This is a genomic window from Actinoplanes sp. HUAS TT8, assembly GCF_051380535.1.
Classification (GTDB): domain Bacteria; phylum Actinomycetota; class Actinomycetes; order Mycobacteriales; family Micromonosporaceae; genus Actinoplanes.
On record NZ_CP195646.1, the window covers coordinates 8,708,910 to 8,802,500 of the forward strand.

Sequence of the window (93,591 nt, forward strand, 5' to 3'; positions counted from 1 at the left end):
ACTCGCCCTGACCGCCCGAACAACGGCGGCCCGAACAGCGGCGGCCCCAGCAACGGCGGCCCGAGCAGCGGAAACCCGGGCGGGGGCAACCCCGGCGGCGGTGGCCCGAACAGTGGCGGACCCAGCGGGGGCAACCCGGGCGGGGGCAACCCCGGCGGCGGAAACCCGGGCGGCGGACCGAACAGCGGCGGGCCCAGCGGCGGAAACCCCGGCGGCGGCCCGAACAGCGGAAACCCGGGCGGGGGCAACCCCGGCGGCGGGCCCAGCGGCGGCGGTCCGGGCGGCGGCCCGAACAACGGCGGCCCCGGCGGCGGCCCGTCCCGCCCCCACAGCACCAACTAGCTAGATCAACAACCCATCCCGTTGATCATGAAGGTCGGCCCGCAGATAAAGCCCACCCTCCCAAAGGGGGGCCACCTCCACACCACTGATTATCGCGGAAAAGCGGAAGATCCCGCCCACCCCCTGTGGACAACCACCCCCTGTGGACAACCGGCATTCGATCAGCAGAAACGCGATACAACGGAGTGCGGGCGGGCCCACCAAAGGCCCGCCCCGCCTCAGTTGACCACCGGCTCCCCAGGAACGTTGAACAGCGCCGCCCAGGGCGACGACGGATCGACCGGGTAATCGGTGACGGGCGCGTCCCCCTTGGTCGTCCACCGCGCCTCGTAGGGCATGCCGTCGAACGCCACCCGATCCCCGCGGTGGTATTCGGTCGACGGGTTCCAGGCCACCGTTACCCCGCTCACCAGTGGGCTGGGTGACGGCCGGGTGTCTCCTGGTGTGACCGGCCCGATCACCGACCACGGGCTGGGTGTCCCTCCGCTGTCGTCGGCCGACGGGTCGGATCCGGTGTTGGACCATTTGGCCTGGTAGACGACCCCGTGCCAGACCACCTTGTATCCGCCGACGTATTGTGCGGTCAGCCGCCACACCGGGTACGGGCTGGTCGCCGGATCATCGACGGTGGCCTGCTGGTCGGGGATCTGCACCGCGTCTCGTCCGGTGCTGCCGACGGCGGTCCCCGGTAGTCCGGCGAAGACTTTCGAGAAGGCCAGCGCCGCCTGGTCCACCCCGCTGCACGTGTTGGAGTGCACGACCACGTTGGTGAAGGTTCCTTTGCAGCGTGAGTCCCGGTTCAGCGACCACATCGACACGCGTCCGAGCCCTTTGTCCACCGCGAACCGGGCGAGTCCTTCGGCGTTCTCGACGGTGAACCGTTCGGTGTCCACGTCGTTCTGCCCGATCATCGGGGTGGCGCCGATTCTGGACCACACGTCGGCCGAGTTGAGTTGCACGCCGAGCCGCAGGTACAGGTCGGTGAGCTGTTTGTGGGTGCCGTTGAGGGCGCTGGTGGCCAGGTCGAGCATGTCCGGGCCGGACCCGCTCGATCCGTAGTCCATGGTCATGATGTTGACGCCGCGCAGCGTGACGCCGCCTTCCAGGGTGGTGCGGACCGCGGCGACGCCGTCGGCGGTCAGGCCTTGCGGGGTGACCGGCACGGTCAGCCAGATGGCCAGTGGTTTGCCGGCCGCCTGGCGTTCGGCCTGGATTGTTTTCAGCGCGGTGGCCCGGCGTTGCAGGGAGGCCTGGTCGGCCAGGGCGGTCCCTTCGACGTCCAGGTCGAGGGTGGCCAGGTCGTAGCGTTTGACCAGCTGACGGTACGCGTCGGTGAGCCGGGCCTGGTCTGCGCAGGCGACTGCGAGTTCGCGATTGGTCAGACCGCCGACGCTGAGCATGACGTCGCCGCCGGCCGCGCGCAGCTGGCTGATCCGGCGGTCGAGTTCCAGGGAGGCCGCGGCCTCGTCGAGCGTGTAGGCACCTCCCCAGCTGGGGGCGCAGCCGTCGTTGGGGTCGGCCACGACGAAGGCCAGCGCCACGTCGTTGGCCGGGTTGGCGTCGGGGTCCTGGAATTCGAAGGTCGGTGTGAGTGTGACGTCGACGTACGGGACCGCCCACGATTTCACCCGGGTCCCGGCGTCGCGGTAGCGCATGACGGCGGCGGCGCTGCCGGCTCCGACGGTGCCGACGACCAGGATCAGGAACAGCACCCGGAGCCAGGAGAGTTTTTCGACCGGTTGTTCCGGTTCCTGCCAGTTCGGGTCGGCCAGCGGGTCGTCGTCCGGCCGCACGGTCGGTGGGGTGGTGCGGTCGGTCGGCATCAGCGTTCTCCTTCGTCGGAGTCCTGTTCTCCCGATCGGCAAAAGCTCCGCCGAATCAAGGGCCGTCCGGTTTCACCAGGGAAAACCCTTCATGCCGCACCCCAAATGCTCCGATGGAGAGGTGACTGGTCTCACGATTCGACGACGAGGTGGAGGGCGGCCACATGGAGCGCAATTCGGTGCCCCGGCTACGGCTGGACGGCCGGCGCCAGTGGGGAGCGGACCGCCGGTCGGATCCGCATCCGATCGTTCCGCCGACGATCTCGGAGGGGCGGATCGCTCGCGGCCGTCTGGCGATCGTGCTGACCATCGCGGTCTGGGCCGGCTACATCGCGTACACGATCTTCGAGCAGTTCGTCGTCGGCAAGGCCGACACCGCGCGGCGGGCGGTCGAGGCGATCGTCTACATGCTGGTCATCACCGGTCTGGTGGCGTCCGCGATGGCGTATCTGATCACCCGGATCGGCTACTTCTATCGCAGCCGGGCGCACCAGCGCGCGCCGCGGATCGTGCTCGACGCGTTCCTGGCCAAGCCGCGGACGCCGACGGTGACCGTGCTGGTGCCGTCGTACCAGGAGGACGAGCGGGTCATCCGGACGACACTGCTCTCCGCGGCCCTGCAGGAATACCCTGGCCTGCGCGTGGTGCTGCTGATCGACGACCCGCAGACGCCGCGGAACCGGGCCGCCCGGGACCTGCTGCTCTCCGCACGTCGCCTGCCCGCCGCGATCGAGGGCGAGTTGTCCGCGCCCTTCGGGAGGATCCAGTCGGCGTACGACCGTTTCGAGCGCTCGCTCGGCGAGCGTGGCCAGCGGGCCGGTACCACCGATGACATGCGCGAGTTGGCCGCCGAGTACCGGGCCGCGACCGAGTGGCTGACCGGCCTCGGCGAGCGTCAGGAGATGGTCGACCACACGGACCGGTTCTTCGTCGACCACATCGTCGGCGCGCTCGGCGACGACCTGGCGACGATCGGCGAGGCCCTGGAGCGGGGCGCCGAGGAGAACGCGACCCTGCCGGTGGCCCGGCTGGTGCAGTTGTACAGCCGGCTGCTGGCGATCTTCGACGCGCAGGTGACGAGCTTCGAGCGCAAGAGGTACGTGTCGTTGTCGCACGAGCCCAACAAGGCGATGAACCTGAACAGTTACATCGGCCTGATGGGCGGCAGCTATCAGCAGGTCAGCACGCCGCTCGGGATCGCGCTGGTGGAGTCCGGCGCCGGCCGGGGCGAGTTGACCGTGCCGAACCCGGACTACGTGCTCACCCTGGACGCCGACAGTGTGCTGATGCCGGATTACTGCCTGCGGCTGGTGCACCTGATGGAGCAGGGCGCTTACTCGGCGGTGGCGGTGGCGCAGACGCCGTACAGCGCGTTTCCCGGGGCGGCGACCCGGATCGAGCGGATCTCCGGGGCGACCACCGATCTGCAGCACATCGTGCATCAGGGGATGACCCAGTACGGCGCCACTTTCTGGGTGGGGGCCAACGCCGTACTGCGGAAGAAAGCTCTTGATGACATCTGTCAGGTGGCCTATGAGGGTGACTGGTCGATAAAGCGTTACATCCAGGACCGGACGGTCATCGAGGACACCGAGTCGACAATCGACCTCGGGGTGCACGGCTGGACACTGCACAACTATCCCGAACGGCTGGCCTACAGCGCGACGCCGCCGGATTTCGGGTCGCTCTGCATTCAGCGGCAGCGCTGGGCGAATGGCGGTCTGCTGATCCTGTCGCGTCTGAAGGATCAGTTCCGGGCGCGGATCGGGCGCGGGCAGAAGAACCGTTTCGGCGAGCTGTTCCTGCGGGTCAACTACATGGCCTCGATCTTCTGGAGCTCGATCTGCCTGGTCGTCATGCTGGTCTACCCGTTCAACAGCGACCTGCTCAACCCGGTTCTGCTGCTGGTGTCGGTGCCCTATTTCATGATGATGGCGGCCGATCTGCGGGCCAGCGGTTACAAGCGCGTGGACGTGCTGCGCATCTACGGCTTCAACCTGATCCTGTTGCCGGTCAACCTGTCCGGGAGCATCGCCTCGCTGCTGCAATTGCTGACCGGGGAGAAGAGCCAGTTCAAACGTACGCCGAAGGTCCGCGACCGGACCACGACGGCGACGTTCTACCTGCTGGCGCCGCTCGCGCTGGCCGCGCTCTGCGCCTATACGGTGATCCGGGACGTGCGGTTCCACTTCTGGAACAACCTGGCGTTCGCCGGCATCAATCTGGTCCTCACGACGTACGCCATCGTGGCCTTTGTCGGTGTCGGCAACACCGTCGTCGACCTTTTCGCGCACTTGCGCGCCTGGCTCTATCGCCCGGTCTCGCCCCGGCGGCGGGTGCGGAGCACCGCGTCGGCGCCGGCCCCGGCGGTGACCGGCGGCGGCGCGATCGGCGACTGGGCGTCGGTGCTGCACTACGGCGGTGAGCGCGGCGCGGCCGGCCTGGTCGCGGTCCGTTCCGGCCAGCCGCAGACCGGCCGCCGCCCGGCCGTCGCGAATGCGTCGCACTCGTTCCAGGAGTTCAATTTCTTCACCGTCTTCCAGCCGATCTTCGAGCTGGAGTCCGGTGCGGTGGTCGGCTACGAGGCGCTCACCCGGTTCGCCGACGGCACGTCCCCGCAGGGCGGGCTGGCCACCGCGCAGGACCAGGGCCTGCACATCGATCTGGACGCGGCACTGATCCGGGCCGCGCTGGCCTCGGCCGTGGCGCTGCCGGCCGGCACCTGGCTGGGCCTGAACGTCTCGCCCGACCTGCTGCGCCGTCCGGACGAGCTGACGTCGCTGCTGGACGAGTCGGACCGCCCGCTGATCCTGGAGATACCCAGCCCGGAGCAGGCCGATCTGGAACGGCTGCCGTCCGGTTTCCGGTTCGCCATCGACGACGCCGGTGCGGGCTACGACACCCTGGCCAAGATGGAGTCGCTGCGCCCGGCCATCCTCAAGCTCGGCCCGGCCTCGCTGGCCGGTGTCGAGACGGAGAACGCGCGTCAGGTGGCGATCCGCACGCTCGTCGACTTCGCCGCGGCCAACGACTGCACGGTGATCGCCGAGGGGATCGAGACCGCCGGCCAGCGGGACGCGCTGGTCGCCTGCGGTGTGCGCCACGGGCAGGGCTTCTACCTGGGTCGACCGGTCCCGCTGGAACGGGCGCTGGCCGACGCGGCCGGCCGCTGACCGCGGACGGCAGAGGGGGCCGTGATCCGCGAACCGCGGGTCCCGGCCCTATTTCCGTACCCCAAATAGGCTTTTCAGCCTGCGGCGGCCGGAAGGATCTTGGCGGTGATCTCGCGCAGCTGATCAACTTCGGTCGGCGTCAGCCGATCGAAGATCAGTCGCCGGACCTCGGCCACGTGGCCGGGCGCGGCGGACTCAAGAACGGACATCCCGGCGTCGGTCAGCCAGGCGATCTGCCCCCGCTTGTCGAACGCGCACGCCTTCCGCGCCACCCAGCCCCGCTGCTCCAGGCTGGCCACGGCATGCGACAGGCGGCTGGTGGTGGTGCCGACCAGACGGGCGAGATCGGTCATCCGCATCGAGCGACCCGGCTCGGCGCTGAGCATGGCGAGAATCTGGTAGTACGCGTGCGGGATGCCGGCGTCGTCACGGAGCTGCCGGTCGAGCGCGCTGGGCAGCAGCATCAGCAGCTGGGTGAGGTTCAGCCAGGTGGCCATCTCGGGGCGGCTGAGCCAGCGGGTCTCGGTCACGACGGCATCCTGGGTCATGTCGTTTGCATCCCCATGACGTGCGCGTTGATATCCCGCACGGCCTCGCCCAGGTCGGCGATCTCGATGACCTCGACACCGTGCCCGAGCAGCGTCTCCACGCCCGTGCAGTCGGCGAAGTGCAGCGGCTCGCGCAGCGCCAGCACCACCCGGCGGATGCCCGAGGCCAGGATCAGCTCGGTGCACGAGACCGGGCGGGACTTGCGGGTCGTGCACGGTTCGAGCGAGGTGTAGAGGGTGGCGCCGAGCAGGTTCAGCCCGCGGCCGGCCAGCTTGGCCAGCGCCTCCTCCTCGGCGTGGAAGTGCGGGTCGGTCTCCCCGGTGTAGCCGGTGGCCATCGGGTTGCCGGACGGGCCGACGATGACCGCGCCGACGGCGTAATGCGTCGGCGACGGCGGGGACAGCCGGGACAGGTCGATGGCGGATCGCGTCCAGAAACGGTCAGCCTCGGTGAAGAGCGTCATGCGGCACCGGTCAGGTCGAGGGTGTGCGCGGTGTGATCGCGCTTGGCAGCAAGGTACCGGGCGTTCGCTGCGGACAGATGAACGCCCGTCCGGATCTGTTCGGTCACTTCGATCCCGAAATCGGCCAGTTGCCCGGCCTTGTCGGGATTGTTGCTCAGCAGCCGGATCCGCTCGGCCCCGAGGGCCTGCAGCATCTGAGCGGCGGCCGTGTAGTCCCGCTCGTCCTCGGCATGACCAAGAGCAAGATTCGCCTGGTACGTGTCCAGGCCGGTGTCCTGCAACGCATACGCGTCCAGCTTGGCGTAGAGGCCGATCCCGCGACCCTCCTGGCGCAGGTAGAGCAGGATCCCGCCGGCCTCGGTGATCCGTTCGGCGGCCTCGCGCAACTGCGGGCCGCAGTCGCAGCGCTGGCTGCCGAAGACGTCACCGGTGAGGCATTCGCTGTGCGGCCGGACCAGGGGGTTCGTCGCGTTCTTCCAGTCACCGAGCCCGAGTGCGAGGTGCTCGCGCCCGTCGGCCAGGCCGATGAAGGTGAACACCTCCGCGGTGGTGCGGTAGCCGTCCGGGAACTCCAGCGGCACCGTGACCCGCGTGCGGATCCGAGCCGCCGATGGCTTCACCCGCGCCGTCCCCTCGCCGATCGTCACCGTCATCGCAGCCCCCATGGTTGTTGAAGTTTCACCAACACTATTCGCCGGTTGCTCTTGAAACTTCAACAAGCTGAGGAGTGGGTTACATCACGACCACCTCGGCTGTTGTAGCCCAGCATCCACCGGACGGCTTGCCACGACGTACTCATCGGGTTGCGAGACCGGTTCGCCCGCTTCGTCCGTACGGCGAAATGAGGTAGCCGGGCCGGGGGATTCCGCGAGTCGATCGCATCGAGGATCGTGGGGTTGTCACCGTAGGTGACCATCGGGTCGACACCGAGGACACCCGGGAGGCCACCTTGCTCAACCGCACGCACTCCCGCGTCCTCGCGATGGCCGCGCTGCTGGTGACCACGCTGGTCACCGTGGTCGCGGCCGGACTGCCGACCTCGGCCGCCACACGCCCGCCGAGAGTTTTCCGCAACCTCGCGTACGGTCCGGCCGAGCCCGCCGGGACCCGGGGGCACCTGCTCGACCTCTACCTGCCCGCGGAACCGGCCGCGACGCCGTACCCACTCCTGATCGTCATGGGTGGCAGCGGCTGGAAAGCCGACGACGGCAAGGGGTATGCCCCGGCGCTCGTCCCTTACTTCACCGCGCACGGCTTCGTCGTCGCCGGCGTCTCCACCCGCTCCAGCTACCAGATCAAGTTCCCCGGCCAGGTGCAGGACGTGCAGGCCGCGATCGGCTGGCTGCGGGCCAACGCGAACCGGTTCGAGTTCGACCCGGGACGGATCGCCGTGCTCGGCGACTCCTCCGGCGGCTGGACCGCTCTGATGGCCGGCTTCACCGGCACCGGCGTCCAAGCCGTGGTCGACCTTTACGCCCCGATCGACTTCCTGCGGATGGACCCGGACATGCTGCCCGGCGCGTGCGCCTCGTTCAACCGCGCCTTCCATCTCTCCGCGTGCCACGCCGACGTCGACTCGCCGGAGTCGGCGCTGCTGGGCTGCCCGATCGAAACCTGCCCGGACCGGGTCGCCCAGGCCAACCCGCTGTTCCGGGTGAGCTCGGACGCCCCGCCGGTCCTGATCATCCACGGCGTCCAGGACGGGCTCGTCCCGCTCCGGCAGAGCCGGCTGCTCTTCGACACGCTGGCCGCGGCCTCCGTCCCGACGACCTTCTACACGGTCCCCGGCGTCGGCCACAGCCGCGACATCGTCTCCGCACGGGCGGCCCGGGCCACGGTCCGCCACGCGGGAACACCGCTGACGCGGAACTTCGCCCATCCGACGTACGGAATGATCGAAGCCTTCCTGCGGTCGGCCTTCGTCCTCACTCGACAAACGGCGCCGGTCCCGTCCCGGTCAGCACTTCCCCGTTGACCCGGGCCGTGCCGCTGCGGCCGTTGTTCAGCTTGATCGTCACGGTCTTGCCCTCAAGCCGCTCATCCTCGAGCAGGCAGGTGCCGACCCAGCCGCCCTCGTCGGTGAGCCAGAGCTCGACGGCTGTCCGGAAACTGTCCAGCTCTTCGCTGCTGATCTCGGCCGGCCCGGTGTAGGAGTCGCTCATGACCGACATCCTTCCTGCCGCGCGCCGTCGTCGGTAGACCCGCCCGCCGGTACGCCTTTCCCCGACGGGCCGTTGCTCACCGCGCTTCTGCTCAGTCCGCAGCAATGACGAACGATTGCGCGAGATCGTCCAGCTGTTTCTCGTCGAGACCGGCCCAGAGCGCCCACTCCCGGAACGACCCGTAGGCGTCACGGACGTTGGCCAGCAACTCCCGCATCGTCGCCCCGTCCACCAGGCTGGTGTCATTGTCGAGCCGGGTCTCGTCGGCCCGGTACAGCGGATTCTGCTTCAACCGGTGCGAGACCTCGGTGGCCCGCAAATTACTGGCCAGATAGTCGTCGACGATCAGATCCTCGTCGACACCGGCCAGCGCGAGCAGCGCGGCCGCGATGATCCCGGTCCGGTCCCGCCCGGCGGCACAGTGGAACAGCACCGGAATGTCGTCGCCGACGCTGGAGATGATCGCCTCGATCGCCCCGGAGATGATCGGCGCCCGCTCGGTCAGATACGAAAGATAAAGGCTCGCGACCGCCTTCGGATTGCCGACCGGGAACGGCTCGGCGCCGATCCGCCCACTCGGAATCACCGGGTGCAGAGCCGTCCGCACCGCCGGAAACAGCCGGCTGTCGGAAAGACCGTCACCACCGGCCTCTTCCGGAGTGCGCAGGTCGATGATGAGGCCGACCTCGAGCTTGCCGAAAAGAATGCGACGGTCTTCCGTCGTCAGAAAATCGAGCGAATCCGCCCGGTAGATGATTCCGCGCTTCGTCACCGAATCGGGACCGGCCGGGATCCCACCGAGGTCACGCACGTTGAATGCGCCCGTCAGCGTGACATCGCGGTCAAATCCATCGTCCGGCCGGGTGTGCGATTCGTCCCGGATGTGGTCACTCGGCATTCGGCGCTCCGTAACACGGCGTGGGTGGTCATTCCTGACGTCAAGACTATCTCACGGCCGGGCAAGGTACGCCTCGCCTTCATCTGCGGCTGACGTCCACTTCTCCGCTGCGGTATGGCGTCCGAATGTAGGATGGCCAGGGACGGATGACCTGGACATTCGTTTCCGGAAACTGGTTAATTAATTGTTTCCCAGGATCTCGAAATCATTAATTCGGCTCCGCCGACGGGGCGACATCCCGATCATCGACGGCCTGAATAAGTTGCGGAAATATCAGCCGCTCGAACATCTGTGCCGTTAGTCCTCGGTCAGGCGTCCCCACACGCTGAGCAACACAGCGCGTGGAGACGTCCAAGCCAGCGTTTACGCTGGTCAGTGCGGTGCCCCCGGCAGGAATCGAACCTGCGACCTGCGGTTTAGGAAACCGTCGCTCTATCCCCTGAGCTACGAGGGCGCAAGTCGTGATCCTACCCGACCAGCGGTGACCACCCGCACCCGATAACGCCCACTCGTGACCAGCCGTGTTGCAGCCGGGGCGATCCGGCCGTCGGACCGCATCTGGAGCAACGTGATCACCGCGCGGCGGATCTAACGGCCACCCGGCCCCAACACCGACCACCCTTGCCTACCGGTGACCACGCGTCTCCGAGCAACGTCAGAGCACACCCTGCGACGGCGACGGAGGTTTCGTCGGTGCACCTTCACGGAACGCGGTGAGATCAGCAACAAGCTTACTGTCATCGATCTCATCCAGATCGATCCCGGCTACTACGGCATGCAGGCGCGTCAACTCATCCGGATGAGCGTCCCAATACTCCGCCGGGGTCCGGCGCACGACGGCCGACAGCAGATCCCCCGGGTAAAAGTCGCCCTCGGCGAGTGGATCACGCTCCAGAACGACGAGTGCTTCAGGTACCAACACCGGTACGCCCACTTGCTGGCCGAGCATGATCCTCAGATCCTCGACGTCCAGCTTGCTGATCGGTTTGCGCCGCAACTGGTGGACCGTGGCAATGAGCCTGGTCGCGTCGGCCGGCGCATCACCCCAGGCGTCACCCTCAATTTCCTCGAGCGACTGTTCGCGGGCGTCCGTCATGGCACCTCTCCCTCATTCGGCGACACGAGGCAGGAACTGTTCAGAGTGATCAAGAAGGCGGCTGGCCTCGCCCAACTCGTCCTGCGCAGCCAAACGTTGCTCGTCCGACAATCGGCTGTCGTTGACCAGGCGCTTCAACTGGTGAATCCGATTGACCAGACCTTGCTGTGCGTTGCTGACCTCATCAATATGATTCCACGGCGTGCCGGTCGACTTGCGGGCCACCACCTCTCCGTTGAGTTCCCGCCGTGCTCCTTCGAGGTCCTTAGGAGTGAGATGCTCCTTCAGACGGTCGGTCTTGCGGGGCACCTTTCGTGACGGCTGACCGCTCTGCATAGGCGAGACCGAGTCGTCACTCGCGGCGTGCTACATCAGCGATGCACCAGCCGCGGTGGTCATGGTGGCGCCAGTAGCCAAGCCCGCAGCCGAGACGACGTTGAGCGGAACTCCAACGACTGCACCTGCACCTGTTGCGTCGAGTGCGACGCCGAGGCCTTCTCCTCCGGAACTCAGGAGCATCAGCCCGATGCCAGCTGCCGCCGTTGCCACGTCGCCCGGATGGTGGATCACCGCGTTGCCCATCGAGGCCAAAGTGTTGACCACGTCGGCACCGACGTCTTTGAGGAAGTCCCCCGCGTCATCCAGCCAGGACGACTTCTCGGGCGCTGCGGCCGCCTCGTTGTTCAGGAAGCTCGCCGCTTGGCTGCCGGCGTTGCTGACCTGCTCTCGCGCGGAGCCGAGGACATCCCGCGCAGCTTGCCGCCCTGGTTCCCCGGCGTCCACGAACGGCGGGACCTCCTGACCGGGAGCCGCCTGCGCGATCGCCTGGTCATGGTCCTGCCGGGCCTGATTCGTGCGGCCTTCAGCCTCGTTCCAGAGGCGGATCGCCTCTCCGGCCTGTTTCTGCGCCCACTCGAGCACATCGGCGTAGGTCGACAACGCGTCGGCTGCCGTCTGCAGCGAGCTGGCCGCGTCGAACCACTTATTGGGTTCGTAGCTAAACTTTTCGCGGAACGCGTCCCCGGATTGGCCGACCCAGGCGCCGGTGTCAATGTCGATCAAGCCGTCGCCCACTGCTTCAGCGCTGGTCGCACGGACTCGAAATGCACCTACGTTGGCACGGACTGTGGCGAGGTCGCCTGGAACGAGTTCCGTCGCGCTTTGCGTCTCGCCGAGCTCAGTCACCGGTGACCTGCGTTCCAGGGTCACCACGCAGGCTTGCCGCGTTGGCGTTGTCGACAGCTCGATAGGCCGTCGCTGCTCGTCCGAGGATGTCGCTGACCTCCTTGGCATCCTCTACCAGTAGATCGAGCCCGTCGTTCCAGCGGTCGCAGAAGTGCTTCACTGCTCGATGAACGCTGACGTCCCCGTAGGCCTCTGGCCCGGCGTAGACGTCTTTGAGCTGGCGTTTCTCCTGATCATTGACGCTGCGCGCGATGCCGCCGCTGGCCTGCTCCAGCGACTCGATGTCGACATGAAATCCAGGACCGTCCATGAATTTCATCCTGCACGACCGCCGCCACCCGCGACAGCTGACACCGCCAGGCAAATCACGGCGAGCGAACGCTGCCCTCAAATCGCGCAGCGTCGCCCCCGGGACGATCCGGCCGCCGGGAACACCGATCAGCCCTCGCCGGCCGATCGAAAGTCGCCCAGGACCGCCCGCAGCTCATCAACCTCGACCTCGTCCAAGTCGACGGCGGCGATCACCGCGTCCAGCCGACCCGACTCCCCTGGATACCCAGCCCAGTAGTCCGCCGGTACCCGCCGCAACACCACGCTCAGCAGATCCCCTGGATAAAAATCCCCTTCGGCCAGCGGGTCCCGTTCGAGAATGTCGAGCGCCAACGGCACCAACACCGCCACCCCCACCCGCTGGCCGATCAGCACCCGCAGATCTTCGACCGCAAGCGTCCCGATCGCCTTACGGCGCAGTTCATGGACCGTGGAAATGAGCCTGGTCGCACCCGCCGGCGCATCGCCCCAGGCATCACCCTCGATCGCTTCCAGGGACCGCTCGCGCATCCTACGGAGAGGCCGTCCACACCAGGCTGAGGTAGACGCCGTACCCGGCCGAAACCACCGTCAGCAGCGCGATCACCACAACCGCCACCGTCCGGCGTCCCTTCGCCAGCCCGGCCGCGATCGGCAGCAGCAGCGGGAACGCCGGGATCAGCAACCGCGCTTTCGAGTTGTAGTAGCTGTCCCCGAAGAACGACATGGCCAGGATCGCCGCCGAGTAGACCGTCAGCTGCCACGGCGCCCGATCGGTGGCCAGCACGACCAGCAGCGCGATGGCCACCAGAACGACCAGCGCCACCACATACAACGCGAGCGCCGACGGCTTGGTCAGCAGCGTGTGCGTCGTCTTGATCGTGAACTGGCCGAAGTCGTACGACATCTTCCAGGCTTCGTTCTGGACGTAGAAATAGCCGTCGGCCCGGCCCAGCCGGTGCCCCACCCAGGCGAAATATCCGACGAAACCGATCGGCGCGACGGCACCGGCCACCCACGGCCGCCACCCGTCCCGGCGTTGCACAATGGCGATCAGCGCGGCGATTCCCAGAACGGCGATCAGCGCGGATCCGGTCGGGCGGGTGAACCCGGCCAGCATGCACAGCAGACCGGCGATGATCCAGTTCCGCCGGATCAGCGCGAACAGCGACCACGCGGCCAGCGCGGTGAACAGCGTCTCGGTGTAGCCCATGGATTCGACGAACGCGTGCGGAAGCACCGCCCACAGCCCGGCGAGCAGGATTCCGGTGCCGCGGTCGCGCAGGTGCGCGCCGATCGCGTAGAGACCCCAGGCGGCGGCCAGCCCGGCCAGCCCGGAGACCACGATCCCGGCCGCGTCGGCGCCGCCCGGCAGCACCGGGTCGACCGCCGCGACCAGCCCCGGGAAGAGCGGGAAGAACGCGAGGTTGGTGGTCGCCAGCGCCCCGTTGGCCTTCAGCGGGATGGCGGCGTCGTAGCCGTGTTGCACGATCCCCGCGTACCAGATCGCGTCATAACCACCCAGAAGCTTCAGCAGACTGCGGTGCTCCTCGGCGGCGAACCACCACGCGACGACGATGCCGACGAGACGCAGACCCGCGTAGAGCGCGATGGCCGGCCAGGCCGCGGCGAGGCCGAACCCGGGCGAGGCCGGGGCGGCGTCCGACGAGGGCGACTCCGGCGCGTTCCTGCTGTCGACGTTCCGCGGCTGCGGGCCGAGAGTGAGCCTCACGGTCTCCCCCGGGTCCGAGCCCGTTTGCGATGCCTGCACTTCTTGGCTCCCGTGATCGGTGGGGCGGCGCTGAAGTTTACTGATCGCGACCGCCGCCTGCGAGAGCAACCCGGCCACCCAAAAACATCAAAGACCAACAATTTGCGCGTACGGCGTGAAGGTCCCCGAAGATCCACGCGCGCAACGGGAGCGCGTCTCAAGAAATCGGCAAACTGGTCGCGACGGCATGACAACCGGACACTCGGCCGGATGCGTCTGAGGGGTGATGAATCGAAGGAAGGCGGGCGCCATGCGGGATGGCTCGGAGAAGGAGTACATCGAGTACGTCACAGCGCGCCTACCCGCGCTGAGACGGCTCGCGTTTCTCCTCGCCGGTGACGATCACCGGGCCGACGACCTGGTGCAGCAGACGATCACCACGCTGTTCCTCAAGTGGCGAAGAGCGAGCGCCGCCGAGCACCTGGACGCCTATGTGCGAACCATGCTGGTCCGGACGTTCGTGGACGAGCGCCGGCGGCAGTGGGCCCGGGTGCTGCTGTTCCGGCACGCGCCCGAGCCACCCCCGGTCGAGCCCGACGGGTTCGAGGATCGCCAGCTCGTCCGCGCCGCCCTGGCCCGGCTGCCACGGCGCCAGCAGGCCGTGCTCGTCCTCCGGTACTTCTACGACCTGCCGGTCGAGGAGGTCGCGACAACTCTCGGCTGCTCCACCGGAACGGTCAAGAGCCACGCCTCCCGTGGACTCGCCACTCTGCGACGCCTGCTCGGCGAGCCGGAACTCGCCGCCACGACCTGAGGAGCCGACATGCCATCCGACTTCGACCTGCTGCGCCCGCTCGACACCGAGCCACGCTCGCCCTCCACCGTGGACATCGCGTTGGCGATCTCGACCGCGCGCCGCAAGCGGGCGGTTCGTGGTGCAGGCTATGCGGGTGCCGCCGCGCTCACCGTGGCCGCCGTCGCCGGCGGCATGATGATCAGCTCGCCACGGGCGACCATTCCGTTGCCACCGGCGGCCTCAGCGACAGCGGCGACCGCCGCGAACGCTCCCACGAGCTGCGTGATCGAGCGGATGCCGGTGCCGAATGCCGCGCCCTCGGCCCTGATCTTCGGCAGCGACCCGACCGGGAAGTTCTTCGTGGGCCGGTCCAGTCCGAAGGGCGGCGGATCCCAGGCGATCATCTGGCACGACGGCGTGGCCCGGGAGGTTGCGCTGCCCGGCGACACCGAGGAGCAGCTGACCGATGTGAACACGAGTGGCACCGCGGTCGGCTGGAGCTACGTCGCGGAGAACACCCCGATGCCGTTCGTCTATCGCAACGGCAAGGTCGACCAGTTGCCCGGCACCCAGGGCGCTTCGGCGTATGCGATCAACGACAAGGGCGAGGTCGCCGGCGACGACGGCGTTCACCCGCTGCTCTGGGCCACCTCGTCGTCGTATCCGACGCGGCTGCCCGTCCCGGAGGGCACCCAGTCGGCGACGGCGGTCGACATCGACGAGGACGGCACCGTGATCGGCACCCTCGACAACAAGGTGCCCTATGTGTGGTTGCCGGACGGCACCCACCACGCGCTGCCCATGCCCGACCTGGGCGGCAAGCAGCTCGAAGGCCGGCTCTTCCACATCCGCCAAGGCTGGGTCAACGGGGTGGTGAACGAGGGCGGCGCCGGTTCGGCCGCCTCCGGGGCGAAGAAGGCGCAGGGTGCGGTCCAGGCGGCCCGCTGGAATCTGCGCACCGGGAAGGTGACGCTCGTCGACCGGATCGACAAGGGCGCGTTCGGGGTGAACGCGTTGGGCTGGCAGACCGGGATCGGTCCCGAGGGCGGTGCCAAGCTGCTGGCCGACGACCGGGTGATCTCGCTGCCGGGCCTGGCCCCGGCCCGCGGCGACCAGTTGGCCGACATCGCCTACACGCTCAGCGACGACGGCCGAACCGCCGCCGGCCAGTCCGACGACGCCAACGACGAGATTCAGCCGGTGATCTGGCACTGCAAGTGAGTCCGCGCCCCTGCCGCGAAACGGGGGGCAGGGGCGCGGCACTCGAACAGGACGGTCAGGCGGCGAGGGCCGAACGGCGTACACCGCCGCGGTCAGGCAGCGAGGGCTGAGGTCGGGGTGAGACGGGCGGCCCGCATCGCCGGGTAGACGCCGGCGATCATCCCGACCAGGAGGGCGCCGCCGAGGCCGGCGGCGACGGAGACCGGTGGGATCACCGGGGGCCAGCGCTGCCAGGTCGCGTACCCGAGGGTGGCGGCCACGCCGATGGCCGTGCCGATGCCACCGCCGAGCGCGGAGAGAAGAACCGATTCGGCCAGGAACTGGAGGCGGATGTGACCACGAGGAGCACCCAGAGCGCGGCGCAGACCGATCTCGCGGCGACGTTCGAGGACCGAGATCACCATCGTGTTGGCCACGCCCACGCCGCCCACCAGGAGCGACACTCCGGCCAGGCCGAGCAGCAGGGCGCCGAAGGCGCTGTCCGCGGCCCGTTTCGCGGCCAGCGCGTCGGACGGGCGGGAGACTCGGACCAGCCCGGGCAGCTGTGGGCTGACCGTGGCCGGCAGCACCGCGCGGACCTCTTCGATGGCCGGCTCCCGGCAGCGGACGTAGATGACCGTCGGATGCCCGTCGAAGCCGAGTATCCGGCCGGCCACATCCCAGCCGACCAGCACCGACTGGTCGAGGTCGGGCGCGAGTGGCACCGGTGCCAGGATGCCGGTCACGGTGAACCAGCGATTCCCGATGCTCACCTGTGACGCCGGCCGGTCCGGCCGGAGCTCGATCAGCCCGAGCCGGGCCGCCGCCTCCGAACCCAGCACCACGGTCGGGAAACGGGACGTCGCCGTGGTGAGGAAGCGACCCGAGCGCATCTGCCCGTTCACCGCGGCCAGCAGGTCGGTGCGGGCGGCCAGCACGGTCAGGCCGGATCCGTCGTACGGGTCGATCAGGTCCGACCGGCGCACCACCGCGTGCACGTTGGCGACCGCGCTGACCCCGGTCACCGGGCCGATCCGCGCGGCCATGTCCACCGACTCGACCGGCAACGGCGTCGGCGTGTCGCCCACGCTCTGCGGCTGGACGCGCAGCAGGTTCGTGCCGAGCGCGGCCAGGCGATCGGCCACCGCCTGCCGGCTGGACGCCGGGATCCCGGTCACCACCAGCATGGTCGCGATCCCGATGGCGATGCCGAGGGCGGAAAGCGCGGCCCGCAGCTTGCGGGTGCGCAGGCCGACCAGCCCGAGCCGCAGCATGTCACCGGGTCGCATCGATCCGCCCGTCCCGGATGGTGATCCGCCGAGGCAGCCGGGCCGCGATCTCCCGGTCGTGGGTGATCACCACGATCGTCGCCCCTTCGGCGTTGAGCCTGGTCAACAGGTCCAGCACGGCTTCTCCGTTGGCCGAGTCGAGCGCGCCGGTCGGCTCGTCGGCCAGCACCAGCGCCGGCGCGTTGACCACGGCCCGGGCGATCGCGACCCGCTGTTTCTCACCGCCGGAGAGCTGGCCCGGCCGGTGTTCCCGCCGGTGACTCAGCCCGACCCGGTCGAGCGCCTCCTCGGCGAGCGCCCGGCGCCGGCGCACGGGGACTCCGGCGTGCAGCAGCCCGGTCGCCACGTTCTCGGTCGCGCTCAGCCCGTCGATCAGGTGGAACTGCTGGAAGACGAAGCCGATCCGGCGTCCCCGCAGCTCGGCCAGCCGGCGGTCGGAGAGGGCGGTGACGTCCCGGCCCTCGATCGCGACGGTTCCGCTGGTCGGCAGGTCGAGCGTGCCCATGATGTGCAGCAGGGTCGACTTCCCGGAACCGGACGGCCCGACGATCGCCGCGAGTTCGCCGCGCGCCAGCTCCAGCGAGACCCCGGCCAGGGCCGTCACCCCACCGCGATACACCCGGGTGACGTCCCGCATCGACAGCACCGAATCCGCCGCCGCGGGGTGCGACGAGACGACCGACCGCGGCCCGGGCCGGGGTGGTGGGGCCGAGGCTGTCATGGGGTGGTCACCACGGTCAGGCCGTCGGTGACTCCGGGGCCACTGACCTGCACCATTCCCCCGGCGAAGACGCCGGTCTTGGCCGCCACCAGCGATCCGTCCGGGCGTTGCAGGGCATACCCGCCCTCGGCCAGCGCGACGAGCGCACCCACCGGGACGGCCAGCACGCCCTTGCGGGCGAGTGTGGTGATCCGCACCTGGACGGCCGCCGCGTCGTACGCCGAAATCGGTTTGTTCGGGGTGATGACGACGTCGACCTTGGCCGATTCGCCGCCTTCGCCCTCGGCGACGGCCCGGCCGATCGACGTGATCTTGGCGGGTGCGGAGGTGCCGGACGGCGCGATCACGGTGACCTTGGTTCCGGTGTGGACGGATGCGGCGTCGGCCGGGCTCATCGACACGGAGACCACCGCTTCGGTGGCGGTGATCGACAGCAGCGGCCCCGCGGCCGGATCGCCGGCCTGGGCCGTGACCTCGCTGACCCGGCTGGGTCCGGCCAGCACCACGGCGCCCTCCGGGGTCAGGCCCGGGCCGGGCAGGCCATGATCTTTCCGCCACCGCTTGAGTGCGGCGATCAACCCGGCGTCCGACACCTCCGGGTGCAGCGATCGCGCGGAGTAACCGAGGGCGTCCAGGTTCTTGCGGACCTCCACCACGTCCCGCCCGGTCAGCCCCGGTTTGTCCAGGGGCCGGAAGAGCGGCGTGTCACCGTAGAGGACCACCACCGGCTGGTCGTTGACCCGGTACAACTCCTGGCCACGCTTGGTTTTCAGGCCGACCGCGGGAAGTTTGGTGATCACGCCCTCGCCGACGCCCTTGACGACTCGCGCCGGGCCGAAGCCGAGGGTCCCGCTCACTGTCCGTTCATCGGTGAGATCCATCTTCCGTACCTCAATGGTGTTGGTCGTCGGTTGGGCGATCGGCGCCGGCGGCGCCGGACGGCGACCGCGCACCGCGAACGTCGCGCCGGCCGCGATCAGCGCGACCGAGACGACCGCGGTCGCCGCCTTGAGGGCCGCCCTAAGAGCCATGGCCGAAGGCCTCGAGCAGGCAGTCGTGCTCGATCTCCGTCTGGTTGGCCGGGATGGCGGTGTCCGACGAGTCGTAGGTCCATTCGCCCGGCTTGGTCACGTGCACCTTGAGGCCGTGCGCGCGCAGGCATTTGACGTTGTCGTTCCACTGCGCGGCGAAGTTCGGGTTGATGTCCTCGTCCAGTTCGGGCGGCTGCAGCGGCAGCTTGCCCGCGCAGGCGACGTAGGCCGACTTGGGCTCGCCGCTCTGGTCGAGGCGTCGTCCGGGCCCGGCCGGTCCGGCCTGGTCCACCGGGTTGGTCTTGACCCCGTGCGCGACCAGGCAGTCGTCGTAGGTGGTGAAGAACCGATCACGTTCCTCGTCGCTGGTGTCGAGGCGCAGCGGCGGCCGCGTCTCCGAGGTGGCCGACTTGGCGGTGGTGGGCGCGGCGCTCGCGAGGGTGGCGACGTCGCCGCCGCCGGTGGCGGTGGACGCGGCCGGGGCCGGTGAGCTGCACGCGCCCAGCAACAGCAGGGCGCTCAAATAGAGGATCTTCGGCATGGGGGGCACTCTGGTCAGGACTTGTCAGAAACTTGTTGTCGTCCGGTAGTCGTCCGGTTCTCGACCTGTTGGCGGTGCGGAACGGGCCTAGACTCCCCGCCGTGTGCGCATACGTGCTGGTCGCCGAGGACGATCCGAAGCAGGCTGAACTCGTGCAGCGGTACCTGGAGCACGAGGGTCACGCCGTGATCGTGGTCGGTGACGGCCGGGCCGCGCTGGAGGAGATTCGGCAGAACCCGCCCGACCTGCTGGTGCTCGACGTGATGATGCCACGCGTGGACGGCTTGGACGTGTGCCGGATCCTGCGGCGCGATTCGGAGCTGCCGGTGTTGATGCTCACCGCTCGCAGCGGCGAGGACGATCTGCTGCTCGGGCTGGATCTGGGTGCCGACGACTACATGACGAAGCCGTACAGCCCGCGCGAGTTGGCCGCCCGGGTGCGCACGCTGCTGCGCCGGAACCGTCCGGGTGTCCGGGCGCAGGATCCGGTGCTGCGGGTCGGCAATCTTCAGGTCGATCCGGTACGTCATGAGGTGCGCGCCGACGGGCGGCCGGTGACGTGCACGCCGGGCGAGTTCCACCTGCTCCGGACGATGGCGGCCGAGCCCGGCCGGGTGTTCACGCGCGAGATGCTGCTGCGGCACCTGCACGGTTTCGACGCGTATGTCACCGCCCGCACGGTCGACGTGCACGTGATGAACCTGCGCCGCAAGATCGAGTCGGATCCGCGCCGCCCGACGCGGCTGCTCACCGTCTACGGCGTCGGCTACAAGCTGGCCGACGGCTGAATCGCGCGACAAAATGCAGCCGAGCGCCACCAAACGGGCGAGCGACGATATGCCGCCGAGCCGGAAAAGCCGCGGCAGCCTCCTACGCCGGCTGCTCGTACTTTCCGCAGTCGTCTCCTTGCTCTCGATCGCCGCCACCGCCTGGCTCGCGGTCCGCACCACCACCCGCGCCATCCAGCAGGAACAGGGCCAGGCCCTCTCCGACGACGCCCGGATCTACGACACGCTGCTCGGTTACGCGGCCACCCACCGGGACTGGTCCCAGGTCGGCCCGGTGATCATCAAGCTGGGCCGGCAGACCGGGCACCGCATCGTCCTGACCGGCCAGGCCCGCGAGCCGATCGCCGACTCGGCCGACGGCGCCCTGCCCGAGCAGCCTTCGGCGATCGTCGATCCGCTCAACACGAGTTCCCTGCTGACCGCGTCGGCGAACCCGGAACCGGCCAGCTCGGACGACCGCATCGATCCGCGCGCCATCGGCCCGTTCCGGCTGACCGCGGCCGAGCGGGCCGACCTGCACGACATCGCCACCCGCGTGCAGAACTGCCTGCTCGATCCGTTGAGCGCCCCGGCCCCGGCCGGCGAGAACCAGCCCCGCGCGCAGCCGCACAACGCGGAGATCGTCGAGGAGCCCAACGGCCGGTCGCGGATCGAGACACCGGGCTCGGACCTGAACGCCGACACCGTGACCTGCGCGGAGGGACGCGCCGCCCTGGCCGCGCCGACCGCCACCGAGACGAAGGCTCTCGCCCGGCTCGACAAGCTGGTCAACGCCTGCCTGGCCCGGCAGCGCATCCCGGCCGTGAAGGTGGGGCTGGCCAACACGTGGACCTGGGCCGATCCGGAGTCGGCGCGTTCCGGCGAGCGCCGCAACCAACCGGTCGCCGACTGCCTGACCGCGGGCCGCCGTGAGCAGCTGGCGAGCTGGACCGCCCCGGCCGCGCTACTGTTCGTCACCACTCCGGGTCACACCACGCCGGCCGCGCTCGACCTGTCGCGGCCGAACCAGATCCGGATCGTCGCCGTCACGGGTCTCGTCCTGTTCGCCGCGATCGGCGTGACCGCCCTGGTCGGGGTGCGTCTGGTCCGCCCGCTGCGGGCCTTGACGGCGGCCGCCGGCCGGATGCGGGACGGCGACGCGACCGCCTCGGTCAAGGTGACCGGGCGTGACGAGGTCGCCCGTCTGGCCACGGCCTTCAACGACATGGCCGAGCGCCGACGGCACGTCGAGCAGTTGCGGCACGCGATGGTCGGCGACATCGCGCACGAGATGCGTACGCCGGTGACGAACATCCGGGGCTGGCTCGAAGCCGCCGCCGATGGCGTCGTCCCGCTCGACCGTGACCTGATGTTCTCCCTGCTGGAGGAGGCTCTGCTGCTCCAGCACGTGATCGACGACCTGCAGGATCTTTCCGCGGCCGACGCCGGTGAGCTGCGCCTGCACCCGCAGCCGGTGGAGATCGCCGACCTGCTCCCGGCGGTCGCCGACGCGTTCGCGGGCGCCGCCGAGAAGGCCGGCATCCTGTTGCGGACCACAGCGCCGCCCACGGTGATCACCGCCGACCCGATCCGGCTGCGGCAGGCGGTCGGCAACCTGATCACCAACGCGATCCGCCACACACCCTCCGGGGGCAGGATCGACATTCTTTCCCGTACGGGATCAGCAACGCTCCGCATCGACGTCAGCGACACCGGCCCGGGTATCCCGCCCGAGCAGCAGGCCTTGATCTTCGAACGGTTCTGGCGCGCGGACAAGTCGCGCAGCCGCCAGACCGGTGGCAGCGGTCTCGGCCTCTCGATCGTCCGCAAACTCGCCGAGGCCCACGGCGGAACGGTGTCGGTGAGCAGCGCACCCGGCCGGGGCGCCACGTTCACCATCGAACTGCCGCTGGATCAGCGCGCCTGATAGGCCTCCCGGCTCGCCTCGATGTGCGGGATGTGTTCGATCGCCCAGCCGGCCAGGGCCAGCGCGGGCGGGATCAGGCTCTTGCCGACCGGGGTCAGCGTGTACTCCACCCTCGGCGGCACCTCGGCGAACACCTCCCGGTCGACCAGGCCGTCCCGCTCCAGGTTCCGCAACGTCAGGGTCAGCATCCGCTGGGAGATGCCGGGGATCTGCTGGACCAGGTCGCTGAAACGCAGCGTGCCCTGGTCGAGCGTCGCCACGATCAGCAGCGTCCACTTGTTGCAGATGTGGTCGAGGATCGCGCGCAGCGTCTTGCCGCCGTCGCCCCGGATCATGCAGGTGTGTTCGTACTCCGACACGCATCCCCCTGTGCCTTGGGCACACCCGTGTGCCTTTTGTAAGCCTCCCAATACTGACGCATCATGTGGTCACTTACTACCGGTAACCATTGGGGTCGGCATGGAGATCGCGTACTGGATCCTGGGCGGGCTGCTCGCCCTCTTCTACCTCTACAGCGGCGGCATCAAGGTCGTCCGGAGCCAGGATCGGCTGCGGCCGATGATGGGCTGGGTCGACCAGATCCCGATGCCGCTGGTCCGGGTCATCGGCGGGCTGGAGGTGCTCGGCGCGCTCGGCCTGATCCTGCCCCCGCTCACCGGCATCGCGGTCGCCCTGGCCCTCGTCGCCGCCATCGGCCTGGTCCTGATCCAGGTCGGCGGCATCATCACCCACGTCTCCCGCGGCGAGACCAAACTGATCGGCCTCAACATCGCCCTCCTGCTCGCCGCCGCCGTCACCGCCTGGCTCGCCACCACCTGGCTCTGACCCCAGCCACCACACGCGAGCTGGCACTGAGGGCTGCCTCACGGCGGCGGAGCAGCCGTCAGCGCCAGCTGGCAAGCCCGAGCTGGCACTGAGGGCTGCCTCACGGCGGCGGAGCAGCCGTCAGCACCAGCTGGCAAGCCCGAGCTGGCGCTGAGGGCTACCTCAAGGCGGCGGAGCAGCCGTCAGCACCAGCTGGCAAGCCCGAGCTGGCACTGAGGGCTGCCTCACGGCGGCGGAGCAGCCGTCAGCACCAGCTGGCAAGCCCGAGCTGGCGCTGAGGGCTACCTCAAGGCGGCGGAGCAGCCGTCAGCGCCAGCTGGGTGGACGCGCGCGTGTCAGGGGAGGTGGAGTTCGGGCCAGGCGGCCAGGTCCTTGCGCAGTTGCCGGTCGTGGGTGGCGACGACCACCGCGGCCGGCGTATGCAACAGCGCCTCGGTCAGCTCGTCGACGAGCGCGATCGACAGGTGGTTGGTCGGTTCGTCGAGCAGCAGCACGTGCGGTTCGGTCGCCAGCACCGCGGCCAGATCCCGTCGGCGCCGCTGCCCGGTCGACAACGGCGGCCCGGCATCACCCGCGGCGAGCCGACCGGAAGTGGTCACTCGGGTCGCCGACTCCTGCGTCAGAAGACTTGCGCGTACGCCGGGAGCGCGAGAAACCGTACCCGAGGAAGGTTCGAGAATTCCGGCGAGCGCGGCCAGCAGCGTGGATTTCCCGGCCCCGTTCGTCCCGGTGAGCACCAGTCGCGACCCCGATTCCAGCGCCAGCGAAACGGGTGTCCGCAGCCGCTCCCCGACCGTGATCCCTTCGGCCGCCAGCAGCGTGATTCCGGGCCGTTCCGGCAGTGCCGGCATCCGGAACCGGGCCGGCGGCACGGGTGCGGTGACCGCGTTCCGATGCAGTTCTTCCTGCCGCCGATGCACCGACCGCACGAGCCCGGGCGCCCGGGTGGCCCGCTTGTGCCGTCCCACCCCTTTGTCCGGCCGCCACCCGGTGACCAGCCGATTCTGCGCTTGACTCAACGCGCCGGAGAGCCGTTCCCGTTCGGCGATCTGTTCCTCGTAGGCCTGTTCCCACCGGGCCGATGCCGCGGCCCGCCCACTCTGATACCCGGCGAATCCCCCGCCATAGACCGCGGGCTTCCCGTCCACTGTGGGGTCCAGGTCAAGAATTGTCGTGGCGACGTCACCGAGCAGCGCCCGATCGTGACTGACCACCACGACCCCGCCCGGATGCGACCGCAATTGTTCGGTCAGGAAGTCGAGCCCGTCCGCGTCGAGATGATTTGTCGGCTCGTCCATGAGCAGAAAGTCGTGGGCGGCCCCGAGCAGGCAGGCCAGCCGTACCCGGTATCGCTGCCCGACCGAGAGCGTGTCCAGCCGCCGCCCCCGATCGGCGATCGCATCGAGCCGTTTCAGGGCGAGGTCGACACGGCGGTCGGCGTCCCACGCGTCGAGCCGCTCGGCCGCGTCCAGCGCCCGGGCATAGTCGTCGGCGGCGAACCCGGGCGAGGCCGCGGCCCGGTCCAGGGCGAGCAGCGCGGCCCGGGACTCGGACAGTGCCGCTTCGACGAGCGTCCCGACGGTGTCCCCGGGTTCGAACGAGAGTTCCTGATCGGCGACCCCGAGGGTGCCGGTGAGCTGCACGGTCCCGGCGTCCGGGGCGAGTGTCCCGGCCAGGATCCGCAGCAGGGTGGTCTTGCCGCGGCCGTTCTCCCCGATGATCCCCCAACGGGACCCGGGCGACACCGCGAGATCGATTCCGGACAGGCGCGCACGATCGGCGCGAATTCCAGCAGCAACGAGCTGCGTGACGGTGGCAGGCATGCCGATTTTCCTCTGAGCGAGAGCGCTGCGGGTCGACAACAGCGAGAGCACGGCTGGTCGACAACAGCGCGAGGGCTGTTCGTGGACAGCGGCGAGCCACCCGGCGCGCGTTCTCGCGGCGGGCGGGCTCGGGTGAGCTCAGAGGTAGAACTGGTACGGCACGACGACGAGGCTACCCACACCCGCCGCCGTGCCGGAACTCGTTTATCGCCCGAACCAGCGCTTCACCCGGCTCGCACCGAACTCGGACTTGTCGGCGCGATACTCGACCGAGGCCTCGTCGAACCGGCCGGTCGACGCCTGCCCACGCAGGAACGTGACCTCCACCCGCCCGATCCGGTCACCGCCGAATTCGACGAAACAGAGGCCTTTACCGCCGTACGTCGAAGCCTGCTCCTGGCTCTTGAACCGCGCGATGATGCGCTCGGCGACGATGGCCGCCTGACCTTCGGCGAACACCCCCGCTTTGGGTGTGCCGACGCTGGTCACGTCGCCGACCGCGTACACCTCGGGGAATTTTGTTTCGAGGGTGAGCGGGTCGACCGGGATCCAGCCGTCCTCGCACATCCCGGAGTCGCGGACGACGTCCGGCACCCGGTGCACGGGCACGCCGAGGAACAGGTCGTAGGGAAGTTCCTCGCCGTCGGCCAGGATCGCGACCCGCCGTTCCGGGTCGAGCCCGGTCACGAGCCGTTCCGGGTACCAGTCGATGCCGCGCTCGGCGAACGCCCCGAGCAGGGCCCGGCTGGCCGCCGGCGACGGCGGGACCGGGGTGCCCAGGGGCATGACCAGCGCGATCTCGGAGCTTTCGCGCAGCCCACGATCGGTCAGGAAGTCGTGCATCATCAGCGCGGTCTCGCTCGGCGCCGGCGGGCACTTGAACGGTGTCGAGGTCACGCCGACCACGACCCGGCCGCCCTCGAAGCGTTCCAGCACCTCGCGGAGCGCGAACGCGCCGGGCACGGTGTAGAACTCGTGGCCGCCCTCGACCAGGCCCGGGGTCGCCGCCGGGTCGAGGTCGGCGCCGAGCGCGACGACCAGGACGTCCCCCTCGAAACGTCCGGCGTCGGTCTCCACCGCCCGGGCCGCCGGGTCGATCGCCCGAATGGTCGTCCGGACGAACCGCACACCGGGTTTGACCAGGTCGTCGTAGGAGTGCCGCACCGCCCCCTCGACGGTGCGGCCGAACATGACGTCCAGTTTGGAGAATCCGAAGACGAAGCCGTCACCCTTGTCGATCAGGGTGATCTCGACGTCGCCGCCCAGCTCCTCGGAGAGCCGGGTGGTCAGTTCCAGCCCGCCGAAGCCGGCCCCGAGCACCAGGACGCGCATCGCGGATCAGGCCGGCTGCGCGACGATGCGGATGTACGGCTTGGGCTCTTTCCAACTGCCGAAGATGTCCCGGGCCTGGTCGTTGCTGACCGAGCCGGCGATGACGACGTCGCCGCCCTGCTGCCAGTTGGCCGGGGTGGCCACCTTGTGCGCGGCGGTCAGCTGCAGCGAGTCGATCACGCGGAGGATCTCGTCGAAGTTCCGGCCGGTGGTCATCGGGTAGAGCATGATCAGCTTGATCTTCTTGTCCGGGCCGATTACGTACACGCCGCGGACCGTCTGGTTGTCGGCGGCCGTGCGGTCGGCTGCGTCCCCGCTGACGTCGGCGCCGAGCATGCCGTAGGCCTTGGAGACGACGAAGTCGGCGTCCCCGATCATCGGGTAGTTCGGCGCGGTGCCCTGGGTCTCCTCGATGTCGGCGGCCCACTGCGCGTGCTTCTCGACCGGGTCCACCGACAGCGCCATGATCTTGACGCCGCGGCGGTCGAACTCCGGCTTGATCGCGGCCAGGAACCCGAGCTCGGTGGTGCAGATCGGGGTGAAGTCCTTCGGGTGCGAGAAGAGCACCGCCCAGGAGTTCCCGATCCAGTCGTGGAACTCGATCGCACCGTCCGTGGTGGCCGCGACGAAGTTCGGAGCGACGTCACCGATGGTCACACTCATTGTGTTCTCCCTGTTCTCGTGGCTTGTTCAGCCGCTGGGGAGAAAGTTACGGAGCGAGCGTTCCCTGAGCGTTCCCTCGCGTCCGCTCGGCCCAGAAGGTGTGCCCGGCGCGGGTGAAACCGTCGGCCGCGACGTCCAGGAGCTCGCGGGATCCGCCCGCGTAACCGGCCGCGGCGTCGGCCATCGCGCGCCACGCCGCGCTCGGGAACGAGCCGACGAACTGGGCGGCCGCGTCAGCCCGCAGGCGGGCCGATTCGAGATCGCCGACCTGGGCGTACGCCTGCGCGCCGACCGGGTTCAGCAGGGCGCTGCAGGTCGGGCAGTCGCCGTGGCGGGCGGCCGTGCCCTGCGCGGCCCGCACCGAGCGGATCACCAGTTCCGGCTCGCCGCGTTCCATGGCCGCGAACGCCGCGGTGGCGTGCAGCCGGGCCCACGCGTGCCGGGCCATCGGGGTGACCGTCGCGATCGCCGCCGCCCGCTTGAGGAAGATCGTCACCTCGGCGTGGTCGCCGACGCAGGCGGCCAGTTCGGCGCGACGCAGCCAGGGCAGCGCCACCGAGCGGCTGCCGAGCGGCTCGTACAGTTCGCAGCTGCGTTCCAGGCACGCCGCGGCCTCGTCGAACCGGCCCTCCAGCAGCAACGACTCGCCGAGCAGGCACCAGGCGAAGGCCTGCGCGGGCACCGCGTCGGCGCGCTCGGCCACCTCCAGGGTCTGCCGCGCGTAGTCGCCGACGTCACCGGCGAAGTCGTCGCCGTACAACTGGTACTGGCTCAGGCAGTGGTTGAAGTCGCAGAACCGGGCCACCCGCGATCCGAGTTCGGCCTCGGCCAGCCGCTCGATCTGCTGCTGCAGCCCGGGCCGCCAGTCGCCCTGCATGTGGGAGACGAACGCGAGCGCCTCCAGCGCCGCCGCCACGTCGTCCCCGTCGCCGTGAGTGAGCGCCAGGTCATGCGCCTGCTCGGCGAACCCACGGGCGGCCGGCAGGTCGCCGCGTTCCCAGGCCAGCTTGGCCCGCAGGCAGAGCAGACGTCCCCGCTCGGCCGCGTCCGGCCCGAGCCGGTCGGCCCGGTCGAGATGCGGTTCGGCCTCGGCCGGCTGGTGCAGCATCAGCCAGGCCCCGGCCAGTTTCCGGTCGATCCGCCCGTCGCCGGCCGGAACCTGCCCGTACGCCTTCACGGCGGCGGCCGGGTCACCGGACTGCACCCGCAGGTCGCCGACCCGTTCCCAGAGGTCGGTGGTCAACGCCGGATCGGCAGTCTGCTCGGCCCGGATCTCCTCGTGCAGCCGCTGGGTCTCGGCCGACGGCTCGACCCCGAGCTCCTCGGCCAGCAGGTCCCGGAGCCGGGCGAACTGCCGCTGGGCCTCGTCGCGCCGACCGGCCAGCGCGTAGAGCCGCATCAGCCAGGCGTGCGCGTCCTCGTTGAGCGGATCCGCGGTGACCAGTCGCTGCACGGCCCGCGCGGCGCCGTTCAGGTCGCCCCCGGTCTCCAGCAGCCCCGCGTACTCCTCGACCAGGATCTGCCAGTCGGCCCGGAGCTCGTCACGGGGTGCGGTCGCCCAGTCCTCGTACAGGTCCTCGGGCAGCAGGCCGGTGCGATAGAGGTCGATGGCCGCGGCGTAGACGCCCAGGTCCCGCGAGCCCCGGGCGGCGGTGACCAGGGACCAGTAATCGCTCACGTCGACCGAAACGGCGTCAACCGGGAAGAACAACAGATCCCCGGCCGAGACGATCGTTTCGGCGCCGACAATTCTCCGGGCCGAATGCAATGCCTTACGCAGATTGGCGGCGGCCGCCGGTGGGTCGAGATCCGGCCAGATCGCGTCCATCAGCCGCTCCCGCCGGAGCCGGTGACCGGATGCCAGCGCAAGCATCTTGACCAGCACCGCAGGTGCACGCCGGGACCACGACTCGGGCGGAACCGGAGCATTGTCGACCAGGACCCGGAAACCGCCGAAAAGCTCGATGCGCACGCCGAAATCGTGTCACAGGGATTACTGGTGCGGCTCCACCCCGAAGGCTACATCGAGCCGGTATTTCGTACCGTTGTAGCGCGACTCGCTCAACTCCAGCGGCCGCCCTTCCTGGTCCAGGATGAGCCGTTCCTCGACCAGCAGCGCGGTGCCGGCCGGGACGCCGAGCTCGCGGGCGTCCTCGTCGTTGGCCGGCTGGGCGGTGATCGTCGAGGTGCCCCGGGTCGGGATGCGGCCGAGCGCGACGAGCGCCTCGTGCACCGAACCGGAGAGGTCGAAGTCGAGCAGCGCGTTGAGAACTCCGGGGTAGCAGGCGTGCTCGAACGCGAACGGGTCGCCGTCGGCCTGCCGTACGCGATAGATCGCCACGACGTCACCGGCGCGCTGCCGCAGCCGGGTGGCCTCGATCACGGTGGCCGCGCGCAGTTCGGCACTGACCACACGGGACGACGGCTTCTTGCCCTGCTTGCGGATCTCCTCGCTGAGGCGGATCAGGTTGTCGGCGCGGCGTGGTCCGGTGGGCACGGCGACGAACGTGCCGCGGCCGGGCGCCCGGTACGCCAATCCGTCGTTCACCAGCTGGGTGACCGCGGCCCGGGCGGTCATCCGGCTGACCCCGAACTCGCGGGCCAGCTCCGGCTCGGACGGCAGCGGGTCGTGGGGCCGCGCCTTGGCGATGCGCGCTCGGAGCTCCTGCTCGATGCGGAAGTAGCGCGGCGCGAAGTCTGGTCCGGCGGACATGAGGCACACCCTACCGAGAGGGGCAACCTGTCTAGACAGGCGGTTGTCTAGACAGGTAGCTTTCAGAGCCATGGATTTCACGGTGCCGCAGATCGCCCGCATGATCGACCACTCCATCCTCCAGCCCCAGTTCACCAGCGAGGACGTTCGTCAGGGTTGCGCCGTCGCCGCGAAGTACCAGGTCGCGTCCGTCTGCGTACGCCCCTCCGACGTGCCCCTCGCGGTGGAACTTCTCCGCGGCACGAATGTGCAGGTCGGAACCGTTATCGGCTTCCCCCACGGGGACACCAGCACCGAGGTGAAGGTGGCCGAGACCGAGCAGGCCGTGTTCCGCGGCGCGACCGAGATCGACATGGTCATCAATATCGGCTGGCTGCGATCGGGTGACATCGCCGCGGTCGAGACCGAGATCAAGGAGATCGTCCGGGCCGCCGGCGCGGCTCACGTCAAGGTCATCCTCGAGACGGCGTACCTCACCGACGAGGAAAAATTGGCCGCCTGCTGGGCCGCCGAGCGGGCCGGGGCCGCGTTCGTGAAGACGTCGACCGGGTTCGCCCCGACCGGCGCGACCCTCGACGACCTGGCCCTGATGCGTTCCGCGGTCTCGCCCAAGGTTCAGGTCAAGGCGTCCGGCGGCATCCGCAGCCTGGACACACTGCTGGCGATGGCCGGGGTCGGCGTGACCCGGTTCGGCTCGTCGGCGACCGCCGAGATCCTGGAGGACCTGGCCCGCCGTCAGGTGACCACCTATGCCCGCCGAGCCTGAGGCGGCCACGGCCGCCCCGGACGAGAGGCGGCGCAAGGCCACCAAAGCTCTGGCCCGATGGCGGGAAGGACGCCACCACCGGGCCAGCCGGTTCCCGAGCGTGCCACCGACGCTCACGCCGGAAGGGGTACGCGGTCCGGGCGCGAAATCCGTCCGAGCCGCGTAACGCCCCGGCACGACCGCTCCCACAAGGGGCGATCGAGCCGGGAGCCCCGCCCGGGATCATGGCGTATGCCTATGTTTATGATCTTGGCGCGTGATCCACAAAAGTCTGTCCATAGTGGTGGCGACTGGATTGATCGGCGCTGCCACCCTCCTCGGCGCCGCCCCGGCGTTCGCCCGCGAACCCGTGAGCTCCGAACCACCCCGTGTCGAACTGGTCCTCGATGTCAGCGGCTCGATGGCCGCCGCCGACATCGACGGCGAGACCCGGATCGCGGTGGCCAAGCGGGCGTTCGGCAAGGTGGTCGACGCGCTGCCGGAGACCACCCAGCTCGGCATCCGCGTCCTCGGCGCCACCTACTCCGGTGAGAACAAGAAGACCGCCTGCCAGGACACCCAGCAGATCCTTCCGATCGGCCCGGTCAACCAGGTGGCGGCCAAGAACGCGATCGCCACGCTCAAGCCGACCGGTTACACACCGATCGGCCTGGCGCTGAAGGAGGCTGCGGCCGACCTCGGCGACACCAGCGCCACCCGGCGGATCGTCCTGATCACCGACGGCGAGGACACCTGCACCCCGCCCGACCCGTGCGAGGTCGCCCGGGACCTGGCCGCGCAGGGCACCCACCTGGTGGTCGACACGCTGGGCCTGACCCCGGACGAGAAGACCCGCAAGCAGCTGGTCTGCATCTCCACCGCGACCGGCGGCACGTTCGCCGCCGCGAACAGCGAGGAGGAGCTGACCGACCGGGTTCAGCAGCTGGTCGACCGGGCCGCGGTTCCGCCGCCGGTGCAGCCGGCCACCGTCACCGGCACCGCCGACTGCGCGAACGCGCCGCTGCTGGCCCCGGGCGTCTACACCGACCGGGAGAAGATCAGCGAGCACCGCTACTACCGGGTCGCCGTCCAGCCCGACCAGGAGCTGCGCGCGTCGGTGAGCATCGCGCTCGACCGCGCGGTGCAGCCCGACTACGGCGTCCTGCTGAAGGCCGCCACCAAGGACGGCCGTGAGCTGGTCCGCGGTCTCGACGCGGGCAGCGGCCGGACCGACGTACTGTCGGCCGGTCTTCGCTGGTCGGCCGATGAGCAGAAGGCCGACGCCAAGGCCTCGGCCGAGGCCGCGGACGCCGACGAGGTCGAGGAGACCACTCAGACCGAGGTCTGCCTGATCGTCAGCAACTCGTTCGCGTCCAGTGTGGTCACCCAGACCGGCATGCCGGTCGAGCTGAGCATCGATCTGATCGACGCCTCGCACGCCCCGGACGCTCCCGGCCTGGGCCGCGGCTTCCTGTTCCTGCTGGTCCTGGCGATCGCCGGGCTGGTCGCCGGCGTGCTCGCGGGCTGGATCACCCGTTACTGGGTCGCCACCTGGAGGGAGAACTGATGCGGATCAAGCAGCTCGCCGTCGCCGGAGCCGTGCTCTTCGGCATCGCGGCCGTCCCGGCGCCGGCATTCGCCGACGACCCGTCCCCGGCTCCCGCGGTCAACGTCGCCGGCACCTCGTTCCTGACCGCGGTGCCGATCACCGCGAACCAGCCGGTCCAGGTCGGTGCGGTCACCGGCGACTACCTGTACTGGCAGTTCAACGCCGAGGCCGGGCAGCGACCGGACCTCACCGCCACGGTCACCCTGCCGGACAAGGGCCGCACCGGCGACGAGTCGTGGATCGTCGAGGTCTTCGACGGGCTGCGCCGGCGACAGGCGTGCGTGGCCGGCGAGCAGAGCCCGATCGCCGCCAAGGACGCCGGCCAGGTCACCCTCGGCTGCCGGCTGCGCCAGGTCCGCTCGTGGGCCGAGCCGCAGGACGGCGACCCGCTGCCGGGCACCTACTACGTGCGCCTGTCCAGCACGAAGGTGCCGGAGAAGGACCTCGGCCTGCCCCTCAAGATCAGCCTCGCGCTGGCCACCCCGAAGGGCGACCTCGACGCTGACCAGGGCGAACTCGCCAAGCCGCTGGTCCCGAACAACCAGCCGGGCACGGTCCTCACCGGCCCGGCGCCCGCGGTGACGCCCTCGGCCGAGGCCGACGACAGCACCTTCAGCGCCGACTGGCTGCCGGACTTCTCCGGCCGCTGGTTCTGGACCGCCGGCGGCGGCATCCTGGCCGCGCTGGCCGGCCTGTTCGGCTTCTCCCTGACCCGGCGTCGCCGAAGGATCTAAATCTTTATTTCCTAGGTCCGCCGTGGTCCAGATCGTCGCTCCCGCGGGGACCCTTCCGACCTGAGCAGGGCGCTGGCGCGCCCAAAACACTCAGCCCGAAAGGGCGACGTGGTCGGGTGGGCACGGTCAAAGCAAAAAGGCCCGGAACCGGTTGACCGGTTCCGGGCCTTTCAGTTCTTAGAAGTCGTCGTCGAAGCTGACGCTGCCGGTGACGCCGACCTGGTAGGCCGAGACACGGCGCTCGAAGAAGTTCGACAACTCCTGCACGTCCTGCAGTTCCATGAACGCGAACGGGTTCTTGCTGCCGTACATCGGAGCAATCCCCAGAACCTGCAGGCGCCGGTCGGCGACGTGCTGCAGGTATTCGCGCATGTCCCCGAGCGACATCCCGGAAACACCCTGCGCCAGCAGGTCCTCGGCGAACTGGACCTCACACTCGACGGCCTCGGCCAGCATGTCGCGGACCTGCTGCTCCATCTCGGCGTCGAACAGGTCCGGCTCTTCCTGACGCACGGTGTCGACGACGTCGAACGCGAACGCCATGTGCATGCTCTCGTCGCGGAACACCCAGTTCGTCCCCGACGCCAGACCCTGCAGGACGCCGCGCGAGCGCAGGAAATACACGTACGCGAAAGCGCCGTAGAAGAACAGGCCCTCGATGCAGGCGGCGAAGCAGATCACGTTGAGCAGGAATGCTCGCCGATCCGCCTTCGTCTCCAACTTGCGCAGATTGAAGACCGAGTCGATCCACTTGAAACAGAACTCGGCCTTACGCGCGATCGACGGAATGTTCTCGATCGCCGCGAACGCCTCGAACCGCTCGGCCTCGTCCGGCACGTAGGTGTCGAGCAGGTTCAGATAGAACTGAACGTGCACGGCCTCCTCGAACAGCTGCCGCGACAGGTAGAGCCGGCCCTCCGGCGAGTTCACGTGCTGGTACAGGTTGAGCACCAGGTTGTTCGCCACGATCGTGTCACCGGTCGCGAAGAACGCCACCAGACGCGAGACCAGGTGCTTCTCGGCGTCCGAGAGCCGGGCCAGGTCGGCCAGGTCGGAGTGCAGATCGACCTCTTCGACGGTCCAGGTGTTCTTGATGGCGTCCTTGTAGCGGTCGAAGAAGTGCGGGTACTTCATCGGCCGCAGGGTCAGGTCCATTCCAGGGTCGAGCAGCATTACTGGCAAGCCTCACAGATATCGGGGTTCTCAAGGGACGCCGCGAGCACACCATCGGTGTCGCCGAGCAGGTTCAGGCTGAGCGTGGCGACCTGGCCGGGACCGGACGGGTTGGCGACCAGGGTGGTCGTCTGAGCCGGCACGACCGCCGTGACAACGGCCGGAGTGACCGGTGCGGCGGCGGCCGGCGCGACGGCCGTGGTGGCCTGCTGGATGCGCGTCGCCGGACGCGAGCGCAGGTAGTACGAGGTCTTCAGCCCGGACTTCCAGGCGTAGAGGTACATCGACGAGAGCTTGCCGATCGTCGGCGCGGCCATGAACAGGTTCAGCGACTGCGACTGGTCGATGTACGGCGCGCGGGCCGCGGCCAGGTCGACCAGGGCACGCTGCGGGAGCTCCCACGCCGTACGGAAAATCTCGCGAATGTCCGAAGGAAGCTCGGCGATGCCCTGCACCGAACCCTCAGCGCGCTTGATCGCCTCCCGGATCGGGGCGGTCCACAGCCCGCGGGCCTTCAGCTCCCGGACCAGATACGTGTTGATCTGCAGGAACTCGCCGGACATGGTCTCGCGCTTGAACAGGTTGGACACCTGCGGCTCGATGCACTCGTAGCAGCCGGCGATCGACGCGATGGTCGCCGTCGGCGCGATCGCGATCAGCAGCGAGTTCCGCAGCCCGTGGGCCACGACCTTCGCGCGCAGCGCGTCCCAGCGCGCGGTCTGCGACACGGTGGCGCCCCACAGGTCGGGGTGCAGCTGACCCTTGGCCGCGCGGGTCTCCGCGTACGCCGGATGCGGTCCGAACTTCTCGGCCAGAACCGTGGACGCCTCCAGCGCGGTCAGGAAGATCTCCTCCTGCACCCGCGTCGACAGCTCCTTGGCCTGCTCGGAGTCGAACGGCAGGCGCAGCGTGAAGAACGCGTCCTGCAGACCCATCAGCCCGAGCCCGACCGGCCGCCACCGCGGGTTGGAGACCGCGGCCTGGTCCGACGGGTAGTAGTTGATGTCGATGACCCGGTCCAGGAACACCACAGCGGTCCGCACCGTCTCGCGCAGCCGCTCCCAGTCCACACCCTCGGCCGTGGTGTGCGCGCCCAGGTTGATCGAACCCAGGTTGCAGACCGCGGTCTCGGCGTCGCTGTTCACCTCGAGGATCTCGGTGCACAGGTTCGACAGGTGGATGGTGTTACCCGGGGCGCCGGTCTGGTTCGACAGCGCGTTCGAGCGGTCCTTGAACGTCATCCAGCCGTTGCCGGTCTGCGCCAGGGTTCGCATCATCCGCCCGTACAGATCGCGGGCCTTGACCTTCTTGATGGCCTTCTTCTCGGCCGCCCGGTACGCCTCGGTCCACTCGTCGCCGAAAAGATCCGGCAGCTCGGGCGCGTCCGACGGGTCGACCAGCGACCACTCCTCGTCGGCCTCGACCCGGCGCATGAACTCGTCCGGGATCCAGTTGGCCAGGTTCAGGTTGTGGGTGCGCCGCGACTCCTCGCCGGTGTTGTCGCGCAGCTCCAGGAACTCCTCGATGTCCGGGTGCCACGGCTCCAGGTAGACGCAGGCCGCGCCCTTGCGCCGGCCACCCTGGTTGACCGCGGCGACACCCGCGTCGAGGGTCTTCAGGAACGGGACGATGCCGTTCGACTTGCCGTTCGTGCCGCGGATCAGCGCGCCCCGGCCGCGGACCCGCGACCAGGCGATACCGATACCGCCGGAGAACTTCGACAGCTTCGCGACCTGGTGGTACCGCTCGTAGATCGAGTCCAGCTCGTCCTTGGGCGAGTCGACCAGGAAGCAGCTCGACATCTGGGTGTGCCGGGTGCCGGAGTTGAACAGCGTCGGCGAGCTGGGCAGATAGGCCAGCGACGACATCAGCCGGTAGAAGCCGATGGCCTCGTCGGCGTTCTCCGAGAGGCCGCAGGCGACCCGGAGCAGCCAGTACTGCGGGGTCTCGATCGGGACCCGCTTGGTGGGGTGGCGGAGCAGGTAGCGGTCGGCCACGGTGCGCAGCCCGAAATACTCGAACCGCAGGTCGGCGTCGCGGTTGATCGCCGCATCCAGCTTGTCCCGATTTTTTGTGACAAAAGCCAGCGTAGCGTCGCTGATCAGGCCCTCGACGTGACCGAGCGCGATCGACTCGCTGAACGTGGTGACGCCCTGCTCGCCCACCTCCTGCTCGACCACATCGACGAGCAGGCGCGCGGCCAGCCGCGAATACTGCGGCTCCTCGCCGATCAGCTCGGCCGCCGTCTGGATCGAGAGCTTGTCCAGCTCCTCGGTGGTGGCGCCGTCATACAGCCCACTGATCGTCTTGGTCGCCACCCGCAGCGGGTCGACCTCGTCCAGACCGGTGATCCACCGCTCGACCGCGGCAACGATCTTGTTGACGTCGACGGGCTCCAGCTCGCCGTTGCGCTTACGCACCTGCATGACATGGCGGCGCTGCCCCGGAACGGCCGCAGCCTCCAGGCTCTTCTCCGGCGTGAGCGTCATGGCCCTCTTCCCTCGCGAGTCAACACGGCCGCAACCCGCGCAGGAAGACACCATGCTTGCCCCGGACGCGCAAAAGCGCACGGAGAAGCGAGGCGTCGGCCGTCCCGCGCGGCCTTCGACCGCCGCACACGGTCGCATGCGGCGCGCTGGCAGGTCTTCGGACTCGTGGGCGTGGCCCCTTCTTCAGGCCGGTCCTACTGACCGTCGCTTCCCAGACCTTGCGGCCCAGTGCCGTGTGACGGCGGTCGTTCCCACTCACCGCTGCGGGGCAGTTCCGGTATCACACCGGATTCCCTCTTACCTCGGCCCACCCCTTTCGGAGCACACCGAACCAGCTGCGATGGACACTATATATGGGTGCGGCTCGCGCCACGCAACGCCACATGGTGTGTCGCACGCCGCCACCCGAAAGATCCACTCAGTCGCCCGAAAACCCCCAGAAGTAGATCTCGGACGGATTACCGGCATCGTCGTGCAGCACCGCGCACCGGCCCAGCCAGCGCTCCTCGGCCAGACCCTCGATCGCCTCGACGTGCGCCCTGGTCAGCCTGGTCACCCCCGCGGTGGCCAACACCTCATCCTCCCGGACCGGGACGACGGTGCCCAGCGACGCCTTCGCCCTCGTCGGCACCACCTCGTGCACGTCAAGAATCGAATGGGTCCCGCTCTCCTGCACACTCTCCGACGACCACAGCTCCTCCTCGGTCCGAGGCCGGTTCGGAAAGTCGGCGGCAGACTTGCCCAACTCATACGGCTCGGCCCACCAGTAGTCGCCCTCGTCGAAGACCTTCGCCCGCAACTCATCGAGCGCCCGGCCCAGGTCAGGCTGGTACGCGACGTAATAACTCCATCCAGAAGCACCCATGCCGACATCGAAGCAGAGGGGTACGACAGAACTACTCCCGCCGCCGGAACAGACCCTTGAACCAGTCCCGCACCATGCCGAGAAGCAGGAGGATCGGCACCACCCCGAAGAAGCCGATCACGGCGGCGATGAAGGTCACCCATCCCCGGGAGGGCAACTCGGCGCGCGAGTACCCGACACTCCCCCGACTGCCCCGGTTCTCGCCGATCGTGAAGGTGTCACCGGGCTTCTCATCCGTGAAGAAGCCCGGCTTGTCGATCCTCACGCGGTAGCCACCCCACGCGACCGACACGACGCACGCCTTGTAGTAGCCGAACCCCTTGAGGCTGATGGGTCCTCGGCGCTCACAGCTCACAACCGTGGCCTCGCCGGTCCGGCCGGCATCGGCAAAATCCGCACCGGTGAACCGCGCGACGGTCATCGAGGTGGCCAGCAGAACGAACGAGACAGCCAAAATGATCAGAACGCCGAGAACATCGCGGAACCACCCACCGCGCTTGGTCTCGACCGCCGGCCCGGTCTCCGCGGCCCGCTTCTTGGCAGCTCGGGAGCGGGCAACGCCGGCTTCGGCCTCGGCCAGCATCTCAGCCATGCGGCGCCTGCGATAGGCCGCCCGGTTCTCATCAGTCATCGCACACCTCCAAGAGCATTCACCGGGATATGCCGGCGGAGTGGATCATTCTTCCAAGAGGGTGTCGCCGGTGGCGGCGCCGTTCTGGATGCTGTTGCCTCTGAGACCTTCACGCAAGGCATCGACGGCGACCTTCGCCTTCGTACCGTAGACGACGTCATCGACCTGGTCGAAGGTTCGGTACGCCGCCTTGTAGGCGCCCCATGAACCCGCGCTGTCAGCGAGATAACCATCCGCTTCGGCGAGCTTCGCAGAATTGAGGAACACCGACCCGAAGGTGGCTTCCTCAAGAAGTCCCTTGACGTTGCTGCAAATGGTCACGACGGGCGAGAACTTGGCACCGAGTTCGGCGATGGTGTCGGTGAGTCGTTGCAGGACCCGGACGATCTTCCCGGTGTATTTGGCGACCAGAAGCGCCACCTCGGCCAGGACCTTGGGAATCGTCACGACCAGGAGCGCCTGCAACGCTTTCGAGATCGCTGCACCCACGACCTCCGAGATCAGGTCGCGCACAGTATTGCGGATCACGCCCACGATCGAGCCCGCGATGAGCGTTGCCTCAGCCATGACGCCGGCCACCTCGCCCAACGCGAGTACGCCGTTGGCCATACCGGCCGCTTTCGCGCGATACGCGGTCACGGCCTCCGCCTCCCACGGCGCGGTCGCCGATGTGACCTGTTCTCCGAAGAACGTCAACGTTTTCTGGACCCGCACCTGCATGTTGCGCCAGGTCTCGGCGTGCCCTTCGATTTCTTTCGGATCACCGGCCAACCAATCCAGTGGCTGCCGCAGACAGTCGAGATGTTCCATCAGCCAGCCGACGCCCGCAGCGAAGACCGCCTGGAACGGATCCAGAACGGCGCCGAGCGCACTCAGTCCGAGAACACCGAAGTTGCCGAATCCGGTCAAAATTTTGCCCTGAGCGAAGCCTTCGCCCATGCTCATCGCGGCTTCGAGAATGCCGGCGCCCTCATACCACTTCGTATCCGCGGCCTCCGCCGCCAACGGAACCCGTGTGATCGCCAACGCGTCGCTCATCGCGTCCCCCGCAACCGCGCCGCCGAGTCCCGATCGGTCTCTTCGAACACGTTCGCCATCGCCCGCAGTTCATCGGCCAGCGCCTGCATCCCATCAACCGCTTTACGCATGGCGTCCACGGCTTCATCCCCATGCGGATTCAGATACCGATGCGTGAAGAGCGGCCCGATCAAATACCCGTACGCGCTGGTCGACATCCTGATCCGCGCACCTTCGACCCGTGCCTCGTCAAGCATCCGAGCCACTTCATCAACGTCCCGAGCATGCCGCCGCACGTCCTCGGGTGGAATGTCAACGCTCATCGGATCCACCCCCGGCCGGATACCGTTTCGCGTACGCCTCGCTGATCAGCGCCGCCGTCCCCGATTCCGTCCCGTAGACCGAGCTCACCATTTCGCCGACCCGCTCGGCGAGCCGGACCTGGGCCCGCCGCGACGTGTCGAGGACCAGACGTGCGAGTTCTTCACGGGATACCCGGTCGGCTTCGGGATGAATGCGAAGGTCGGCCAGCCCACCGGCGGAGTTGATCCGGACGGTCACCTCACCGCCGGGCGAACGCTCGGTCACTTCGACTGCCTCAAGTTCGGCGCTGAAGCGGAGCGCTCGGTCCGTGCGCTCGTCCACGTGCGCCTGAAAGGCACGCAGGTCGTTCTCCGGGTCGAACCGCACGATCCCCACCTCCCCGTCGCATGGGTTCACACTCAAGCCCACGCCGACCGGCCGCGTCCGGTTCAACCGGACACTCAGGTGTCTCGATCTGGCACACCGGAGCCGGCACTCTCGGAAGGAAATACCGAAGCGGGGCGCCCCCGAAGGAAGCGCCCCGCCGTTCATCGATGGATCAGCAGGGTCCCAGGTCCTGCCATTGTTCGGTCCAGCCGGGCTCGGAGCCCTGTGTCCAGTACCGCGCCTTCCACAGGTGTTTGCCCTGCCCGGACGCCGGCCCACTGGGGTCGCCGTACTTGCTCTTCTCGTGCTTCACCAGCGCCCCACCCAGGTAGACGTTGCCGAACGCCCATTCCGGCGCGTCCGAGCATCCGGTCGCCGGCGGCTGGGAGGTCGGTTGGGAGGTCGGCGGTGTGGACGGTGTCGCCGACGGTGACGACGGCGGCGTGGTCGGGTTGGTGCACGTCCCGCTGGATGCGACGGTGTCCAGGAATCCGGTTCCGCCGGTGCGGTATCCGGCGGCCTGCGCGGTCGCCTGGGCCGGCGACAGCACCTTGTTCTTGGCGAACAGCACCCAGTCGACCTGTTCGACGTACGTGCTCTTCCCGCCGGTGTGCGCGGCCGTGTCGATGAACCACAGGTTCCAGTTGATCGTCATCGTCTGGCGCGGGAAGTACTTTCCGCCGTGGTCACCGACCTGCACTCCGTCGATCCAGTAGACGACGTGCCCGTTGGCCACCTGCGCGACCAGGTCGTGCCAGCCGTCCAGGCTCGATCGCTGCGAGGAGTGCAGGTTGTCCGCGTACCAGGGCTCGTTCTGATACGTGTACCAGGTCGTCTGATAGTTGATCGGCCCGGTTTCGCCCCAGCCCCCGTTCGGCAGGTATTCGGAGACGTCCAGTTCGCTGTAGGTCGGGTCGAGATCCCCGTTGAGCGGGCTGATCGTGAAGAACGTCTCGTTGATGTGGTCGCCGTCGGCGCCACCGGTGGGTGTGTCGGTGAAGCGGATCCGGCTGGCGTAGGTGCCTTCCAGGTACCGCTTCTGGGTCGAGTAGAGCTCGGCGTGCCCGGTTCCGGCCGCGGTGCCGTCCGTGTACGCGGTGAGCTGCGCGACTTTGTCCCCGTTGGCGCTCGGGAATGTGATGTTCGCCGGTGACCAGGTCGCCCCGGCCACGCCCGGACCGCCGCTGTAGCTGCGCGGTGTCCAGCCGTTCGCGGTGAGTGCCGCGTCCGAGGAGGTGTTGTAGTGGAAATCGTCGAACAGGTAGCCGCAGTCGGCGGCGGAAGCGGGCGTGCCGGAGCTGAGGGCGACGATGCCCGAGGCGGCCAGAACGGCCACGACGATTCCCGCGAATCGACGTTTGTCGATCAACATGAATGCACTCCTCCCAAAAGGGGGATGGGGAAAGGGAGTTACTGGGTCGCTGGAACACTGCGGTCGTCCCGGCTGACCCGCGGGGTGGCCAAGCCCCGCGCCGGGAAGCACCGGTCCATGGCCGGGATGGCATTCCAGAGCCCGGCAAAAAATTCAAAAACGATTCCGCCGTACGGCGTGAAGCGCGCTACGCGATGCGCCGGATCCGCCCGGCGTATCGCGCTTCCCATTCCGCGTTGCGTTCTTTACCGCCGGGCACGTTGTCGGAGAGGTAGACCGGCGGTATGACCCCGGCCGCGATCAGATTGGCGACCACCTCGGTGATGACCTGCTGGGCCAGCAGGGCGGCGGTGATCGAGGAGACCGCGCCGACCGCGCCGCCACCGGGCAGGGCCAGGGCCGCGTCGCCGTAGGGGGCACCGTTGTCGAGCACCACGTCGGCGATCTCACCGAGTTTGCGTCCGCTCGGGTGCCGGGAGTCGACGCCGGCCGAGTGCCGCTCCGACGTGATCGCGATCAGCGCGTGCCCGCGCTCCTTGACCAGTAGCGCCATCTCGACGACGGCGCCGTTGATGCCGGAGTTGGAGGCGATCACGAACGCGTCGTCCGGCTTGATCGGGGCGAGTTCGTACAGCCGGTGGGCGATCGCCGGGTCGCGCTCGACCATCGGGTCGGCCAGCACGTCGAGGGGGTCGCCGCCGTAGAGCACGACGTCGCGCAGCGCGATCCGGTTGGCCGGGACCAGGCCTCCGGCGCGGCCGGCGATCTCCATGGCCAGGGCCTCGGAGTGGCCGCAGCCGAAGGCCTGGATCACGCCCCCGTTGCGCACGGTCGCGGTCAGCAGGTCGGCGGCCTTGCGTTTCTCGGCCGTCTGCCCGGTGCCGACCCGGTCGATGACGGCACGGATCTGCTCCAGGAAGTCCTCGCTGGTGACGCTCACGGTTGCCCCCCTCGGGCGGTCATCGTTTTCACCGTCATCTGTTGTTGATGAAAATTACGACCGTTAGGAGTCTTAGTCAATAAGAAATCTCTATCGATCGATCGGCCCGGCGCCGGACCGACGGTATGAGCGGTTTGGGATATCCACGTATCTCGATATCGATGGGACCCTCTTCTCAACGCCCCACCGGGCGTACCCCCTGGGACGAGGAGAACCGAAGATGCGCAGATGGCGAACCCTTCTGGCCACCGCGGCGGCGGCGATCACCGCGGCCACGATGGGTGTGCTGGCCGCACCCGGAGCGGCCCACGCCGACGCCAACGTGGTCGGCGGCACCCGGGCCACGCAGGGCGAATTCCCGTTCATGGTGCGGCTGTCGATGGGCTGCGGCGGCGCCCTCTACAGCCCGACCCTGGTCCTCACGGCCGCGCACTGCGTCAGCGGCACCGGCACCAACACCTCGATCACGGCCACCCTCGGCGTCGTCGACCTGAACTCCACCAGCAAGATCACCCGCAAGTCGAACTACGTGTACCGGGCGCCCGGCTACAACGGCAACGGCAAGGACTGGGCGCTGATCCGCCTGGCCAGCCCGGTGACCGGCCTGGCCACCCTGCCGACGGCGACCACCACCGCGTACGACACGGGCACGTTCACCATCGCCGGCTGGGGCGCGGCCACCGAGGGCGGCGGGCAGCAGCGCTACCTGCTCAAGGCCACCGTCCCGTTCGTCAGCGACACCACCTGCAACTCCGCCTCGATGTACAACGGCGAGATCATCGCCAGCAACGAGATCTGCGCCGGCTACACCTCCGGCGGCACCGACACCTGCCAGGGCGACTCCGGCGGCCCGATGTTCCGCCGCGACTCCGCCAACGCCTGGGTCCAGGTCGGCATCGTCAGCTGGGGTGACGGTTGCGCCCGCCCCAACAAGCCCGGCGTGTACACCCAGGTCAGCTACTTCGCCTCCACGATCGCGTCGGCCGCCGCGTCGCTCGGCGGATAAGGCACCGATGACCCGGGCCGGGTGCGGAACCCGGCCCGGGTCATGTCCGGCGGGGGATGACCAGTGGGGCGCCGCCGGTGGGGTGGGGCAGGACCTCGACCTCGTGCTGATAGACGTCGCTGAGAAGCGCGGCGGTGAAGATCTCGGCGGGTGGGCCGACACCGCGGACACGGCCTGCGGCCAGGACATAGACCCGATTCGCGTACGCGGCGGCCAGCCCCAGATCGTGCAGAACCACCACGACGGCGGCGCCGCCCAGCGCGCGTTCCCGAGCGGTCCGCAGCACGAGTTCCTGATGACGCAGGTCGAGGGCGGCGGTCGGCTCGTCCAGCAGCAGGAGAGGCGTTCGCTGGGCGAGGACCCGGGCCAGCGCGACCCGCGCCTGTTCACCACCGGAGAGAGCCGGAAACGGGCGGTGGGCAAAATCAGTCGTCTCGGTCTGCCGCATCGCCTCAGCCATGGCCTGGGAGTCGTCGGCCCGCTCAGGGCGTCCGGCCCAGGGGGCGCGGCCCATCTGGACGACCTCGCCGACCGTGAACGGGAAGGACAGCGCTGCTTTCTGCGGGAGCACCGACCGCAGGCGGGCCAGTTCGACCGGGCGGTATGCACCGATCGCGCGACCGGCGATCTCGACCAGGCCCTCGTGCCGGACGTCGCCGGCCAGGGCGGCGAGCAATGTGGACTTACCGGCGCCGTTGGGCCCGACCAGGGCGACCACCTCGCCGGCGTCGACGTGGAGGTCCACGCCGTCGACCACATAGCGACCGCCAAGGCGGACGCGCACCCCGGCCGCTCGTAATCCGGCGGTCGAGCCCGCGCTCGATGAACAAGCCGGTCCGGACGGAGGAGCGGCGGGATCAAAAGCGGTCATCCCCAGCCTCCCGCCCGCGACCGCGTGCGGCGCAGCAACCAGAAGAACGCCGGGCCACCGACCACCGCGGTCAGCACCCCGAGCGGCAACTCCTGATAGTCGACGGCGGTCCGCGCGATCAGGTCGCCGAGCACCACCACGACCGCCCCGCCCAGCGCACTGGCCGGGATCAGCACCCGATGCCCGGGGCCGGCGACCATCCGGATCAGGTGCGGCACGACCAGCCCGACGAAGCTGATGATCCCGGTGAACGCCACCGCCGACGCCGTGAGCAGCGCGGTCGCCACGATCGCGGTGATCCGCAGACGTTCGGTGTCGACGCCGAGGTGCCGCGCCGGTCCCTCGCCGAGCGCGAGCAGGTCGAGCTTGCGGGCGGAGATCATCGCCACCGCGAGGCCGGCCAGGCAGCACGGCAACGCCACCGCGACGGCACTCCAGGTGGCCTGGGCCAGGCTTCCGAGCTGCCAGAACGCGATGGCGCGGACACCGTCGTCGTCGGTGACGAACATCAGCAGCCCGAGCAGCGCGCCGGCCGTGGCGTTCACCGCGACTCCGGTCAGCACCAGGGTGACGACCTCGGTGCGTCCGTCCGCGCGCGACATTCCGTACACGATCAGGGTGGTGATGATCCCGCCGCCGAAGGCGGCCGCCGCGGTGCTCCAGTTGCCGAGGAACGTGACTCCGCTGACGATCGCCGCCGCGGCGCCGACGGCCGCGCCTGCGGAAACTCCGACGACGCCGGGTTCGGCCAGCGGGTTGCCGAAGACGCCCTGCATGAGCGCTCCGGCGCAGCCCAGCGACGCGCCGACCACGATCGCCAGGGTGACCCGCGGGAAGCGGACCAGCCACAACGCGTTCTCGCCCTGGACCGCGGACGGCAGCGGCCCGGCGTCGATCCCGAGCCGGTGCAGCAGCGATCCGGCGACCTCGGCCGGCGAGATCGGCACCTGCCCGCGCCCGGCCGCGAGCAGCGCGACGATCACCAGGCCAAGACCAAGACCGAAGATCAAGGCCGATTTCCCGTACGGGACGAGCCGCTCGCCCCGAGCCGATCCGGCGCCTAGCCGCATGGGCCGTAGACCGCCTTGGCCAGTGCCGCGACCGCCGGCCCGGTGCGTGCGCCGAAGTTCAGCAGCACCCCGTCGTCCATGTCCACGATCCGCCGGTTCGCCCCGGCCGGCGTCTGCGCCACCCCGGCGAGTTTGAGCAGGCCGTCGACGCCGCCCACGGATGTGAGCCCCTCGGTCATCACCAGGATCACGTCGGGCGCGGCGTTGATCAGGCCTTCGCTGGTGAGCGGCCGGAACTTCTTCAGCCCGATCGCGCTGCCGGCGTCGACCGCCCCGATCGCCTGGATCATCGCGTCGGAGCCGGCGCCCGCGCCACCGATGAGGTAGACGCCGGCGGTCCCACGTACGTACAGGAAAGCGATTTTCAGGGGTTTGTCGGTCTTGGGCGCGGACTCGCGCGCGGTGTTGATCTCCCCTTGCACCCGCCCGACCAGGCGTTCACCGGCCTCGGGCACGCCGAGCGCGGCGGCCACGGCCCGGATGTGCGCGGGCACCGCCGCCAGCGTCTGCTCGTCGTCGACGATGACCACCGGGATGCCGGCCTGCCGAACCTGATCCAAAACGGTCGGCGGCCCGATGCTGTCGTCGGCCAGCAGTACCGTCGGATTGAGCTTGAGGATCGCCTCGGCCGAGAGATCGTGGCCCTGCGGCGTGACGAGCGGCAGCTTCTTCGCGGCCGGGAACGTCGTCGAGGTGTCCCGCCCGATGACCCGGTCGCCCATCCCGAGACTGAAAACGATCTCGCCCAGTGACCCGTAGAGGTTGACCGCGAGGATCCGGTCAGCGCTGTTCACGGTGACCTTCCGACCGTCCGCCGAGTCCACTGTGACCGGCAGTTTCGGGGTAGGTCGAGGGTCGAGTGGCGTGATGTCGTCGTTGGCCAGCTTGGCCGTGGCGATTCCACACCCGTTGGTCGTCGTGTCCGTTTCTGGTCCGACCTCGCTGACCGCGGTGCATCCGGTCAGGAGAAGAACGGCCGCGACCGTCGCCAGGAGCTTCACGCGTTCTTTCCCTTCCGGCGGCGGATCCGGCCGGCGACCGACGCGGCGAGCAGCCCGACCAGGAACGCTCCCCCGATCGCCCACCAGTGCCCCATCGGCGTGGCCGAGCTCGTCCTGGTCAGTGCGATGTCGGCGGCCGCAACGGCAGCGGCCTCGGTGGTCGCGTCGGGTGGCGCGGCGGTGGCCAGTCGCCCGGTCGGCGGCCCGACCGGCGCCTTGGTCGCCCCTTTCGCCCCGGTTGCGGGAGGAGCGGCGGTCACCGTGGCTCCGGTTGTGGCCGTTGTCACGGGCGTGCCATTCGCAGCCGGGGCAAATCGGATCGCAACCCGCACATCCTGCGACCGGTCAGCGGTACGAGTGTGATCATTTCGGGTCACGATGGCGCACCCGCGAACCGCGCAGTCGACGTCCCCGATCATCTGGCCGACCCGGATCCGCACCGAGAACGAACCGCCCTTGCCGTACGGCGTGGCCAGGCCCTCCCCATAGGACGGCGGATTCGAGGAGATCCAGGCCGAGGAGCCCGACGAGCCGGACATGTCGGCGCCGCCCCCGCACGGCGAGGGCACCACGCCCGGCCCGTTGTCCAGGCAGAACGCCACGTAGATGCCCTTGTTGACGTCATAGCCGCTGCCGGTGACGGTAACCGTCTGGCCGGCCCGGTCGAGGCCCTTGGTCTTGGACACCGTGAGCCGCTTGGCCGCCTGCGCCGGGGTGCCGGAAACGGCCACCACCGCGCACGTCAGCACCACGGCCACGAATCTCAGGCCGATACGCATTGTCGCCCCACCCGATTGATCAAGGACTTAGGTGAGGCTACCCTAACCCAGACCGCAACAGCGGAGCATCGCCCACTTCGGAAGGATTTGACGAACATGGGCACATCTCACGGCCTGCATCGGGCCGCCCTCTGGGCCGGCGCCCTGACCATCGGCGCCGCGGCGGCTCTGGTCGGTACCTCGCCCGCCCTGGCCGCCCCGGTCAAGGTCGGCGGCGGCAGCCTGGACTGGGGTTTCAAGGCGTCGTTCCGGGCCTACGTCGGCACCGGCAACGGAACCCCGCCGATCGCCTATCTGGACGGTGCGACCAAGAACGCCGACGGGACTTTCGACTTCCCGGCCAAGGGCGGGACGTACGACGCGTCGGCCGGCACCGCGACGGTCAACTACGGCGGGACCGTGGTCTTCTCGTACCCGCTGCACATGTTCGAGATCACGCTGGCCAACCCGACCCTGGTCGTCGACGGTGACGGCACGGGCTCGCTGCTGGCCGACGTGGACCTGGTGGCCAACGGTGGCAGCACCGAGCAGCACCTGGACCAGGCCGAGATCGCCACGGTGGTGACCACCGCCCCCACGGTGACCGACGGCGCCGTCTCGTTCACGAACCTGGGCAGCACGCTGACCAGCTCGGGCGCGAGCGCGTTCGCCGGGTTCTACGCGGCCGGCTCGGCGCTCGACCCGATCACCGCGTCGGCCTCGGCCTCCGCGACCGACCCGACCGACCCCACCGACCCGACGGATCCCACCGACCCGACCGACCCGGGCACCGGTAACGGCTCGTCCGCGCAGAAGATCACCGCGGCGGTCACCGGCGGGGCGCTCACGCTCACCTCGTCCGGCTCCACCGTGGCGCTCTCGGCGGCCACCCCGGGCCAGACCGCGACCGGCAACCTGAACGCGGTCACGGTCAGCGACCTGCGGGGCACCAACTCCGGTTGGGACCTCGTCGGCCAGGTCACCGACTTCACGGCGACCGGCGGGGCGACCATCCCGGCGGCCAACCTCGGCTGGACGCCGAGCGCCGCGGTCACGAACACCGGCCTGGTCAGCGCCAAGGGCGCGGCCAACGCGGTCATCCCGGGCGGACCGGTCGCCCCGGGCACCGGCCTGGGCGCCAGCCACACCCTCTGCAAGGCCGAGACCGGAAGCAGCCTCGGCAGCTCCACCTGCGGCGCGGCACTGAACCTCGGGGTACCCGAGTCCAGTGCGGCCGGTGAGTACAGCGCGGTGCTCACTCTCACGCTCGCCTGATCCACGGGCGGGGAACCGGCCGGGAATTCCGCAACGATTCCCGGCCGGCCCGCACCCATCGTAAGGAGCACCATGGTCGTACGTGGCGTGCTGGCCGCCGTACTTCTGCTCGTTCCGGCGCCCGCGCCGGCCGAGGCGGCGCCCGCGCAGCCCAGCGCCGCGCCCTCGCCGGCCGCGACGGGCGGCTCGGACGTGCGCTGGTCGGTGCAGCCGTCGACGGCGAAGGGGCCGGACGGGCGGGACTACATCATCCGGCGGGCCGCCCCCGGCGAGCGACTGACCGACTACGTCGGCGTGACCAACCTGACCGCACGGCCACTGACCTTCTCGGTGTACGGCACCGACGCGTACACCACCGACGACGGCTCGTTCGCGCTGCTCCCGGCCGTGCAGAAGCCGACCGACATCGGTTCCTGGATGACGCTGGGCGCGGCTCGGTACACCGTTCCGGCCAACACCCGGCTGGACGTCCCGTTCGCGATCTCGGTGCCGGCCGACGCCACCCCCGGTGATCACGCCGGCGGGGTGGTCGCCTCCATCGCCGAGGAGCAGGCCGCCGCCAACGGCCAGAAAGTCCTGGTCGACCGCCGGGTCGCGGCCCGCGTCTACCTCACCGTGGCGGGCGCTGTCGCGCCGACATTAAAAATTGATTCCGTACGTCTTGAGTACGCCCAGTCCACGAATCCGGCCGACGGCGGCGTCATGACCGTGAAGTACCTCGTCCACAACACGGGCAACCTGCGCCTCAGCGGCACCGGAACCGTGCGGGTGACCGGCCCGTTCGGCTGGGAGCTGGCCCGCACCGGCGGGATGGAGATCCCCGAGCTGCTGCCCGGCGGCTCGGTGACGGTGACCGAGAAGATCCTCGGTGTGCAGCCGACGGTCCGGCTCGCCGCCGACGTGTCCGTGGTCCCGGCCTCGTTCGACCAGAAACTGCCCTCGATCTCGCGCGGCACCGGCGTCTGGGCCTGGCCCTGGGCCCTCGTCGCTCTGCTGGGCGTGCTCATTTCGTACGTAATAATCCGGATTTTTGTCAAACGACGGCGTGCCCGCGTCGCCGCCCTGGACACCGTCCCCGCCCCCGCCGCATGATCGGGTATCAGCCCGTCGTGCTTCCTCCTCACGACCACCAGGAAGGACGAGCCGACCGATGACCGGATTCGCCGCACGCCTGCGCAAGGCCACCATGTCCGAGCACCGCGACGCCGAGACCCGGAGCTTCATCGCCCGGCTGATGGGTGGCACGGTCCCGGCCGCCGGGTTCGCCGCGCTCACCGCGCAGTACCTGATCATCTACCGGGAGCTGGAAGCGGCCGCGGTAGCGATGCGCGACAACCCGGTCGCCGGGGACTTCGCCGACCCGGCCCTGTCCCGCGTCGCCGCCCTGGAGTCCGATCTCGCCCACCTGTACGGGCCCAACTGGGAGGCGCGGGTCGCACCGGTCGAGGCGACCCGGCGTTACGCCGAGCGGCTGCGGGAGCACTGCTACACCTCGCCGGCCCACTTCGTGGCCCACCACTACGTGCGCTACCTGGGCGACCTGTCCGGCGGGCAGCTCGTCGGGCGCAAGGTGGCCGCGACCTACAACCTGGGGACGCTGGGCACAGCGTTCTACCACTTCGGACAGATCGCCGACCCGAAGGCCTACAAGATGGTGTACCGGGCTCGGCTGGACGCGCTCGACCTGCCCGAGTCCGAGCTCGACGCGCTGGTGGCCGAGTCGCAGCTGGCGTTCACGCTGAACGCGGCCGTGTTCCAGGAGCTCGGTACCGCGTACCCGGAGGATCTGGTCTCCGCGGCCTGACCCTCGTGCGTTCTTTTCTCGCCGGCCGCCTTCGGGGCGGCCGGCGGCGTCTCCGGGCCGATTCTGATACGCCTGTTGAGGAAACTTCCTGATCGCGAGAGGGTCCGGTAGGCGACTGCCCCGCGCCCGGATCCGGGCGATCATGGGTCGAACGTCGATCACTGGCCGGAAATGTCGGTCATTTCCTCTATAGAGGCGATGACGTGCGGCTAAGGCGTATCGGGGGGCAAAAGGGGTGATCGGCCAATCGTCCGGAACGCGACTGTCGTCCGGTGCGGAAGGTTTTCCATTCATCTGCAACCATGTGCGAGGCTCTTGCTGATCAACAGCCGAAGGGATTGCGGATCTATGCGGCCACTGCTGCCCGGCGAGCCACTGCGGGTCGGCCGGTACGAGATCGAGGCGACCCTCGGTAGCGGCGGAATGGGAACCGTCTACCTGGGACGCTCGCCCGGCGGACGCCCGGCCGCGATCAAGGTCATCAGCTCGGAATACCTGGAACACCGCGAGGCGGTAGCCCGGTTCCGGCGCGAGGTGGCCATGGTCGGGACGGTGCGCAGCGCGTACACGGCCGCGCTGATCGACTCCGAACTGACCACGGCCCCGTACTGGATGGCGACCGAATACATCCCCGGCCCCACCCTGTCCGCCGCGGTCAAAGCCGACGGCCCGATGCCACCGGCCCGATGCGCCGAAGTGATGGCCGCCGTCGCCGAAGGCCTGGTCGACATCCACCGGCACGGCATCTGCCACCGCGACCTCAAACCCCAGAACGTCATCCTCTCGGCAACCGGCCCCCAGCTGATCGATTTCGGTCTCGCACGCTCGGCCGGGGTGAGCGGCTTCACGCTCACCGGAGTGTCCATGGGCACGCCCGGCTACATCGCGCCGGAAATGGTCGACGGCGACGACCTCACACCGGCCACCGACGTGTTCGCGCTCGGCGTCACCATGGCCTACGCGGCGACCGGCCGGCGGCCGTACGGGGAAGGGTCCTTCCAGGCAATCTACGTACGGCTGATCCGCGAACAGATCGACCTCGACGGCGTCGACCCGGCGCTGGCCGCGGTGATCCGCTCGTGCGTGGCAGCCAACCCGGCGGCCCGCCCCTCCCCCGACGAGATCATCAACCTGTGCCGCCACCTGCGCAGCACCGACAGCACCACCCCGACCCGCCTCCTCACCCACCTCTCCCCCACCCCCACCGGCCGAGCCGCCATGGCCGCCGAACCAGCCCGAGCCGCAAACACCCCCGGACCAGCCCGAACCGGGAACACGCCCGAGGCCGGCCGGGCCGGGATGGCGACCGGAACGGGCCGAGCCGGGAACGCCGCCGAAGGGGGCTGGGCCGGGGTGGCGGCGGAGGCGGGCCGCTTCAGCGCCGGGGAAGCGGGCCGCTCGAAGTTCGCCGGGTCGGCACGGCCACCGGCCTTCCCGGATGCGGCGAGCGCGCCGGGTGGCCCGTCACGGTACGCCGGATCGGCCCGGCCGGTCTCCACACCGCCCAGCCGCCCCGGCCTCCTCGACGGCCGCCAGCCGTTGACCATCCTCGGCCTCATCGCGGCCGCAGTCCTGGTCCTCGCCTGCGGCGGCGCCTCCATCCTCCAACTGTTCCTCTGACCCACCCCGTTCCCAGCACGGCCCACACACCCTTGCCGCAGCCGGCTCATACCGCGCGTGGCAGCCGCGAGCCCCAGCCGAGCCGCCGCAGCTGGCACTCACGGCTGCCTCGCACCGCGCGAACCAGCCCTCAGCGCCAGCCGGATCTCCGCAGCTGGCGCTCATGGCTGCCTCGCGCCCTCGGAAGCAACCCTCAGCACCAGCCGGGCAGTCGCAGCTGGCACTCACGGCTGCCTCGCACCGCCGGAAGCAACCCTCAGCACCAGCTGGGCAGTTGCGGCTGGCGCTGAGGGTTGGTTCGCGCGGTGGGGGGCGGCCCTCGCGGCCAGCTGAGTGGTTGCGGCTGGGGCTGAGGGGTTGGGGGTCAGGCGGGGTCGAGGGCGAGCGCGTCGAAGATGAAGTTGGGGCTGAGGAATGTGGCGCCGCTGCTGCCGCTGATGGTGGAGATGGAGAACGTGTTCGTGCCGGTCTTGAGGGCGCCGGCCGGGATGGTGAACGTGTAGGTGGTGTTGATGCCGCGCCACGTGCCGCGGGTGACGTTGCGGGAGTCCAGATTGGTCGGTGCCGGGGAGGCCGAGGCGGGTGACGAGTAGCTGCCGATGGTGACCGCGGGCCGGCCGCCGGCGAAGCTGGACGTGGTGCCGATGCGCAGTTTGACGCCGTTGGCCGGTACTGAGGTGAGGGTGAAGTTCAGCGCCATCGGCGAGTTCACGGACTTGAATTCGGCCATCGGGAATTTCGCCGCGTCGGTCGCGCTGTAGCTGCTCGCCGTCCACGACGACATGCGCGTGTCGGACGGGTGCATCGTCTCGATCTTGTCGGCGTTCAGGAAGCCGGCCGGGGTGCCGTCGAACGTGCCGAGTTGGAACAGTGTGCCGGCGGCGGGGACGCTGCCGGTCATCGCCAGCGACGTGGTCGCGGCCGCGGTCACCGTGATCGTCTTGGGGGTGCCGACGGCGAGCTCACCGGCGTAGAGCGTGGCCGTGTACGTGCCCGGCTTGATGTGACCGATCACGAACTGGCCGGATTTGACCGAGCCCCAGTACTGACCGTTGGTGCCGGCCAGGCCAACTGTGGCTTTGAGGCCGTTCCACGTGCCGCTCGCGGTGCCGCTGACGCCGCCGCGCTGGGCGTTCGAGAGCAGGCCGGGGATGTACGAGCTGAGGAAGTCCATGCTGTGCACGGTCGGTGACGTGCCGTCGGTCAGGGCCAGCGCGTACGGACCGTGCAGGCCCAGCCGCAGCGCCTCGGTCTGCTGGTGGCCGCTGAACATGTAGTGCGTGATGTTGACCGCGGTCCCGGTGTCGTTGACCTCGATGTCCCGGAAGAACGGGCCGCCCGAGGTCATGTCGTTGTTACCGGCGATGATGTACGCCCCGTGACCGTTCCCGCTCGCCCCGAACGGGGTCTGCGTGATCAGCCGCTGCGAGCTGAAGAACTTCGACGCGGTCTGCCCACTGGCGAACGCGAACACGTCCGAACCTTCGACCGTGGTCGTGGTGCCGGCGGTCTTCGCGGCCACCGGGGACGTGGTGAGCAGCGAACTCTTCAGCCGGGTGATGAACCGGGCCTCACCCGGGTTCAGCGCCTTGGTGATGTTCGTGGCCATGTAGACCGTGTTGTCGTTCTTGCGCGCGAAGTAGTACTGGGTCACGCCGATCGACGAGTTGGTGGCGCTGACCAGGATCGAGCTGCCGCTGTTGAACGTCTGGCTGGTGACCGTGGCCGACGACCAGCCGGACTCGAACTGCCCGGCGGCCAGACCGGAAGCGGTCAGCTCGGTGCCGTTGTGGGTCAGCGACGTCATGTTGCCGTTCGTGCTGTTGACCACGAAGGTGACGCCGGTGCCGGTGTCGAACGTGATGTTGGCGGCGGCGCTGGCCCAGGGCTGGCCGCCGAGCAGGCCGATGCCGGCCAGCACCGCGACCGAGGCGAGGCCACCGGCCAGGGCCTTGCGACGCTTCCGTGAGGTCGGGGGACGGTGCGAGATGGGGGTCATGCGTGGTGGTGGCCGTTCGCCCCGAAAAGGTTGCCCGTCTCCGGCAAAAAACTAGAAGTTCCAGTTCACGGGATCTTGAGGAGAGGGGCCGGGTCTCCGGACTGCCAGGTGGCCGGGAGGACGGCGAGAAAATCCGCGGCCGCCGCCGTGTGCAGGCTTCCGGCGCGAGCGCCGGGCACGATTCTGGTTCCACTCACCGGCACGAGACGTACGCCCATGGAGTACAGCGGCGTCTCACCGGTCACCGGCACCACGGGCGGCGACTCGGGCGACCGCCCCGCGAGAGCCGACAGCAGCGGTTCGAGCAGGGTGAGGGCGGCCACCAGTCCCGCGTACGGATTGCCCGGCAGGCTGACCACCCACCGCCCGCCCGGCAGTTCGGCCAGTCCTTGCGGATGCCCGGGCCGGCAGGCCACCCCGCGCACGTGCCACGTGGCGTCCAGCGAGCCCAGCACCCGCTGCAGATGATCGGCCGCCCCGGCCGACGACGAGCCGCTCACCGCGATCACGTCGGCGTCCGCGCCGGTCAGGGCCATCTCCAGCGCCGACGGGTGGTCGGGCAGCCGGGTGCGGCCGAGCAGCCGGCCGCCGGCCCGCGCGGTGACCGCGGTGATCAGTCCGGTGAAACTGTCCCGGACCTGGCCCGGGCCGGGTTGTCCGCTGGTGATCACCTCGTCGCCGGTCACGAACAGCGCGACCGTCGGCGGGCGGTGGGTGAGCAGTTCCTCGACACCGGCCTGGACGGCCGCGGCGGCCGTGGTCGCGGTGACCGGGCGTCCGGCGTCGACGAGCAGGTCCCCGGGGGTCAGGTCCTCGCCCGCCCGGCGGACGTGCGGACTCCGGATCTCGCCGGTGACCTGGTCGTCGACTCGGGTGCAATGTTCGTACGGAAGAATCGCGATCGTCCCCACGGGCACCACCGCACCGGTCCCGATCTCCGTCGCCACGCCGCTGTCCAGGGGTTTCGGCGGCGCATCGGAGCCGGCCAGGAGCCGCCCGGCGACCCGCCACGGGCCCGGACCGGCGACCGCGTAGCCGTCCATCGCGGCCGTGTCGAACGCCGGCACCGGGACCGCCGCGCGCAGCGGCGCGGCGAGAATCCGGCCGATCGCGGCGTCCGGTGTGGTTCGCTCGGCGGGGAGCGGGCCGGCCAGGTCACGGGCGGTGGCCAGGGCCTGGGCCCACGGCATGCCGGGGCCGTGCGGACGGCGCGCCGGTGCGGTCATGGTGGCCTGCTCCATCTCGGTCACGGGTCCGTGGTCTCCTGTCGATGATGTGCCACCGGCGCCGGGCCGGCCGACGCGGGCGGCACAGGGTCGCAGGTGCGGCCACATCAGCGCGGGATCGATCGAGTATGCGCGTGAGAAACGACATGTTGGCTGGCAACTGCGAATGATTAGGGTGAGTGCCATGACGGTGTTCCAGATCGGCGAGGCGGCCGAGTTGCTCGGGGTCAGCCCGGACACGGTGCGCCGCTGGGTCGATGCCGGCCGGCTCGCCGCGTCCCGCGACGAGCACGGGCACCGGGTGATCGGCGGGGCGGATCTGGCCGGTTTCGTCCGGGCCCAGGCCGCCGAGCCGGATGAGCGCAAGGACAGCTCGTCGGCCCGCAACCGGCTCCGCGGGATCGTGACCGCGGTGGTCAAGGACACCGTCATGGCTCAGGTGGACATTCAGGCCGGCCCGTTCCGGGTGGTGTCGCTGATGAGCCGGGAGGCCGTCGACGAGTTGGACCTGCAGGTCGGCTCGGTGGCGGTGGCCGTGATCAAGTCGACCACCGTTGTGGTGGAGCGTTCCACTTTGGGGAGGACCAGTTGAAGCTCAAACTTGCGGTCGCGGGTCTCGCGGCCGTGCTTTCGTTGGGGCTGGCAGCTTGCGGGGATAAAACCGACACGCCGGCTTCGAGCAGCACGAGCGCCGGGGTCACCGGCACGATCAACGTGTTCGCGGCGGCGTCGCTGACCGAGTCGTTCACCACGCTCGGCAAGCAGTTCGAGGCGGCGCACCAGGGCACCACGGTGAAGTTCAACTTCGCCGGCAGTTCGGCCCTGGCCACGCAGATCAACCAGGGCGCGCCGGCCGACGTGTTCGCCTCGGCCGCGCCGAAGAACATGGCGACCGTGACCGATGCCGGCAACGGTGCCGGGGCGCCCACCACGTTCGTGAAGAATCAGCTGGTGATCGCCGTCGCCAAGGGCAACCCGAAGCAGATCACCGGGCTGGCCGACCTGACCAAGCCGGGTCTCAAGGTGGCGCTCTGCGCCGAGGCGGTGCCCTGCGGTGCCGCGGCCAAGACGGCGCTCGACGCGTCCGGGGTCAAGCTCACCCCGGTCACCCTGGAGCAGGACGTGAAGGCCGCGCTCGCCAAGGTCAAGCTCGGTGAGGTCGATGCGGCCCTGGTCTACCGCACCGACGCCAAGGCTTCGGCCGCCGACGTCGACGCGGTCGAGTTCCCGGAGTCGGACAAGGCGATCAACGAGTATCCGATCGTCGTGCTGAAGAAGGCCACCAACGCGGCCGGCGGCCAGGCGTTCGTCGACTATGTCCTGTCGGCCGACGGCAAGACCGTGCTGACCGCCGCGGGGTTCCAGGCTCCATGACGAAAGGGCGGGTCCCGGGGGCGCTGCTCGTGCCCGCCGTCGGAGGGCTGATCTTCCTGGTCCTGCCGCTGGCGGGCCTGTTGTGGCGCACCCCGTGGACCAGCCTGCCCCAGCGGCTGACCGAGCCCGGGGTGCTCGAGGCGCTGAAGCTCTCGCTGCTCACCGCGAGCCTGGCCACGCTGCTCTGCCTGTTCTTCGGTGTTCCGCTGGCCTGGGTGCTGGCCCGGGTCGCCTTCCCGGGCCGGCGCGTGGTCCGGGCGCTGATCACGGTGCCGCTGGTGCTGCCGCCGGTCGTCGGCGGGATCGCGCTGCTGCTCGCGCTGGGCCGGCGTGGCCTGCTCGGCAGCTGGCTGGACTCGACGTTCGGGGTGACCCTGCCGTTCACCACCGCCGGGGTGGTGATCGCCGAGGCCTTCGTGGCGCTGCCGTTCCTGGTCATCTCGGTCGAGGGCGCGTTGCGGGGCGCCGACACGCGGTACGAGGAGGCCGCTGCCACCCTCGGCGCGACTCGGTGGACGACGTTCACGCACGTGACGTTGCCGCTGGTGGCGCCCGGGATCGCGGCCGGCGGGGTGCTCTGCTGGGCGCGGGCGCTGGGCGAGTTCGGGGCGACGATCACCTTCGCCGGGAACTATCCGGGGATCACGCAGACGATGCCGCTCGCGGTCTACCAGACCATGGAGAGCGGCGACCTGGACGGAGCGGTGGTGTTGAGCCTGATCCTGCTGGCGGTGTCGGTGACGATCCTGGCCGCCCTGCGCGATCGGTGGCTGACCGCGCCATGACCGCATCCCTGCTCGACGCGCGCCTGCTGGTCCGGCGCGGCGAGTTCGTGCTGGACATCGAGTTGTCCATCGCCCGCGGCGAGACGGTGGCCCTGCTCGGGCCGAACGGGGCCGGCAAGACCACCGCCCTGCGCGCGCTGGCCGGGCTCACCCCGCTCTCCGGCGGCCACCTCACCGTGGACGGGCGCGACCTCACGGCCACCCCGCCCGAGCGTCGCCGGGTCGGTGTCGTCTTCCAGGACTATCTGCTCTTTCCGCACCTCAGCGCGCGCGACAACGTGGCCTTCGGCCCGCGCCGGCAGGGTGTGGACCGGCGCACAGCCCACGCGACGGCCGACCGCTGGCTGGAACGCGTCGGCCTGACCGATCTCGCCCGGCGCAAACCGCGGAACCTCTCGGGCGGTCAGGCGCAGCGGGTCGCGCTGGCCCGGGCGCTCGCCGTCGACCCGGTGCTCCTGCTGCTGGACGAGCCGCTGGCCGCGCTCGACGCGCGGACCCGGCTGGAGACCCGCGCCGAGCTGAACCGTCATCTGGGCGCCCATCCGGGCGCGACGCTGCTGGTCACGCACGACCCGCTGGACGCGCTGGTGCTCGCCGACCGGCTGATCATCATCGAGGGCGGCCGGGTGGTGCAGGAGGGGGACGCGGCCACGATCACGGCCCGGCCGCGTACGGACTATGTCGCCCAGCTGGTCGGGCTCAATCTCTTCCGTGGACAGGGCGACGGTCACGCCGTACGCCTCGATGGGGATTTTGTTCTGACCGCGACCGACGCCGTGCATGGCGACGCGTTCGTGGCCTTTCCCCCGGCGGCGGTCGCGTTGCATCCGGAGCGGCCGGACGGCAGCCCGCGCAACACCTGGCCGGCGGTCCTCACCGACATTCAGCGGCACGGCGACAACCTGCGGGTTCGCCTGGACGGGCCGATCGTGGTGGCCGCCGACATCACGCCGGCGGCGGCCGCGCACCTCGATCTGGCGCCGGGGCGCGAGTTGTGGGCGGCCGTCAAGGCCAGCGAAACCCGGGCATACCCGGCCGCCTGACGTTATGACCGTTCCGGTATGAACCGGGAGAGATCAACCACAGGTCATTCATAGAGTTCAATGTTCTGCTGCGTGCTCCGCCCATCAGCGGCCGACCAGGAGGCAGAGAGCATGACAGAGAGATCAGAGTCGGAGAACGACGCGTACGTCCGCGCCGTCCACGACAAGGGGCTGGCGTTCGACCTCGGCACCATGTCCCGGCGGCGGATGCTCGCCGTGCTCGGCGGCACCGGGGCGATCGCCCTGGCCGGCGGCGCGGTGATGTCGGGCGGCACGGCCGAGGCAGCGACCGCGACGACCGGCTGCCTGGAGGAGGTCGAGTCGGAGACGGCCGGCCCGTTCCCGGCCGACGGCTCCAACGGCATCGACGTGCGTACGGTGTCCGGGGTGGTCCGCAGCGACATCCGGCGGTCGTTCGGCGCCTCGACCACGAAGGCCGGCGGCGTGCCGCTGAGCTTCAGCCTGGTCGTCCGCGACCTCGACTGCAAACCGCTGGCCGGCGCGGCCGTCTACGTCTGGCACTGCGACCGGGAGGGGCGGTACTCGCTCTACTCGAACGGGGTGACCGAGGAGAACTACCTGCGCGGCATCCAGGTCACCGACCGGTTCGGCCGAGTCACCTTCACCAGCGTCTTCCCGGCCTGCTACACCGGGCGGTGGCCGCACATCCACTTCGAGGTCTACTCCTCGCTGACCGACGCGACCAGCGGCGCCGGGCCGATCCGCAAGACCTCGCAGATCGCCTTCCCGGAGGACGTGGCCGACCGGATCTACGCCGAGGCGCCCGGTTACGAGCAGAGCGTCGCCAACATGGAGCGGATCACGCTCGCCTCCGACATGGTCTTCGGCGACGACCTGGCGGCCCGGGAGATGGCCACGATCGTCGGCGATCCGCGCTTCGGGTACGTGTCGCTGCTGGTGATCACCGTCGACCCGACTGCGGTGGAGGAACCCGGGGGTGGGATGCCGCCGGGCGGCCCGGGCGGGCCTGGTGGACCGAGCGGCCCGCCGCCGAGTGGCCCGCCGCCCACCGCGTCGCCGTCCGCGACGGCCTAGCCCGGCGGAAGTCGTCCAGCTCCGGGAAGGGGGAGCCCCGAGCTGGACCCCGCGAGGATCTTCTGACTGAGCGCGGACCAGGTCGCCAGCTCCTCCGGCGTCAGGGCGGCGAACCACTCGGCGACCGCGGCCTCGTCGTCCGCGTCGCGCTCCGACCAGTAGCGAGCGCCGGCCTCGGTCGGGACCAGGCGTCGCCGGCGCTTGTCGGCCGGGTCCGGCTCGGCGTGCAGCATGCCCTTGCGTTCCAGCGCCGCGACCAGCTGGGCCGCGTTCTGATGGGTGGTGCCCATGGCCGCGGCGGCCTCGGTGAGGGCCGGCGTGCCGAGTGCGCGGACCGCGGTGAGCAGCGCGGCCTGCTGCGTGGTCAGGCCGTCGGCGCGCAGGCGATTGTCCATCAGATAGCGCAGGCGCTGACCCAGGACCAGGGCGAGCCGGAACGCCCGGACCGGGGGCGTGAGCCGCGAATCCGGGCCCAGATCGAAGAGGGTCTGTTCGGCGCGAGACATCAGCAATATATTACACACATGGTCAGCAATATATTGCGGAGTTCGGGGATCTGCCTGCTGCCGCACTGCGCGTACCTGTCCGGGACCTCCCGCATCATCGAGATCCACCGAGCCCTCGGGAAGCGGGGCATCACGCCGCGCGTCGCCACCTACGGCGGCACCTACGAGTCCGCGCTGCGATCCGCCGGTATCGAGTACGACCTGATCGGCCCCCGGATGGACGCCACACGATGCGCGCGTTTCCTGCGGGAGCAACCCAGCAGCGGCCCGGTCTGGCAGAGCGCGTACAGCGACGACGAGCTGCGGTCCTATGTGCTCGCCGAGGCCGAGTACTTCCGCGCGCACGGCATCACGACCGCGGTCACCGGCTTCTCGCTGACCACCACGCTCTCGACCCGGCTGGCCGGGGTCCGGCTGGTCGGCGAGCACTCGGCCGGCTGGGTCCCGCCGATGTTCGAGCGGGGCCGGCTGCCCGCGCCGTCCACGCCGATCTTCGGGGTGCGGTCGGCCCGGCTGGCGAACTGGTTCCCGGCCCGGGTCAAGTTCTACTGTGGCGGATTCAATCGGATCGCCCGTGAGCTGGGCATTCCCGGGATCCCGAGCACGGCCGCGCTGGTCCTCGGCGACCTCACCCTGGTCACCGAGGTGCCCGAGGTGCTGGGCGTGCCCGCCGCGGAGATCGAGGCGTGGCGGCCCGGGCGCGGTTACCGCCCGTCGACCCGGCTCCGGGTGACCGGCCCGCTCTTCGCCCACCTGCCGATCCCGCTGCCGGTCGAGGTCGCGGCCTTCCTGGACGGGCCCGGTCCGATCGTCTACGTCGCGATCACGTCCAGCCCGCCGTCCCTGATCCGGGCCGTCGTCCGGGCGTTGCGGCCGCTCAAGGCCCGGATCCTGGTCGCCGGGACGGTTCACGACCTGGCCGATCTGGCCGACGACCGGACCCTGGTGGCCGGTGTCCTGCCCAGCCACCTGGTGATGCCCCGGGTCGACCTGGCGATCACCGGCGGCGGCCAGGGCAGCGTGCAGACCGCCATGGCCGCCGGGACTCCGCTGCTCGGCGTGCCGCTGCAGCTCGAACAGGACCTCAACGTGACCCTGCTGGAGCGGCGTGGCGCGGCCCGCTGGGTGGCGCCCCGGCAGGCCGGCACGCCGCGCCTGACGGCGCTGGCTCACGAGCTTCTGACCGATTCCGCCTATCGGCGCGCGGCCGAGGCGATTCGCCGGCTCTACGACGCGACGGACGGCCCGGCCAACGCGGCCGACCAGATTCTTCGGGGTACGGCGTGACCGGAGCCGCGGTTCTAGGGTTCCGCGGTAGCCCGGTGGGCGATGTCGCCGAGCACTTCGGCGGCGCGGATGGCGTCGGGCAGGGTCGCGCCGTGGGGAACACCCTCGACGATCGAGCGAAGGAACAGCGCCGCCTCGATCACCTTCAGGTCGTCGTAGCTCATGGCGTTGGCCGGCCCGGGCTGGAACGCCCCGAACTCCCCGTCCCCGGGCCCCACGAAGACCGGGCGGCCGTCCACGACCAGCTCCCCCATCCGGCGGAAGTCCCAGCTCAGCATCCCGGCCGTCCCGTGGATGTCGAAGCCGTAGTGGTTCTGCCGGCCGACCGCGACCCGGCTCGCCTCGACGGTCACCCGGGTGTCGCCGACGCGGAGCAGCGCCGCGAACCAGTCCTCGTTCTCGACCGTGCCCAGCGGCCCGGTGCCGCGCTCGTGTCCGGTGGTCGCCCCGCCGGGCGCGGGCCGCCGCGGGATGAAGATCGCGGTGTCGGCCGCGGTGACCGTGTCGATCTCGCCGAGCAGGTGCCGGATCAGGTCGACGGCGTGGGCGCCCAGGTCGCCGAGGACGCCGTTGCCGCCGTACGCGCGAAGAAAGCGCCAGGTCAAAGCCCCGTCCGGCGCGGACGCGTAGTCGCTCAGGAACGCGAACCGGGCGTGCGTGACCGCGCCGATCCCGCCGTCCCGCAGGATGGCCCGGGCCCGCTGCACCGCGGGCGCGTGCCGGTAGTTGAAGCCGACCGCGACGTGTCCGTTTCCGACGATGGCGCGAGCGTCGCCGGCGTCGAGCCCGACCGGTTTCTCGATCCAGATGTGCCGTCCGGTGGCCGCGAACGCGGCGCCGATCTCGCGGTGCAGGAAGTTCGGCGCGGTGATGCTGACGGCACCGATCCTCGGGTCTTCGAGCAGGTCACGCCAGTCGGTGGTGGCGATCTGGAACCCGTATCGGGTGGCTGCTTCCGATGCTCGGCCGGGCACGTCGTCGGCCACGGCGACCAGTTCGGGCCGGGGCAGGTCCGGATAGTGCTGTCGTAGGCGGAGGTAGGCCTGGGTGTGGACTCGGCCCATCCAGCCGAATCCGATCACGGCGACACCGATCGCATCCATCTCTGTGCATGCTAATCGGCACCCTGGGTAATGCGTGAGCTACATCACGGCATTTTGGAGGTGCATCCTATGGCCCAGAGCCTCGGATCTCCTGCCCCGGCCTCCGATTCGGGAATTATCCGGAGCTTGATCCCCGCGCGCATCGACCGGTTGAACTGGTCGCCGTTCCACACTCGCATGATCCTGGCGCTGGGCACCGCGTGGGTGCTCGACGGCCTGGAGATCACCATCGCCAGCGCGATCGGCCCGGTGCTCAAGGAGCAGGAGACCCTGCATCTGAGCAGTACCGCGGTCGGCGCGATCGCCACCGTCTACCTGCTCGGCGAGGTCTTCGGGGCTCTGTTCTTCGGCCGGCTCTCCGACCGGCTGGGCCGCAAGAACCTGTTCGTCATCACCCTCGGCGTCTACCTCGCGGGCAATGCACTAACGGCGTTGACATGGGGAAACGATGCGTTGGCGATCACTTTCCTGTATCTGACGAGATTCATCGCCGGAGCCGGTATCGGCGGCGAGTACGCCGCGATCAACTCCGCGATCGACGAGATGATGCCGGCGAAGTATCGCGGGCGGGTCGACATCGGCGTCAACGGCACCTACTGGGGCGGCGCGATCCTGGGCACGCTCGGCACGTTCGTGCTGCTCAACCACATGGACCTGAACCTGGGCTGGCGGATCGGGTTCCTGATCGGGCCGGTCATCGGTGCCTGCATCTGGAATCTGCGGCGGCACCTGCCGGAGAGTCCACGATGGCTGATCATGCACGGCCGGGAGGAGGAGGCCGAGGCCAACATCCGGCAGATCGAGCAGGCGGTGGAGTCGTCCGGGCAGGTCCTGGCCCCGGTCGACGAGTCCAAGGCGATCGACATCCGGGCGACCGAGCCGCACGGCTACCTGTCGCTGTTGCGGGTGCTGTTCAAACAGTTGCCGCAGCGGTCGATCCTCGGCGCCACGCTGATGATCACGCAGTCGTTCCTCTACAACGCGATCTTCTTCACGTACACGCTGGTGCTGACCAACTTCTACGGGGTCGACGAGAAGAACGCGCCGCTCTACCTGATCGCGTTCGCGGCCGGGAACCTGATCGGGCCGCTGACCATCGGCCATCTCTTCGACGTGATCGGCCGGCGCAAGATGATCGCCGGGACGTATCTGATCTCCGCGGTGCTGCTGGCGATCAGCGCGGTGATGTTCAACGCCGGAATCCTGAACGCGATCACCCAGACGATCGCCTGGTGCATCATCTTCTTCTTCGCGTCGGCGGGCGCCAGCGCGGCCTACCTGACGGTGAGCGAGATCTTCCCGCTGGAGATCCGGGCCCAGGCCATCGCCGTGTTCTTCGCGATCGCGCAGTGCTTCGGCGCGATCGGCCCGATCTTCTACGGCTGGCTGATCGGCGAGGGCCAGGACCCCGGCAAACTATTCATCGGCTACCTGATCGGCGCGGTCGTCATGGCGATCGGCGGGGTTGTCGAGATCTTCCTGGGCGTCGACGCCGAGGGCAAATCCCTGGAAGACGTCGCAACCCCGCTCTCCGCGGTCACCTCGCGCCCCCGAGCAACCGGCTGATCAACCCCAAAAAATCAAGAGCCCGATTATGTACGTACATAATCGGGCTCTTGATCGGGAATTTGATCTTTCAGCGGGGGTTGGCGGCGACGAACTCGGCGATGTAGTCGTTGAGCTGCTTCTGCGGTTGCCAGCCCAGCCCGGCCGCCTTGGTCAGGTCGGCCCGGCCGCGGACCCGCTCGCCGGGCAGCGCCGGGATCAGCGTGATCTCCGCGCCGAAGAGCCCGGCGACCTCGGCCAGCGGCCACTCCCGCCCGGTGCCGAGCAGGTATCCGTCGCCGTCGCCGCCGCGGGCGACCAGGATCAGCCCGCGCACGATGTCGTCGATGTGGGTGAAGTCGCGCGTCTGGGTGCCCGGCGAGACGACGGTCAGCGGCTGACCGGCCAGGTACTGCCGCTCGAAGATGCCGATCACGGTCGCGTACTTGCCGTTGGCGATCTGGCCCGGCCCGTACACGTTGTAGAAGTAGGCGATCGCGTAGTCCAGGCCGAACCAGCTCGAGTAGTTCTTGATGTACTCGATGTTCTTGGCCTTGGTCCAGGCGTACGGGTTCAGGTTCTCGTCGTCGCCGTCGTTGCCGAACTTCGAGCTGGAGCCGGCGTAGATCAGCTTCGCCCCGGCCGAGGCGGTGAACTTCACCACCTCCTTGGTCCCGAGGAGGTTGAAGTCCCAGGTCAGGTCGTGGTCCTCGAAGGACTGGACGATCCGGGAGTACTCACCCAGGTGGAAGACGAGCGACGGCGTCGGCAGCCCCCGACCGGCCCAGATCTTGGCGATCTCCGCGGTCGAGCCCTCGATGTAGGTCACCCGGGGATCGTGGACGTGGTTGGCCGCCGATCCGGTGAAATAGTTGTCCAGCGAGACGACCGTGGCGTCCGGGAACTCGGTCAGCAGGGACTTGATCAGAGCGGTGCCGACGAATCCGGCGCCGCCGGTGACCAGCAGAGTTTGACTCAACGTAGTTCCCAACCTTCAGCCGCGGCGAGTGCGCCGACAAGGCTACCAAGCGCGGCGGCCGTACCCGAACTCGTCGGGTACGGCCACCGCACTTCACCTCGCGTAGGTCACCAGGTCGAAGGCGCCGGTGGGGCGACGACCGGGGGACGGTCGTCGCAGGTGATCACGTTCGGGACGAATGGGCCGAGCCAGCCGCCGTCGTTCCCGCCGAGATCACTGAGCGTGAACTCGGACCCGCTGGGCGTGAAGTTGAACGATCCGCAGTTGTTCACCCCGACCGCACCGACGTTGCGGGCATCCACGTTCTCGAACGTCGCGCCACCGGCCACCCGGCCGCTGACCACGCTGGTCCCGGTGCCGTCGACCCGGATGTTCTTGAAGTGCACGCCGTTGATCGAGTACAGATCCTTCACCGGCCAGTCGGAGACCAGCATGATCGCGTTGTACGTGCTGTCCAGGTAGTGATCCCCGGTCACCCGGATGTCCGCGTCGATCGACTTGTCGAGCGCGTAGAACCAGATCGCCCCGAGGCCGATCTTCCAGTTCAGTTCGAACGTCCCGGACCGCACCGTGGTGTTGTCGGTGATCCACAGGTGCCCGGCGAACGGCTCGGCCCCGAAGCGCGAACCGACGTGCAGGGCGCTGCCCTCCCGGAGCGGGTCGGCGATCAGGTTCCGCGACACCGTGTTGTCCGTGCCGCCGTAGATCGCGATGCCGTTGGCCAGGGTCGGCGTCTGGACCGTGTTCCGGTCGAACGTGTTGCCGGCGTCCGCGGTCTTCTCCGACCACATGGCCAGCCCGTCGTCACCGGTGTTGCGGACGAAGTTGTTGCTCACCAGCGACTTGGTGACGCCGGTGTGGAAGTTCAGCCCGTCGGCGATCTGGTCGACGATGATGTTGCCGCTGACCGTGGTGTTCGACATCGGACCGTCGAACCAGAGGCCGACCTTGGTGTGCTGGATGTGCAGGCCGGTGATCGAGGAGTCGCTCATCGCGCCGCCGATGCCGTTGACCTGGTCGGTGTCGATGCGCTCGCGGACGTCGCCGTCGATCGCGAAGTCGGCCAGGTGCACGTTCCGGCTGCCGCCGTCCTTGCCGTAGAAACCGACACCGGTGTGCACGGATCCGTCCGGCGCCGGGGTGGCCAGCGCCACCTCGTGACCCTTGACCGTGGTGTACCAGTTGCCGGCGCCCTTGATCGTCACGTCGTCGACGATGATGTGCCGGTTGACCTGGAACGTGCCCGGCGGCAGGTAGACCGCGCGGTGGATCTTCTTGGCGAAGGCGACGGCCTTCTCGATCGCCGGCGCGGAGTCCTTCCGGCCGGTCGGGTCGGCGCCGAAAAGCAGCACGTTCACCGCGCCGAGGTCGATCTTGGGGGCGCCGACCAGCTCGGAGTCGAGCAGGTCGATCGTGGTCGTCACCGACCGCGCGGTGAGCCGGATCTTCTCACCGGCCCGGTACGTGCGGCCCAGCAGCAGGCGCTGCTCGTCGTAGAAGTGCATGGGCCGGAACGGCTTGCTCACCTCGGGCACCGGCGTGGTCGCGGCCGGCACACAGGCGCACTCGGTGATCCACCAGTCCGGGTGCAGAAGCCCGGCCTGCGGGTCGTTGGTGAACGGGTACTGGTTGTAGAGCCACGAGTACTGCGAGGTGAGCGTCATCGTGCGGGTGCCACCGGGCGTGCCCACGGACAGCGGCGCGGTGATCCCGCCGCCGTTCGGGGCGTCCGGGATGCTGTAGCGCACGGTGATCGCGTTGGCCGCCTTGGGCAGGGTGAACTCGACGTACTCCCCCGGGTCGAGCGAGACGGCGGACCGTCCCGAGGCCTCGGCGGCGAGCGTGTATGCGTCCCGGCTCGGGCTGAGCACGGCGCCGGTGGTGACGGCGTGCTCGGCCTCCTGCTCGGCGAACGCGACGGTGGCGCCGCGCCCGGCGACCAGGGCCGGATCGAGAGCGGCGCGAGTGGCCGCGGGTTTGATGGCTACTGAGGACGGATGTGCTGCGGCAGCGTCGGCCGGGCCGATCGCCACGCCGAGGGTGACCAGCGGCGTGGCCAGGAGAGCGGCCCAGCGGGGCGGAGCGAACATGTCGCCGACCATAGAAGTTCTGTGATCTGCTCCACAAGGGCCAGTCTCGTTTTGCCGAGCATTTGCCTTGTTCTTGCAAAACTTTGCTCTTCTACAACGTGAATCGCTCCACGATCCGGCGCAGGTCGGTGGACATCCCGGCCAGGTCGGTGGCCGCCCGGTTGGCCTCGGTCACCCCGACCGTGGTCATCTGCACCGACTCGGCCACCCCGGTGATCGTCCCGGCGACCCGGGCCCCGGCCTCGGCCGCCTCATTGACGTTGCGGCTCATCTCGTTCGTGGTCACCGTCTGCTCCTCCACCGCCGAGGCAATGGTGGTCTGGAACTCGTTGATCCGCCCGATGATCTCGCTGATCTCCCCGATCGCGGCGACCGCGCCCGCGGTGTCGGCCTGGATCGCGGCCACCCGGCGCCCGATGTCGTCGGTGGCCCGCGCGGTCTCCTGGGACAACTCCTTGACCTCGCTCGCCACCACGGCGAAACCCTTGCCCATCTCGCCGGCCCGGGCCGACTCGATCGTGGCGTTCAGCGCGAGCAGGTTCGTCTGCTCGGCGATCGCCGTGATCGTCTTGACCACCTCGCTGATCTCGGTCGACGACTCGCCCAGCTTGGCCATCACCGCACTGGTCGTCGCCGTCACCTCGACCGCCCGATTGGCCACCTGCACGGCCTGGGTCGCGCTCTGACTGATCTCCCGGATCGAGGCGCCCATCTCCTCCGAGCCGGCCGCCACGGTCTGGATGTTGTGCGACATGGTCGCCGCCGAGTCGGCCACCGACGCGGCCTGCTGGGCGCCGTGCTCGGCACTGGTCGCCGACTGGCGGCTGGTGTCGGCGAGCGCGCCGGCCTCGACCGCCAGCGACTCCGAGTGCGCGGTCAGCTCGGTCACGGTCTGCCGCAGCGACGAGGTGGCCGCCCGCAGCGAGTCGGCCATGTGCCCGAGCTCGTCGCGCTGGTGCACATCCGGGTCGCCGGTCAGGTCACCCTCGGCCACCTGGTCCAGCACGCCGCTGACCCGTCGCAGCGGGGTGACGATCAGCCGGGCCACGAAGAGCGCGCCGGCCACGCCGAACAGCAGCGCCACCCCCAGCCCGACGAGCACCTCGACCCGGGTCCGGTTGGCCGTGGCGTCGAAGCCGGCACCGGCCAGCAGCTCCTCGTTGGTGTCGTCGATCTCGGCGTCGAGCACCGACTCGTAGGCCAGCCGCAGGTCCCGGTTGCTGCCCAGCGCCGCCTCGGTCGCGCCGGCCGGGTCGGTCGCGTACTGCTTGAACTCGGCCGTCAGGGCGGTGAACCAGGTGGTGGCCGCGGTCTCGATGGCGTCGACGTCGGCCTGCTGCGAGGCGTCGCTGGCCCGGGCCGCGACCAGCGAGTCGTGCACGGAACTCTGCGCGGCCAGCGCCTGGTCACGGAACTTCGCGTCGCCGTTGAGCAGGTAGCCGCGCTCGTCGTTGGCGGCGGCCTTCAAGGAGAGCGCCGCGGCGTTCAGATTCTTGACGTACGGGACCATCCGCCCGATCTCGGCGTCGCGCGTGGTCTCCAGTGCGCCGATGCCGGTCACGCTGAGCGCCCCGGTCAGCACGGTTCCGGCGATCGCCACGCCGGCGACCGCGAGCACCTTGGTGGAGACCTTCCGGTCCCGGCACCACTGCCCGAGCCCACGGTTCCCGGCCATGTCCGTCCTCTCCTCGTCAGGTACCGCTTCTTTCGGCACCTCCGAGGGCGAGTTGACCCGCGGCGTCGGACCTTTTGAGCAGCGCTCGACATTCCGCCTCCGAGCCGGACGCCTCCGCGGCCCGCCGGAACAGCACGGCCGCGGCCGCCGGGTCACCGGCCCGTTCGGTCAGGTCGGCCTCGGCGGCCAGCGCCGGCGCGTACCCGGGAACCGTGTCCCGGACCGCGGCGAGCAGGCCGAGCCCGGCCGCCGGCCCGTGCGCGTAGCCGTGCGCGACCGCCCGGTTCACCTCGACCACCGGGGACGGGTGAACCCGGGCCAGCTGGTCGTACCAGCCGGCCACGGCCGGCCAGTCGGTGGCGCCGAAGGTGGGCGCGGTCGCGTGGCGGGCCGCGATGTGCGCCTGGATCGCGTACGGCCCGGTCACCGGACTCCCGGCGAGCAACCCGACCGCCTCGGCGATCGCGGCGTGATCCCACCGGGAGCGGTCCTGCCGGTCCAGCGTGACCAGCTCGCCCTCCGCGTCCAGCCGGGTCGACCGCCGCGAGTGCTGCAGCAGGCAGAGCGCGAGCAGCGCGGTCGCCTCCGGTTCGGCCGGCAGCAGCCGGGCCAGCCGGATCGCCTCCTCGGCCAGCTCCGGCTCACCGTCGTAGCCCCGGGTGAAGAGCAGGTACACGACGGCCAGCACGGACGGCAGCCGCTCGGCCAGGGCCGGCCCGGACGGCACCCGGTACGGGATCCGAGCCTGCGTGATCTTGGCTTTGGCCCTGGTCAGCCGCTTGGCCATGGCCGCCTCGCCGACCAGGAAGAGTCGCGCCACCTCGGCCGTGGAGACCCCGGCGACGGTACGGAGGGTGAGCGCCACCCGCGATTCCATGGCCAGCGCCGGATGGCAACACGTGAAGATCAGCCGCAGCTGGTCGTCGCCCTGGGGCGCCGGTTCCGGATCCTGCAGCAGCGCCAGGTCGCGCAGTTTCCGGTCGGCCAGCGCGGACCGCCGGAGCTGGTCGATGGCCCGATTCCGGGCGGCCGTCATCAGCCAGCCGCCCGGATTGGCCGGTTCGCCGTCGCGCGGCCACCGCTCCAGCGCCGACGCGACCGCGTCCATCGCGCAGTCCTCGGCCAGCGACCAGTCGCCGGTGAGCCGGATCAGCGTGGCGACGATCCGGCCGTACGCCTCCCGGAAGTCCTGCTCATTCACCGTGGTAGGGCCGCAGCTCCAGCCGCCCGTGCCAGGCCATCGGGTGCGCCCGGGCCACCTCGATCGCCTCGTCCAGGTCGGCGCACTCCAGGATGTCGAAGCCCACGATCACCTCTTTGGTCTCGGCGAACGGCCCGTCGGTGAGCAGCAGCTCGCCGCCGCGCACCCGCACCGTGGTGGCCGCCTCGGGCCCGACCAGCTGGTTACCGGCCACCCGGCGCCCGTTCGCGTCGTTGTCGGCCACCCACGCATAGATGTCGGGCGCCTCCAGGGTGGTCTCCGGCTCGGTGTCGGTGCAGACGAACATCATGTACTTCATGGGGTCCCTTTCCTCGGTCCTGCCTGCATGACGAACGGAATCATCGGATCAGGACACCGGAGCGTTGAAAGGCGTAATTATTTGTACGCCGGCCGGATGCGCCCGCCCCGGGCAGGCGTCCAGCACCGCGCTGATCCGGTGCGCCCGCAGCAGCTCCAGGTTGTCCCGGCCCAGGCCGTGGGCCACGAAGACGTCGTAGTTACGGTCCTCGGCCTCGAACGCGGCGACCACCTCGGCGCCCTCGGACGCGTAGACCGCCCGCACGGTCCGGGTGCCCGCCAACAGTGCCCGCACCTGGTCCGGATCGGCCACCAGCCGCAGGCGGCGGGCCGGTGACAGCACCGAGCGGAACCCGGCCACCCGCTCGGCCGGACTCCCGACCACCAGCACGTCACCGGCGCGGTCGTGCAGCCACTGCTCGACCAGGTAGGCCGCGGTCGCGCCGGCCTCGAAGTCGCGCGGCGGCTCGCCGGCGGCGATCGCGCGGTCCAGGTCGGCGATCGCGCGGTGGACTCGGCGGGCGGTGTCCGCCCGGACGCCCCCGCGCTGGTGCAGCACCCGGTCGACGGTGGCCGGGCTCAGGCCCGACCGGGTGGCGATCTGCTGGATCCGGTGCTTCACGCCGTACAGAATGATGGGTTTTTGAGGTTGCATGGAAGGTCTTTGATGTTTTCTCATCCCTTCCCGTGACTAGGCTCTGGTCATGCGCGTGATCTCCCGCCGGGTCGACGGCGGCATCGAAGTGTTCGACGCGGATCTGGAGTCCTCCCGGGTCTTCCCGGTGCCGCCCGAGGCCGAGGAATGGGCGGTGACCTCGACGCGGGACGGTCTGGTCTACGCGACCGAGCAGGCCGTGATCAGGATCGGCGCGGACGGCTGGCACTTCGACCTCGGCCCGCACGGCGAGGACGCGGGAAACGCGCGCACCGGGCTGGCCTTCTCGGCCGACGACTCGCTGGTCTGGGTCTACGCGCCCAACGACATGGCCGGCCGAGCCGGTGGTGATCAGTGGATCGCGCTCGACGCGGCCACCGGTGAGCCGCGCCTGCGGCACTCGCTGCCGGCCGTCGGGCACGGCGGTGAGCACTTCGCCCTGAGAGACGGCCGCATGCTGCTCGACGTCGGCGAGGGCCAGGACGGCTCGCAGATCTACCTCGGCACGCCGGACGGCGATCTGCGGGACTTCGGCTGGGGCAACCGCGTCCTGATCGACGTCGCGCCGGACGAGTCCCGGTTCATGACCGTCGACCACGATCAGGACGACGTCGCCGTCCACGATTTTCCGAGCGGGGAGGTCCGCTTCCGGATCACCACGGCCGACTTCGCGATCGCGGACGAGTTCGGCGACGCCTTCGTCGAGTGGTCGGGCGGATTCCTGGACGGCGACACCGCGATCGCGGTCGTCACCGGCGAGAACGAGGAGACCGAGGAGGAGTGGTGGCGGCACTTCACCGTCGATCTCCGGGCCGGTCGCCTCACCGGCGAGATGTCCGTGACCACCATCGACCCGTATGACCTCCGGCCGCTGGGTGACGGGACTTACGTCGTCACCGATACCGACGGAACACTCAGGCGCATGTGATCAAGCTTTGGACACGATAAAGTAGGGACGCTGATCCGAGAGGCGCTGCAACGGGCGAGGGTTTTCTTGAACCCAGCGCCCGCCACGCTCGGTGAGGTTTATTGACGTAAGGGCGCCTCCTGTGAGGGAGGAGCCCTCTTTCTATGAGCGACAAACTTCGATCCGTCAACGGTCTCGACTTCGCGATCGCGAACATCGACCTGGCCGAGGCGGGCCGCCACCAGCTGCGTCTGGCCGAGCACGAGATGCCGGGCCTGATGTCGCTGCGTGAGGAGTTCGGTGACTCGAAGCCGCTGACCGGCGCCCGGATCGCCGGTTCGCTGCACATGACCGTGCAGACCGCGGTCCTGATCGAGACGCTGGTCGCGCTCGGCGCCGACGTGCGCTGGGTGTCCTGCAACATCTTCTCCACGCAGGACGAGGCGGCCGCCGCGACCGTCGTCGGCCGCACCGGCACCGTCGACGCCCCGGCCGGCGTCCCGGTCTTCGCCTGGAAGGGCGAGTCGCTGGAGGAGTACTGGTGGGCCACCACCCAGCTGTTCGACTTCGGCAACGGCCTGGGTCCGAACATGATCCTGGACGACGGCGGTGACGCCACCCTGCTCGTGCACAAGGGTGTCGAGTTCGAGGCGGCCGGCGCGGTGCCGGCGACCACCGAGAACGACAACCACGAGTACTCGATCATTCTTGAGACGCTGCGCGCCAGCCTCAAGTCGGACCCGCAGCGGTTCACCAAGATCGCGTCGGAGATCCGCGGCGTGACCGAGGAGACCACCACCGGTGTGGCCCGGCTCTACAAGCTGGCCAAGGAGGGCACGCTGCTCTTCCCGGCGATCAACGTCAACGACGCGGTCACCAAGAGCAAGTTCGACAACAAGTACGGCATCCGCCACTCCCTGGTCGACGGCCTGAACCGGGCGACCGACGTCATGCTGGGCGGCAAGCTGGCCCTGGTCTGCGGTTACGGCGATGTCGGCAAGGGCGCGGCGGAGACGCTGCGCGGCCAGGGCGCCCGCGTCGTGGTGACCGAGGTCGACCCGATCTGCGCGCTGCAGGCGGCCATGGACGGCCTGCAGGTCGCCCGGATCGAGGACGTGATCGGCGAGGTCGACATCTTCGTGACCACGACCGGCGGCACCGACATCATCACCGTCGAGCACCTGTCGGCGATGAAGCACAACGCGATCGTCGGCAACGTCGGTCACTTCGACGACGAGATCGACATGGCCGGCCTGAACAAGGTCGCCGGCATCGAGAAGATCGAGATCAAGCCGCAGGTGCACGAGTGGCGCTTCCCGGACGGTCACTCGGTGATCGTGCTCTCCGAGGGTCGCCTGATGAACCTGGGCAACGCCACCGGCCACCCGAGCTTCGTCATGTCGGCGTCGTTCACCAACCAGGTGATGGCCCAGATCGAGCTCTGGACCAAGCCGGGCGAGTACGAGAAGCAGGTCTTCGTGCTGCCGAAGCACCTGGACGAGAAGGTCGCGCGCCTGCACCTGGACGCGCTGGGCGTGAAGCTGACCACGCTGTCCAAGAAGCAGGCGGAGTACCTGGGCGTCGACGTCGAGGGTCCGTACAAGCCGGAGCACTACCGCTACTGAGGCATTAAGCGCAATATTCCCCCTATGTCGGATTTGACAGTCCTATCTTCAAACTCCGACATAGGGGGAGTTTTTATATGTTCAACCGACAATTCCTGGCGGCGCTGACCGCCACGGCAGCCCTGCTGACCCCGGCCACCGCGGCCACCGCGGTCCACCGGCTCGACCCGGACGCGGCCTTCCTGCGCACCGCCCACCAGGGCAACCTCGCCCAGATCGCGCTCGGCCGGATCGCCGCCCACCGGGCCGGCACCCCGGAGCTGCGCCGGCTCGGCGCCCGGATCGCCGCCGACAGCGCCCGCCTCGACGCGGCCGTCCGGACCGCCGCCGGGCGCCTGGACGTCCGGCTGGACCAGGAGCCGAACAGCACCGTGGAGCAGAGCGTCACGCTCTACCGGTCCACTCCGGAGTCCGACTTCGATCAGTTGTTCATGTCGAGCCAGGCCATGCTGCACGACAAGGCGGCCCGTGTCGTCCGCGCCGAACTCGCCGACGGCGACGAGACCGCGGCCCGGCAGATCGCCCGCCGCACGCTGGCCGTCATCCGGCACCACCGGGCCGCGCTCGGGAACTTCGGTCGGTAGAAAAAATTCCGTGATCTCCCGATCACGTCATCGACCTGCCACAACGATGTGATCGGGAGTAGCGAAGAATAGGCGAATGAGCCACGAGGAGACCCTTCTTCTTTTCGGTCTGGGGGCCATCGCGATCATCGTGCTGGTCCACTGGATCACCGGGAAGACCGGCCTACCCGCCGCTGTCCTGCTGACCTTCGCCGGAATCGCCTACGCGTTCCTCCCGGGCGAAAACTTCAAGATCGAACCTGACGTGATCTTCACGTTCATTCTCCCGCCGCTGCTCTACAACGCGGCGCTGGATTCGTCGTTGCTCGACATCCGGCGAAATCTGCGAACCGTGATCAGTTTGTCGGTCGCCCTGGTCATCGCCACCGCCTTCCTGGTCGGCTTCGGGCTCTCGCTCGCCGTGTCCGGCGTGACGCTGGCCGCCGGGATCGCCCTGGGCGCGGCCGTGGCGCCACCCGATCCGGTCGCCGCGCTGGCCGTCGGCCGCAAGGCCGGCCTGCCACCGCGGCTGATCACCCTGATCCAGGGCGAGGGCCTGCTCAACGACGCCACCGCGCTGACCATCCTGCTGGTGGCCCAGCAGGTCGCCATCGGCAAGGAGGAGTTCACGTTCGGGAACACCGCCGGAAAATTCGTGATCATGGCCGCCGGTGGTGTGGTGGTCGGCGTCGCGGTGGCGTATATCGTCCGGTTCCTCCGGGTGCTCCGGGCCGATCCGCTGACCGCCAACGCGATCTCGCTGATCACTCCGATGGCGGCGTTCCTGCTGGCCGAGCACTACCACCTCTCCGGCGTGCTGGCGGTCGTGGTGGCCGGCCTGATCATCGGGCACGACACCCCGCGGTACGCGACCGGCGCCAGCCGTCTGCAGACCGCCGCCGTCTGGCGGTTGATCGACTTCCTGCTCGAAGGCGCGGTCTTCCTGCTCATCGGCATCCAGATGCGCAACGTCCTGAGGGAGCTGCACGAGTACAAGACCAGCACGATCGTGATCGCGGTCAGCGTCACGCTCGGCGTGGTCCTGCTGCTGCGCCCGCTCTGGTTCCTGCTCACCCAGCTGATGCCCCGGTCCCTGCACACACGCCTGGGCGGGGACGATGACGACGAAGAGGTCGAGGAGCTGCCGAAGGGCAAGCGCAAGGAGAAGTCGCTCGGTGGGCGCGAGTCCCTCGCGATGAGCTGGGCCGGCACTCGGGGCGTGATCACGCTGGCCGCGGTCTACAGCTTGAACGTCAACATCCCCAACCGCGGCCTGCTGGCGTTCTGTGCGTTCGCGGTGGTGCTGGTGACCCTGATCGGTCAGGGCCTGACCTTCGCGCCGCTGGTCAAGTGGCTCGGCCTGCGGGCCAACCAGACCGACAAGGCCAAGCTGCGCAACGAGGCTCGCTCGGCCGCCGTCCGGGCCGCCCTGAACCGGCTCGACGACATCCAGAGCGAGCACCACGACAACGTCGAGGACGAGGCCATGGAGACCATGCGCAAGCAGCTCCAGGTCCGCCTGGACCGCTACCGGCACCGGCTCGACCTGCTCGAACAGGTCGACTCGCCCGAGGTTCCGGCCTCGCCGCAGTACGAGGCGGCGCTGATGGTCCGCCAGGCGGTGATCGACGCCGAGCGCGAGGAGCTGCTGCGCTGGCGCGACGCCGGCCGCCTGGACGACGAGAACCTGCGGGTCCTCAACCGCGAACTCGACCACGAGGAACTCGTGCTCCCCAAACGCGGGAAGTCCCACTGAGACGTCTGGCCTGCGGCATCGCCGCAGGCCAGACGTTTTTCAGGCGGGGATGTCGCGGCGGCGCAGGCCGGCCAGCCCGACTCCGGCAATGACGACGGCCACCAGGATCAAAACAATTTCGGGTACGGCGGTGAAGCTCGCCGCCGGCAGCTGCGGCACGTGCGTGAACGGCGACACGTCCATCGCCCACTGCGGAAACTCCAGCAACGGCCCGACCAGCAGGATCAGCAGACTCAGCACCACCGCGCCCCACGCCACCTGGGCGAACCGCGGCAGCGTCCCGATCAGCAGCACGGCCACCGCCCCCAGCACCCAGACGGCCGGCAGCTGCACCAGCGACGCCGACAGCACCCCGCCGAGGTCGTCGCCGAACGTCAGCCCGGCCAGCGCCCCTTCGGCGGCCATGGCCAGGGCCGGCCCGATCAGGACGAACAACAGGTGACTGCCGGCCCAGGAGAAGCGGCCGACCGCGGTGCCGAGGATCAGCTCGGCGTGCCCGTTCTGCTCCTCGTCGCGCATCCGCAGCGCGGCCTGGATCGCGTAGATCGCGACGATCAGCGCGCACGTCCCGGTCGTGGTCGCGAAGTAGGCGTCGGTCACCGACCCGGATCCGCCGATCTTGTTGAACGCCTCGGTCACCCCGCTGCTGGTCTCGGCCAGCTGCACCACGCTGGTGCCGACCCCGCCGAAGACCACGCCGAGCGCCCCGAACCCGGCCACCCAGCCGAGCAGCAGCCCCCGGTGCAGCCGCCAGGCCAGCCCCAGCGGCGAGGACAACCCGGCCCCGGCGTGGGCCGGGCCCAGCCGGGTGGCGAGCAGGCCGGCGCCCAGGTCCCGCCGGGTCAGCAGGAACCCGGCGACCGGGAGGGTCACGAGCGTGACCAGGAGCGCGAGGGCGGCCGGCCACCAGTTGTCCTCGGCGTAGGGCACGATCTTCTGCACCCAGCCGATCGGCGACAGCCAGGACAGCCAGTCGAGCCGCCCGTCCCCGACCGCGGAGATGTCGCCGCCCATCCGCAGCACGTACGACACCCCGAGCACGAGAACGGCGATCATCCGCGCGCCCCGGGCGCTGCCGGTCAGCTGGGCGGCGATCGCGGCCACCCCGGCGAACAGCCAGGCGCTGAGCGTGAACAGCGCGCCGAACGCCACCGAGCCCTCGGCCGGCTCACCCGCCCCGATCATCGAACCGGCCACGATCAGGCCCATGACCAGGCCACCGGCCATGGTGACGAGCAGCGCGGCGGCCGGCTGGGCCCACCGCCCGACGACGGTGGCCCGGATCAGGTCGCTGCGGCCGGCCTCCTCCTCGGCCCGGGTGTGCCGGATCACGGTGAGCAGCGCGGCCAGCCCGACCATGACCGGGACGAACCCGGCCCGCCAGACCACCAGCTCGCCCAGGCTGTCCCCGGACAGCGGCCCGTAGAGCCCGGCGAACCCGGCGTTGGCCGCGCTGACCCGGGCATACTCGATCCGCTCGGCGTCGGTGGCGAACAGCTTCTCGAAGCCGGCGATGTAGACCTGCGGCAGCAGGCCCAGCAGGAACACCCAGATCGGCAGGATCACCCGGTCCCGGCGCAGGATCAGCCGCACCAGGCGGCCGGTGCCGGTCATTCGGCCACCTCGCGGGTGTAGTGCCGCAGGAACAGCTCCTCCAGCGACGGCGGCTGACTGACCAGGCTGCGCACCCCGGCCGCGACCAGGGACTGCAGTGCCGGTTCGAGCGCTTCGGCGTCCACGTCGAACGCCACCCGCCCGTCGCTCGTGGTCAGGTCGTGCACCCCGGCGATGGCGGCCAGGCCGTTGACCGGGCCGGTCAGCTCGGCGCGAATCGTCGTACGCGTCAAATGCCGCAGGTCATCAAGGGTTCCGGTCTCGACCGAGCGGCCGTCGCGGATGATCGTGAGCCGGTCACAGAGTGCCTCGACCTCGGCCAGGATGTGGCTCGACAGCAGCACGGTCCGGTCGCCGCGGCGCTTCTCCTGCAGGATGACCTCGCGGAAGACCTCCTCCATCAGCGGGTCCAGCCCGGAGGTGGGCTCGTCCAGGATCAGCAGCTCGACGTCGGAGGCCAGGGCGGCGATCAGCGCCACCTTCTGCCGATTTCCCTTCGAGTACGTCCGGCCCTTCTTCCGTGGGTCGAGGGCGAACCGTTCGATCAGGTCGTCGCGGCGCTGCGGGTCGAGGCCACCGCGCAGCCGGCCGAGCAGGTCGATCACCTCGCCGCCGGTGAGGTTCGGCCAGAACGTGACGTCGCCCGGCACGTACGCCAGACGTCTGTGCAGTTCGGTCGCGTCGGCCCAGGGGTCGCCGCCGAGCAGGCGCGCGGTCCCGCCGTCGTTGCGCATCAGGCCGAGCAGGATCCGGATCGTGGTGGTCTTGCCGGCGCCGTTGGGCCCGAGAAACCCGTGCACCTCCCCGGTCCGAACCTGCAGGTCAAGCCCGTCCAGGGCGGTGACCTTCCCGAACCTCTTGATCAGTCCCTCGACGTCGATCGCTTCGGTCATGGCTGCTCCCCTTCATGGGATGCGAGCCGATCCAGCGCCTTCATGGCCTGGTCGGCCTGTTCCGGGGTGAGCAGTGGCTGCCGGAAGATCTCCACCGCGGCGCGCACCATGCGCAGCCAGCCCGGCATGACGCCGACGTCCTCGCCGAGCACGCTGCTGAGCTGCTCGTGCATGAGGAACATGCCCATCTTCATGGCGGCGATCACGGCGACGAACGCGCGCGGGTCGGCGCTGTCGATGCCGCTCTTCTCCAGCCAGAAGCCGCCACGGTCGACGGACTCGGCGAACATCTTCGTCGCGGCCGGTGACCCGTCCATCAGCGATCGCACCAGATAGCGCTGAAGGATCATGGTGTCCGGCGGCAGGGCGCCGACCAGCTGGGTCTCGGCGAACCGGATCTGCAGCTCGGCGACGCGGGCCATGGCCCACTCGTCGCAGGCGTCGCGCAGCCCCTCCTTGGAGCCGAAGTGGTGCCGCAGCAGACCGGAGGAGACCCCGGCGGCCTGGGCGATGTCCCGGATCGTCGCGCCGGCGATGCCCTTCTCGGTGAAGAGCTCGATGGCGGCGTCACGGATCCGGGCCCGCGCGGTCAGGTCGCTGTCACTACTCACATGTGTAGGCTACTACACACCCGTGTAGTCGCAATACCCGTCAATTCCCGGCGTTGATCGTCGCCTTCTGGAGCGCCCCCGAGCTCAAACCCCAGCGCTGCAGCAGCTCGCCGTACGTACCGGTGGTGATCAGCCGGTTCATCGCGCCGAGCAGCGCGTCCCGCAGGTCGGGGTTGCTCTTCGACACCGCGATCCCGAACAGCCCGGGCTCGTACTGCTTGTCGCTGGCCAGCTGGAAGTACAGGTTCGTCTTGGGGTCGGTGACCAGGTACGTCGCCGGAGGGTAGTCGTTGAGCACGGCCGCCACCCGCCCGCCGCGCAGCCGCAGCAGCGCGTCCGAGTTCGTCTTGAGCGCGTCGATGGCCACCGGCCGGCTGCCGCACTTCTTGGACAGGGCCCGCAGGATGTCCTCCTGGAACGTGCCGGCCTCGACCGCGGCCGACTGCCCGCACAGGTCGTCCATCGTGGTGATGTGCTTGGGGTTGCCCCGCTGCACCAGGATCGACGTGCCGGTGCTGAAGTAGTTGACGAAGTCGGCCTTCTCCTCCCGGTCCGCGGTGTCGGTCATCGACGAGAACACCCCGTCGTAGGTGCCCTTGTTCACCTCGTCCAGCGAGCTCGCGAAGTCGCCGATCACCACCTCGACCCGGATGCCGAGCACCGCTCCGAGCGCTGCGGCCAGGTCCGGCTCGAAGCCGATGATGGTGCGCCCGTCGGCCGCGAAGTACTCCATCGGCGCGTAGCTGGCGTCGGTCACCAGCCGGATGAACCCCCGGTCGCGCAGGCTCTGCGGGAGCTGGTCACGCAGGGTCGCGTCGACGGTGATCGCGCCGGTCAGATCCATCCCGGCCTGGGTCGTCGACTCGGCCGCGGCCTGGCCGCAACCACCGGCCGCGAGCACGGCCAGCACTCCGGACACGGCCAGGACCTGGCGGAACGACTTCATAGGGTGGACCTCTCGGTGATCGGTTCGACCGTGACCTGCGGCCACGGCACCGGGCGGCCGTACAGATAACCCTGCGCCTCGTCGCACCCGGCGTCGACGAGCCATCGGTGGACCTCGGGCGTCTCCACGCCCTCGGCGGTTACCCGGCTGCCCAGGCCGTGCGCCAGCTCGATCACCGAGCGCACGATCGCCTGGCTCTGCGGGTCGCGATCGACGTCGGCGACGAACGCCCGGTCGATCTTGATCTCGTCGATCGGCAGTCCGCGCAGGTGCGACAGGCTGGTGTACCCGGTCCCGAAGTCGTCGACCGAGATGCCGACGCCCAGCGCACCGAGCTCCTTGACCGCCCGGGCGGCGGAGTCGGCATCGCCGGCCAGCGCGGTCTCGGTGACCTCCAGGATCAGCCGGTCCGGCCGCGCACCGGTCTCGGCCAGCAGCGCCGCGACGTATCCGGCGAAGCCGGGAGCGTCCAGGTTGCGGGCCGACACGTTGACCGAGAGCGTCCAGTCCTGACCGGTCGCGGTCCAGCCGGCCTGATCGGCCAGCGCGCGCCGCAGCACCCACTCGGTGAGCGGCGCGATCAGCCCGGAATGCTCGGCCGCCGGCAGGAACTCACCCGGCGGCAGCAGCCCGCGCTCCGGGTGCTGCCAGCGGACCAGCGCCTCCACGCCGTTGATGTCGCCGTCCGGCAGCCCGACCTTGGGCTGATACCAGAGCACCAACTCGTCGCGCTCCAGCGCGTGCCGCAGCTCGGCCTGGATCTTCAGCCACTGGTGCGGGTGCCCGGCCGTCCCGCCGGCGAACACCACGATGTCCTCGGCGCCACGTTTGCCCTGGTACATCGCGGCATCCGCGCGCAGCTTGAGGGCCTGCAGCTCGATGCCGTGCTCGGGGTAGAGCGCGATGCCGAAGCTGGCCTCCATGTTCAGCGGCACCTCGTCCAGCACCAGTTCCTCGGCGACCGCCGACCGGATCCGTTCCAGCACGGCCACCGCCTGCGCGGCGTCGCGCCCGGGCAGCAGGATGGCGAACTCGTCGCCGCCGAGCCGGGCCAGCACGTCGGCCGGGTCCAGCCCGGCCCGCATCCGCCCGGACACCACCCGCAGCAGCTCGTCACCGGCGTGGTGGCCGAGGGTGTCGTTGACCTCCTTGAAGCGGTTGAGGTCGAGCAGCACCACGGCGCCGTGACCGCCGTCGCGCTCGGCGACCGCGAGCACCGACTCGGCCCGGCTCCGGAACGCCGCGCGGTTGGGCAGTCCGGTCAGGATGTCGTGGGTGGCGTTGAACTCCTGCCGGGCCGCGTACCGGCTCAGCGATCGGGTCGTCCACCCGGCCAGCAGTGCCAGGACCAGGTAGAGCGCGGCCAGTCCGCCCGCGATCCGCTCGGTCACGCTGGTCAGCTGGGCCCGCATCTGGGCCGCGATCTCCTCGTACGGCAGGTACAGCTCCAGCACCCCGAGAGCCTGCCCGGAGGCGCTGGCCACGAGCGGCTGCACGACCCGGATCACCTCCTGGCCGGCCCCGCCGATGACCTTGACCCGCGACTCGCCCTGGGCCGCGGCCCGGAAGTCGGCGTCGGAGACCGGCAGGCCCCCGCCGGTCGAGCCGTCGTCGGAGAAGACCACCTGGCCGGCGAACCCTCGGACCCGCAGCCGCAGCACCGACCCGTGGAAGACGGCCAGTTCGGTGGCCCGGCGCAGCCCTTCGAGCTGGCTGGTGGTGAGTCCGTCCTCCAGGTCGGCGCCGTCCAGCGACGGGGCGACCGCCATCTCGGCGATCACCCGGGCCTGGGCCAGGCCCTGGCGCCGGCCCTGTTCGTCGGCGTCGCGCCGGATCCCCTGCCACATCACCGCGCCCAGCACCATCACCGGCACCAGGCTCGCGGCAGCATAGGTGGCGAACAGACGCCGGCCGTGCCGGGCGCCTGTCCGCCGACGTGACCGGCGCATCCGCATGCGGGACTGATCGACGCCGGGCGGTACGGGCTGAGAGTTTCACCGCATCCCCGGTGGGCGCCGCGCCGTTTGACCCGGCATGCGTATCTCTCAGCGGTGGCGGCGCGCGCTCACGGCGGTCGCTGCCGCGGCCGTGACCGTGCTGGGCTGCTCACCGGCGTACGCCGAGGTCGGCTCCTCGGCCCGCGACGACCTGCCGGCGTTCAACGGCTCGGTCTACGCGGTCGCGTTCCGGGGTGGCACGGTCTATGTCGGCGGGGACTTCACGGCGGCGACCACGCACGGGCGCCGGGTCGTGCGCGGGCGGCTGGCTGCCTTCGACGCGGGCACCGGTGAGCTGCTGGACTGGGCGCCGGCGGCCGACCGGACGGTCCGCGCCCTGGCCGTGAGCGGGAACTCGGTCTACGCGGCGGGCGACTTCCACACGGTCTCCGGGAGCCCACGGGACGCGGTCGCCCGCCTCGACGCCGCCACCGGCGCGGTGGGCGCTTTCACGCACCGGGTCGACGGCGCTCCCCGTGCGCTGGCGGTCGGGCACGGCCGCCTCTACCTGGCCGGCGACTTCACCGCCGTGGACGGCGAGCGGCGGACCCGGCTGGCCGCGTTCGGGATCGGTGACGGCGACCTCGACCCGGACTGGGCGCCGACCGCCGACGCGCCGGTGTACGCGCTGGCCACGGCCGGGCCGCGGGTCTACCTGGGCGGGAGTTTCCACCGGACGAACGGTGTCCGGTCGACGCTGCGCCTGACCGCGGTCGACGCGATCACCGGCGAGCTGGACCGCGGCTTCACCCCGAAGCCGACCGCGGCCGTGTACGCGGTCGCGGCCGACGCCGGCGGGGTCTACGCCGGGCTGGGCGGTCTCGGCGGGAAGGCCGAGTCGTGGACCACCGGCGGACGTCTGCGCTGGTCGCGCACGTTCGACGGGGATGTGCAGGCGGTCGGCGCGCTGGACGGCACGGTGTACGTCGGCGGCCACTTCGACCGCATCTGCACCAACGCGAACGTCGACAAGTTCGGCGACTGCACCGACGGGTCACACTCCCGGGTCAAGCTGGCCGCGATCGACCCGGGCGGCGCCCTGACCGGCTGGAACCCGCGGGCCAACGGCATTCACGGGGTCCGCGCGCTCACGGTCAGCCACGCGCTCGGCGCGGTCGCGGTCGGTGGTGACTTCACCATGATCGGTGGCGTCACCCAGCACCGCATCGCCACCTTCGATTAAACACAGCCTGTGGATAACTCGCCAAAAGCTGTGGACAACGTTGTGGAGAGCCGCGTTTCTACGGCGGCGGAGCGGCGCCCGTCATGATCGCCACCGCGTCGGACATCGAGTGCGACGACGGTGTGATCACCGCGATCCGGCGGCCCAGCCGCTGGATGTGGATGCGGTCCGCGACCTCGAACACGTGCGGCATGTTGTGACTGATCAGGATCACCGGCAACCCCCGGTCGCGGACGTCGCGGATCAGCTGCAGCACCCGGTTGCCCTCCTTGACGCCGAGCGCCGCGGTCGGCTCGTCGAGGATCACCACCTTGCTGCCGAACGCGGCCGCCCGAGCCACCGCGACCGCCTGCCGCTGACCACCGGAGAGTGATTCGACGGCCTGCCCGATGTTCTGCAGGGTGGCCACGCCGAGCTCGCTCATGTGCCGGGCGGCCTCCTCGCGCATGTGCTTGCGGTCCAGCATGCGGAAGATCGATCCCAGCGGGCCGGGACGGCGCTGCTCACGGCCGAGGAACAGGTTGTCGGCGATGTCCAGACCGGGCGCGACGGCCAGGGTCTGGTAGACCGTCTCGATACCGGCCGCGCGAGCCTCCATCGGGTTGCGGAAACGCACCGGCACACCGTCCAGCCGGATCTCGCCGCTGTCCGGGATCATCGCGCCGGACAGCGCCTTGATCAGGCTGGACTTACCGGCGCCGTTGTCACCGATCACGGCGAGGATCTCGCCCGGCATCAGTTCGAGGTCGCTGCCGTCGATCGCGACGACCCGTCCGTACCGTTTGATCAGCCCTTTTGCCTCTAGGACGGGCGCGATCGCCGCGCCCTCGTCGGATCGCGCGGTCGCCTCAACCCCGGGCCCGGTCATGCCTTCACCTTCCTGATCCACTGGTCGAGCGAGACCGCGACGAGGACCAGCAGACCGATGGCGAAGCCCTGCCAGACCACCTCGACGCCGGCCAGCTGCAGACCGTTGCGGAACACCCCGACGATCAGCGCGCCGATCAACGTGCCGATGACCCCGCCGCGCCCGCCGAAGAGGCTGGTCCCGCCGAGGACGACGGCGGTGATCGAGTCCAGGTTGTACTCGGTGCCGACGTTCGGGCTGGCCGACGCCAGGCGTCCGATGAGGATCCATCCGCCGATCGCGTAGAGCAGCCCGGCCACCGTGTAGACCGAGAAGAGCACCCGGCTCGTCCGGATCCCGGCCAGCCGCGCCGCCTCCGCGTCGTCCCCGGTGGCGTAGACGTGCCGGCCCCACGCGGTGCGCCCCAGGGCATAGAAGAAAAACCCGAAGAGCAACAACATCAGAATTGACCCGTACGTCAGTTGAAAGCTCCCGATCGCGATCGCGTCCCCGGTCCACGTCATCAGGTGCGGCATGTCCGATCCACGAACGGTCTCGCTGTTGCTGACCACCGAGTTCAGTGAGAAGAAAATGGTCAGCGTGCCGAGCGTGACGATGAACGGCGGCAGCTTGATCCGGGTCACCAGCATCCCGTTGAGCGCGCCCATGGCCGTCCCGCAGGCGAGTCCGAGCAGCAGCGCGAGCACCGCCGGCATCCCGGCCTTGAAACAGAACTGGGCCATCAGGATCGAGGAGAAGACCGCGATCGCGCCGGCCGACAGGTCGATCCCGGCGGTCAGGATGATCAGCGTCTGCCCGAGGGCGAGCGTGGCGATGACGGTGACCTGCACGAGCACCAGCGACAGGTTGGCCGCGGCGAAGAAGCGGGTGTTGACGATCGAGAACGCGACGATCGCCAGGATCAGCACGGCCAGCGGCCCGAGCACCGGATTGCCGTGCAGCGTGTGCTGCAGCCGGAGGCCGAACGAGTCGTGCCGGCGTACGTCGAAGTCAGTGGCGGCGGTCATGTCGGGACTTCACCCCCAGCAGTTCTGCTTGCCCCACGCGGAGTCCTTGGCCTCCACGCCGGCCTGCGGGTCGTCGGTGATCAGCTGGACGCCGGTGTCGATGAAGTCCTTGCCGGCGGTGTTCTGCGGTTTCGTGCCGTCCTTGGCGAACTTGGCGATCGCCTCGACGCCGAGTTCGGCCATCTTGATCGGGAACTGCATCGAGGTGGCCCCGATGACCCCGTTGGCCACGTTGTCCACGCCCGGGCACCCGCCGTCGATCGAGACGACCGTGACGTCCTTGTCCTTGCCGGCCGATTTCAACGCCTGGTAGGCGCCGGCCGCCGCGGGCTCGTTGATGGTGTAGACGAGGTTGATCGACGGGTCCTTCTGCAGCAGGTTCTCCATCGCGGTGCGCCCGCCCTCCTCGTTGCCGTCGGTGACGTCGTGCCCGGCGATCCGCGGGTCGTTCTCGTCGCCGATCCGGTTCGGGTCGCCGTTCGGGATACCGAACCCCTCAAGGAAGCCCTGGTCCCGCTTGACGTCCACGGAAACCTGGTTCGGGTTGAGGTCGAGCATCGCGATCTTGGCCTGCTTGCCGTCCGTGGCGAACTTGGCCTTGGCCCACTCGCCGATCAGCTTTCCGGCCTGGTAGTTGTCGGTGGCGAAGGTCGCGTCGGCCGCGTCCGGCGGGTCGACGGGCGTGTCCAGAGCGATGACCAGCATGTTCGCCTTGTGGGCACGGTCCAGCGACGGCACGATCGCCTTCGAGTCGTTCGGCGTGATCAGGAAGCCCTTGGCGCCGTACGAAATAAGATTTTCGATGGCCTGGACCTGGGCCTCGTTGTCGCCGTCGATCTTGCCGGCGAAGGTCTGCAGATCGACGCCCTGAGCCCCGGCGGCCCGCTGGGCGCCGTGCTTCATGGTCACGAAGAACGGGTTCGTGTCGGTCTTGGTGATGAGCCCGACGACCGGCTCCCCGTTGCCCGGGCTGCACGCCGCGACGGCCGGCAACAGCATCATGCAGCTTGCGACCGCCATCAGCCTGCGCATGCCGCCTCCGCTACATCGAGGGACGCCGTTGTCTTGGAGTAGACGCCTCGGCTTCGGCCCTGTCAACAAGAGGTTTCGCGCAAGTTGCGGTGTGGGACTGACCACATTGGCCTGAAGTGGGGAGGCGCGGACGAGGACTTGATCAATACGATCAGCCGCACATCTTGAAATCACGGGGAGATTTCGTTGCGCCGGCCAAACGCGGCGCGCACGGGGACGAAATTGTGGTGGGCCGGGCTGTTCGCAGCCGGGCTCGCTGTGCTGTGCGCGGCCATTCTGACGTCAATTCCACCATCGAGAGCCGAGGCTGGTTCGGCCTTCGCGCCGTCGGCGTTCGTCGGGGCCATGCCCGTGCGCGCCGCCGAGGACGCCACCGTCAACCTGATGTGCGGCGACGAGCCGGCCGCCCAGCCGATCCCGGACGGACGGCAGATCCAGGTCGACCTGTCACCGGCGCCGTCCATGACCCTCGGCGAGATCACCGGCCGGATCTGGCGTGAGCCGCCGGACCGGGATCCCGCCTGGATGCTCAACTTCCAGGGCCTGCGGTGGATGCCGCCGCTGGCCCTGCGAGCCGCCCAGGACGCCCAGTACCGCTCGCTGACCGCCCTGATCCGGCAGGCCGTGGACTTCCACCTCACCAACCCCGACCCGGGCAACAACTCGGCCGGCTGGGACGAGGGCACCGCGCTGCGCCGCCTGCAGACCGAGAACTGCCTGTACGCCCTGACCCACTCGGCCGCGCTGGTCCAGGGCATGGTCGCCGATGTCGCCGTGCTGACCGGGAAGCGGTACGCCGGGCCGCCGCGGCTACCCGTGCACAACCACGGCCTGATGGCCAACATCCACATGATCAACGCGGGCCGGGTGCTGAACCGGCCTGATTGGATCAGCTTCGCGGCCAACCGCATCGTGTCGGAGGCGGCGCTGGCCTTCTCCCCGGCGGGCGTCACGTTCGAGCAGTCCTCGTACTACCAGAACGTCAACGTGGCCCTGTGGAACACCGCCGGCGCCATGCTGACTCAGCTCCGGGGCTACGCCACCGAGGGCCGGCAGATCCAGGCCATGTCCCGGAAGGCCGATCGCGTCTGGGGCTACCTGACCGAGCCGGACGGCAAGATCGTCCAGGTCGGCGACTCCGACCTGGTCGAGGGCCAGCCGGGCCGGCCGAAGGACCCCAAGGTGCTCCGCGACGACGACACCGGCTGGGTGATCGGCCGCTCCAGCTGGACCGACCCGGACGCCGCTTTCTACACGGTCCGGTACGGCCCGGAGCGCCGCGCGCACGGCCAGGACGATCGGGCCGGCGGCGTCACCTGGTCGGCCCTGGGCACCCGGGTCCTGGTCGGGCTCGGCCGCTACGGCTACGACACCACCGACCCGCTCTGCATGTACCGCCGCGATCCGTCCAGCCAGAACGTGGCCGCACCGCCCGACCCGAAGATCAAGAAGGGCAGTGTCAGCACGATCGAGACCGACTTCGGGAAGACCCGGCACAACCTCGCGGTCACCGACGACGTCTACGGCGCGACGCACCGCCGCCAGATCATGGTCGACCAGCTCCACGCCGGTCTGGCCGTGACCGACGGATTCGGTGACGTGCCCGTCTGGTCGCAGAACTGGCACCTCGACCCGGCCTGGAAACTGGTCACGGGCAAGGTCGGCGACGCCAACCTGACGTTCCGGCACCCATCCGGGCGGCACCTGATCGTCAGCACCAGCGGACGGATCTCCGGGATCTGGATCGGGGACAAGACGATGCCGTACGGCTGGGTCTTCCCGGCCGCCGGCCAGAAGACGCCCGCCTACCAGCTCAGCGTGGAGTCCCGCGACGGCGCCCCGGTCGCCACCAGCTTCCGGGTCACCTGAGAAACACGCCGGCGGCGCGGGACCGGGCCTGGTCCCACGCCGCCGGTGCCGAACTGCTTACGGGAAGCTGACCAGGTACGACGGCACGGTCGCGGTCCCCTGAGCGGCGGCCCCGGTGTTGTTGACCACGTGGTCGATCACGCCGTTGCCACCGAGCGACACGGTGAGCAGGTTGTGCAGCTTCACACCGGAGTTCACCGGCACCTCGAAGCCGTTGGTGGAGTGGATCGTCGGGTCCACGTTGAAGTAGCAGTAGCTGCCCAGCGCCCACGCCTCGTGGCTGGTCACCGAGTCGGCCACCTTGTACGCGGCGTAGCCGTTGGCCCCGCTGCGCCAGGCGGACTGGGACGGCGGGTCGTACGGCTGCTCGTTCTGCAGGAAGTACGTCCGGCCACCGTTCCCGTTCCAGACCACCTCGTACTTCTGGTAGTGCTCGACGAACAGGCCGTACGCGGTCACGTTCTGACCGTTCACGATCAGGCCGCTGTCGGCCGTGTTGACGTTCCAGCCGTACGTGCCGGCGTTGCCGTGGTCGGCCCGCCACGCCCAGATGTGGTCGATGATCGTGTTGTTGCTGTTCACCAGCAGGCTGTTGGTGGCCTTGCCGGCGATCGAGCCGCCGATCCGGAAGAACACGTCCTGGATCGTGGTCGGGTTCGACGCGTGGTTCGCGGACGAACCGTTCGGGCCGATGACCAGCAGGTTGGCCGAGTTGGTGGTGCCCGCGTCGAAGAGCAGGCCGGCGATCTTGATGCCGTCCACATCGGCCGTCTGCAGCGGCGTGACGCCGTTGTCCGGGATGATCGTCGCGTAGCCGAGACCCATCACCACGGTGTTGGCCCGGGTCACGTTGATCGTCTGGTTCACGTGGTACACGCCCGGCTGGAAGATCAGGTTCAGGCCCTGCGCGAGCGCCTGGTTGATCGTCGCCGCGCTGTCACCGGGCTTGGCCACGTAGAACTGGCTGAGCGGGATGCTGGTACCCGGGGTGTTGCCGTTCGCCCAGCTCACACCGGACGAGTTGGTCGACAGGTTGGGCACGAAGACGGCGTAGTCACTGCCGTTCAGGTACAGGTACGGCTTCTCCCGGATCACCGGGGTCTGCCCGATCGTGGTGTACGGCGGGTTCGGGAAGCCGCCGGCCGGAGCACCCTGCACACCGACGAAGGCCTGGTTCCAGACCGCGTTGGAGTTCGAGCCGATCTGGCTGTTCCGGGTGAACCACTGCTGCTGCGAGTACTGCCCCTCGACCCCGCTGATCCGCGAGTCGGCGATGTAGCCGCCGGACGCCCAGCCGTAGCCGTTCGGCGCCAGGTTCAGGTCGCCGTGCACGTCCATCCGGCGGAACGGCGCGGCCTGCGACACGGCCCAGCGGTCGGCGCCGGAGACCGGGTACAGCGAGATGTTCTCGACCGAGCGCCAGAAGTTCTGGGTCGCGTTGCCCTGGAACCAGCCGGCGTCCACGGTGATGTCCCCGTTGATCCGCACGTCCTGCGGGTTCTGACCGAGACCGATCACCGAGGTGTTGAAGCCGACCTGGATGTTCAGACCGTTGTAGGTACCCGGCTTGAACGCGATCAGGTTGCGCTGCGTGCCGAACTGGTTCGTCTCCTGCTGCTTGAAGATCGCGTCGGCCGTGGCCTGGATCGACGCGCTCGACATGCTCGGGTCGAAGACGGTGACCTGCGCGCCGAGGCTCCCGCCACCGGGCAGGGTCGGCCCGGACGGGGACGTCGTCGGGTCGGTCGGCGTGGTGGTCCCGCCGCCGTACACCTTGAACTCCCACAGCGAGTAGCCGTAGCCGGTGGTGCGCTGGGTGCCGTACATCCGCACGTAGCGCCCGGAGCCGCTGACCGACAGGTTCTGGTTGCCGCCGGTCGACGTGGTCGTCGAGTAGATCGAGGTCCAGGTGCTCGCGTTGTTCGACACCTGGATCTGGAACGCCTTGCCGGCCGCGGTCTCCCAGTTCAGCTCGACCCGGGAGATCGACTGCGTGCTGCCCAGGTCGACCTGCAGCCACTGCGGGTCGGAGAAGGCCGACGCCCAGCGGGTGCCGAGGTTACCGTCGACGGCTTCCGAGGCCAGGTAGGCGCCGGCCGCCTCGGTGGAGGAGGCGGTCGCGGGCTTGCCCTGCGACAGCAGCGTCTCGGCGGCCGAGGCGCCGGACATGGTGATCGCGGCATAACCGGCGACAACAGCGGCCGTGAGGCCGACTATCGCGCCGCTCCGCCAGCGGGAGCGTCTCATGGGGGTCTCCTAGTAGGACGGGAGGGGGACTAGGTAACTGGGAGAGCGCTCACCCGGTGCCACGACGCTAAGAGTCGTTACCAATCGATGTCCAGGATGTTGCGAGGTTCCGGAACCGGTACCGGCGGCTGCCGCTGTTTCACCGGGCGCACCGCCATCCGGCTCATCCACGCAGGTCAAGCCACCGGTAACAATTGACCTGACGTGTTTCATGAATATCGATAACAGGTCTTCCGGAACCGGTTCCGCCGAGTCTCGCCACAACTCTCAAAAGCCTTCAGAAACCTTTATTTCCGTACGAAGGGTCAGCGCTCCTGCGAACGGGCGTCGTCGAGCCGGACGCGCACCTCGGCCAGCAACTCGACCAGCGCGGCGAGCCGGGCGTCGGAGAGCCCGGCGAAAGCGACAGTCGCGTCCGGATGCATCGCCCGCATGGCCGAACCCAGCAGCTCGCCGCCATGGGAGGTGAGCCGGACCTTCATCGCCGCCACCATGCTGTATTCGACGCGGCCGCCCTGAAGGTCGCCTGCTTCGTCGTCGTCATACCTGTGGACCGCCGCCGGCCTGATCACCGCCGGTATCCAGCGGACCCGAAACCGCCGAGTCGCCCTGGTCGCGTCGGGTCCCGCAGACGCGGAAACCCGCCGGGCCGGGTAGGCCACGACGGGTTTCGACGAGGTGCGCGGGGCAGGGTCAGGCGAGGCTGACCGACGGGTAGAGCGGGAACGGGGCCAGCAGGTCCGTCGCCTGCTTCGAGACGCCCTCGGACAGGGCCGGGTCGAGGGTGAACTTCGCCTTCGACGTGGCGTCCGGGGTGGTGCCGGCCAGCACGGTGTGGATCAGCTCGGCGATCTGGTCCATCTCGGCCACACCCAGGCCACGCGAGGTCAGGGCCGGGGTGCCGATCCGGATGCCCGAGGTGTACCAGGCGCCGTTCGGGTCGGACGGGATCGCGTTGCGGTTGGTGACGATGCCACTGTCGAGCAGCGCCTGCTCGGCCTGGCGGCCGGTCAGCCCGAACGGGTGCACGTCGATCAGCACCAGGTGGTTGTCGGTGCCGCCGGAGACCAGCTGCACGCCCCGCTTGAGCAGGCCCTCGGCCAGCGCCTGGCTGTTGGTGACGATCTGCTGCGCGTAGGTCGAGAACTCCGGCCGGCGGGCCTCGGCGAACGCGATCGCCTTGGCCGCCATCACGTGCGGCAGCGGGCCGCCGAGCACCATCGGGCAGCCGCGGTCGACCTGCGACGACAGCTCCGGCTGGCAGAACACGGCGCCACCGCGCGGGCCGCGCAGGCTCTTGTGGGTGGTGGTGGTGACGATGTGCGCGTGCGGGATCGGGTTGTAGTCCCCGGTGAACACCCCACCGGCGACCAGCCCGGCGAAGTGCGCCATGTCGACCATGAAGGTGGCGCCGACCGCGTCCGCGATCTCCCGCATCTTGGCAAAATTCACCTTGCGGGGGTACGCCGAGTAGCCGCCCACAATCACAGCGGGCTTGAACTCCTTGGCCGACTCCAGCAGCGCCTTGTAGTCGATCTGCCCGGTGGCCGGGTCCACCCCGTAGGACCGCTGGTCGAACATCTTCCCGGAAATGTTCGGCCGGAAGCCGTGGGTCAGGTGACCGCCGGCGTCCAGGGACATGCCGAGCAGCCGCTGGTTGCCGAACGCCTGCCGCAGCTCGGCCCACTCGGCGTCGGTCAGGTCGTTGATCTGCCGCTTCTCGAACTTCTTCAGGTACGGCACCTCGACGCGGTCGGCCAGGATCGCCCAGTAGGCGACCAGGTTCGCGTCGATGCCGGAGTGCGGCTGCACATACGCGTACGGAGCCCCGAACAACGCCTTGGCGTGCTCGACGGCCACCGACTCGACGGTGTCCACGTTCTGGCAGCCGGCGTAGAAGCGGCGGCCGATGGTGCCCTCGGCGTACTTGTCGGAGAGCCAGTTACCCATGGCCAGCAGGACGGCCGGCGAAGCGTAGTTCTCGCTGGCGATCAGCTTCAGCGACTCGCGCTGATCGGTGAGCTCCTTGGCGATCGCGTCGGCGATGCGCGGCTCGACGGACCGAACCACCTCGAGGGCGGAACGGAAGGCAGTGGATTCAGCGTTCAATTCAGGCACAGGACCTTCCCTATCACGTAGTGAAGAGGCCCAGGCGCACGGCAGGTCGTCATCTCGACGAGGCCGCTCCCCGATGGTCAACCATCCGAACGCGCCAGTCACGGCCTACCGCCAGCATACCGACCCGGCCCGTGACGGTCACACCTGTTGCCGGCCTCAGGGGCCGACATCACTCGATTGGCCTCGAATTTCGGGCAAAAAGAAACGCCCACCCGGAACCCGGGTGGGCGTTTCCATAAGTTAAGTCCGGCGGCGTCCTACTCTCCCACACCCTCCCGAGTGCAGTACCATCGGCGCTGGAGGGCTTAGCTACCGGGTTCGGAATGTAACCGGGCGTTTCCCCTCCGCTATGACCACCGAAACAGCCATCAGCGAAACAAAACCAGCAACCTTTCCGGGATCTCTCCCGACAAGGGTGGTTGTTCGTTTGCTGTGAATCACACAGTGGACGCAAGCAGAATGTTTAGGGTGGTTAAGCCCTCGGCCTATTAGTACCGGTCAACTCAACACGTTACCGTGCTTACATCTCCGGCCTATCAACCCAGTAGTCTAGCTGGGAGCCTTACCCACTCAAGGTGGTGGGATACCTCATCTCGAAGCGAGCTTCCCGCTTAGATGCTTTCAGCGGTTATCCCTTCCGAACGTAGCCAACCAGCCGTGCCCTTGGCAGGACAACTGGCACACCAGAGGTTCGTCCGTCCCGGTCCTCTCGTACTAGGGACAGCCCTTCTCAAGTATCCAACGCGCACGGCGGATAGGGACCGAACTGTCTCACGACGTTCTAAACCCAGCTCGCGTACCGCTTTAATGGGCGAACAGCCCAACCCTTGGGACCTGCTACAGCCCCAGGATGCGACGAGCCGACATCGAGGTGCCAAACCATCCCGTCGATATGGACTCTTGGGGAAGATCAGCCTGTTATCCCCGGGGTACCTTTTATCCGTTGAGCGACACCGCTTCCACACGCAAGTGCCGGATCACTAGTCCCGACTTTCGTCCCTGCTCGACCCGTCAGTCTCACAGTCAAGCTCCCTTATGCACTTACACTCAACACCTGATTGCCAACCAGGCTGAGGGAACCTTTGGGCGCCTCCGTTACCCTTTAGGAGGCAACCGCCCCAGTTAAACTACCCACCAGACACTGTCCCTCGACCCGATCAGGGCCGCAAGTTAGATACCCAAACCCAACAGAGTGGTATTTCAACAATGACTCCACCCGAACTGGCGTCCGAGCTTCACAGTCTCCCACCTATCCTACACAATCGAATTCAGATACCAATGTCAAGCTATAGTAAAGGTCCCGGGGTCTTTCCGTCCTGCCGCGCGTAACGAGCATCTTTACTCGTACTGCAATTTCGCCGGGCCTGTGGTTGAGACAGTGGGGAAGTCGTTACGCCATTCGTGCAGGTCGGAACTTACCCGACAAGGAATTTCGCTACCTTAGGATGGTTATAGTTACCACCGCCGTTTACTGGCGCTTAAGTTCTCCGCCTCGCCCCGAAGAGCTAACAGGTCCCCTTAACGTTCCAGCACCGGGCAGGCGTCAGTCCATATACATCGTCTTACGACTTGGCATGGACCTGTGTTTTTAGTAAACAGTCGCTTCCCCCTGCTCTCTGCGGCCATACCACGCTCCACCAGCAAGTGGCTTCACGCGTCCGGCCCCCCTTCTCCCTAAGTTACGGGGGCAATTTGCCGAGTTCCTTAACCACAGTTCACCCGTCGCCTCGGTATTCTCTACCTGACCACCTGTGTCGGTTTAGGGTACGGGCCGCTCGAAACATCGCTAGAGGCTTTTCTCGGCAGCATAGGATCAATGACTTCACCAGAACGGCTCGGCATCACGTCTCAGCCTATTGCCATGCGGATTTGCCTACATGACGGCCTACACGCTTACCCCGGCACAACCACCGGCCGGGCTCATCTACCTTCCTGCGTCACCCCATCACTAAACTACTACCACCCGAGGTCCCAGACTCCACCAGTTCAGACCGAAGTCCTCGCCGGCTTTGCGTGGTTAGTACAAGTAGGTTCGTCTTGGGCGTTTCTTTGCGGGTACGGGAATATCAACCCGTTATCCATCGACTACGCCTCTCGGCCTCGCCTTAGGCCCCGACTCACCCAGGGCGGATTAGCCTGGCCCTGGAACCCTTGGTCATCCGGCGGAAGGGGTTCTCACCCTTCATTCGCTACTCATGCCTGCATTCTCACTCGTACAGCGTCCACACCTGGATCACTCCGGCGCTTCACCCGCTGCACGACGCTCCCCTACCCATCCACACTAACGTGTGAATGCCACAGCTTCGGCGGTGTGCTTGAGCCCCGCTACATTGTCGGCGCAGAACCACTTGACCAGTGAGCTATTACGCACTCTTTAAAGGATGGCTGCTTCTAAGCCAACCTCCTGGTTGTCCATGCGATCCCACATCCTTTTCCACTTAGCACACGCTTAGGGGCCTTAGCTGGCGATCTGGGCTGTTTCCCTCTCGACTACGAAGCTTATC

The 93,591-nt window shown here is 69.2% G+C and carries 85 protein-coding genes, 1 tRNA gene, 2 rRNA genes and 2 riboswitches (2 of these 90 running past the window's edge); of the genes, 29 read left to right on the plus strand and 59 right to left on the minus strand.

Annotated features, from left to right (window positions below):
• Positions 1 to 342: the end of a hypothetical protein gene (locus ACSHV8_RS38675; RefSeq protein ID WP_436524213.1), read on the plus strand. 660 nt of this gene lie to the left of the window's left edge; 342 of the gene's 1,002 nt are visible here — the last part of the coding sequence; the start codon falls outside the window, past its left edge; it ends in the stop codon at positions 340 to 342.
• Positions 343 to 560: 218 nt separating this feature from the next.
• Here the strand turns inward: ACSHV8_RS38675 and ACSHV8_RS38680 are convergent, their stop codons facing one another.
• Complete coding sequence (locus tag ACSHV8_RS38680) at positions 561 to 2,165, minus strand: chitinase (protein ID WP_436524215.1); 1,605 nt, start codon at positions 2,163 to 2,165, stop codon at positions 561 to 563.
• A 164-nt stretch (positions 2,166 to 2,329) separates the two neighbouring features.
• On the opposite strand from ACSHV8_RS38680, the gene ACSHV8_RS38685 reads away from it, so the two are divergent.
• The gene (locus ACSHV8_RS38685; protein ID WP_436524217.1) at positions 2,330 to 5,338 is read left to right on the plus strand and encodes an EAL domain-containing protein; all 3,009 of its coding nucleotides are present in this window, start codon (positions 2,330 to 2,332) and stop codon (positions 5,336 to 5,338) included.
• 74 nt (positions 5,339 to 5,412) lie between these two features.
• Here ACSHV8_RS38685 and ACSHV8_RS38690 read toward each other — a convergent pair whose 3' ends face one another.
• The 3 genes from ACSHV8_RS38690 to ACSHV8_RS38700 are packed head-to-tail and all read right to left on the minus strand — an operon-like array spanning position 5,413 to position 7,003.
• Positions 5,413 to 5,886: a MarR family winged helix-turn-helix transcriptional regulator gene (locus tag ACSHV8_RS38690; RefSeq protein ID WP_436524219.1), complete on the minus strand. Its 474-nt coding sequence runs from the start codon at positions 5,884 to 5,886 to the stop codon at positions 5,413 to 5,415.
• Positions 5,883 to 6,350: a dCMP deaminase gene (locus tag ACSHV8_RS38695; protein ID WP_436524221.1), complete on the minus strand. Its 468-nt coding sequence runs from the start codon at positions 6,348 to 6,350 to the stop codon at positions 5,883 to 5,885. Before ACSHV8_RS38695 ends, ACSHV8_RS38690 begins: the two co-directional genes overlap by 4 nt.
• On the minus strand, positions 6,347 to 7,003 hold the full coding sequence (locus ACSHV8_RS38700; RefSeq protein WP_436524222.1) for a GTP cyclohydrolase II: 657 nt from the start codon (positions 7,001 to 7,003) through the stop codon (positions 6,347 to 6,349). The genes ACSHV8_RS38695 and ACSHV8_RS38700 overlap by 4 nt, the downstream gene beginning before the upstream one ends.
• Before the next feature lie 296 nt (positions 7,004 to 7,299).
• Here ACSHV8_RS38700 and ACSHV8_RS38705 point away from each other — a divergent pair, with 296 nt between their 5' ends.
• Positions 7,300 to 8,325 (plus strand): alpha/beta hydrolase fold domain-containing protein, encoded by a 1,026-nt coding sequence (locus tag ACSHV8_RS38705; RefSeq protein WP_436524223.1) that lies wholly within the window; start codon positions 7,300 to 7,302, stop codon positions 8,323 to 8,325.
• Here the strand turns inward: ACSHV8_RS38705 and ACSHV8_RS38710 are convergent.
• From ACSHV8_RS38710 to ACSHV8_RS38750, 9 genes are all read right to left on the minus strand, one after another.
• The gene (locus ACSHV8_RS38710) at positions 8,276 to 8,512 is read right to left on the minus strand and encodes a hypothetical protein (RefSeq protein WP_436524225.1); all 237 of its coding nucleotides are present in this window, start codon (positions 8,510 to 8,512) and stop codon (positions 8,276 to 8,278) included. The genes ACSHV8_RS38705 and ACSHV8_RS38710 overlap by 50 nt on opposite strands.
• Before the next feature lie 91 nt (positions 8,513 to 8,603).
• A complete protein-coding gene (locus tag ACSHV8_RS38715) occupies positions 8,604 to 9,410 on the minus strand; it encodes a tyrosine-protein phosphatase (protein ID WP_436524227.1) in 807 nt (268 codons plus the stop codon).
• A gap of 381 nt (positions 9,411 to 9,791) precedes the next feature.
• Positions 9,792 to 9,864 (minus strand) — tRNA-Arg (locus tag ACSHV8_RS38720).
• Positions 9,865 to 10,065: 201 nt separating this feature from the next.
• Positions 10,066 to 10,506, minus strand: coding sequence for a contact-dependent growth inhibition system immunity protein (locus ACSHV8_RS38725; protein ID WP_436524229.1), 441 nt, complete (start codon positions 10,504 to 10,506; stop codon positions 10,066 to 10,068).
• A gap of 12 nt (positions 10,507 to 10,518) precedes the next feature.
• Positions 10,519 to 10,842: a polymorphic toxin type 28 domain-containing protein gene (locus tag ACSHV8_RS38730; protein ID WP_436524231.1), complete on the minus strand. Its 324-nt coding sequence runs from the start codon at positions 10,840 to 10,842 to the stop codon at positions 10,519 to 10,521.
• Positions 10,843 to 10,872: 30 nt separating this feature from the next.
• Entirely contained in the window at positions 10,873 to 11,691 is an 819-nt protein-coding gene (locus ACSHV8_RS38735) for a putative T7SS-secreted protein (protein WP_436524233.1), read from the minus strand.
• Positions 11,684 to 12,010 carry a WXG100 family type VII secretion target gene (locus ACSHV8_RS38740; RefSeq protein WP_436524235.1) on the minus strand — a complete coding sequence of 109 codons (327 nt, stop codon included), beginning with the start codon at positions 12,008 to 12,010 and terminating at the stop codon, positions 11,684 to 11,686. Before ACSHV8_RS38740 ends, ACSHV8_RS38735 begins: the two co-directional genes overlap by 8 nt.
• Positions 12,011 to 12,129: 119 nt before the next feature.
• The gene (locus ACSHV8_RS38745; protein ID WP_436524237.1) at positions 12,130 to 12,531 is read right to left on the minus strand and encodes a contact-dependent growth inhibition system immunity protein; all 402 of its coding nucleotides are present in this window, start codon (positions 12,529 to 12,531) and stop codon (positions 12,130 to 12,132) included.
• Between the two features lies 1 nt (position 12,532).
• Positions 12,533 to 13,732, minus strand: a complete 1,200-nt coding sequence (locus tag ACSHV8_RS38750; RefSeq protein ID WP_436524239.1) for a hypothetical protein — start codon at positions 13,730 to 13,732, stop codon at positions 12,533 to 12,535.
• A gap of 289 nt (positions 13,733 to 14,021) precedes the next feature.
• Between ACSHV8_RS38750 and ACSHV8_RS38755 the strand changes: the two genes are divergently transcribed.
• Both ACSHV8_RS38755 and ACSHV8_RS38760 read left to right on the plus strand, forming a co-directional pair.
• Positions 14,022 to 14,525, plus strand: coding sequence for a SigE family RNA polymerase sigma factor (locus ACSHV8_RS38755; RefSeq protein ID WP_436524241.1), 504 nt, complete (start codon positions 14,022 to 14,024; stop codon positions 14,523 to 14,525).
• Positions 14,526 to 14,534: 9 nt separating this feature from the next.
• Positions 14,535 to 15,728: a hypothetical protein gene (locus tag ACSHV8_RS38760; RefSeq protein WP_436524243.1), complete on the plus strand. Its 1,194-nt coding sequence runs from the start codon at positions 14,535 to 14,537 to the stop codon at positions 15,726 to 15,728.
• Positions 15,729 to 15,820: 92 nt separating this feature from the next.
• Here ACSHV8_RS38760 and ACSHV8_RS38765 read toward each other — a convergent pair whose 3' ends face one another.
• The 4 genes from ACSHV8_RS38765 to ACSHV8_RS38780 all read right to left on the minus strand — a co-directional run bounded on the left by ACSHV8_RS38765 (position 15,821) and on the right by ACSHV8_RS38780 (position 19,289).
• On the minus strand, positions 15,821 to 16,996 hold the full coding sequence (locus tag ACSHV8_RS38765) for an ABC transporter permease (protein ID WP_436524245.1): 1,176 nt from the start codon (positions 16,994 to 16,996) through the stop codon (positions 15,821 to 15,823).
• Positions 16,983 to 17,633, minus strand: a complete 651-nt coding sequence (locus tag ACSHV8_RS38770; protein WP_436537104.1) for an ABC transporter ATP-binding protein — start codon at positions 17,631 to 17,633, stop codon at positions 16,983 to 16,985. The genes ACSHV8_RS38765 and ACSHV8_RS38770 overlap by 14 nt, the downstream gene beginning before the upstream one ends.
• Before the next feature lie 80 nt (positions 17,634 to 17,713).
• Positions 17,714 to 18,748, minus strand: coding sequence for a hypothetical protein (locus ACSHV8_RS38775; RefSeq protein WP_436524247.1), 1,035 nt, complete (start codon positions 18,746 to 18,748; stop codon positions 17,714 to 17,716).
• Entirely contained in the window at positions 18,738 to 19,289 is a 552-nt protein-coding gene (locus tag ACSHV8_RS38780) for a hypothetical protein (RefSeq protein ID WP_436524249.1), read from the minus strand. Before ACSHV8_RS38780 ends, ACSHV8_RS38775 begins: the two co-directional genes overlap by 11 nt.
• A gap of 101 nt (positions 19,290 to 19,390) precedes the next feature.
• Here ACSHV8_RS38780 and ACSHV8_RS38785 point away from each other — a divergent pair, with 101 nt between their 5' ends.
• A complete protein-coding gene (locus ACSHV8_RS38785; protein WP_436524251.1) occupies positions 19,391 to 20,077 on the plus strand; it encodes a response regulator transcription factor in 687 nt (228 codons plus the stop codon).
• Between the two features lie 118 nt (positions 20,078 to 20,195).
• Positions 20,196 to 21,983: a sensor histidine kinase gene (locus ACSHV8_RS38790; protein WP_436524253.1), complete on the plus strand. Its 1,788-nt coding sequence runs from the start codon at positions 20,196 to 20,198 to the stop codon at positions 21,981 to 21,983.
• On the opposite strand, the gene ACSHV8_RS38795 is transcribed toward ACSHV8_RS38790, so the two are convergent.
• Positions 21,971 to 22,342, minus strand: a complete 372-nt coding sequence (locus tag ACSHV8_RS38795; RefSeq protein ID WP_436524255.1) for a winged helix-turn-helix transcriptional regulator — start codon at positions 22,340 to 22,342, stop codon at positions 21,971 to 21,973. The two genes, ACSHV8_RS38790 and ACSHV8_RS38795, sit on opposite strands and share 13 nt — an antisense overlap.
• Before the next feature lie 100 nt (positions 22,343 to 22,442).
• On the opposite strand from ACSHV8_RS38795, the gene ACSHV8_RS38800 reads away from it, so the two are divergent.
• Positions 22,443 to 22,808: a DoxX family protein gene (locus ACSHV8_RS38800; RefSeq protein ID WP_436524257.1), complete on the plus strand. Its 366-nt coding sequence runs from the start codon at positions 22,443 to 22,445 to the stop codon at positions 22,806 to 22,808.
• Between the two features lie 335 nt (positions 22,809 to 23,143).
• On the opposite strand, the gene ACSHV8_RS38805 is transcribed toward ACSHV8_RS38800, so the two are convergent.
• The 5 genes from ACSHV8_RS38805 to ACSHV8_RS38825 form a co-directional block, all read right to left on the minus strand.
• Positions 23,144 to 24,631, minus strand: a complete 1,488-nt coding sequence (locus tag ACSHV8_RS38805; protein ID WP_436524259.1) for an ABC-F family ATP-binding cassette domain-containing protein — start codon at positions 24,629 to 24,631, stop codon at positions 23,144 to 23,146.
• 204 nt (positions 24,632 to 24,835) lie between these two features.
• Positions 24,836 to 25,963, minus strand: coding sequence for an NAD(P)/FAD-dependent oxidoreductase (locus ACSHV8_RS38810; RefSeq protein WP_436524261.1), 1,128 nt, complete (start codon positions 25,961 to 25,963; stop codon positions 24,836 to 24,838).
• 6 nt (positions 25,964 to 25,969) lie between these two features.
• A complete protein-coding gene (locus ACSHV8_RS38815; protein WP_436524262.1) occupies positions 25,970 to 26,626 on the minus strand; it encodes a peroxiredoxin in 657 nt (218 codons plus the stop codon).
• A gap of 46 nt (positions 26,627 to 26,672) precedes the next feature.
• Positions 26,673 to 28,598 carry a BTAD domain-containing putative transcriptional regulator gene (locus ACSHV8_RS38820; RefSeq protein ID WP_436524264.1) on the minus strand — a complete coding sequence of 642 codons (1,926 nt, stop codon included), beginning with the start codon at positions 28,596 to 28,598 and terminating at the stop codon, positions 26,673 to 26,675.
• A gap of 21 nt (positions 28,599 to 28,619) precedes the next feature.
• The gene (locus tag ACSHV8_RS38825) at positions 28,620 to 29,339 is read right to left on the minus strand and encodes a GntR family transcriptional regulator (RefSeq protein ID WP_436524266.1); all 720 of its coding nucleotides are present in this window, start codon (positions 29,337 to 29,339) and stop codon (positions 28,620 to 28,622) included.
• A gap of 70 nt (positions 29,340 to 29,409) precedes the next feature.
• On the opposite strand from ACSHV8_RS38825, the gene deoC reads away from it, so the two are divergent.
• From deoC to ACSHV8_RS38840, 3 genes are all read left to right on the plus strand, one after another.
• Positions 29,410 to 30,105: a deoxyribose-phosphate aldolase gene (gene deoC, locus ACSHV8_RS38830; protein ID WP_436524268.1), complete on the plus strand. Its 696-nt coding sequence runs from the start codon at positions 29,410 to 29,412 to the stop codon at positions 30,103 to 30,105.
• Between the two features lie 256 nt (positions 30,106 to 30,361).
• A complete protein-coding gene (locus ACSHV8_RS38835) occupies positions 30,362 to 31,651 on the plus strand; it encodes a VWA domain-containing protein (protein ID WP_436524269.1) in 1,290 nt (429 codons plus the stop codon).
• Entirely contained in the window at positions 31,651 to 32,427 is a 777-nt protein-coding gene (locus ACSHV8_RS38840; protein ID WP_436524271.1) for a peptidase, read from the plus strand. The genes ACSHV8_RS38835 and ACSHV8_RS38840 overlap by 1 nt, the downstream gene beginning before the upstream one ends.
• Positions 32,428 to 32,604: 177 nt before the next feature.
• Here ACSHV8_RS38840 and ACSHV8_RS38845 read toward each other — a convergent pair whose 3' ends face one another.
• The 9 genes from ACSHV8_RS38845 to ACSHV8_RS38885 all read right to left on the minus strand — a co-directional run bounded on the left by ACSHV8_RS38845 (position 32,605) and on the right by ACSHV8_RS38885 (position 41,604).
• The gene (locus ACSHV8_RS38845; RefSeq protein WP_436524273.1) at positions 32,605 to 33,600 is read right to left on the minus strand and encodes a ribonucleotide-diphosphate reductase subunit beta; all 996 of its coding nucleotides are present in this window, start codon (positions 33,598 to 33,600) and stop codon (positions 32,605 to 32,607) included.
• A complete protein-coding gene (locus ACSHV8_RS38850) occupies positions 33,600 to 36,089 on the minus strand; it encodes a ribonucleoside-diphosphate reductase subunit alpha (protein WP_436524275.1) in 2,490 nt (829 codons plus the stop codon). Before ACSHV8_RS38850 ends, ACSHV8_RS38845 begins: the two co-directional genes overlap by 1 nt.
• A gap of 131 nt (positions 36,090 to 36,220) precedes the next feature.
• Positions 36,221 to 36,443: riboswitch (cobalamin riboswitch) on the minus strand.
• Between the two features lie 64 nt (positions 36,444 to 36,507).
• Positions 36,508 to 36,954, minus strand: a complete 447-nt coding sequence (locus ACSHV8_RS38855) for a hypothetical protein (RefSeq protein ID WP_436524277.1) — start codon at positions 36,952 to 36,954, stop codon at positions 36,508 to 36,510.
• A 31-nt stretch (positions 36,955 to 36,985) separates the two neighbouring features.
• Positions 36,986 to 37,537 carry a DUF6346 domain-containing protein gene (locus tag ACSHV8_RS38860; protein WP_436524279.1) on the minus strand — a complete coding sequence of 184 codons (552 nt, stop codon included), beginning with the start codon at positions 37,535 to 37,537 and terminating at the stop codon, positions 36,986 to 36,988.
• Between the two features lie 93 nt (positions 37,538 to 37,630).
• Positions 37,631 to 38,623, minus strand: coding sequence for a hypothetical protein (locus tag ACSHV8_RS38865; protein WP_436524281.1), 993 nt, complete (start codon positions 38,621 to 38,623; stop codon positions 37,631 to 37,633).
• Positions 38,620 to 38,925, minus strand: a complete 306-nt coding sequence (locus ACSHV8_RS38870; protein ID WP_436524283.1) for a type VII secretion target — start codon at positions 38,923 to 38,925, stop codon at positions 38,620 to 38,622. Before ACSHV8_RS38870 ends, ACSHV8_RS38865 begins: the two co-directional genes overlap by 4 nt.
• Positions 38,915 to 39,292: a YbaB/EbfC family nucleoid-associated protein gene (locus tag ACSHV8_RS38875; RefSeq protein WP_436524285.1), complete on the minus strand. Its 378-nt coding sequence runs from the start codon at positions 39,290 to 39,292 to the stop codon at positions 38,915 to 38,917. The genes ACSHV8_RS38870 and ACSHV8_RS38875 overlap by 11 nt, the downstream gene beginning before the upstream one ends.
• Before the next feature lie 172 nt (positions 39,293 to 39,464).
• Complete coding sequence (locus tag ACSHV8_RS38880) at positions 39,465 to 40,664, minus strand: glycoside hydrolase family 16 protein (protein ID WP_436524287.1); 1,200 nt, start codon at positions 40,662 to 40,664, stop codon at positions 39,465 to 39,467.
• Between the two features lie 187 nt (positions 40,665 to 40,851).
• Entirely contained in the window at positions 40,852 to 41,604 is a 753-nt protein-coding gene (locus ACSHV8_RS38885; protein ID WP_436524289.1) for a sugar isomerase domain-containing protein, read from the minus strand.
• Between the two features lie 220 nt (positions 41,605 to 41,824).
• Here ACSHV8_RS38885 and ACSHV8_RS38890 point away from each other — a divergent pair, with 220 nt between their 5' ends.
• Positions 41,825 to 42,610, plus strand: coding sequence for a serine protease (locus ACSHV8_RS38890; RefSeq protein WP_436524291.1), 786 nt, complete (start codon positions 41,825 to 41,827; stop codon positions 42,608 to 42,610).
• A 40-nt stretch (positions 42,611 to 42,650) separates the two neighbouring features.
• On the opposite strand, the gene ACSHV8_RS38895 is transcribed toward ACSHV8_RS38890, so the two are convergent.
• The 4 genes from ACSHV8_RS38895 to ACSHV8_RS38910 are packed head-to-tail and all read right to left on the minus strand — an operon-like array spanning position 42,651 to position 46,331.
• Positions 42,651 to 43,481 carry a heme ABC transporter ATP-binding protein gene (locus ACSHV8_RS38895; protein WP_436524293.1) on the minus strand — a complete coding sequence of 277 codons (831 nt, stop codon included), beginning with the start codon at positions 43,479 to 43,481 and terminating at the stop codon, positions 42,651 to 42,653.
• Positions 43,478 to 44,551, minus strand: a complete 1,074-nt coding sequence (locus ACSHV8_RS38900; RefSeq protein ID WP_436524295.1) for a FecCD family ABC transporter permease — start codon at positions 44,549 to 44,551, stop codon at positions 43,478 to 43,480. The genes ACSHV8_RS38895 and ACSHV8_RS38900 overlap by 4 nt, the downstream gene beginning before the upstream one ends.
• Positions 44,542 to 45,552, minus strand: a complete 1,011-nt coding sequence (locus ACSHV8_RS38905; protein ID WP_436524297.1) for a heme/hemin ABC transporter substrate-binding protein — start codon at positions 45,550 to 45,552, stop codon at positions 44,542 to 44,544. Before ACSHV8_RS38905 ends, ACSHV8_RS38900 begins: the two co-directional genes overlap by 10 nt.
• Positions 45,549 to 46,331: a hypothetical protein gene (locus ACSHV8_RS38910; protein ID WP_436524299.1), complete on the minus strand. Its 783-nt coding sequence runs from the start codon at positions 46,329 to 46,331 to the stop codon at positions 45,549 to 45,551. The genes ACSHV8_RS38905 and ACSHV8_RS38910 overlap by 4 nt, the downstream gene beginning before the upstream one ends.
• A 96-nt stretch (positions 46,332 to 46,427) precedes the next feature.
• Here ACSHV8_RS38910 and ACSHV8_RS38915 point away from each other — a divergent pair, with 96 nt between their 5' ends.
• The 4 genes from ACSHV8_RS38915 to ACSHV8_RS38930 all read left to right on the plus strand — a co-directional run bounded on the left by ACSHV8_RS38915 (position 46,428) and on the right by ACSHV8_RS38930 (position 51,009).
• Positions 46,428 to 47,585: an HtaA domain-containing protein gene (locus ACSHV8_RS38915; protein ID WP_436524301.1), complete on the plus strand. Its 1,158-nt coding sequence runs from the start codon at positions 46,428 to 46,430 to the stop codon at positions 47,583 to 47,585.
• A 72-nt stretch (positions 47,586 to 47,657) separates the two neighbouring features.
• Positions 47,658 to 48,677 (plus strand): WxL protein peptidoglycan domain-containing protein, encoded by a 1,020-nt coding sequence (locus ACSHV8_RS38920; protein WP_436524302.1) that lies wholly within the window; start codon positions 47,658 to 47,660, stop codon positions 48,675 to 48,677.
• 58 nt (positions 48,678 to 48,735) lie between these two features.
• A complete protein-coding gene (locus ACSHV8_RS38925) occupies positions 48,736 to 49,389 on the plus strand; it encodes a heme oxygenase (biliverdin-producing) (protein ID WP_436524304.1) in 654 nt (217 codons plus the stop codon).
• A 348-nt stretch (positions 49,390 to 49,737) separates the two neighbouring features.
• Entirely contained in the window at positions 49,738 to 51,009 is a 1,272-nt protein-coding gene (locus ACSHV8_RS38930; protein ID WP_436524306.1) for a serine/threonine-protein kinase, read from the plus strand.
• A gap of 364 nt (positions 51,010 to 51,373) precedes the next feature.
• On the opposite strand, the gene ACSHV8_RS38935 is transcribed toward ACSHV8_RS38930, so the two are convergent.
• Both ACSHV8_RS38935 and ACSHV8_RS38940 read right to left on the minus strand, forming a co-directional pair.
• Entirely contained in the window at positions 51,374 to 53,008 is a 1,635-nt protein-coding gene (locus tag ACSHV8_RS38935) for a rhamnogalacturonan lyase B N-terminal domain-containing protein (protein WP_436524308.1), read from the minus strand.
• Between the two features lie 65 nt (positions 53,009 to 53,073).
• On the minus strand, positions 53,074 to 54,249 hold the full coding sequence (locus ACSHV8_RS38940; protein ID WP_436537106.1) for a molybdopterin molybdotransferase MoeA: 1,176 nt from the start codon (positions 54,247 to 54,249) through the stop codon (positions 53,074 to 53,076).
• Positions 54,250 to 54,418: 169 nt separating this feature from the next.
• Here ACSHV8_RS38940 and ACSHV8_RS38945 point away from each other — a divergent pair, with 169 nt between their 5' ends.
• The 5 genes from ACSHV8_RS38945 to ACSHV8_RS38965 all read left to right on the plus strand — a co-directional run bounded on the left by ACSHV8_RS38945 (position 54,419) and on the right by ACSHV8_RS38965 (position 58,492).
• A complete protein-coding gene (locus tag ACSHV8_RS38945) occupies positions 54,419 to 54,826 on the plus strand; it encodes a TOBE domain-containing protein (RefSeq protein ID WP_436524310.1) in 408 nt (135 codons plus the stop codon).
• The gene (modA, locus tag ACSHV8_RS38950; protein ID WP_436524312.1) at positions 54,823 to 55,608 is read left to right on the plus strand and encodes a molybdate ABC transporter substrate-binding protein; all 786 of its coding nucleotides are present in this window, start codon (positions 54,823 to 54,825) and stop codon (positions 55,606 to 55,608) included. The genes ACSHV8_RS38945 and modA overlap by 4 nt, the downstream gene beginning before the upstream one ends.
• On the plus strand, positions 55,605 to 56,393 hold the full coding sequence (locus tag ACSHV8_RS38955) for an ABC transporter permease (RefSeq protein ID WP_436524314.1): 789 nt from the start codon (positions 55,605 to 55,607) through the stop codon (positions 56,391 to 56,393). The genes modA and ACSHV8_RS38955 overlap by 4 nt, the downstream gene beginning before the upstream one ends.
• Positions 56,390 to 57,436, plus strand: a complete 1,047-nt coding sequence (locus tag ACSHV8_RS38960; protein WP_436524316.1) for an ABC transporter ATP-binding protein — start codon at positions 56,390 to 56,392, stop codon at positions 57,434 to 57,436. The genes ACSHV8_RS38955 and ACSHV8_RS38960 overlap by 4 nt, the downstream gene beginning before the upstream one ends.
• 111 nt (positions 57,437 to 57,547) lie before the next feature.
• Complete coding sequence (locus ACSHV8_RS38965; RefSeq protein ID WP_436524318.1) at positions 57,548 to 58,492, plus strand: intradiol ring-cleavage dioxygenase; 945 nt, start codon at positions 57,548 to 57,550, stop codon at positions 58,490 to 58,492.
• On the opposite strand, the gene ACSHV8_RS38970 is transcribed toward ACSHV8_RS38965, so the two are convergent.
• Complete coding sequence (locus tag ACSHV8_RS38970; protein WP_436524320.1) at positions 58,489 to 58,998, minus strand: MarR family winged helix-turn-helix transcriptional regulator; 510 nt, start codon at positions 58,996 to 58,998, stop codon at positions 58,489 to 58,491. The two genes, ACSHV8_RS38965 and ACSHV8_RS38970, sit on opposite strands and share 4 nt — an antisense overlap.
• Positions 58,999 to 59,016: 18 nt before the next feature.
• Between ACSHV8_RS38970 and ACSHV8_RS38975 the strand changes: the two genes are divergently transcribed.
• Positions 59,017 to 60,285 carry a glycosyltransferase gene (locus ACSHV8_RS38975; protein ID WP_436524322.1) on the plus strand — a complete coding sequence of 423 codons (1,269 nt, stop codon included), beginning with the start codon at positions 59,017 to 59,019 and terminating at the stop codon, positions 60,283 to 60,285.
• 14 nt (positions 60,286 to 60,299) lie between these two features.
• On the opposite strand, the gene ACSHV8_RS38980 is transcribed toward ACSHV8_RS38975, so the two are convergent.
• Positions 60,300 to 61,388 (minus strand): Gfo/Idh/MocA family protein, encoded by a 1,089-nt coding sequence (locus ACSHV8_RS38980; protein ID WP_436524324.1) that lies wholly within the window; start codon positions 61,386 to 61,388, stop codon positions 60,300 to 60,302.
• Positions 61,389 to 61,514: 126 nt separating this feature from the next.
• Here ACSHV8_RS38980 and ACSHV8_RS38985 point away from each other — a divergent pair, with 126 nt between their 5' ends.
• Positions 61,515 to 62,954: an MFS transporter gene (locus ACSHV8_RS38985; protein WP_436524326.1), complete on the plus strand. Its 1,440-nt coding sequence runs from the start codon at positions 61,515 to 61,517 to the stop codon at positions 62,952 to 62,954.
• Positions 62,955 to 63,024: 70 nt separating this feature from the next.
• On the opposite strand, the gene ACSHV8_RS38990 is transcribed toward ACSHV8_RS38985, so the two are convergent.
• The 6 genes from ACSHV8_RS38990 to ACSHV8_RS39015 all read right to left on the minus strand — a co-directional run bounded on the left by ACSHV8_RS38990 (position 63,025) and on the right by ACSHV8_RS39015 (position 69,818).
• Complete coding sequence (locus ACSHV8_RS38990) at positions 63,025 to 63,912, minus strand: NAD-dependent epimerase/dehydratase family protein (protein WP_436524328.1); 888 nt, start codon at positions 63,910 to 63,912, stop codon at positions 63,025 to 63,027.
• 107 nt (positions 63,913 to 64,019) lie between these two features.
• The gene (locus tag ACSHV8_RS38995) at positions 64,020 to 66,002 is read right to left on the minus strand and encodes a glycosyl hydrolase family 28-related protein (protein WP_436524330.1); all 1,983 of its coding nucleotides are present in this window, start codon (positions 66,000 to 66,002) and stop codon (positions 64,020 to 64,022) included.
• Between the two features lie 91 nt (positions 66,003 to 66,093).
• On the minus strand, positions 66,094 to 67,677 hold the full coding sequence (locus ACSHV8_RS39000; RefSeq protein ID WP_436524332.1) for a methyl-accepting chemotaxis protein: 1,584 nt from the start codon (positions 67,675 to 67,677) through the stop codon (positions 66,094 to 66,096).
• A gap of 16 nt (positions 67,678 to 67,693) precedes the next feature.
• A complete protein-coding gene (locus ACSHV8_RS39005) occupies positions 67,694 to 68,878 on the minus strand; it encodes an RNA polymerase sigma factor (protein WP_436524334.1) in 1,185 nt (394 codons plus the stop codon).
• Positions 68,871 to 69,197: a YciI family protein gene (locus ACSHV8_RS39010; RefSeq protein ID WP_436524336.1), complete on the minus strand. Its 327-nt coding sequence runs from the start codon at positions 69,195 to 69,197 to the stop codon at positions 68,871 to 68,873. Before ACSHV8_RS39010 ends, ACSHV8_RS39005 begins: the two co-directional genes overlap by 8 nt.
• 48 nt (positions 69,198 to 69,245) lie before the next feature.
• The gene (locus ACSHV8_RS39015) at positions 69,246 to 69,818 is read right to left on the minus strand and encodes a LacI family DNA-binding transcriptional regulator (protein ID WP_436524338.1); all 573 of its coding nucleotides are present in this window, start codon (positions 69,816 to 69,818) and stop codon (positions 69,246 to 69,248) included.
• 82 nt (positions 69,819 to 69,900) lie between these two features.
• On the opposite strand from ACSHV8_RS39015, the gene ACSHV8_RS39020 reads away from it, so the two are divergent.
• The 4 genes from ACSHV8_RS39020 (at position 69,901) to ACSHV8_RS39035 (ending at position 74,702) form a co-directional block, all read left to right on the plus strand.
• Complete coding sequence (locus ACSHV8_RS39020) at positions 69,901 to 70,779, plus strand: hypothetical protein (RefSeq protein ID WP_436524340.1); 879 nt, start codon at positions 69,901 to 69,903, stop codon at positions 70,777 to 70,779.
• Between the two features lie 143 nt (positions 70,780 to 70,922).
• Positions 70,923 to 72,383 carry an adenosylhomocysteinase gene (ahcY, locus tag ACSHV8_RS39025; protein ID WP_436524342.1) on the plus strand — a complete coding sequence of 487 codons (1,461 nt, stop codon included), beginning with the start codon at positions 70,923 to 70,925 and terminating at the stop codon, positions 72,381 to 72,383.
• A 77-nt stretch (positions 72,384 to 72,460) separates the two neighbouring features.
• A complete protein-coding gene (locus ACSHV8_RS39030; RefSeq protein WP_436524344.1) occupies positions 72,461 to 72,967 on the plus strand; it encodes a DUF4142 domain-containing protein in 507 nt (168 codons plus the stop codon).
• Between the two features lie 76 nt (positions 72,968 to 73,043).
• The gene (locus ACSHV8_RS39035; protein ID WP_436524346.1) at positions 73,044 to 74,702 is read left to right on the plus strand and encodes a Na+/H+ antiporter; all 1,659 of its coding nucleotides are present in this window, start codon (positions 73,044 to 73,046) and stop codon (positions 74,700 to 74,702) included.
• 39 nt (positions 74,703 to 74,741) lie between these two features.
• Here the strand turns inward: ACSHV8_RS39035 and ACSHV8_RS39040 are convergent, their stop codons facing one another.
• The 5 genes from ACSHV8_RS39040 to ACSHV8_RS39060 are packed head-to-tail and all read right to left on the minus strand — an operon-like array spanning position 74,742 to position 80,631.
• Complete coding sequence (locus ACSHV8_RS39040; protein WP_436524348.1) at positions 74,742 to 76,316, minus strand: ABC transporter permease; 1,575 nt, start codon at positions 76,314 to 76,316, stop codon at positions 74,742 to 74,744.
• The gene (locus ACSHV8_RS39045) at positions 76,313 to 77,209 is read right to left on the minus strand and encodes an ABC transporter ATP-binding protein (RefSeq protein ID WP_436524350.1); all 897 of its coding nucleotides are present in this window, start codon (positions 77,207 to 77,209) and stop codon (positions 76,313 to 76,315) included. The genes ACSHV8_RS39040 and ACSHV8_RS39045 overlap by 4 nt, the downstream gene beginning before the upstream one ends.
• Positions 77,206 to 77,820 (minus strand): TetR family transcriptional regulator, encoded by a 615-nt coding sequence (locus tag ACSHV8_RS39050; protein WP_436524352.1) that lies wholly within the window; start codon positions 77,818 to 77,820, stop codon positions 77,206 to 77,208. The genes ACSHV8_RS39045 and ACSHV8_RS39050 overlap by 4 nt, the downstream gene beginning before the upstream one ends.
• Positions 77,821 to 77,860: 40 nt before the next feature.
• Positions 77,861 to 78,766, minus strand: coding sequence for an ABC transporter substrate-binding protein (locus ACSHV8_RS39055; protein ID WP_436524354.1), 906 nt, complete (start codon positions 78,764 to 78,766; stop codon positions 77,861 to 77,863).
• Positions 78,763 to 80,631 carry a putative bifunctional diguanylate cyclase/phosphodiesterase gene (locus ACSHV8_RS39060; protein WP_436537108.1) on the minus strand — a complete coding sequence of 623 codons (1,869 nt, stop codon included), beginning with the start codon at positions 80,629 to 80,631 and terminating at the stop codon, positions 78,763 to 78,765. Before ACSHV8_RS39060 ends, ACSHV8_RS39055 begins: the two co-directional genes overlap by 4 nt.
• Before the next feature lie 169 nt (positions 80,632 to 80,800).
• Here ACSHV8_RS39060 and ACSHV8_RS39065 point away from each other — a divergent pair, with 169 nt between their 5' ends.
• Positions 80,801 to 81,946, plus strand: coding sequence for a hypothetical protein (locus ACSHV8_RS39065; RefSeq protein ID WP_436524356.1), 1,146 nt, complete (start codon positions 80,801 to 80,803; stop codon positions 81,944 to 81,946).
• Between the two features lie 58 nt (positions 81,947 to 82,004).
• Here ACSHV8_RS39065 and ACSHV8_RS39070 read toward each other — a convergent pair whose 3' ends face one another.
• The 3 genes from ACSHV8_RS39070 to ACSHV8_RS39080 are packed head-to-tail and all read right to left on the minus strand — an operon-like array spanning position 82,005 to position 84,853.
• Positions 82,005 to 82,814 carry an ATP-binding cassette domain-containing protein gene (locus tag ACSHV8_RS39070; RefSeq protein WP_436524358.1) on the minus strand — a complete coding sequence of 270 codons (810 nt, stop codon included), beginning with the start codon at positions 82,812 to 82,814 and terminating at the stop codon, positions 82,005 to 82,007.
• Positions 82,811 to 83,821: an ABC transporter permease gene (locus ACSHV8_RS39075; protein ID WP_436524360.1), complete on the minus strand. Its 1,011-nt coding sequence runs from the start codon at positions 83,819 to 83,821 to the stop codon at positions 82,811 to 82,813. Before ACSHV8_RS39075 ends, ACSHV8_RS39070 begins: the two co-directional genes overlap by 4 nt.
• 9 nt (positions 83,822 to 83,830) lie before the next feature.
• Positions 83,831 to 84,853, minus strand: coding sequence for a sugar ABC transporter substrate-binding protein (locus tag ACSHV8_RS39080; protein ID WP_436524362.1), 1,023 nt, complete (start codon positions 84,851 to 84,853; stop codon positions 83,831 to 83,833).
• A 345-nt stretch (positions 84,854 to 85,198) separates the two neighbouring features.
• Here ACSHV8_RS39080 and ACSHV8_RS39085 point away from each other — a divergent pair, with 345 nt between their 5' ends.
• Positions 85,199 to 86,722, plus strand: coding sequence for a hypothetical protein (locus tag ACSHV8_RS39085; RefSeq protein ID WP_436524364.1), 1,524 nt, complete (start codon positions 85,199 to 85,201; stop codon positions 86,720 to 86,722).
• A gap of 57 nt (positions 86,723 to 86,779) precedes the next feature.
• Here the strand turns inward: ACSHV8_RS39085 and ACSHV8_RS39090 are convergent, their stop codons facing one another.
• From ACSHV8_RS39090 to ACSHV8_RS39110, 5 genes are all read right to left on the minus strand, one after another.
• Entirely contained in the window at positions 86,780 to 88,969 is a 2,190-nt protein-coding gene (locus ACSHV8_RS39090; protein WP_436524366.1) for a galactose-binding domain-containing protein, read from the minus strand.
• 305 nt (positions 88,970 to 89,274) lie between these two features.
• The gene (locus ACSHV8_RS39095; RefSeq protein ID WP_436524368.1) at positions 89,275 to 89,541 is read right to left on the minus strand and encodes a hypothetical protein; all 267 of its coding nucleotides are present in this window, start codon (positions 89,539 to 89,541) and stop codon (positions 89,275 to 89,277) included.
• 121 nt (positions 89,542 to 89,662) lie between these two features.
• Positions 89,663 to 91,087 (minus strand): glycine hydroxymethyltransferase, encoded by a 1,425-nt coding sequence (locus ACSHV8_RS39100; RefSeq protein WP_436524370.1) that lies wholly within the window; start codon positions 91,085 to 91,087, stop codon positions 89,663 to 89,665.
• A gap of 21 nt (positions 91,088 to 91,108) precedes the next feature.
• A riboswitch (ZMP/ZTP riboswitch) is annotated at positions 91,109 to 91,199 on the minus strand.
• Positions 91,200 to 91,331: 132 nt separating this feature from the next.
• Positions 91,332 to 91,448 (minus strand): 5S ribosomal RNA (gene rrf / locus ACSHV8_RS39105).
• Between the two features lie 107 nt (positions 91,449 to 91,555).
• Positions 91,556 to 93,591: ribosomal RNA gene (locus ACSHV8_RS39110) — 23S ribosomal RNA — on the minus strand (it continues 1,040 nt past the right edge of the window).

Excerpts from the sequence above, each read along its gene's own strand:
- ACSHV8_RS38680 (WP_436524215.1), bottom strand. The coding sequence starts at position 2,165 with ATGCCGACCGACCGCACCACCCCACCGACCGTGCGGCCGGACGACGAC.
- ACSHV8_RS38685 (WP_436524217.1), top strand. The coding sequence starts at position 2,330 with ATGGAGCGCAATTCGGTGCCCCGGCTACGGCTGGACGGCCGGCGCCAG.
- ACSHV8_RS38690 (WP_436524219.1), bottom strand. The coding sequence starts at position 5,886 with ATGACCCAGGATGCCGTCGTGACCGAGACCCGCTGGCTCAGCCGCCCC.
- ACSHV8_RS38695 (WP_436524221.1), bottom strand. The coding sequence starts at position 6,350 with ATGACGCTCTTCACCGAGGCTGACCGTTTCTGGACGCGATCCGCCATC.
- ACSHV8_RS38700 (WP_436524222.1), bottom strand. The coding sequence starts at position 7,003 with ATGACGGTGACGATCGGCGAGGGGACGGCGCGGGTGAAGCCATCGGCG.
- ACSHV8_RS38710 (WP_436524225.1), bottom strand. The coding sequence starts at position 8,512 with ATGAGCGACTCCTACACCGGGCCGGCCGAGATCAGCAGCGAAGAGCTG.
- ACSHV8_RS38715 (WP_436524227.1), bottom strand. The coding sequence starts at position 9,410 with ATGCCGAGTGACCACATCCGGGACGAATCGCACACCCGGCCGGACGAT.
- ACSHV8_RS38725 (WP_436524229.1), bottom strand. The coding sequence starts at position 10,506 with ATGACGGACGCCCGCGAACAGTCGCTCGAGGAAATTGAGGGTGACGCC.
- ACSHV8_RS38730 (WP_436524231.1), bottom strand. The coding sequence starts at position 10,842 with ATGCAGAGCGGTCAGCCGTCACGAAAGGTGCCCCGCAAGACCGACCGT.
- ACSHV8_RS38740 (WP_436524235.1), bottom strand. The coding sequence starts at position 12,010 with ATGAAATTCATGGACGGTCCTGGATTTCATGTCGACATCGAGTCGCTG.
- ACSHV8_RS38745 (WP_436524237.1), bottom strand. The coding sequence starts at position 12,531 with ATGCGCGAGCGGTCCCTGGAAGCGATCGAGGGTGATGCCTGGGGCGAT.
- ACSHV8_RS38755 (WP_436524241.1), top strand. The coding sequence starts at position 14,022 with ATGCGGGATGGCTCGGAGAAGGAGTACATCGAGTACGTCACAGCGCGC.
- ACSHV8_RS38760 (WP_436524243.1), top strand. The coding sequence starts at position 14,535 with ATGCCATCCGACTTCGACCTGCTGCGCCCGCTCGACACCGAGCCACGC.
- ACSHV8_RS38765 (WP_436524245.1), bottom strand. The coding sequence starts at position 16,996 with ATGCGACCCGGTGACATGCTGCGGCTCGGGCTGGTCGGCCTGCGCACC.
- ACSHV8_RS38770 (WP_436537104.1), bottom strand. The coding sequence starts at position 17,633 with ATGCGGGACGTCACCCGGGTGTATCGCGGTGGGGTGACGGCCCTGGCC.
- ACSHV8_RS38775 (WP_436524247.1), bottom strand. The coding sequence starts at position 18,748 with ATGGCTCTTAGGGCGGCCCTCAAGGCGGCGACCGCGGTCGTCTCGGTC.
- ACSHV8_RS38780 (WP_436524249.1), bottom strand. The coding sequence starts at position 19,289 with ATGCCGAAGATCCTCTATTTGAGCGCCCTGCTGTTGCTGGGCGCGTGC.
- ACSHV8_RS38800 (WP_436524257.1), top strand. The coding sequence starts at position 22,443 with ATGGAGATCGCGTACTGGATCCTGGGCGGGCTGCTCGCCCTCTTCTAC.
- ACSHV8_RS38805 (WP_436524259.1), bottom strand. The coding sequence starts at position 24,631 with ATGCCTGCCACCGTCACGCAGCTCGTTGCTGCTGGAATTCGCGCCGAT.
- ACSHV8_RS38810 (WP_436524261.1), bottom strand. The coding sequence starts at position 25,963 with ATGCGCGTCCTGGTGCTCGGGGCCGGCTTCGGCGGGCTGGAACTGACC.
- ACSHV8_RS38815 (WP_436524262.1), bottom strand. The coding sequence starts at position 26,626 with ATGAGTGTGACCATCGGTGACGTCGCTCCGAACTTCGTCGCGGCCACC.
- ACSHV8_RS38825 (WP_436524266.1), bottom strand. The coding sequence starts at position 29,339 with ATGTCCGCCGGACCAGACTTCGCGCCGCGCTACTTCCGCATCGAGCAG.
- deoC (WP_436524268.1), top strand. The coding sequence starts at position 29,410 with ATGGATTTCACGGTGCCGCAGATCGCCCGCATGATCGACCACTCCATC.
- ACSHV8_RS38840 (WP_436524271.1), top strand. The coding sequence starts at position 31,651 with ATGCGGATCAAGCAGCTCGCCGTCGCCGGAGCCGTGCTCTTCGGCATC.
- ACSHV8_RS38845 (WP_436524273.1), bottom strand. The coding sequence starts at position 33,600 with ATGCTGCTCGACCCTGGAATGGACCTGACCCTGCGGCCGATGAAGTAC.
- ACSHV8_RS38850 (WP_436524275.1), bottom strand. The coding sequence starts at position 36,089 with ATGACGCTCACGCCGGAGAAGAGCCTGGAGGCTGCGGCCGTTCCGGGG.
- ACSHV8_RS38855 (WP_436524277.1), bottom strand. The coding sequence starts at position 36,954 with ATGGGTGCTTCTGGATGGAGTTATTACGTCGCGTACCAGCCTGACCTG.
- ACSHV8_RS38860 (WP_436524279.1), bottom strand. The coding sequence starts at position 37,537 with ATGCTGGCCGAGGCCGAAGCCGGCGTTGCCCGCTCCCGAGCTGCCAAG.
- ACSHV8_RS38865 (WP_436524281.1), bottom strand. The coding sequence starts at position 38,623 with ATGAGCGACGCGTTGGCGATCACACGGGTTCCGTTGGCGGCGGAGGCC.
- ACSHV8_RS38870 (WP_436524283.1), bottom strand. The coding sequence starts at position 38,925 with ATGAGCGTTGACATTCCACCCGAGGACGTGCGGCGGCATGCTCGGGAC.
- ACSHV8_RS38880 (WP_436524287.1), bottom strand. The coding sequence starts at position 40,664 with ATGTTGATCGACAAACGTCGATTCGCGGGAATCGTCGTGGCCGTTCTG.
- ACSHV8_RS38890 (WP_436524291.1), top strand. The coding sequence starts at position 41,825 with ATGCGCAGATGGCGAACCCTTCTGGCCACCGCGGCGGCGGCGATCACC.
- ACSHV8_RS38895 (WP_436524293.1), bottom strand. The coding sequence starts at position 43,481 with ATGACCGCTTTTGATCCCGCCGCTCCTCCGTCCGGACCGGCTTGTTCA.
- ACSHV8_RS38900 (WP_436524295.1), bottom strand. The coding sequence starts at position 44,551 with ATGCGGCTAGGCGCCGGATCGGCTCGGGGCGAGCGGCTCGTCCCGTAC.
- ACSHV8_RS38910 (WP_436524299.1), bottom strand. The coding sequence starts at position 46,331 with ATGCGTATCGGCCTGAGATTCGTGGCCGTGGTGCTGACGTGCGCGGTG.
- ACSHV8_RS38915 (WP_436524301.1), top strand. The coding sequence starts at position 46,428 with ATGGGCACATCTCACGGCCTGCATCGGGCCGCCCTCTGGGCCGGCGCC.
- ACSHV8_RS38920 (WP_436524302.1), top strand. The coding sequence starts at position 47,658 with ATGGTCGTACGTGGCGTGCTGGCCGCCGTACTTCTGCTCGTTCCGGCG.
- ACSHV8_RS38925 (WP_436524304.1), top strand. The coding sequence starts at position 48,736 with ATGACCGGATTCGCCGCACGCCTGCGCAAGGCCACCATGTCCGAGCAC.
- ACSHV8_RS38930 (WP_436524306.1), top strand. The coding sequence starts at position 49,738 with ATGCGGCCACTGCTGCCCGGCGAGCCACTGCGGGTCGGCCGGTACGAG.
- ACSHV8_RS38935 (WP_436524308.1), bottom strand. The coding sequence starts at position 53,008 with ATGACCCCCATCTCGCACCGTCCCCCGACCTCACGGAAGCGTCGCAAG.
- ACSHV8_RS38940 (WP_436537106.1), bottom strand. The coding sequence starts at position 54,249 with ATGGAGCAGGCCACCATGACCGCACCGGCGCGCCGTCCGCACGGCCCC.
- ACSHV8_RS38945 (WP_436524310.1), top strand. The coding sequence starts at position 54,419 with ATGACGGTGTTCCAGATCGGCGAGGCGGCCGAGTTGCTCGGGGTCAGC.
- ACSHV8_RS38955 (WP_436524314.1), top strand. The coding sequence starts at position 55,605 with ATGACGAAAGGGCGGGTCCCGGGGGCGCTGCTCGTGCCCGCCGTCGGA.
- ACSHV8_RS38960 (WP_436524316.1), top strand. The coding sequence starts at position 56,390 with ATGACCGCATCCCTGCTCGACGCGCGCCTGCTGGTCCGGCGCGGCGAG.
- ACSHV8_RS38965 (WP_436524318.1), top strand. The coding sequence starts at position 57,548 with ATGACAGAGAGATCAGAGTCGGAGAACGACGCGTACGTCCGCGCCGTC.
- ACSHV8_RS38970 (WP_436524320.1), bottom strand. The coding sequence starts at position 58,998 with ATGTCTCGCGCCGAACAGACCCTCTTCGATCTGGGCCCGGATTCGCGG.
- ACSHV8_RS38975 (WP_436524322.1), top strand. The coding sequence starts at position 59,017 with ATGGTCAGCAATATATTGCGGAGTTCGGGGATCTGCCTGCTGCCGCAC.
- ACSHV8_RS38980 (WP_436524324.1), bottom strand. The coding sequence starts at position 61,388 with ATGGATGCGATCGGTGTCGCCGTGATCGGATTCGGCTGGATGGGCCGA.
- ACSHV8_RS38995 (WP_436524330.1), bottom strand. The coding sequence starts at position 66,002 with ATGTTCGCTCCGCCCCGCTGGGCCGCTCTCCTGGCCACGCCGCTGGTC.
- ACSHV8_RS39000 (WP_436524332.1), bottom strand. The coding sequence starts at position 67,677 with ATGGCCGGGAACCGTGGGCTCGGGCAGTGGTGCCGGGACCGGAAGGTC.
- ACSHV8_RS39010 (WP_436524336.1), bottom strand. The coding sequence starts at position 69,197 with ATGAAGTACATGATGTTCGTCTGCACCGACACCGAGCCGGAGACCACC.
- ACSHV8_RS39020 (WP_436524340.1), top strand. The coding sequence starts at position 69,901 with ATGCGCGTGATCTCCCGCCGGGTCGACGGCGGCATCGAAGTGTTCGAC.
- ahcY (WP_436524342.1), top strand. The coding sequence starts at position 70,923 with ATGAGCGACAAACTTCGATCCGTCAACGGTCTCGACTTCGCGATCGCG.
- ACSHV8_RS39030 (WP_436524344.1), top strand. The coding sequence starts at position 72,461 with ATGTTCAACCGACAATTCCTGGCGGCGCTGACCGCCACGGCAGCCCTG.
- ACSHV8_RS39035 (WP_436524346.1), top strand. The coding sequence starts at position 73,044 with ATGAGCCACGAGGAGACCCTTCTTCTTTTCGGTCTGGGGGCCATCGCG.
- ACSHV8_RS39040 (WP_436524348.1), bottom strand. The coding sequence starts at position 76,316 with ATGACCGGCACCGGCCGCCTGGTGCGGCTGATCCTGCGCCGGGACCGG.
- ACSHV8_RS39045 (WP_436524350.1), bottom strand. The coding sequence starts at position 77,209 with ATGACCGAAGCGATCGACGTCGAGGGACTGATCAAGAGGTTCGGGAAG.
- ACSHV8_RS39055 (WP_436524354.1), bottom strand. The coding sequence starts at position 78,766 with ATGAAGTCGTTCCGCCAGGTCCTGGCCGTGTCCGGAGTGCTGGCCGTG.
- ACSHV8_RS39060 (WP_436537108.1), bottom strand. The coding sequence starts at position 80,631 with ATGGTGCTGGGCGCGGTGATGTGGCAGGGGATCCGGCGCGACGCCGAC.
- ACSHV8_RS39065 (WP_436524356.1), top strand. The coding sequence starts at position 80,801 with ATGCGTATCTCTCAGCGGTGGCGGCGCGCGCTCACGGCGGTCGCTGCC.
- ACSHV8_RS39070 (WP_436524358.1), bottom strand. The coding sequence starts at position 82,814 with ATGACCGGGCCCGGGGTTGAGGCGACCGCGCGATCCGACGAGGGCGCG.
- ACSHV8_RS39075 (WP_436524360.1), bottom strand. The coding sequence starts at position 83,821 with ATGACCGCCGCCACTGACTTCGACGTACGCCGGCACGACTCGTTCGGC.
- ACSHV8_RS39080 (WP_436524362.1), bottom strand. The coding sequence starts at position 84,853 with ATGCGCAGGCTGATGGCGGTCGCAAGCTGCATGATGCTGTTGCCGGCC.
- ACSHV8_RS39085 (WP_436524364.1), top strand. The coding sequence starts at position 85,199 with ATGCCCGTGCGCGCCGCCGAGGACGCCACCGTCAACCTGATGTGCGGC.
- ACSHV8_RS39090 (WP_436524366.1), bottom strand. The coding sequence starts at position 88,969 with ATGAGACGCTCCCGCTGGCGGAGCGGCGCGATAGTCGGCCTCACGGCC.